This window comes from Bradyrhizobium sp. BEA-2-5 (assembly GCF_032918025.1).
Taxonomy (GTDB): Bacteria; Pseudomonadota; Alphaproteobacteria; order Rhizobiales; family Xanthobacteraceae; genus Bradyrhizobium; species Bradyrhizobium pachyrhizi.
The window spans coordinates 5983940-6098771 of the sequence record NZ_CP136629.1 but is presented as its reverse complement, the minus strand read 5'-3'; the positions used below and the strand labels follow the sequence as shown (position 1 = coordinate 6098771).

Below are 114832 nucleotides of genomic sequence, written 5' to 3'. Positions count from 1 at the left end.
GCCGCCAGCAGTTTGCCGTGACGAAGCGCGGAAGCGGTGAAAGCCATCATGTCCCCCTTGTGATCGCGCCGAAGCAGCGCGTTGTCGAAGCCATCACTAGGCAGGCTTGGTTTCGGCAATTCTTCGTCGCCGGGGCAAAATGGTTTCGTCGCGCGGGCCGTCTGTTTCGTCGACCACACCCCCGTCGGGGGCTACGGCGCAGCGGGCGCCGGTGCCCCTTCGAGCGCGAGCACAGCCTCGCGCTGGGCCTCCGGCATGGCGCGGATGCGGCGCCTCGCGGTGAGGCGGAGCGCGGCAAAGCCGCCGAGGAACACCACGATCTTGCTCACGATGCCGAAGATCGGCATCACGACGGCCCATGTCGTGATCTCGCAGGTCAGCGCGACGAAGGCGTTCACACCGGCGGAGACGAACATCAGGGCGGCCCAGGCGTAGCCGACCTTGACGGCGACATCGGGCACGACCTTCTGCGCGATCCCGGGCAGATAGCGGTTGAGCCAGCCGGGTTTGAGCATCACGACTCCGACGATGGCGTAGATCACGCTCGGCTTGAACAGTACGAAGCGCGGGTCGTGGGTCAGCAGCGTGGTGGTGCCTGCAGTGACGACCAGGAACAGGCTGAGCCATTCCATGGTGTCGATCCGCTTGCCGCGCACCTTCTGGACGCCGATCTGCGCGACGCCGAATGCGATGCCGAGGCCGACCGCGAGCGCGGTGTTGTGCGTCAGCAGGAACAGAACAAGAAAGACAAGGGTCGACGCCAGGTCGAGCGCCAGCAGCCTGGCCGCGGTGAGGAAGTGCTTCATTGGTTGCCAGTCGCCCGCGGTTCAATTCATTTTCGACAATGCGGCTCTTATAGCGGGTCCGGCGACCCACATGAAGCGACCGCCGGGCAGATACAAACCATTGCCTGAAGGCGATTCGTCAACTCGACCCGCCGTTGCACAGCAGCGGATACCAGGTCGTACTCGCGGGCTAGCTAACGCGCTTCCAGGTCTGGCCGCCGCAGAACATGCCGCCGAAGGCGCAGCCCTGCACGCGCATCGCATTCGGACCCTTCATCGCGATCGTCGAGCCGTAGTTGTGGCGGAGTGAACGCAAAACAGCAAAGCGCCCGGCGGGGGCGGCCGCCGGGCGCTGAACTCATGCCTGTCGAATGTCCTAGAACACGCCGAGAATAATGGCGCCGACGAAGGCTAACGCGATGTACGCGGCCACAATGCTCAGCTTGCTCAGCAGAGGACTCGCGAAATCCATTGGGGAGACTCCCTTCGGTTCACAACGCTACCCGCATTAACGTCAAAGCTAGCAAGGGGTTCCCGGCCGAAAAAGTCAGTCTTGTTGTCAGGCTCGCTGTTCGCGGCAATGCCGCGTTGCGATGCGCGGCTCAAATAGCCGCCGGATCAAGGCGTTGACGCGCCGCAAATATATTCGGCGGCGGTTCCGGACCCCGATAGCAGTACCGTACCGCTTGGATGTCCGTCGGTTGCTCTCGCCCGTGTGTCGTTGCGCCGCAAGGCAGCATCGTCTTTTGTTGTGCGCCTGTCACAAACCATACCCAGATTGCCGCCGGAATGACCGGGGCTCTACCCCGGTAATAAGTACTTGGGGGCGTTACGTGAAATCTGAGTTTCTGAGCCGCGCAAGCCGGCTTGCGCTGGCTATTTCTGCGACTTCCTTGGGGTTTTCCTGTCCGGCACTGGCCGCAAGCTTCAGCACTCCTCCGAACAGCACGACGGCGCAGACCGTCTCCAACAATGATACCGGCTCGGTCGCCGCCGGCAGCAGCCTGTCGGTGACGGGTACCGCGATCACCTGGATCACCGGCCTGTCGTCGCCCGGCGTCGTCATCACCAACAACGGCACCATCTCGGCGACGTCGCGCGGCATCGACACCTCGGGCAGCGCCATCAGCGGCAACCTCACGCTCATCAACAATGCCGGCGCGCTCTTCACCGCGTCCAATGATGCATTCCGGATCAATGGCGGCCTGAGCAGCGGGTCGGTCGCCGTCGACAATGCCGGCACCATCCAGTCGACGGGCAATGGCCGCGTCTTCGACTTCGTCAACGCGACGTCGAACACCACCGTGTTCTCGATCACCAACCAGAGCGGCGGCACCATCAAGTCATCAGGCAGCGACGTGATGCGGATCGGCGGCGGAACCACCACGATCACAAACTCCGGCCTGATCGACGCGACCAATACGGCAGGGTCTCGCGCGATCCGCGCCACCACCAATCTCAACAACGTGATCTCGCTGTCGGTCGTCAACAATGCGGGCGCGACGATCCAGTCGGCGGACGACGCCATCCAGATCAACGGCGCGTCGGGCAGCAACAGCACGACCGCCGCCAGGTTCTCGGTCGACAATGCCGGCACCATCAAATCGGCGACCGGCCAGGCAATCGACTTCGACAATCTCACCTCGACCGCCGCGAGCGTTCACATCACCAACCGCGCGACCGGCCTGATCACCGCGGCCAATGCGGACGCGATCCGTCCGGGCGAAAACTTCACGATCGACAATTACGGCCAGATCATCGCCAATGGCACGATCGATCCCGCAACCGGCCGGCCCAGCGCCGATGCGATCGATCTTCAGGGCGGCCACAACGGCACCGTCAACAACTATGCCGGCGGCCTGATCTCGGGCGCCAAGAACGGCACCGCGGGCGATGCCGGCACCATCACGGTCAACAATTTTGCCGGCGCAACCATCATCGGCCGCAACGGTGCGGGCGTCGGCGGCGGCAATTCCATCGTCACCAATTACGGCACCATCACCGGGGCGATCGACGGCGTGTCGACGCGCAGCGATGGCGACGGCATCGATATCGACAATGTCCTGACGCTGACCAATTACGGCATTGTCCAGGGCACCGGCGCGACCGGCGCCGATGACGGCGGCCGCTTCAACAACAGCGAAGGCCTTGCGATCGGTGGCGGCACCATCCGCAACTACGGCACCATCAGCGGCGCCGCGGCGGGCATCGTCGTCAACAACGATTCAAATCCGGACCATTCGCGCAGCGGATCGGCGGCGCTCGACCTGATCAACTATGCCGGCGCCACCATCGTCGGCAACAACAGCTACGCGATCCGCTCCGAGAACAAGACCGGCACGACCGCCGACAACGACAGGATCGTCAACTACGGCACCATCATCGGCAACGGCACGATTCCCGATCCCAACGGCGTCACGCTGCTGCAGAACGGCACGCCCGATACCGGCTCGGTCGGTACGCTGAACGGCGTGACCTATACCGGTACCGGCTCGACCCGCTTCATCCGCGGCGACGCCGCGGCGATCCAGACCGGCGAGGGCGCCGACGTGCTGTCGAACTACGGCACCATCATCGGCAATACCGGCCGCGCGATCAGCATGGAAGGCGGCGACGACACGCTCAATCTCTATGGCGGCTCGACCATCACCGGCCGGATCGATGGCGGCGTCGGCACCGACACGCTCAATCTGTTCGGGCCGGGCTCGGGCACGCTCTCGAATGTGATCAATTTCGAGGTGCTCAACGTGCAGGGCGGCGTCTGGACCGTAACCGACGCACAGAGCTACCAGAACGGCGCCAACATCGGCTCCGGCGCGACGCTGCTGGTCAATGGCTCGCTTGGCAATGCCGTGACCGTCGATGCCGGCGGCACGCTCGGCGGCAATGGCAGCGTCGGTAATGTCCTGGTCAATGGCGGCACGCTGTCACCGGGCAATTCGATCGGCACGCTCACGGTGCAGGGCGGCCTGACCTTTACCGCCGCATCGACCTATCTGGTCGAAGTGTCGGCCGCGGCGTCCGATCGCACCAACGTGACAGGTGCGGCAACGCTCGGCGGCGCCACGGTCAACGCGTCCTTCACCGGCACCACGTTCCAGAAGCAGTACACCATCCTCAACGCGGCCGGCGGTGTCAGCGGCAGCTTTGCCGGGCCGGTCAGCAGCAATTTGCCATCGAACTTCATCTCCAGCCTGAGCTACGACGCCAACAACGTCTATCTCAATCTGGCGCTGAATTTTGCTGCAACCGCCAAGCTCAACGGCAATCAGGCCGCTGTCGGCAATGCGATCAGCAACGCCTTCAACAGCAGCGGCAGCATTTCCGCCGCGTTCGGCGCGCTGACGCCGGCCGGGCTGACACAGGCGTCGGGCGAACTCGGCACCGGCTCGCAGCAGACCACGTTCGACGCCATGAACATGTTCCTCGGCGTCATGACGGATCCCTTCACCGAAGGGCGCGGCGGCGTGCCTGCAAATGGCGGCACGCCGCTATTCGCTGGTGACACCATGAGCTACGCATCGACCGGCATGTCGCGTGCGAATGGCGCGCGCGACGCCTATGCCGCCATCTATCGGAAGGCGCCGCCGCTGCAGCAGACGTTCGAGCAGCGCTGGAGCGTCTGGGCGGCGGGCTTCGGTGGCGGGCAGAGCACTGATGGCGGCACCGCCGTCGGATCGAATTCGACGACGAGCCGCATTTTCGGTGTGGCCGTCGGTGCCGACTACCGGTTCTCGCCGAACACCGTTGCGGGCTTCGCACTCGCCGGCGGCGGCACCAATTTCAGCGTCGCCAATGCACTCGGCGGCGGACGCTCCGACCTGTTCCAGGCCGGCGCCTTCATCCGTCATGGATTCGGGCCGGCCTATCTGCTGGGTGCGCTGGCCTATGGCTGGCAGAACATGACCACCGATCGCACCGTGACGCTCGCCGGCACCGATCGCCTGCGCGCGCAATTCAACGCCAATGCGCTGTCGGGCCGGATCGAAGGCGGCTATCGCTTCATCACGCCGTGGTCGCTGGCGCTGACGCCCTATGCCGCCGGACAGTTCACGACCTACGATCTGCCGTCCTATGCCGAGCAGGTGCTGTCGGGATCGAGCGCGTTCGCGACGGCCTATGGCGCCAAGATTGTCACCGCCACGCGCAGCGAACTCGGCGTCCGCAGCGATCGCTCGATCGCGTTGCAGGATGGCATCCTCAGCCTGCGCGGCCGACTTGCCTGGGCGCACGACTACAACACCGATCGCAGCGTTGCCGCGACATTCCAGACGCTGCCGGGCGCGTCCTTCGTGGTCAACGGCGCGGCGCCGGCGAGCGATGCGGTGCTCACCACCGCGAGCGCGGCGATGAACTGGACCAGCGGCTGGTCGGCGGCGCTCACCTTCGAAGGCGAGTTCTCCGACGTCACGTCGTCCTATGGCGGCAAGGGTGTCGTTCGCTACACGTGGTGATGGCGATCATTCTCGGCAGGGCGCGTGTCGCCCTGCCGGGTTCCGCCGCATGGTTAAGGACAGCTGAAACCAACGCATCGAAATGCGTTGAAGAGTCTTTAAGTAAATTCACCGAACGTGCGTGCCATGACGCGCGGAGTTCGTTTGTATCTCGTCGGCTCCATCGTCCTTGTTTCGCTAGCGGGTTGCGGTCGCGGCTTCTTCCAGGCCGAACGCGAACCGTGGCGGGCCGAGGCGGAAGCCGCATGCCTGAAATCGGGCGCGGTGAAGGAGGGGCCGGATCTCGTCCGCATCGACCCGATCTCCGGCCCGGGCATGTGCGGTGCCGAGTTTCCGCTCAAGGTCGCCGCCATCGGTGAAGCCAGTTCGGCTTACGGATTTGCCGACGACAGCCTGCGGCCGCCGGCATCGGTCGGCAACCAGCCGCGGTGGCCGATCAACCGCCAGCCGTCTCCGCCGCAAGCGCAGGCGCCATATTCCAATCAGGCCGTCGGCCAGCCGAGCTATGACAACGAGCCGAGCTATGGCGGCCGTCAGAATGGGCCGGTCTCGCTGTCGGCGCCCGGCGTTCCGCCACAGCAGGACGAGATCGATTTGCCATCGGAAGGCTCGCCCGACGCCAGGGGCGAGCGACCTTATTATCCGGGCCTGCCATCCAATACGCAGCGCGACAGCGCGGCCGCGCCCTATTCACCGGCGCCGTATTCCCAGCAGCCGCCCGGCGCGCCACCGCCGCCGCGGCTCGGTCCCTCGATCGGCAATCCGGTGGTGACGGTCGGCCCCGTCGCAGTGAAGCCGGCGGCAACGCTGGCGTGTCCGATCGTCTCGGTGCTCGATCGCTGGCTCGCCGACACCGTGCAGCCATCGGCGATGCGCTGGTTCGGCGTCCGCGTCGCCGAGATCAGGCAGATCTCCGCCTATTCCTGCCGCGGCATGAACGGCAATTCGCGTGCTCACATCTCCGAGCACGCCTTCGGCAACGCGCTCGACATCTCCGCCTTCGTGCTGGCCGACGGCCGCCGCGTCACGGTGAAAGATGGCTGGAAGGGCCTGCCGGAAGAGCAGGGCTTTCTGCGCGATGTCCAGGCCGCCGCCTGCCAGCAATTCACCACGGTGCTGGCGCCGGGGTCCAACGTCTATCACTACGACCACATCCATGTGGACCTGATGCGCCGGGCCAGCCGGCGCCTGATCTGTCAGCCCGCCGCCGTCTCGGGCGAAGAGGTCGCGGCGCGTGCCGGCGGCCGTAACCCCTATGCAACGCGCGAACCTTATGTCACAGGATCGCTCGGCGGCAGAAAGCCGGCCCCGCGCGGTAAAGCGGGGGTCAACGAAGAAGACGAATTCGCCGACGAATAGGGACGCGTCTGATACCCGTATTTTTACTGGGTGACACCGTGCAAACGGTAGCCACTTTTGTTGCATATGCTCGCTGAGTCGGGCGCACCCGGCTGATTGTTTGGGGGATGGCTTTGCAAGACGCGCCGATCATTCTCGTCATCGAAGACGATCGTGATCTTCAGATGATGGTGGAGGACGCCCTGAGGGACGGCGGCTATGAGCCGGCGATCGCAGGTTCGGGCGAGGAAGCCCTGACGCTGCTGAAGGCGTTCCGCACCAAATACTCAGCACTGGTCACCGACATTCGGCTGCTCGGCCGGCTCGACGGCTGGCGTGTGGCGCGCGGCGCCCGCGAGATCGATCCGTCATTCCCGGTGCTCTACATCACCGGCGGCGGCGGCGATGAGTGGCCGACCAGGGGCGTGCCGGACAGTGTGCTGCTCAACAAGCCGTTCTCGCCCGATGAACTGGTTGCGGCTGTGGCGAAGCTGCTTGAGAATGCCGCATAGGCCGCAGCGATTGATCGCCGCCGCGAAACCGGCGATCCGGAGGTTGTACGGGGCAAACGTGTCTTCCAGGCCGGCATGAATGACTTCGCACAGTCGATCACGGCGGCAGCTTCCCTGATAGCCGGTCGCGATCCGGTCCTGCTTGGGATCGTCGCATTGTCGTTGCGGGTCAGCCTGCTGGCGAGCCTGCTCGCGCTTCTGATCGGCGCGCCGATCGGCGGCTGGCTTGCGATATCGAGGTTTCGCGGACGGCAGGTGGTGATCGTGCTCGCCAATGCCTGTCTCGGCCTGCCGCCGGTCGTGGTCGGGCTCGCCCTCTATCTCCTGCTGTCGCGGTCCGGTCCGCTGGGCTTCGCCGGGCTGTTGTTCACGCCGACGGCGATGGTGGTGGCGCAGGTCATCCTGGCGACGCCGATCGTGGTTGCGCTGGTGCATCGCCCGGTCGCGCTGCTGTGGGCGGAATATGCCGATTTGATCCGCACCGACGGCCTGTCGCGCCTGCGCAGCCTCGCGCTGGTGTTCTCGCTCGGCCGCGCCTCGCTGCTCACCGCGTTCCTTGCTGCCTTCGGCCGTGCCATCGCGGAGGTCGGCGCCATCATCATCGTGGGCGGCAATATCAGCGGCTATACGCGAACGATGACGACCGCGATTGCGCTCGAGACCAGCAAGGGCGAGCTGGCGCTCGGCCTCGGGCTCGGCGTGATCCTGCTTGCGCTGAGCGTCAGCGTCAGCACGATCGCGTTTCTGCTAGTGCGACGCGTTGGGGAAAAATAGCTGCTCGCCGCCGACCTTGTACCCGGCGATCGCTTCCTGCCCCTTCGGCGAAACCAGCCAGTCGATGAAGGCCTGCCCGTCCTTCGCCTTCACGCTCGGATGCTTTTCAGGATTCACCAGCATGACGCCGTACTGGTTGAACAGCCGCTTGTCACCCTCGGTCAGGATCGCGAGCTCGCCACGGTTCTTGAACGATAGCCAGGTGCCGCGGTCCGACAGGAGATAGGCGTTCGACGACGAAGCCATGTTCAGCGCCGGACCCATGCCCTGACCGATTTCGCGATACCACTGGCCCTTCGCTGAGCCGAGATCGACGCCGGCCGCTTTCCAGAGCCGCAGCTCGGCCTCGTGCGTGCCGGAGCGGTCGCCGCGCGAGATGAAGGGCGAGCTGGTCGCGGCGATCTTGCGCAGGGCGTCCGCGACATCCTTGTCGCCGGCGATATGCGCCGGATCGGCCTTCGGGCCGACGATGACGAAATCGTTGTACATCACGTCATAGCGTTTGGTCGCAAAGCCCTCGGCCAGGAACTTCTCTTCGGCCACGCGATCATGCACGAACACGACATCGGCATCGCCGCGCCGTCCGATGTCGAGCGCCTGTCCGGTGCCGACCGCGACCACCTTCACGGTAATGCCCGAGGCTTCCGAGAACCGCGGCAGCAGATAGCCGAACAGGCCGGACTGTTCGGTCGATGTCGTCGAGGCGACGGTGATGGACCGGGTCTGCGGGAGCGCGGGGCCGGCGAACAGCAGCACGGCGGCGATGACGAGGTGTCGAAGGAGCGATGTCATGTGGTCAACACTTGATAAAGGACGGCGGTCACCATGCCCCAATTGATCCCGTGACGCAAAGCGGGCGGATAGCGCCGCGCCTGCGACACCGCGCAGCAGGCCGGATCTCGCGCCGCGCGATCGCCCATGATCTGGCGACACTTATTCCATCCTTACATCATGCTGCGGTATGGCCCCTCGAATTCATATGTCCACCGGTCCATTTTCCCGACGAACAAGCTCGCCAGCAGGGCTCCCTGGAGGCAAAGATGACGACCTATCGCGCTTATATCGTCGGACGGCACAGCCGATCCATCGGCGTGGTCAACATGGATTGCAGCGACGACGATCAGGCCATTACCTCGGCCGGCCGTCTTGTGGACGGCCATGATATCGAGCTGTGGCAGATGGACCGGCCCGTCGCCAGGTTCGACGCCTGCTCGAAGCAGGTGTTCCGGAAGTAGTGCGACACTGCGCGGCAGGCCGGGTGTCGCGCCGCGCAATCTCTGATGATAGACATGGAGCATGATCCGGAAAAGTGCGAAGCGGTTTTCCGAAAGAATCATGCTCAAACAATAGCGTCAGCTTGGTCATCAACAGGGATATCGGTCATGGCAGCAGAGAAGGTTGCGCTCGTTACCGCCGGCGGCAGCGGGATGGGGGCGGGGGCTGCGCGCCGGCTGGCAGCGGACGGGTTTCGCGTCGCGATCCTGTCGTCCTCCGGCAAGGGCGAGGCGCTGGCGGCCGAGCTCGGCGGCTGCGGCGTCACCGGCTCGAACCAGTCGAACGACGATCTGAAACGCGCCGTCGACGGCGTGATGGCGCGCTGGGGCCGCATCGATGCGCTGGTCAACAGCGCCGGCCACGGCCCGCGCGCGGGTGTGCTCGAACTGACCGACGAGCAGTGGCACACCGGTCTCGACGTCTATCTGATGAACGTGATCCGCCCGACGCGTCTCGTCGCGCCTCAGATGCAGGCGCAGAAGGGCGGCGCCATCATCAACATCTCGACGGCCTGGGCCTTCGAGCCAAGCGCGATGTTCCCGACCTCGGCGGTGTTCCGCGCCGGCCTTGCCGCCTTCACCAAGATCTTCACCGACACCCATGCGGCGGACAACATCCGCATGAACAACGTCCTGCCGGGCTGGATCGACAGCCTGCCGCAGCTGGACGCGCGCCGCGACAGCGTGCCGCTGAAGCGCTACGGCAAGGCGGAAGAAATCGCCGCCACCATCAGCTTCCTGGCCTCCGACGGGGCGGCCTACATCACCGGCCAGAACATCCGCGTGGACGGCGGCCTGACGCGCTCGGTCTGAGGCAACTGGTAAACCGTCATCTTCAAGGCAAGTGAGCTTGTGACTCACAAGCGGCACCAGATGTTCGCCGTCGTCCTGGCGAAAGCGGGGAGGTAGATTCACATTCGAAGTGCAACACTTGAGCAAAGGCCTCGGCAGGCGTGCGGTAGTCAAGGCATTTGCGCGGGGTGTTGTTGTAGGCGGCGATGAACTGGCGGAATCTGGCGGTCGAGAGGGTTACGAGATCGGTCTTGCGGGGAATAAAGCGGCGCATCCTGCCGATAGCGTTCTCGATGCCGCCCTTCTGCCAGGGGGCGTGGGGATCGCAGAAGAAGGTCTCGATCGAGAGGCGGTGCAGCGCCAGGTGACCGGCGAACTCGGTGCCGTTGTCGAAGGTCACGGTCTGGCGCAGCTCCTGTGGCAGGGTCGCGAAGAAGCCCACGAGATGGCGGGCGACACCGCGCGCGACCTTGCTGGCAAGGCGGATGCCGAGCAGCAGACGCGAGGTGCGCTCGTGCACGGTCAGCACGGCCTGACCGTATTTCGAGAACATCATCAGGTCGGCCTCCCAGTGTCCGGGCACGCTGCGGTCGGCCACTTCGATCGGCCGATTTGCCAAGGAAACACGGCCTTCGATGAAGCTTGCGGGGCTGCCGCCCCTCTTGCCGCGGCGGCCGCGCTTGCTCTTGGCGCGCGGCAGATAGCGCCGCCAGTTGAAATCCGTGGTGCGCCTGAGTTGGGCATAGATGAAGCGGTAGATGGTCTCGTGCGAGATCACCTTGCGCCCGGACTTCGCGGGCCAGCCGGCCGGCGACCTGCTCGGGCGACCAGCCCCGGCGAAGGCGTTCCAACACCGCGCGGCGCAGGCCGGGCTCCCGTTCGAGGCGTCCGCCCGTCCAGCGCCGCGCTCGCATCTGGTGCTGGGCATAGTTTGGCTTGTAGCCGACCTGGCTCCCCCGATTGCGCCTCAGTTCCCGAGAGACCGTTGATGGCGAGCGATCCAGAGCTGCCGCGATTTGCCGGACCGAGCTGCCATTGGCCGATAGGCAGGCAATCTCGCATCGGTCGTCCAGAGAGAGCTGCTTGTAAGTCCGCCCCATGGCAACACCTCCTCAAGGAAGTGTTGCACTTCGTTTGCGAACTCAGGGGACCCATAACCACCGATAGTCATCGTTGCGCGTCGATGGAACGACGAGTCCCGTCCACAACATCCGCCGCGGAGTATGGGTCCCGGCTTTCGCCGGGACGACATCAAAGTGTGCGGCGCCGTTCGTACCCGCTGCGTCGCCACAACTTACGTCACCACTTGCGTCTATGCGCTGCGCGGCGCGCTCCAGGCCGCGGGCGTCACAATTGCGGCGACCTCTGATTGCGTTTGTCGTGATGACAAACTGAAGGCTCGAGGCTAGCCTTCCGTCAAATCAAAACATACGGGAGGAATGGCATGCCAGACGCAGCAGTTGCAGCACGCGCTTCAAACTCCACGCAGAGCGGAACCACGCAACAGGTCGACGTTGCGGTGGTCGGCGCTGGCTTCGCCGGACTGTACTTGCTGCATCGCCTGCGCAAGGCCGGCTTCTCCGCGGTCGCCCTCGACGAGGCCGCCGACGTCGGCGGCACCTGGTACTGGAATCGTTATCCCGGCGCGCGCTGCGACATCCAGACCATCGACTACAGCTACACCTTCGATCCGGAGCTCGAGACCGCCTGGACATGGTCGGAGAAATACGCGACCCAGCCCGAGATCCTGCGCTATCTCGGCTTCGTCGCCGATCGCTACGATCTGCGCCGCGACATCAGGTTCGGCACCAAGGTGACGCAGGCGACCTGGAATGATGCGACCTCGCGCTGGCAGATCTCGACCAACAACGGCGCCGACGTCTCCTGCCGCCACTACATCATGGCCACCGGCTGCCTCTCCGCGCCGAAGCCGCCGGAGATCGATGGCGTCAAGGACTTCAAGGGCGAGGTCTATTTCACCGGCCGCTGGCCGCATGACGGCGTCAATCTGTCGGGAAAACGCGTCGCCGTGATCGGCACGGGCTCGTCGGCGATCCAGTCGATCCCGCTGATCGCCGAGCGGGCCGCACACTTGACCGTGTTCCAGCGCACGCCGAACTTCGCGCTGCCTGCGGGCAACGGCCCGGCGCCGGAGGATCGCAAGACCTATTTCCAGGGCGATCGCGCGGCCTATCGCGAGCAGGCGCGCCAGTCGATGGCCGGTGTGCCCTATCCGCAGCAGACGGTCGTGAGCTGGCAATTGAGCGATGCCGAACGTCGTGAGCGGTTCGAGCGTGCCTGGGCAGCCGGCGACCTCGTCCACATCCTGACGCAGCTCTGGGCCGACCAGGCGGTCGACATCGACGGCAACAGACTGGTTGCCGATCTGATCCGCGAGAAGATCGGCGCTGTGGTCAAGGATCCGGAGACGGCGGCGGCGCTGGCCCCGCATGATCATCCGTTCGGCGCCAAGCGTCCCTGTCTCGATACCAACTACTACGCGACCTACAACCGTCCGAACGTGACGCTGGTGAATCTGCGGCAGGAGCCGATCAAGGGGATCACCGCCAGCGGCATTTTCACCAACGGACGCAAGTTCGACCTCGACGTCATCGTGTTTGCGACCGGTTTCGATGCGATGACTGGCGCGATCCGCGCCGTGCACCCGATCACCGGGCGCGGCGGCAAGTCGCTCTCCGACGTGTGGGCGAAGGGACCGGAGACCTATCTCGGCCTCACGGTCGCGGGCTTCCCGAACTTCTTCATGATCACCGGCCCCGGCAGCCCGTCGGTGCTGTCGAACATGGCGGTGTCGATCGAGCAGCATGTCGACTGGGTCGTCGACCGCCTGGCTGCGCTGCGCGAGGTCGGCTTCACCACGATCGAGCCGACAGAAACTGCGCAGGCCGGCTGGGGCCGGCACATGGCGGACTGTTCGACGCTGACGCTGCACCGGCTCGCCAACACCTGGTACACGGGCGCCAACGTACCCGGCAAGGTCCAGGGACTGATGCCCTATACCGGCGGCGTCGGCCCTTATCGCAGCATCTGCGACGAGGTGGTCAGCCGCGGCATGCTCGGCTTCAGGCTCACCGGTCCCAACGTCGCAACGAAGTGCAATGACGGCGAGATCGTACGCCTGCAGCCGGACGTGCGGCTGGTCATGAACCTGCTCGCATCGCTGAATCTGCCGCCGATCGAGTCGATGGGCGCGATCGGGGCGCGCGCCTTCGTCAACGAGTTCAACAAGGGCCGTCCCTTTGGCCGCCCGGTCGGCGAGGTCGGCAGCGGCATGCTGCAGGGTGCGGACGGTCCGCTGCCGTACAAGCTCTACCGGCCGGCGACGCCGGGGCCGCATCCGGTCGTGGTCTATTTCCACGGCGGCGGCTGGGTGCTCGGCGACGAGCAGTCGGACGAGCCGTTCTGCCGCGACATGGTGCGGCGAACCGGCATGATGTTCGTCAGCGTCGGCTATCGCCACGCGCCGGAGCATCGCTTCCCGGCCGCGGCCGAAGACGGCTATGCGGCAACGCGCTGGATCGCCGAGCACGCCGCCGAACTCGGCGGCAAGCCAGGCCCGGTGCTGGTCGCCGGCTGGAGCGCCGGCGGCAACATCGCCGCCGTCACCTGCCAGCTCGCGCGCGATCGTGGCGGGCCCGAAATCGCGGGCCAGCTCCTGATATGCCCGGTCACGGACTGCACCTTCGATCGCCCTTCCTACAACGACAATGCGACCGGCTATTTCCTGACGCTTTCGCTGATGTACTGGTTCTGGGACCTCTACTGCTCCCCGGCCGACCGCACCGATCCGCGCGTCTCGCCGCTGCGCGGCAAGGTCGCCGGCCTGCCGCCGGCCTTCGTCGTCACCTGCGAGTTCGATCCGTTGCGCGACGAGGGCGTCGCCTATGCCGAGGCGCTCGCCAAAGCCGGCGTCAAGGTCGAGCAGCTCAAGGCGCAGGGGCACTTCCACTCGTCGTTCGTGATGGTCGACGTCATCATCACCGGCGTTGCCGGCCGCGTGAAGATGGCGAAGGCGCTGCGGCGCTTCGCCGGCCTGCCCGAGGAGGTCGAGCAGGACAACGTCGCCGCGCCGGAGGTCAACGCGGCGGCGAACTAGATCGGGTTTGAATTGCAGCCGCGCTCCCTCTCCCGCTTGCGGGCACTTGCGGGGGAGGCGCGTTGCGAAAATATCGAAAACAACCCCATGCAAAGGAGCCGGCGGTGGCGGGCGTTCGACCGAGCCACTTGACACGTCGGGCAACTCACGGATATATTTCTAATATTCCGAAATCGTAAAAGCGCACGACTCGCCCCACGGGCCTATGGCTCTAGCACCGGTGTTTCCGAGCCGTCATGGCCGGGCTTGTCCCGGCCATCCACGTCTTTCCTGCCGCGCCAAGAACGTGGATGCCCGACACAAGGCCGGGCATGACGAGTTTGTGGAGCTATCGAGCCCACATGCGATAGCCCTGCCCGCAAGCGGGGGAGGTGCAGCAGTCTGCCGCGAGACCTTTCAACCTGGCGACATCTCGCGCTAACCGAGCTCGAATGTCGTGACGCCGAACAGGCGATCGATCCGCAGCGCCGGGATCGCGCCGGTATACATCCGCGCGGTCTCGAACACTGGTGACAGCCCGAGGCCTTGCGCCAGCGCCACGGCGTCGCGATTGACCGCGGGGACATCGAGGAAGACCTCGCCGCTGCCCGCGCTCGCGAGCAATGCCGCGACAACGGCCTCGGCGCCGGCACGGTCGTCAGCAACGAGCGGGCCGATCTTGCGGCCGGTCCGGCACGGGCGGATCACGCCCCAGCCGGCCAGCCTGCCGTCGTGCATCAGCGCGCGACCGACATGTCCTGACGTGTTGATCCAGGCGCGCAGGAATGCCGGCCGCGGTGCGGGAAACACCGTGGCGTCATCGGCCTCGATCAGCGCCATCGGCAGATCGGTCAGCGCGACGGTGCGGTCGCTCGGCGCGGACGGTGCGGCGACAGTGCCGCCATAGCGGATATTGGCGTAAGCGAGCTGGAAGCCGGACCTCTTGTAATTGTCCTGCTGCGCCACGACGCCGTCGAGCCCGATCACGCGTCCGCCCGCATGCGCGATGGCTGCGTTCCAGATGCGCAGGCCATGGCCCGCGCCGCGAAAGCGCTGGCGCACGATGTAGAAGCCGAGGAAGGCGAAGCGGTCGTCGTAATTGACGCAGGAGACGGTCGCGACCGGCTCGCCGTCGATCTCGCCGACGAAGAAGCCCTGTGGGTCCTCGGCGGCAAAGCAGGGCGCATCGGCGAGACCGGGATTCCATCCCTCCGCCGCGGCCCAATCCACCGCGAGCGCGATCTCGTCAGGCTGCATATGCCGGATGCTGAGGTCATTCATGGATAAGCGTTCTCGCATTGTCGCCGCAAGCGCGATGATAGCGCACCAATGTCTCGTCGTCATTGCGAGGAGCTCGCGACGAAATTGCGAGGCAATTTTGCGCTGAAGCGACGAAGCAATCCATCGCTCCGCAAGCGGGAGAAATGGATTGCTTCGCGGAGCCTGTCATCCGGCGGCGCTTCGCGCCGACCGGGTGGCTCGCAATCACGCGGATAAAGTGACGTGCAATTGACCTTATCGATCGGCCTTCGGCCGGTACGCCGCGAAGAACACGCGCGTCGCGCTGTCGACGACGGTTGCGATCCGCTCCGGCGAGGGCGACGGCCTGGCCTGGAAGATGAACGCCTGGAACAGCGTCGCCTGGCACATCTGCATGAACTGCCAGGCCGCGAGCTGGTAGTCGTCGATCACGAGCTCGCCGAGCGCGGCGCGTGCCTCGAGATAAGCGGCAAAGCGGTCGACGGTGTGGGCGATGACGTGGGTGTAGAACCGGCTGCCGAGCTCGGGCATGCGTTCGGCGATCGCCATCACGGTGCGGATCGCCGATCCGCCGCCGGGCCGGCACAGCACCGCGACATAGGCGCGGCCGAATTCGTGGAGGGTGGTGTCGACGTCGCGCGCCGGATCGAAATTGAAGGCGACCTTGCCCTGCTCGAGCTTCTCTTCCTCGACGATCGCCGCGAACAGCCCGGCTTTGTCGGGGAAGTAGACGTAGAGCGTGCCCTTCGAGACCTGAGCCGCGCGCGCGATCTCGCCCATGCTGGCGCCATCGAAACCGAGGTCCATGAACACTTTGCGGGCGCCGTCGAGGATCTGGCGGCGTTTCGACAATTCCTCCTCGCCGACGGACAGGAGGGAGGTTCGGGGCGCTGCAACCATTGATTTAGCTTCTCGGGAAAGAACTCAACCCAAAGTAGGAAAGGGTAGAATCGAAGCCTTATAATCTAGAGGCGAGAATATAGATTGACCGAACCGTTCGGTCAATGGTATCTTGGGAGTGACGATGCGCCGCACGGCCCTTATTCCGCCATAGCGCGCGTCAAGATTTTTGTGGGGAGCCTCGGCTATGGCCGCAGCACGGGATCAGGCTGCACGCATTGTTCGTTCGGAGCCTGAGATGGCCGAGGACGCGATCGCGCGCGATGCATCCGCCGATCTCGGCGAGCAGGGTCGGGCTGATGAAGCCAAGCGTCCCGCGGAGGCGCCGCCCGCGTCTGTGCCCGAGCAGCCCGCGGCTTCGCCCGCTGCGGCGGCAGCGCCGAAATCCGGCAAGCGCAAATTCGTCCTGATGGGCGTCGGCCTCGTCCTCGCGCTCGCGGCCGCGGGCTACGCCGGCTATTACACGCTGGTCGGTCGCTTCTATGTTTCCACCGACGACGCCTATGTCCGCGCCAACAATACGATGCTCGGCGCGCGCGTTGCCGGCCACATTGCCGCGATCCTCGCCGGCGACAACACGCCGGTGCGTGCCGGCGACATCGTCTTCCGCATCGACGACGGCGACTACCGTATCGCGGTCGACGCCGCCCGCACCCGGATCGCGACCCAGCAGGCGACGATCGAGCGCATCGGCCGCCAGGTTGCGGCGGCGGCGAGTTCGGTCGAGCAGGCGCAGGCCCAGCTGGTGTCCGCCCAGGCCGGACTGAAGCGCGCCGATCTCGATTTCGACCGGCAGCAGGCGCTCAGCACCAAGGGTTTTGCCTCGCGTGCCACGTTTGAAGTCTCGGAGGCCGGCCGCGATCAGGGCGCGGCCAGCGTGCGGTCCGCGCAGGCGGCCTATGATGCGGCCAAGGACAATGTCGATGTCGCCAGGGCGCAGCAGGCCGAGGCCCAGGCCCAGCTCGCCGAGCTCAAGACCACGCTCGCCAAGGCCGAGCGCGACCTCGCCTTCACCGCGGTGCGCGCACCGGTCAACGGCACGTTCTCCAACCGCCTGGTCAACACCGGCGACTTCGTCGCGGTCGGCCAGCGCCTCGGCAACATCGTGCCGCTCGACGACGTCTATATCGACGCCAACTTCAAGGAAACGCAGCTCAAGCGCATCCGCCCCGGCCAGCCGGTGACGATCAAGGTCGACGCCTACGGCATGCGCAAGTTCTCCGGCGTCGTCGACAGCATCGCGGCGGGTGCGGGCTCGGTGTTCACGCTGCTGCCGCCGGACAACGCCACCGGCAATTTCACCAAGATCGTGCAGCGCGTGCCGGTCCGCATCCGCGTGCCTGCCAGCGTCGCCAAGCAGGGTCTCTTGCGCGCGGGCATGTCGGTCTACACCACCGTCGACACCCGCGAGGGCGCGGCCGATGCCGACGCCGAAACCGATCTCGACGCGCCGACGATGATCCATCCGCAGTGATGTCTTGAAGCTTCGGACAGAGTCCGAGGCTCGGAGCCGATGAGCCCATGGCTGATACGACCACTGCTTCGCCCTCGATGATGACCGGCGCCCCGGAGTCCGAGCGCATTGCGCCGAAGCGGCTGTTCGCGTTCATCATCATGGTGTTCGGGATGTTCATGTCGATCCTGGACATCCAGATCGTCTCGGCGTCCCTCAGCGAGATCCAGGCCGGCCTGTCGGCGAGCTCCAGCGAGGTCTCCTGGGTGCAGACCGCCTATCTGATCGCCGAGGTGATCGCGATCCCGCTGTCCGGTTTTCTGTCGCGCGCCTTCGGCACGCGACTGTTGTTCGCGATCTCGGCGGCCGGCTTCACCGCCTCGAGCCTGCTCTGCGGCTTCGCCACTACCATCGAGGAGATGATCGTCTGGCGCGCGCTTCAGGGCTTTCTCGGCGCCGGCATGATTCCGACGGTGTTCGCCTCGGCCTACACCGTCTTTCCGCGGACGAAATTCCACATCGTCGGGCCCATCATCGGCCTCGTCGCGACGCTGGCGCCGACCATCGGGCCGACGGTCGGCGGCTACATCACCGACCTGATGTCGTGGAACTGGCTGTTCTTCATCAACGTCGTGCCCGGCATCGGCATCACCATCGGCGTGCTGGCGCTGGTCGATTTCGACGAGCCGCAGTTCGAACTGCTCGATCGTTTCGACTGGTGGGGCCTGCTGTTCATGGCCAGCTTCCTCGGGACGCTCGAATATGTGCTGGAGGAGGGTCCGCAGTATGAGTGGCTGCAGGACACCTCGGTCGCGGTCTGCGCCGCGGTCGGCTTCGTCTCGGCGATCGCCTTCTTCTGGCGCGTGTTCACGGTGGACGAGCCGATCGTCAATCTGCGCACCTTCTCCGATCGCAATTTCGCCGTCGGCTGCACCCTGCAGTTCTGCATCGGCATCGGCCTCTACGGCCTGACCTATATCTATCCGCTCTATCTCGCCCAGGTGCGGGGCTACAGCGCGCTGATGATCGGCGAGACCATGTTCGTCTCCGGCATCACCATGTTCCTGGTCGCGCCGCTGGTCGGCCGGCTGATGGCCACGCTCGACATGCGCTACATGATCGCGTTCGGGCTCATCGTGACCTTCGCGATCGGCTCCTACCAGATGACCTGGATCACCCGCGAATACGATTTCTACGAGCTGCTGGTGCCGCAGATCCTGCGCGGCGTCGGCATGATGTTCGCGATGGTGCCGACCAACAACGTCGCGCTCGGCACGCTGCCACCTGACCGGGTGAAGAACGCGAGCGGCCTGTTCAACCTGATGCGCAATCTCGGCGGCGCGGTGGGTCTTGCCGTCATCAACACCGTGCTCAACGACCGCACCGACCTGCACATCGCCCGCCTCCAGGAACGCGTGACCTGGGGCAACGCGACCGCGACCGAAACCCTGAGCATGTTCACCCAGCGCATGCAGGGCATGGGCGATTCCGCCATCATGGCGATGAAGCAGCTCTCCCAGCTCGTGCATCGCCAGGCCGTGGTGATGAGCTTCGGCGACACCTTCCTCATGCTGACGCTGTTCTATCTCGGCCTCAGCCTGCTGGTGCTGTTCGTCAACAAGCCGCCGTCGATGACCGCGAGCGGCGGCGACGCGCATTGAGCGCATTGGATTTCGCGCGGGCTACGCCCGGTCGCGTGAATAGCTGACGTCGTCGACACATTGACGCACTCACGCCGATGTTACCTTGCCAACCGCGCGTGATGCATTTATAAGCAGCGCTTCCTTACTCGAACCGGGGAGATGCGCATGAAGTCGCTTATTTCGCAGATCGCGCGCCCGCGTTCGACGGTGCTGAACGCGTTCAGGCGTTAGCTCCCGGCGCTGATCGGGCCTGATCCCCGATCATCAAAACTTCCCAACAATTTATCGACAATTTCCAGCGGCGCACGCGGTCGGACTCCGCCCGCACGTCGCCTCAGATGGAGCCGGCACGCGCTGCAAAGGCGTGGCCGGAACGTGCCATGCCCTCTCTGACGACCAAGAGACCGGCCGCGATCCGGATCGTGCTTCCCTTTGTGTTCCGCCATTGGCTGCAACAGCCGCTGCGTGCCTCCGCGGTGACGGCGGGATTCCTCGGCGCGACCGCGGCCGACCTGTTCATGCCGGTGTTTTCCGGCCATCTGGTCGACGCGTTGACCGCGGGCGCCACCGATGCGGCCGCGCGCCATGCGGCAATGCTGGCGTTCGGCGCCATCGTCGGCCTCGGCGCGCTGTCGCTGGTGCTGCGGCTGGTCGGCATCCAGACGATCGTGCCGTTCACGCTGAAGATCATGGCCGACGTCGCGCAGGACGCGTTCACGCGCGTACAGCGTTTCTCGACCGACTGGCACGCGAACTCCTTTGCCGGATCCACGGTGCGCAAGATCACCCGCGGCATGTGGGCGCTCGACCTGCTCAACGACACCATCCTGATGGCTCTGGCGCCGTCGCTGCTGGTGCTGGTCGGCTCGATGATCCTGATCGGCGCGCATTGGCCGCAGCTAGGCGCGGTGATCGCGGTCGGCTCGGTGATCTATGTCGCGATGACCATGGTGTTCCAGGTACGTTACGTCGCGCCCGCCGCGCGCGTCTCCAACGCCTGGGACACCAAGGTCGGGGGCACGCTGGCGGACGCGCTGACCTGCAACGCGGTGGTGAAATCGTTCGGCGCGGAAGCGCGCGAGGACACGCGGCTCGCCCGTGTCATCAACCGCTGGCGCGTGCGCGTACGGCGGACCTGGTTCCGCTACAACTACACCGCGACGGCGCAGCTCGTGGTGCTGCTGTGCTTCCGCGCCTCGGTGATCGGCGGTGCGATCCTGCTGTGGGCGCAGGGCCGTGCCACGCCCGGCGACGTCACCTATGTGCTCACGAGCTACTACGTCATTCACGCCTACTTGCGCGACGTCGGCATGCACATCAACAACCTCCAGCGCTCGGTCAACGACATGGACGAACTGGTGGCGATCCATGACGAGCCGATCGGCATTGCGGATGCGGACGATGCTGGGACGATCGACATCCAGGGCGGCCGCATCGTGTTCGACGACGTCACGTTCCATTATGGCGGCCATCGCGCGCCGCTGTACGACGGCTTGTCTGTCAAGATCCGCGCCGGCGAACGCGTTGGCCTGGTCGGCCGCTCCGGCTCCGGCAAGACCACCTTCGTCAAGCTGGTGCAGCGGCTCTACGACGTCACCGGTGGCCGCGTGCTGATCGACGGGCAGGACATCGCGCACGCCACGCAGCAGTCGCTGCGCAGCCAGATCGCGATCGTGCAGCAGGAGCCGATCCTGTTCCACCGCACGCTTGCGGAGAACATCGCCTATGGCCGGCCCGGCGCCAGCCTCGAGGCGATCGAGCAGGCGGCGCGGCTTGCCAACGCGCATGATTTCATCCTGCGCCTGCCGAAGGGCTACGGCACGCTGGTCGGCGAGCGCGGCGTGAAACTGTCGGGCGGCGAACGGCAGCGCGTGGCGCTGGCGCGCGCTTTCCTGGCGGACGCGCCGGTGCTGATCCTGGACGAGGCGACGTCGAGCCTCGATTCGGAATCGGAGGCGCTGATCCAGCAGGCGATGGAGCGCCTGATGAAGGGCCGTACCTCGATCGTGATCGCGCATCGCCTGTCGACGGTGAGGAGCCTCGATCGCATCCTGGTGTTCGATCGCGGCGAGATCGTCGAGCAAGGCACGCATGCGATGCTGGCCGCGCGTCCCGGCGGCATCTATCGCGGCCTGTTCGAGCGTCAGGCGACCGAGTTCGGCCAGGCCGCGGCGGAGTGAGATGGCGCATGGCTGGAGCTTCGGATCTGATTGGATCAGAACCGGCGCTCTCGCAGCGCCCGCGCTATTTCGGCGCCAGCCCGTTCCACACCAGCGCGACGCCGGACAGGAACAGCAGCAGCAGCACGACGTCGGAGAAATTGCGGTCGCTGAGCGCATGATAGAGCCGCGCGCCGAGCCAGGCGCCGAGCAGCGTCCCCGGAAACGCGCACGCCACCAGCCAGATCAGCTCGGGCTTCACCAGGCCGCTTGCGATCTGCACGCAAAGCGCGGCCGCCAGGACCGTGAAGTTGAAGAGCTGGAAGATGCCGCGACGCTCATGCTTGTTCCAGCCGCGGATGTTGGCCCAGAGGATCGGCAGCGGCCCCGAGAGTCCGGCGAGGCCGCCGAGAATGCCGCCGGCAAAGCCGATCGCTCCGTCGGCCCATTTGCCGCCGAAGGCGATCGACATCGGCTTGCGCTGCAGGAACAACGCGGTCGGAAACACCAGCAGGAAGACGCCGATCGTCAGCTTGAAAACCTCGGGGTCGGCCCGCGCGATCAGCAAGATGCCGATCGGCACGCCGGCGAGGCCTGCGATGACGAACGGCCAGACCAGACGGAAATCGATGCTCTTCCAGATCGACGGCAAGGTCGAGAGCTGTGCGATCACCGAGCAGATCAGCACCAGCGGTACCGCGAGCGAGGGCGGCAGGACGTAGAGCCAGATGCCGAGCGCCATCAGCGCCGTGCCGAACCCGGCCAGTCCAGAGACGAAGCCGCCGGCCAGCGCGCCGAACAACAGGATCGCATAGCTTGCCGGGTTCATTGAGGCCTTTCAGTCGTCATTCCGGGGCGATGCGCAGCATCGAACCCGGAATCTCGAGATTCCGGGTCTGGTCCTTCGGACCATCCCGGAATGACGAAGGGAGGGAGCGACCGCACGTTTACACGACGTGCATCGTGGGTACACTTCAAAATCGCGGCTCATCAACGATAATCGGAACGGAAGCATCCCATGACTTCAGGCTGGCCTGCGAACTCGCAAAAAACCTTTCTGGTCTGTCACGGCGCCTGGTCGGCAGGCTGGGCATGGAAGAAGATGCATCCCCTGATGCAGGCCGCCGGACATCGGCTGGTCACGCCGAGCTACACCGGGCTTGGCGAGCGCGCGCACCTTGCGCATCAGGGACTCGACCTCGAGGCGCATATCCAGGATGTGCTCAGCGTCATCAGTTACGAGGACCTGCGCGACATCGTGCTGCTTGGCCATAGCTATGGCGGCATGGTCGCGACCGGCGTCGCCGATCGCGCGCGCGAGCGCGTGACGCAGCTGATCTATCTCGACGCCTTCGTGCCGCGCGATGGCCAATCGCTGTTCGATCTCAATGAATCGGCCATCGAGACCATGCGTGAGTTCGCGAGCGACGGCGACGGCTGGCGTATTCCGCCGATGCCGGTGCCGCCGGACACGTCGCCCGCAGACGTCGCATGGCTGAGCGCGCGGCGCGTCGACATGCCGATCAAATGCTTCGAGCAGAAATTGCGGTTGAAGCACGGCGAGACCAGCCTGCCGCGCAGCTATATCTACGCCACCCGCGCCACGCAGGCCGACACGTTCGGCCAGTTCGCCCGGCGCATCAGAAACGAAGCCGGCTGGCGCTATTTCGAGATCGACGCCAGCCATTCGCCCAACGTCACCGCGCCGGAGGCGCTGATGGCGATGCTGCAGGAGATCGTGGCCTGAGGGCAGATCTAGCGATCCGGATCGTACTCGTGCACCGCAACCCTCGCTTCACGGACGAGATCTACGAGCGCCGCGTTGCCGACGACGAACGCAATTGCGCAAATGCACCCGATCATTTCCTGGTGAGCGAATTGGCGAAGCCGTTCGCACCGGCGGCGCTGTTCTGCTGCCGTTGATGATGGGAAGCGACTTCTCGTTCGGTCATATCCGCAGCCGCGCGATGAACCGCAGGTGCGGGCTCTCCGCCAGGCGGCGCGGCCCGCGCATGCCCTGCGATCAGTCGGCGCGGGCCTTTTCCTGCATCGCCGCCTGCAGTTTCTTGATGTCCGCTTTTGACGCCCGCGGGCGTGAGTTATGGATCATGCACCGCGCGCGTCGCGAACGGCTTGCGCGACCTTTGTCGCCTGCGATATGCGTCCGATCTTTGCGCCCGCAATGATCTTTCGTCGGCGTTCGCTCGGCTTCGACGCCATGCCGTCGCCCGCGGTGGCTCCAGCCGGGGGACGCGTCGTGAAGTTCGCCGCACGGTGCAGCGCGAGGGCCTTTCGCGCTGCTTCGATATTTGCCGTCCGGGCTGCCAGATTGTGCTGACGCCTCAGCTCCGTGTTGACCCGCTTCAGCGCTGCTGCGAACACCTGCTTACGCTCCGAAGCATGCTTGGCGGTCCCCGGAAAGCTCGTGCCGAGCACCTCGGCCTTTCCGCGGCTCTCGCGCTGCTTTTGTCGGCCGACCGTTCGCTCCTTGTCGCGCATCTTGCGCAAGCGGGGTCGCATGGCCTCGAGCTCGCTTACCTCGACGCCGTAAATGGCGGGATGATGCGTCAGGCGGATTGCTTCATATTCCTCATGGCTGAGGATGCTGCGTTCGAACTTGCAGGCGACCGACATTCCGATTCCTCCTTTTGATCTTCTTGAATCTCGGGGCAGAAGGACACGTCCAGCTCCAGCGGATCATAGCTGCAATGCCGCCGGAGGCCAATCTGTCACTATCCAAACTCAGCCAGCGCTTCGATCGCGGTGATCGATTGTCTTGCCATAGCGTCAAAGCACAGTGGCTCCTACTTTTCCGCTTCGTCGTCCTTGAGACGAATCCCCTCAGTCCGCAGAGCCGCAAAGAGAGCCGCGATATCTTCGGGCTCCATATTGTTGGGGCACATCCCGTTCAGTTGCTCGGTTGTGATCGTGCCGGTACTCCTGGCGATGTCTCTTGCCTTCGCCATGATCTTCTGAAGGTCCATCTGCGATCCTCCGCGAGAGGCACACTTTACGCCCGCCACCCCATGCATGTCGCCTTTTAAGAAACGTGGGCCTGCGGCACTGAAGCGATCGGTTCGCTTCGCTTCGAGTTGAAATAATATCGTTCGAAGTTCGCCATCGGAATTGCGCAGCGACCGCAACTTTGTCTCGCATGTTCGGCTAAACTGCGACATAATGAGCGTCTCGCGTGCTGGTGAGCATGGATTCATGAACCGCAGCCCCGTGCTCGTAGACCTGGCGCTTCAAGGTGGGGGATCGCACGGTGCGTTCACGTGGGGTGTCCTGGATCGGCTTCTCGAAGAACCATGGTTTCAGATTGCGGGCATATCCGGGACATCGGCCGGAGCGATGAACGCAGCCGTGCTGGCGGATGGTTGGACCGCGGGCGGCGCCGCCGGTGCGCGCGAAGCGCTTGAAAAATATTGGCGAAGCGTCTCGCGCGCCGCCGCATTCAGTCCGCTGCAACGGTCGCCGCTCGACCGCCTGATGGGACGCTGGTCGCTTGACAGCTCCCCGGCCTATCTCTTCACCGATTTGATGTCGCGGATGCTTTCACCCTACGACCTCAATCCGCTTGGCTTCAATCCGCTACGCGACATATTGAACGACAGTATCGATTTCGAGCGTCTTGCACGGGCGCCGATCAAGCTCTTCATCACCGCCACGCGCGTCCGTACGGGCCGCGGACGGATTTTCCGCAACGCGGAGATCACGGCGGATGTGCTTCTGGCATCGGCCTGCCTGCCGACCATGTTCCGCGCGATCGAGATCGACGGCGAGCCCTATTGGGACGGCGGCTTTGCCGGCAACCCGACGATCACCCCGCTGGTTCGGGAGAGCGACGCGCATGACACCATTCTCGTCCAGATCAATCCCACCGAGCGGCTGGAGGATCCGCGGACGGCTGCTGAGATCCTCAACCGGCTTAACGAGATCTCGTTCAACTCGCCGCTGGCAAAGGAGCTGCGGATGATCGCGTTGCTTCGCCAGGTCGCCGACCCCGGTACGGGGGAAGGCGCCCGCTGGGCGCAGATGAAGACGCACCGGATCAAGAGCGACATGCTTGCGACGTTCGGTTCGTCATCCAAGCTTAATGCCGAATGGGCGTTCGTGGCGAAGCTGCACGAGGAAGGGCGGCGAGCCGCCGGCGAATTCCTCGACGCGCATGGCGCCGATCTCGGTGAGCGTTCGACCGCAGATCTCGATATTCTGCTGGCGGAGTGCTGAGACGATGGGTCTTCTCGGCATTCTCGTCGGGCTTGGACTGCTGGTCTGTCTTGCTTTCCGCGGTTGGAGCGTGCTGCTGCTCGCGCCGCTCTGTGCGCTGGTGGCCGCAGCCTTCGGTGGCGAGCCGCTGCTTGCGAACTGGACGCAGACCTTCATGGGTAGTGCGTCGGAGTTTCTCGCGCAGTTCTTTCCTATTTTTCTGCTTGGCGCCGTGTTCGGAAAGCTCATGGATGACAGCGGCGCGGTCGCTGCGGTCGCGGGCTTCATCTCCCGGTGCCTGGGCGAACGCCGGATGATCCTCGCGGTCGTGCTCGCCGGCGCGCTGGTCACCTATGGCGGTGTCAGCCTGTTCGTTGCGTTTTTCGTCATCGTTCCCATGGCACGCTCGCTGTTTCGCGCGGCGGGGATTCCACGTCGTCTGGTACCGGCGGCGGTCATTCTCGGGACGTCGACCTTCACCATGTCGGCCCTGCCTGGCACGCCGTCCATCCAGAATGCGATCCCGATGCCGTTCTTCGGCACGACGCCGTTTGCCGCGCCGGGCCTCGGCATCGTCGCCTCGCTCATCATGCTGGGCGTCGGGCTGTGGTGGCTGCTTCGCGCGGAGAAAGCAGCGCGTCGCGCAAAAGAGGGTTATGGCGACGAGCCGCCGGTTCCGGCGGATGCAGCCGACGATGAGCTGTTGCGCGAGCGGGCTACGACGGCGCGGGAATTCGACCCGGCGGAGCTCCGCCACGGATATCACAGCGATGCCGCCGTCCCGATTTTCAACGCCTTGCTTCCCCTGATCGTCGTCGTCGTGACCGTCAATCTGGTGATGTCGCTGGTGGTGCTGCCACGGCTCGATTTTTCGTTCCTGGCCGAACAGCGATGGGGAAATACATCGCTGGCTGCCGTGGCCGGTGTCTGGTCGGTTGTCGTGGCGCTGGCAGGAGCGATCGTGACGGTCATCCTCTGCAACTGGACGCGACTGCCCGCACTGCGACGAACCATGGATGCCGGTGCCAACGCGTCGGTCCTGCCGGCGCTGAGCGTCGCAAGCCTTGTCGGATTCGGTGCCGTTATCGCCTCGCTTCCCGCTTTCGGCGTGGTGCGGGACTGGGTGTTGCGAATTGAAGGCGGTCCATTGGTGTCGCTCGCAGTCGCGACGAACATCCTTGCGGCGCTGACGGGGTCGGCTTCCGGCGGCTTGACGATCGCGCTCGATGCGCTGGGACGGACCTATATGGATCTTGCCGCGGAGGCGGGTATTGATCCCGGCCTGCTGCATCGCGTCGCGGTGATCGGTTCGGGAACGCTGGACATTCTACCTCACAACGGCGCTGTCGTTAGCCTGCTTGCGATCTGTGGGCTCAAGCATCGCGAAAGCTATCTCGACATTGTCATGGTCGGCATCGTGAGTTCTGTCATTGCTCTCGCAGCGGTGATTGCGATCGGCACCGCATTCGGGTCGTTCTGACGCAAGACGACGGGTTGGCTCTGCTTTTCGCCGGCGCGCATGGCTGGAACGACGTTGATCTGAAAATGGCGAGGGGCCCGGCGTGTTGCGCCGAGCCCCTCATGGTCCAAGATATCAGCCGGCCTGTAAGCCGGGTTCTGTAGGGCACCGCCCGCTTGCGCGAACGATACGTGACGACCATTCCTCTGGGACCGTGTTTGCACATGGCCTCGAGCAACCTACCCGGACGGCGGGCCTGACATCGCCCCGCGGCGTTATCGCTTGCGCGAACAGCCCGCTTAAGCCGTCCCTATTCGGTTTTGCTCCCGGTGGGGTTTGCCATGCCGGCTCCGTTGCCGGAACCGCGGTGCGCTCTTACCGCACCTTTTCACCCTTACTTCCTCCGAGGAGGAAGCGGTTCGTTCTCTGTGGCACTTTCCCTGGGGTCACCCCCGCCGGACGTTATCCGGCACCGCATGTCAAGGGAGCCCGGACTTTCCTCCCCGGCGGCCTTTCGGCACGTGCCGGAGCGGCCGTCCGGCCGACTGACGGATTACGCATGGGGCTTTGGCCGCCCGCGTCAAGCGATTGCGATGGTTAACCCTGGCCCAGCGCCCGGGCTGGTCTTCGATTTTGACATTCGCAGAGGAGGGGCCTTTGATATCGATTTGATCGATCCAAAGGTCGAGGCGCCATGGATACCGAACTGGCCCGGACGTTCCTGACGGTGGTGAGCGCCGGCAACTTCATCACCGCGGCGGAGCGGCTGCACGTCAGCCAGTCGACCGTCAGCACCCGCATCCACACGCTCGAGCAGCAGCTCGGCTGCATGCTATTCGTGCGCAACAAGGCCGGCACCACGTTGACGCCGGCGGGCCGCCAGTTTCAGCGCCACGCCTCGGTGCTGGTCCGCACCGTCGAGCAGGCGCGCCATGATGTCGGAATCCCCAAGGGGTTTTCCGCGACGCTGGTGGTCGGCGGCCGCATCGGACTTTGGGAAGAGTATCTGCTGCGCTGGCTGCCGCTGATGACGCGGGCGCATCCCGACATCTCGATCCGTGCCGAGAGCGCGCTCGAGCCGGAGCTGATGCAGGGGCTGGTCGAGGGACGCATCGACATTGGCGTGATGTACACGCCACAGAGCCGCCCCGGCCTCAAGGTCGAGCAGCTGTTCGAGGAGCAGCTCATCCTGGTGTCGACCGATCCGAAGAGCGCGCCGGAGCCGGGACCTGGCTATGTCTATGTCGATTGGGGACCCGAATTCTACGCGCGTCACGCCACGCTGTTTCCGAATTTCGCCGGCCCCGCGCTGACGGTGAATATCGGCTGGCTCGGATTGCAGCATCTTTTGGAGAATGGCGGCTCCGGATTCTTTGCGCGCCGAATCGTGGAGCCGCTCCTGAAGGCGCGGCGGCTGCACGCCGTTGCCGGTGCACCTGGCTTTGCGATGCCGGCCTATGTCGCCTATCCGGCTGACGCCCAGGACGATCATCTGGCGCGCGCGGTCGAGACCATGCATCGGCTCGCCGCATCCCAGGTTAATGCGAGCGCGGACCTCCCGCGGGCCAAGCCCGCCACGCGGCGGCGGCGCTGACCGCGATTGCTATCGGCATCACCGATCCGTTCCATCGGCTTTCTTCGCTTGTCAGCGCAAACGTCCGCGTTCACAGCAGGATCGGCATCAGCGGGAGGTCAAACGATGGATATTGCGGCAGAAGTGGGAGACGCGTTGCTCAAGGGCGCCTCCGACGCGATCGTTGCGACCGATGTCGAAGGCCGCATCACGTTGTGGAATCCCGGCGCGGTCAGGATGTTCGGCTTCAGCGCCGAGGAGGCGATCGGACAATCGCTCGATTTGATCATTCCGGAGAATCTGCGCGCGCGTCACTGGGCCGGCTTCCGGCACACGATGGCGACCGGGACGAGCCGCTACGGTCAGGGCGATCTGCTGTCGGTGCCGGCGCTGACCAGGCACGGGACGCGCATCTCCGTCGAATTCACCATCGTGATGCTGCACGATGCGGCGCGCAAGGTTGCCGGCACCGTCGCCGTGATGCGCGACGTGACCAAGCGTTTCGAGGAGCTCAAGGAGTTGCGGCGCCGCGCCGCGCAGCAGGCCGGGACATCGTCGTAAGGGCCGGGAAGCCATGCCGTCTTTGCGAGGAGCGGTAGCGACGCAGCAATCCATCGCTCCGCACATGCGAACAGATGGGTTGCTTCACTTCGCTCGCAATGACACGGATAGCCTGCAAGCTCCCGGTCATTCCCTCCGGAAGCCGGTCACGGCAGCTGGAGCTACTTTCCCGATCGTAGGCGGGTCTCCGCCAGCGCGGTCACGAGGCCGATGACCAGCATCGAGGCCACGATGTCGGCTTCCGCACCGAAACCAAATGCGATCACCGTCGCTGCGGCAACCGCCGCAAGGATCGCGATGGTCAGCCCTTCGTCGGCGATCAGCTGACGCAGCGCTTTCAGGCGCGTGGTGCCCCGTTGCATTGCCTGCTCACACGCCGAGCGGATTGCCGCCCGCGGCGATGCTCGAGGCGACCTGACTGGCGTGGTGGCGCGGTTTCGCCACGATCCGGCTGCGCAGGATTCGGTACAGCATCGACAGCAGGAGCCGGGAAAGGCGTGTTGCTGTCTGCGGCAGTGGTGTCATGGCGAAGTCCTCCGGGCATCCCGACTCCAAGGCTACGCACTGCCATGAATTTAACAAACGAATAATACTGGCGATTACTATCGGAATATCCGATATAAGCCGGCGCCGCTGCCCGCCGGGGCCGGCGAGGCATCCACGCCGGGCGGCCAAAATAATTTATCCTGACGATGTCGTCCCGCGTGTCGCCCGTTCGACTGGGTGTCGGCGATCCAGCCGATCAAGAGGAGTTCTCAAGATGCAATACCTGTTGCTGATCTACCGGAGCGACGCGGAATATGGCGGCATGAATGCCGACGACCGCAAGGCCCTGTCGGCGGAATATGCCGTCTACACCCAGTCCATCATCCAGAGCGGACACTTCAAGGCGGGTGACGGGCTGCAGCCGGTGTCGACCGCGACGACCGTGCGCGTGCGCGAGGGCAAGACGCTGACGACCGATGGTCCGTTCGCGGAAACGCGCGAGCAGCTCGGCGGCTACTATCTCGTCGAGGCGAAGGATCTGGACACGGCGCTCAGCCTCGCGGCGCGGATTCCCGGCGCCAAGACCGGCTCGATCGAAGTCAGGCCGGTGATGATCTACGACAACCCGCGATAAGACCAACGGTCATTCCGGGGCGCGAAGCGAACCCGGAATCTCGAGATTCCGGGTTCGATGCTTTCGCATCGTCCCGGAATGACGGTGAAACTCATGACCCGCAGCGAGATCGACAAAATCTTCCGCGACGAGGCGGGACGTGCGCTGGCCACGCTGATCCGTCTCGTCGGCGATTTCGATCTCGCCGAGGACGCGCTCCAGGATGCTTTTGCGGTGGCGCTGCAGCGCTGGCCGATCGGCGAATTTCCTTCCAATCCGCGTGCCTGGCTGGTCAATGTCGGCCGCAACAAGGCGATCGACCGCGCCCGCCGCGCGGCGACGTTTCGCGGCAAGCAGCAGGAACTGACGCATCAAATCCTGCTCGATGCGGAGTCCTCGCCCGAGCCGGCCGACGCAACGCTCGACGACGACATGCTGCGGCTGATCTTCACCTGCTGCCATCCCGCGTTCGCGCCCGAGGTCCAGGTCGCGCTGACGCTGCGCACCGTCTGCGGGCTGTCGACGGCGCAGGTCGCGCGCGCGTTCCTCGTGGGCGAGGAGGCAATGGCGCAGCGGCTGGTCCGCGCCAAGCAGAAGATCAGGCTGGCCGGCATCCCCTATGAGGTGCCCGAGCGCGACGCGCTGGCGCCGCGGCTCGATGGCGTGCTCGCCGTGATCTATCTCGTCTTCACCGAAGGCTATGTTGCGACCGAGGGGGCGGACCTGATGCGGCCCGATCTTGCGGCCGAGGCCATCCGGCTCGCGCGGCTGATCGATGCGCTGATACCGGCGCGCGGCGAGATCAAGGGGCTGCTGGCGCTGATGCTGCTGCATGATGCGCGTCGCGCCGGCCGCCAGACCGCCGGCGGCGATATCGTGCTGCTCGAGGAGCAGGACCGTTCGCTGTGGGATTTCCAGCAGATCGCCGAAGGCCTCGAACTGGTCGAGGAAGCGCTGCGGGTGCCCGGCCGGCCGCAGCCCTATGCAGTGCAGGCTGCGATCGCCGCTCTGCATGCGCGTGCGGCGAGCTTTGAGGAAACCGATTGGCCGCAGATTGCGGGACTCTACGAGGTTTTGCTGCGCATCAATCCGTCGCCGGTGATCGAGCTGAACCACGCCGCGGCGGTGTCGATGGTCGATGGGCCGGCACGAGCGCTCGATCTCGTCGATGCGCTGGACGCGCGCGGCACTTTGAAGGGGTATGACCAGCTACCCGCGGTGCGCGCCGATTTGCTGCGCCGCCTCGGCCGCAAGGACGAAGCGCGGCAGGCTTATCTCGTTGCAACGGCAGCCACGCAACTCGACCCGCTGCGGCGGCTCTATGCGCGGCGCATCGCCGAGATGGGGTGACGCGCCCCATCTCGTGCGTGGCCAGTGACGGCGCGCCATTCATCCGCGATGGTCAGCGCTCCGTGCGGCGTTGAGCGTGCTCAGTAACCTGTCTTTGCCTTGGCGCCGGTGCTCGATTGCCCGGTCGTCGTTCCCTTCGACATGCCGGTCGTGGTGCCGGGTGCCATCTTCTTCTGCGCGTGATGGACCTTCTGGGTCTTGTGATGGGTCGACGACATGGTCTTGCTTTGGGTCGACATAGCGCCAGCGGCAGCCGGAGCGACAATGAGGCCGACGGCGGCGGCTCCTGCGATCAGTGCTTTGAACATGGACGAATCTCCACTCGGACCGCCCCAGCTACAAAGACCGCACGGGCCGAAAAGTTCCAACGTGCACGCACACTTGGCAGGAAAATGCACCGCTCCTTCGCAATGACGGACAGAGGCGAGCCTAGCTCGACGCGACCACCGTCGCCGCATCCGGCGGCAGGCTCTCGAGCAGCGCGTGCAGTGTGGCCATGGTGGAGCGGTCGGCGATCCCGTCGATGCGCTCCGGGCGGAAGTGACGCTGGAAGGCGGTGACGACCTCCATGGTCGGGCCGTCGAACTTGCCGTTGGTTGGGATGTTGTAGCCGTAGCGCCGGAACGCGGCCTGCATGTTGGAGACGCTGTCGCTGATCGCACCGAGCTGCAGCGCGTCGCCGCGCACGATCGGCGCCGGCTGGACCCAGTGGCCGACGCCGGAATTGGCCAGCGAATGCCACGGAAACTTCTCGCCGGGGTCCTTCTTGCGGGCGGGCGCGACGTCGGAATGGCCAAGCACCCGGTGGGCCGGCACGTTGCGGCGGAGCATGATGCCGCGGCACAGCGCGATCACGGCGGCGATCTGGCGCAGCGGAAACTCGGGATAGCCCCAGTCATGGCCGCGATTGATGATCTCGATGCCGATCGAGCAGGAATTGATGTCGTCCTCGCCGGCCCAGGAGGAGGCGCCCGCGTGCCAGGCGCGCTTGGCCTCGGGCACGCATTGCACGATGCGGCCGTCCTCCAGCACGACATAATGCGCCGAGACTTCGGTGCCGGCCGTGCACAGCCGTGCCAGCGCGCCCTCGACATCGGGCATGCCGGTGTAGTGCAGCACGATCATGTCCGGCTGCCGGCCATTGGCGCGATCGCCGAAGTTCGCCGACGGGATCACGTCGGAGGCGATCGAGGAATCCGGCGTGAACGTCTTCGCGTCCGCCACCCCCTTTGGAACAGGGAGGGCGCGCTGACGCTTCGAATCAGCGTTGCCGGACGAAGACGAACTTGAAGCCATACGAATCACTCAAACCCGAACCAGGAGGAAGCATTTTGACATATGGATAAACAAATAGGCGTTTACTATTCCTTTACCGTACGGGCCGCGCAATCGACCCCTGCCGGGTTCCGTGATCCGCACGATGCGCCGCGCCATTGTGCCCGGAGTAGGTCGCGAGGGTATCACTCGAATGCGGATCAAAGCCGTGCGATTGCGCTAACCGATCATCAACGTTTTCTTAACGTTAAGTGCCGTTACTGAGAGGTGAAGTGCCGAACCGGTTTCGGGGGACGGCCAAAGGACGCTGAGCCCCGCTGTTTGCGCGAAATCCCATGGAAACCCTCCCAATTCCGGTCGGATATCAGGATTTGCGGCCGAGGACGGGAGTTGGCGCTGGCGTCACGCAGCGGCTTTTTCACGTGTTTTCGAGCGAAGTGGGTACCGGTTCGCGTCTCGAAAATGCGTCAAAACAGGAATCCAGAGCCCCGTTCCGATCCAATCGGAACGACGAAGGCTCTGGGCGCGAGGATTCGAGGCGCAATGAGTTGGCGCGCACCCAGCTTGCATGCCAATTACGCGGCCCCGCCCGGGAGCGGCGCATGAGCGAGCGTGCGCCGCGTCACATTTCGGTGCTGGGTCGCGAGGCGGTCGCGTATCTCGCTCCGCGCGCCGGCGGCATCTATGTCGACGCGACCTTCGGTGCAGGCGGCTACAGCCGGGCGATCCTCGATGTCGCCGATACCCGCGTGATGGGCATCGACCGCGACCGCACCGCGATAACCGGCGGCTTCGATCTGGTCGACGGCGCAGGCGGCCGGCTGATGCTGGTCGAGGGCCGCTTCTCCAGTCTTGCCGAGGTCTGCGCGGCGCAAGGCGTCGAGGCGATCGACGGCGTCGTGATGGACGTCGGCGTGTCCTCGATGCAGCTCGACCAGGCCGGCCGCGGCTTCTCCTTCCGCCTCGACGGTCCGCTCGACATGCGGATGGGGCAGACGGGCCCGACCGCGGCCGACGTGGTCGCGACGGCTTCCGAGAAACATCTCGCCGACATCATCTATCTTCTCGGCGAGGAGCGGCATTCGCGCGGCGTTGCCCGCGCCGTCGTCGCCGCGCGCAAGGACGCGCCGATCACGACGACCGACGCGCTTGCCGATATCGTCGCGAAGGTCGTGCGCGCCAAGCCGAACGAGATTCATCCGGCAACGCGGACGTTCCAGGCGCTGCGCATCTTCGTCAACGAGGAACTCGACGAGCTCCAGACGGCGCTCGCGGCGGCCGAGCGCATGCTCAAGCCCGGCGGCCGCCTCGTCGTGGTCTCGTTCCATTCGCTGGAAGACCGCATCGTCAAGAATTTTCTCAGCCTGCGCGGCAAGGTCTCCGCCGGCTCGCGGCATTTGCCCGAGGTGGCGAAAGCGGCGCCAAGCTTTCAGATCCTGACCAAGCGTCCGGTGACGCCCGATGAGGCCGAGCTTGCCGCCAATCCGCGCGCGCGATCGGCCAAGCTGCGTGCCGCCGAACGCACCGCTGCGCCGGTGCACGCCGACGACGACCTGCCGTCATGGCCGCGGCTGTCCGACTTGAAGCGGGGAGGGTGACGATGCGCCTTCTCCATCTCCTCGTCATCGGCATGTTGATCTTCGCGGCGTCCTATGTCTACCGCATCAAGATGGAATCGACCGCGCGCGTCGAGCGCGTGCTGCAGCTCAATGCCGAGATCCGCGAGCAGCGCAACGCGATCGCCGCGTTGCGCGCCGAATGGGCCAAGCTCGATGCGCCGCTCCGGCTGCAGGGCCTCGCCGAGCGCCATCTGCCGCTGAAGCCGATCAACGCCAACCAGTACGATTCCCTGAAGAACCTGCCGGAGCGGCCGCCGAGCTTCACGCGGCCCGGTTCGCGCGATCCGATCGGCGCGATGATCGACACCATCGAGGCGGCCGCGGCGCCCGACAGCACCACCGGATCGATCGACAAGGCGGCGACCGACCAGTCGGCCGCCGACCAGCCTGCGCCCGAAGACTCCGGGCAGGGCGGGGGAGACCAGCAATGACGGGACCAGCCATGACCGATCCGGCACCCGCCAACACACCGGCCGTGAAACCTGCCGAGCCATGGAACCAGCGGCTGATCCGCACGCTGCTGTACGGCAGTAATGTCGACCGCGCCGCCAAGGCGCGCGCGCGCGTTGGTCTTGCCATCCTCGCTTTCGCTGCGGTCTATTGCGTGCTGGCGGGGAGGCTGGTGCTGTTCGCCGTCGGCGCCGACAGCCATGGCGCGCGCCGCACCGCCTCGCAGGACGCCATTGCGACCGCGCGGCCCGATATCGTCGACCGCAACGGCGCGATCCTTGCGACCGACGTCAAGGCCGCGAGCCTGTTCAGCGAGCCGCGCCGCATCATCGACAAGGACGAGGCGATCGAGCTTTTGACCGGAGCCTTGCCCGATCTCGACACCAGCGAGGTGCGCGAGCGCCTGAAGTCGCGCAAGGGCTTCGCCTGGCTCAAGCGCGAAGTCACGCCGGCGCAGCAGCAGGCCATCCACAAGCTCGGCCTTCCCGGCATCGGCTTCCTGCGCGAGAACAAGCGCGTCTATCCGACCGGCAACGAGGTCGCCCACATCATCGGTCTGGTCAACATCGACAATCAGGGCATCGCGGGCCTGGAGAAGTGGCTCGACAATCAGGGGCTCGCCGATCTCCACCGCGCCGGCTTTGCCACCGACCGGCTGCAGAAGCCGATCGAGCTCTCGGTCGATCTGCGCGTCGAGCACGCGCTGCGCGACGAACTCCTCAAGGCCAAGGACAAGTTCCGCGCCAAGGCCGCTTCCGGCATCGTCTCCAACGTCAAGACCGGCGAGATCGTGGCGATGGTCTCGCTGCCGGATTTCGATCCCAACAATCCGAAGGAAGCGCACGACCCTGATCGCATCAACCGCCTGACCACCGGCGTTTACGAGATGGGCTCGACCTTCAAGGCGTTCACGTTGGCGATGGGGCTCGATAGCGGCCGGTTCGACCTCAACTCGATGTGGGATGCGCGCGGCCCGCTGCATTACGGCAAGTTCGCGATCCATGACGATCACAACATGGGCCGCATGATCAACATGAAGGAGGTGTTCTACTATTCCTCCAACATCGGCGCCGGGCGCATTGCGCTGGCGATGGGCGTCGATGCGCACAAGGCCTTCCTGCGCAAGATGGGCCAGCTCGAGCGGCTGCGCACCGAACTGCCGGAGAGCGCGTCCCCGATCGTGCCGAAGAAGTGGGGCGAATTGAACACCGTCACCATCTCGTTCGGTCACGGCATCGCGGTGGCACCGCTGCAGGCGGTGATGGGCATCAATGCACTGGTGAACGGCGGCTATCTGATTCCGCCGACGTTCTTGAAGCGCAGCGAGCAGGAGGCGATGGCGCTCGCCAAGCGCGTCATCAAGCAGGATACCAGCGACAAGATGCGGTATCTGATGCGGCTCAATGCCGAGATCGGCACCGCCAAGACCGCCGACGTCAAGGGCTATTACGTCGGCGGCAAGACCGGCACGTCCGAGAAGGTCATCAACGGGCGCTACGCCAAGAAGCGCGTGCTCAACTCCTTCACCGCCATCCTGCCCTGCGACGATCCCAAATATCACGTCCTGATCATGCTGGACGAGCCGCAGGCGCTGCCCGAAACGCATGGTTTCATCACCTCGGGCTGGAACGCGGTGCCGACCGGCGGCAAGGTGATCGAGCGGATCGCGCCGCTCCTGGGTGTCGAGCCGCGGTTCGACCTGCCGCCGTCCGACCGCCTTATTCTTGCAGCATCCAGAACAACCCAGTAATGCGTATACTCACGCGGCGCCAGAACGGCGCCGGCCAGACTGGAAGATCATGAGACTTCGCGACCTCTTCAGCGATGATGCCACGATCGATCCGAGTGCCTCCTCGCTCATTGTCGGAGGGCTTGCGATCGACAGCCGCGCGGTGAAGCCGGGCGACCTGTTCTTCGCGCTGGCCGGCAGCAGGACCGATGGCGCGCGCTTCGTCGATGCGGCGATTGCCGCCGGCGCGGTCGCGGTCGCCAGCGACCATCTGCCGCAAGGTCACGCGCGCGCCCCCTTCGTCATCACGCCGAATCCGCGCCGTGCGCTGGCGCTCGCCGCGGCCAAATTCTTTCCCGCGCAGCCCGCCACGATCGCCGCCGTCACCGGAACCAGCGGCAAGACCTCGGTCGCGGCCTTCACGCGTCAGATCTGGGAGCGGCTGGGGCATGCCTCCGCCAGCATCGGCACCATCGGTCTGGTCTCGCCCAAACGCACCGTCTATGGCTCGCTGACGACGCCGGATCCGATCGCGCTGCACCGGCAGATCGACGAGATCGCGCGCGAGGGCGTCACCCATCTCGCCTTCGAGGCCTCCTCGCACGGGCTCGACCAGTATCGCCTCGACGGCGTGCGCGTCTCCGCCGGCGGCTTCACCAACCTCTCGCGCGACCACATGGATTACCATCCAAGCGTTGCGCATTATCTCGCCGCGAAGCTCCGCCTGTTCCGCGAGCTGGTGCCGCCGGGTGGCGCCGCGGTGATCTCGGCCGATCATGATTGCTCGGCCGAGGTGATCGATGCGGCGCGCTCGCGCGGCCTGCGCATCATCGCGGTCGGGCGCAACGCCGATGCAGGCGATGGCATCAAGCTCCTCGATGCCGCCATCGAAGGCTTTGCCCAGCAACTCCTGATCGAGCACCGCGGGCGCAAGCACGCGGTCCGGCTGCCGCTGGTCGGCGAATTCCAGATCGAGAACGCGCTGGTGTCGGCGGGCCTTGCGATCGGCACCGGCAGCGATGCGGCAGATGTGTTCGCAACTGCCTCGAACATATCGAAGGCGCCAAGGGTCGGCTCGAGCGCGTCGGCGAGCGCAACGGCGCGCCGATCTTCGTCGACTATGCGCACAAGCCCGATGCGCTCGCGAAGGCGCTGCAGGCGCTGCGGCCTTATGCGAAGCGCAGGCTGGTCGTCGTGTTCGGCGCCGGTGGCGACCGCGATGCCGGCAAGCGTCCGATCATGGGCGAGATCGCGGCCGAGAACGCCGACGGCATCATCGTCACCGACGACAATCCGCGCAGCGAGAAGCCGGAAGCCATCCGCGCCGCGATCCTCGCCACCGCGAAGGGCGCCCGCGAGATCGGCGACCGCGCCGCCGCGATCCGCGCCGGCATTGCCGGCCTCGCGCCGGGCGATGCGCTGGTGGTCGCCGGCAAGGGCCACGAGGTCGGGCAGATCGTCGGCAACACGACGCTGCCGTTCAGCGATCATGAGGCGGTCGCCAGTGCATTGGCTGCGGAGGGCGCATGAGCACGATGTTGTGGACCTCGGATGCGATGGCGACGGCGATGCGCGCCGCCATGCAAGGCGTGCTGCCGGACGGCGTCACCGGTCTCTCGATCGACAGCCGCACCATCGCGCCGGGCGAGGCGTATTTCGCGATCAAGGGCGACGTCCATGACGGCCATGCCTTCGTCGAGGCGGCGCTGAAGGCCGGTGCCGGGCTCGCGGTGGTCGAGACCGCGCAACGGGCGAAGTTTCCCACTGATACGCCGCTGCTGGTGGTCGACGACGTGCTCGCCGGCCTCGTCGAGCTCGCGCATGCCTCGCGCGCGCGGCTCAACGCGCAGATCGTCGCGGTGACCGGCTCGGTCGGCAAGACCTCGACCAAGGAGGCGCTGCGCCGCGTGCTGTCGGCGCAGGGCCAGACCCATGCGTCGGTGGCGTCGTTCAACAATCATTGGGGCGTGCCGCTGTCGCTGGCGCGCTGCCCGGCCAGCACGCGCTTTGCGGTGTTCGAGATCGGCATGAATCATGCCGGCGAGATCACGCCGCTGGTGAAGATGGTGCGCCCGCACGTCGCAATCATCACCACCATCGAGCCGGTGCATCTGGAATTCTTCGCCGGCATCGAGGCGATCGCCGACGCCAAGGCGGAGATCTTCGCAGGGCTCGAGCCCGATGGCGCCGCCGTGCTCAACCGCGACAACGGACAATTCGCGCGGCTGCAACAGCGGGCCAGGCAGGCCGGCATCTCGCGCATCGTCTCGTTCGGCGCCGACAAGCGCGCCGAAGCGCGGCTGCTCGACCTCTCGCTGCACGCGACCTGCTCGGCGGTGCATGCGGATATTCTGGATCATGACATCACCTACAAGATCGGCATGCCCGGCCGGCACATGGCGATGAACTCGCTCGCGGTGCTCGCCGGCGCTTCGCTGCTCGGCGCCGATATCGCGCGCGCGGCGCTGTCGCTGTCGCAGCTCGCGGCGCCGACCGGCCGCGGCCTCCGCCGCACCCTCGAGGTCGGCCATGGCGAGGCGACGCTGATCGACGAGAGCTACAACGCCAACCCGGCCTCGATGGGCGCCGCGCTCAACGTGCTCGGTCAGGCCCAGACCGGGCCGCATGGCCGCCGCATCGCGGTGCTCGGTGACATGCTCGAGCTCGGGCCGACCGGGCCCGATTTGCACCGCGGCCTCAACGAGGCCGTGACCGCCAACCGCATCGACCTCGTATATTGTTGTGGTCCGCTGATGCGGAATCTGTGGGATGCCCTTTCCACCGGCAAGCGGGGAGGCTATGCCGAGAGCTCGGCGGCGCTCGAAGCGCAGGCGATTGCCGCGGTCCGTGCCGGTGACGTGATCATGGTGAAGGGCTCGCTGGGATCGAAGATGAAGCTCATTGTCAGCGCGCTGGAAAAACGCTTCCCCGACAAGGCCGCGCACGAAGAAGCGGTATAGGACCCCTCGAATGTTCTACTGGTTGATCGAACTGTCCAACACCGTTCCGGGGTTTGGGGCGTTCCGCAGCGCTTTGAACGTCTTCCGCTACATCACCTTCCGCACCGGCGGGGCGGTCGTGACCGGCGCGCTGTTCGTGTTTCTGTTCGGGCCCTGGATCATCGACCATCTGCGCATCCGCCAGGGCAAGGGCCAGCCGATCCGCTCCGACGGCCCGCAATCGCATCTCGCCAAGAAGGGCACGCCCACCATGGGCGGGCTGATGATCCTGTCCGGCCTCACCGTCGGCACGGTGCTGTGGGCCAATCCGCTCAACCCCTATGTCTGGATCGTGCTCGCGGTGACGCTCGGCTTCGGCTTCGTCGGCTTCTATGACGATTATTTGAAGGTCACAAAGCAGTCGCACAGCGGCTTCGCCGGCAAGCTGCGGCTCTTGATCGAGGCGGTGATCGGGCTCGCCGCCACCTACGCGCTGGTCCGGCTCGGGCGCGACGTGTCGTCGACCTCGCTCGTGATTCCGTTCTTCAAGGACCTCGTGATCAATTTCGGTTGGTTCTTCGTCATCTTCGGCGCCTTCGTCATCGTCGGCTCCGGCAACGCGGTGAATCTCACCGATGGTCTCGATGGCCTTGCCATCGTGCCGGTGATGATCGCGACCGCCAGCTTTGCGATGATCGCTTACCTCGCCGGCAACGCCGTGTTCGCCGAATATCTCCAGATCAAATATGTCGCCGGCACCGGCGAGCTCGCGGTGCTCTGCGGCGCATTGCTGGGCGCCGGTCTCGGCTTCCTCTGGTTCAATGCGCCGCCGGCCTCGATCTTCATGGGCGACACCGGCTCGCTCGCGCTCGGCGGCATGCTGGGCGCGATCGCGGTCGCGGTGAAGCACGAGATCGTGCTCGCCGTGATCGGCGGTCTGTTCGTGCTGGAGGCGGTCTCCGTCATCGTGCAGGTGGTGTCGTTCAAGCTGACCGGAAAACGCATCTTCCGGATGGCGCCGATCCACCACCATTTCGAGCAGCTCGGCTGGACCGAGCCGCAGATCGTGATCCGCTTCTGGATCATCTCGGTGATGCTGGCGCTCGCCGGGCTCTCCACCCTCAAGCTGCGCTGAGCGTCGCCATGATCCCGGTCACATCCTTCGCCGGCAAGACGGTCGCGGTGTTCGGCCTCGGCGGCTCGGGGCTCGCCTCCTGCCATGCCCTGAAAGCGGGCGGCGCCGAGGTGATCGCCGCCGACGACAATGCCGAGAACGTCGCCAAGGCCGCGCAGGCCGGCTTCATCACCGCCGATCTGCGCAACGTCTCGTGGGCGAATTTCGCCGCACTGGTGCTCGCGCCCGGCGTGCCGCTCACCCATCCCGTGCCGCACTGGAGCGTGCTGAAGGCGCGCGAGGCCGGGGTCGAGGTGATCGGCGACATCGAGCTGTTCTGCCGCGAGCGGCGCCGGCACGCGCCGGATGCGCCGTTCGTCGCCATCACCGGCACCAACGGCAAGTCGACCACGACGGCGCTGATCGCGCATCTGACGAAAGTCGCCGGCTACGACACCCAGATGGGCGGCAATATCGGCACCGCGATCCTGTCGCTGGAGCCGCCGCGTATGGGCCGCGTCCACGTCATCGAGATGTCGTCCTACCAGATCGACCTCACGCCCTCGCTCGATCCCTCCGTCGGCATCCTGCTCAATGTCAGCGAGGACCATATCGATCGCCACGGCACCATCGAACATTATGCCGCCGTGAAGGAACGCCTCGTTGCCGGCGTGCAGGACGGCGGCACCGCGATCGTCGGTGTCGACGACGGCTTCTGCCGCGACATCGCCGACCGGCTCGACCGCGCCGGCAAGAACGTGGTGCGCATCTCCGTCAAGAATCCGCTGGCGAGCGGCATCTATGTCGAGCACGAGACCATCGTGCGTGCGTCGGGCGCGGCGCGCAGCGAGATAGCGCGGTTAGGCGGCATCGGCTCGTTGCGCGGTCTGCACAATGCGCAGAACGCCGCCTGCGCCTCGGCCTGCGCGCTGGCGATGGGGATCGCGACCGAGGTGCTGCAGAACGGTCTGCGCAGCTTTCCCGGCCTTGCGCACCGCATGGAGCAGGTCGGCCGCCGCGGCAACGTGCTGTTCGTCAACGATTCCAAGGGCACCAATGCGGACGCCACCGCGCATGCGCTGTCGTCGTTTGCCGACATCTTCTGGATCGCCGGCGGCAAGCCCAAGGCCGGCGGCATCACCAGCCTGACCGAATATTTTCCGCGCATCCGCAAGGCCTATCTGATCGGCGAGGCGGCGGCCGAATTCTCCGGCACGCTCGGCGAGCGCGTCCCGCACGACATGTCCGGCACGCTCGACGTCGCGATCGCCAGCGCCGCGCGCGATGCCGAGGCATCGGGGCTCGCGGATGCCGTCGTGCTGCTGTCGCCCGCCTGCGCCTCCTTCGACCAGTACCGCAATTTCGAGATCCGAGGCACTGCCTTCCGCGACATCGTCCAGGCATTGCCCGGCGTCAAGCCGGTGGTGTAGGCACAATCTCCCCTTCATTGCGGGGCGCGCGAAGAATCGTAGGATGGTAGAGCGCAGCGAAACCCATCGCGCAGGGAAAGCCGGGTTGTTTCCGGCTACACCTGCGGTCCTACCCCCGAGCTTTCTACCCATTGCCGGGGCCCATGGGTGCGATCGGCACCCGGCTTTCCCTGCGCCCTCTTCAAGAGCGGGCGAAACGAGATGCAAAGCTCGGACGATTCATGTCGCGAGAATGGGGACGCATGACGCGCAAGAGGCGTCCAACGCTCGGTGTCGTCCCTGCGAAAGCAGGGACCCATAACCACCGACGCTGATTGTTGCGCGATGTTGGAACGACGAGTCGCTTCAACAGCATCCGCCGCGGAGTATGGGTCCCTGCTTTCGCAGGGACGACGCGCGGAAGGAGCCGTGGGCTCTCATTCTCTCCGGTGTCATGCCCCGCCCATGCGGGCATCCAGACAGCTGTGCTTGAGGCGCCAATCCACCTCCCTCAAAAGTTACCCAACCCGTTAACCCCTTGGAAACCATCCTGCGCCACGAATGGACGTTATCTCTGCCATCTGGGGACGCCCATGCTCTCCCGTGAAGAACGCACCCCCTTTTCCGAGTGGTGGTGGACCGTCGACAAGCCGCTGATGGGCGCCATCCTGGCCTTGATGCTGACCGGCGTGATCCTGTCGCTGGCGGCGAGCCCGCCGGTTGCGACGCGCATCGGGCTCGATCCCTTCCATTTCTTCAGCCGCCACGTGCTGTTCCTGGTGCCGTCGCTGATGGTGCTGATCGGCGTCTCGTTCATGACGCCGCGGCAGATCCGGCGCACCGCGCTGATCGTGTTCGCGGTCTCGATCGTCCTGATCGTGATGACGCTCGCCATCGGGCCCGAGGTGAAGGGCTCGCGGCGCTGGATCACGCTGCTCGGCCTCAACATCCAGGCCTCCGAGATCGCCAAGCCGTCGTTCGTCGTGATCGCGGCATGGCTGTTCGCGGAATCGACCAGGCGGCCGGAGATGCCGGCGACCTCGATGGCGCTGGTGCTGCTCTTGATGCTGGTGACGCTGCTGGTGATGGAGCCCGATTTCGGCCAGACCATGCTGGTCCTGATGGTGTGGGGCTCGCTGTTCTTCATCGCGGGCATGCGCATGATCTGGGTGTTCGGTCTCGCGGGTCTCGGCGCCGCCGGCCTGTTCAGCGCCTATCTGTTCGTCCCGCACGTCGCCGGCCGCATCAGGCGCTTCATGAATCCGGCCTCCGGCGACACCTTCCAGGTCGATACCGCCATGGAAGCCTTCTACAACGGCGGCTGGTTCGGCCTCGGGCCGGGTGAGGGCATTGCCAAGCGCAGCCTGCCGGACAGCCACACCGATTTCGTGTTCGCGGTCGCAGCCGAAGAGTTCGGCATCATCCTGTGCCTCGCCATGCTGGCGCTGTTCGCCTTCGTCGTCATCCGCACGCTGTCGCGCGCCTATGCCAATGAGGACATGTTCTCGCGCTTTGCGGCCTCGGGCCTTGCGATCCTGTTCGGAGTGCAGGCCGCGATCAACATGTCGGTCAACCTTCAGCTGATTCCAGCCAAGGGCATGACGCTGCCGTTTATCTCCTATGGCGGCTCCTCGATCGTGTCGCTGGCCTATGGTGTCGGCATGATGCTGGCTCTGACGCGGCTGCGCCCGCGCACCGAGGTCGAAGCGATGGAGGGCGCCAGCGCTCAGCGCGCCTACGCGTAGGTGACTGTGACGGTCGTGTCGGTTATCTGGAAACCATGGACAACGCGCCTCTGATTCTTCTCGCCGCGGGCGGCACCGGCGGCCATCTGTTTCCGGCCGAGGCGCTCGGCGTCGAATTGATCCGGCGCGGCTTTCGCGTCCGCCTCGTCACCGACGAGCGCGCGCTGCGCTATACCGGCCTGTTCGGCAGGGAGAGCATCGACCTCGTGCCGAGCGCGACCGTGCGCAGCCGCAACCCGATCTCGCTGGCGCGGACCGCGCTGATGCTTGGCTACGGCACGCTGATCGCCGCCAATCTGGTGCGCCGGCTGAAGCCCGCGGCCGTGGTCGGCTTCGGCGGCTATCCAACCTTGCCGCCGCTGATGGCGGCGCGGCTGCTCGGCGTGCCCGGCATCATCCACGACGCCAACGCCGTGCTCGGTCGCGCCAACCGGTTCCTGTCGAGCCGCGTCCGCGCCATCGCGACCTCCTTGCCCGGCGTGCTCGATCGCGATCCGGCGCTGTCGGCCAAGACCACGACCGTCGGCACGCCGATGCGGCCGGCAGTTCTCGCCGCTGCTGCGGTGAAATATAGCCCCCCCGAGGTGAATGGTCCGCTGCGCCTGCTCGTCGTCGGCGGCAGCCAGGGCGCGCGCATCATGGCCGATATCGTGCCGGGCGCGATCGAGCGGCTCGAGCCCGCGTTATGGAGCCGCCTCGTCCTCACCCAGCAGGTGCGCGAAGAGGACATGAGCCGCGTGCGCGCGGTCTACGACAAGCTCAAGATCAAGGTGGAGCTCGCGCCGTTCTTCACGGATCTGCCGGCGCGGCTCGCCTCCAACCACCTGATCTCGCGCTCCGGCGCGGGCACCGTCGCCGAGCTCGCGGCGATCGGCCGGCCCTCCATCCTGGTGCCGCTGCCCGGCTCGATCGACCAGGACCAGTTCGCCAATGCTGGCGTGCTGTCGCAGGCGAACGGCGCGCTGCGCATCGCGCAGAGCGACTTCACGTCCGAGCGGCTGGCCGCTGACATTTCGGCCTACGCTGCCGAACCCGCGAAACTGACCGCGATGGCGGCGTCAGCGCGCGGCGTCGGCCGGCTCGATGCCGCCGAGCGGCTGGCCGATCTGGTGGCGAAAGTGGCAGGAATTTAGGCCGCTTTCGAAGAATTTTCGGGCGTGGGACGCTATGGCCGGGCTTGTCCTGGCCATATCAGTCTTTCATAAGTCGGAGGATTGCCGGGTGAGCCCGGACACGATGAAGGTGTTAGCAACATGAGACTGCCGCGCGAGATCGGACCCATCCACTTCGTCGGGATCGGCGGGATCGGCATGAGTGGCATCGCCGAGGTGCTGGTCAATCTCGGCTATTCCGTGCAGGGCTCGGACGCCTCCGACAACTACAATCTCGACCGTCTGCGCAAGAAGGGCGCGAAGGTTTCGGTCGGCCACGCCGCCGAGAATGTCGACGGCGCCGATGTCGTCGTGGTCTCGACTGCGATCAAGCGCGATAATCCCGAACTGATGGCGGCCCGCGCGCGACGCATTCCGGTGGTGCGGCGCGCCGAGATGCTGGCGGAACTGATGCGGCTGAAGAGCTGCGTCGCGATCGCCGGCACCCATGGCAAGACCACGACGACCACGATGGTCGCAACGCTGCTCGACGCCGGCGGGCTCGATCCCACCGTGATCAACGGCGGCATCATCAATGCCTACGGCTCCAACGCGCGGCTGGGGGCCGGCGACTGGATGGTGGTGGAGGCCGACGAGAGCGACGGCACCTTCCTGAAGCTGCCGACCGATGTCGCGATCGTCACCAATGTCGACCCCGAGCATCTCGACCACTTCAAGACCTTCGACGCCGTGCAGGATGCCTTCCGTCACTTCGTCGAGAATTTGCCGTTCTACGGCTTTGCCGTGATGTGCATCGATCATCCGGTGGTGCAGAGCCTCGTCGGCAAGATCGAGGACCGCCGCATCATCACCTACGGGGAAAATCCGCAGGCCGATGCGCAGCTCAAGGATCTGACGCCGATGGGCGGCGGCTCGAAATTCTCGGTCGCGATCCGCGATCGCAAGTCCGGCGCGGTCCATGAGATCGCCGATATCATGCTACCGATGCCGGGCCGGCACAACGCCTCCAACGCGACGGCGGCGATTGCGGTCGCTCACGCGCTCGGTGTGTCCGACGACAAGATCCGCAGTGCCATCGCAGGTTTCGGTGGCGTCAAGCGCCGCTTCACCAAGACCGGCGAATGGAACGGCGTCACCATCATCGACGATTACGGCCATCACCCCGTGGAGATCGCGGCGGTGCTGAAAGCGGCGCGCGATTCCTACACCGGCAAGGTCATCGCCGTGGTGCAGCCGCACCGCTACACCCGCCTGCAATCCCTGTTCGAGGAATTCTGCACCTGCTTCAACGATGCCGATGCGGTGATCGTCGCCGATGTCTATTCCGCAGGCGAGACGCCGATCGAGGGCGTCGACCGCGATCACTTCGTCGCCGGCCTGCGCGCCCACGGCCATCGCGAGGTGATCCCGCTGCCGAACGCGGGCGAACTCGCAAAGATCGTGCACGGCCTCGCGAAGCCCGGCGATCTCGTCGTGTGCCTCGGGGCCGGCAACATCACGCAATGGGCGTATGCATTGCCCGGCGAATTGAAGGCGCTGGGGTGATCGTGAGCTTCCCCGACATCACGCCCGCTCTCAAAGCCGCGATGCCTGATCTGCGGGGCCGGCTGCTTGCGAACCAGTCGCTGGCCGAGCTCACCTGGTTTCGTGTCGGGGGGCCGGCGCAGGTGCTGTTCACGCCCGCGGACGAGGACGATCTCGCCTATTTCCTGAACCGCCTGCCGCAGGAATTGCCGGTCTACGTCGTCGGCGTCGGCTCCAACCTGATCGTGCGCGATGGCGGCATTGCCGGCGTCGTGATCCGCCTTGCGCCGCGCGCCTTCGGCGAGGCGAGCGCGAGCGGAGATATCGTCACCGCCGGCGCGGCAGCGCTCGACAAGCGCGTGGCGGAGGTGGCGGCGTCCGGGAATATCGGCGGGCTCGAATTCTACTTCGGCATTCCCGGCACGATCGGCGGCGCGCTGCGCATGAATGCGGGCGCCAATGGCGGCGAGACCAAGGATGTGCTGATCGAGGCCACCGGCATCGGCCGCGATGGAACGAAGCATACGTTCGGCAACGCCGACATGAAGTTCGTCTACCGCAACAGCGGCGTCGATGCCTCGATCATCTTCACCTCCGCCCGCTTTCGCGGCGAGATCACCGATGCTGAGGTGATCCGCGCCCGCATGGCGGAGGTGCAAAGCCATCGCGAGACTGCGCAGCCGATCCGGGAAAAGACCGGCGGCTCGACCTTCAAGAACCCGCCGGGACACTCCGCCTGGAAGCTGATCGACGCCGCCGGGTGCCGCGGCCTGCGCGTTGGCGGCGCGCAGGTCTCCGAGATGCACTGCAATTTCCTGATCAACACCGGCGATGCCACCGCGCACGAAATCGAGACGCTCGGCGAGACCGTGCGCGAACGGGTGAAGGCAAATTCCGGAATCGAGCTAAACTGGGAAATCAAGCGGATCGGAAATTCATCGTAGTCGTCATTCCGGGGCGATGCGCAGCATCGAGCCCGGAATCCAGAGGTCGTTAATCGAGATTCCCCGGTGCGCAATTGCGCACCTGAGGTCTGGTCCTTCGGACCATCCCGGAATGACGGAAGTAGCGAAGACAGGCAAAGAAGATGCAGGTGACCATTCTGTTCGGCGGCACCAACAAGGAGCGGCTGGTCTCGGTGGCGAGCACGCAGGCGCTGCACCGCGCGCTGCCCGACGCGGATCTCTGGTTCTGGGACGTCGACGACACCGTGCACGCGGTGACGTCGGAAAAACTGCTTGGCCACACGCGGCCGTTCGAGGTCGACTTCAAGCCCGACGGTCGCGGCATCGCACTCGAGCAGGCGCTCGACAAGGCGAGCGCCGAGCAGCGGGTGCTGGTGTTCGGTTTGCACGGCGGCCGCGCCGAGAATGGCGAATTGCAGGCGATGTGCGAGATGCGCGGCGTTGCGTTCACCGGCTCCGGTTCGGCATCATCGCATCTGGCGTTCGACAAGCCGTCGGCAAAGCGCTTCGCCGCGATCGCAGGCCTCAACGCGCCGCAGGGCATCAATGTCGAACAGATCGATGACGCCTTCGCGAAACACGGCAGGCTGATTGCGAAACCGGCCAAGGACGGCTCGAGCTACGGGCTGATCTTCGTCAACGCCAAGCAGGATCTCGTCGCCGTCCGCAATGCGGCCAAGCACGAAGAGTACGTGATCGAGCCCTATATCGCCGGCGTCGAGGCGACCTGCGGCGTGCTGGAGCGGTCCGACGGCTCCGTGTTCTCGCTGCCGCCGATCGAGATCATCCCGGGCGAGGGCAATTTCGACTACGCCGCGAAATATCTCCTGAAGTCGACCCAGGAGATCTGCCCCGGCCGCTTCGCGCCTGAGGTCAGCGCCGCGATCATGGACCACGCGCTGCGGGCGCATCGTGCGTTGTCCTGCGCAGGCTACTCGCGCAGCGATTTCATCGTCTCGGCCAATGGCCCGGTCTATCTCGAGACCAACACCCTGCCGGGGCTCACCGCGGCATCACTGTACCCTAAGGCCTTGAAAGCACAGGGCATCGCCTTTGCCGACTTCCTCACCGACCAGATCGAGCTGGCCCGCCGCCGCGTCCGAAGTTAATGCCCGGCCGGGCGGAACCCGCCCTGGTCGGCCGGATGGAACCCGGGCGCTGTTGCTAAAATGCTAACGAGTTCGCGGCAAAGTACTCACAGCGTTGGTCAAAACACGCTCCAGGCCGAAGTCTTTTACCTTTTGTTTACCAGGACGTCCGAAGGTTAACGCTGGCGGCGCATATGGCGCTTTGGCTGCCGGCGCGTGAGCTGTCGCGGATTACCGCTTCGAGGATCGCAACCAGGGAACAGGGGGCCACTCTAATCCCACCGGTCTAGCCGAGACGTGATTTGTGCCGGGACCCGCGGGGTTTGCGGGCGCAACATGTGACGAGCTCGTGCAATGGATGGAGCAGGAAGCCTCACCCGATCGCTTTTCAGATCGCTGAGGCCCCAAGCTGACCTGAAGGCGGCCGCGATTGGAGCGGCGGTGCTGCTGCGCGAGTATATCGGCGCCCATCTCGCGCGCCGCAGGCGGCGTCCCGCCAAGCGGCCGCAGGTGATCGATCGCGAGCCGCCGAACCGCTACATCCTGATGGTCGAACGCTATCTGCCGCGCCGCATCGGCCTGGTCGCGACGCTCGCGATCCTGTTCGGCAGCCTGGGCTTCGGCATCGTCAAGGGCGGCCATCTCCAGGACTTCGTCACCGCGGTCAGCAACGCCCGCAACGCGCTGGCCAATTCCGCCGGCTTCCGCATCACCTCGGTCGTGATCAACGGCCGCAAGCAGCTCACCCAGGACGAGATCCTCGCCATCGGCGGCGTCAGCGGCCGCTCCTCGCTGCTGTTCCTCGACGCCGAAGCGGTGCGCGACAAGCTCAAGGCCAATCCCTGGATCGCGGATGCGACCGTGCTGAAGCTCTATCCGGGCCGGCTGCAGATCGACATCGTCGAGCGCACCGCCTTCGCGCTGTGGCAGCAGAACGGCCGCCTGTCGGTGATCGCCTCCGACGGCGCCGTGCTCGAACCCTACGTCTCGCGCCGCTTCCTGTCGCTGCCGCTCGTGGTCGGCAAGGGGGCCGACGTCAGGGCTCACGACTTTCTGGCGCTGCTCGACCGTTACCCGCAGGTGCGCTCGGTGACGAAAGCCGCGGTCTTCGTTGGCGAGCGGCGCTGGAACCTGAGGCTCAAGGACGGCCTCGACATCCGCCTGCCCGAGCAGGACGTCGGCAACGCGCTTGCGATGCTGTCGAAGCTCGACAAGGACGACAGGCTGTTCTCCCGCGATATCGTCGCCGTCGACATGCGCCTGCCCGATCGGCTGGTGGTGCAGCTGTCGGAGGACGCCGCCAAGGCGCGTGAGGATCAGTTCAAGGACAAGAAGAAAAAGAAGGCCGGGGATTCCGCATGACCGGTCTCGATCGCACCCAGACGCCGAAGACGCGCCCGATGCAGAAGCGCACCGCGATGGTGGCTTCGCTCGACATCGGCACCAGCAAGTTCGCCTGCATGATCGCGCGGCTGAAGCCGTCGCCGCCGAGCGATGCGCTGCGCGGCCGCACCCACGCCGTGGAACTGATCGGCTACAGCCAGATCCAGGCGCGCGGCATGAAGGCCGGCGCGGTGATCGATCTCGGCGAATGCGAGCAGGCGGTGCGCCAGGCCGTCGGGCTCGCGGAGAAGATGGCCAAGGTGCGGGTCGAGTCGGTGCTGCTGTCGGTCTCCGGCGGCCGGCTCTCCGGCCAGCTGGTCGAAGCCGCCGCGGACATCCGTGGCGGCGCCGTGACGCCGGCCGATGTCAGCCGCGTCACCTCCACCGGCATGCGCCACGCCACCGGCGAGGGCCGCACCGTGCTGCACGCGCTGCCGGTCGGCTACACGCTCGACGGCGTCAAGGGCATCCGCGATCCCCGCGGCATGGTCGCGCACCAGTTCGGCGTCGACATGAACGTCGTCACCTGCGACGCCACCGTGGCGCGGAACCTGATGCTGGCGGTGGAACGCTGCCACATCAATGTCGAAGCCATGGCGGCGAGCCCCTACGTGGCCGGCCTGTCGGTGCTGACCGACGACGAGGCCGATCTCGGCGCCGCCGTCGTCGAGATGGGCGCGGGCACCACCACGATCGCGGTCTATGCCGGCGGCCGTTTCGTGCATGCGGCGGGTTTTGCGGTCGGCGGGCAACACATCACGATGGATCTCGCGCGCGGACTCTCAGCGACCATTGCCGATGCCGAGCGAATCAAGACGTTATACGGGACCGTCATCACCGGCGGATCGGACTCGCGTGAGCTGATGTCTGTTCCCACTGCAGGCGATGATCGGGAGACACCGCAAATCGTGTCCCGCGCCACGATTGCGAACATTGTCCGGCATCGCGCCGAGGAGATTTTCGAAATGGTCCGTGACCGGCTCGCGGATTCCCCCTTTGCGGCAGAGCCGAGGGCGCGCGTCGTGCTGAGCGGCGGCGCCTCGCAGCTCACCGGCACCGTCGAGCTTGCCACCCGCATCCTGAACCGTCAGGTCCGCATCGGTCGTCCGCTCGGTTTCGGCCGGCTGCCCAACGAGGCGAAGAACGCCGCGTTCGCGGTGCCGGCCGGACTCCTCGTCTACCCGCAATATGTTCACCTCGAACATGTCGAACCGCGGCATACGCGGCAGCAGGTCAGGACAGGGACCGGCGGATATTTCGGAAAGGTCGGACGATGGCTACGCGAGGGCTTCTGATGACGGCACCCCGGCTCACAGCATTTTCACCAGCTCCGGCGGCCAGCGGCCGGGACGAACCAACGCGCGCATAATCGAGAGAGGCAACCATGGCACTCAATCTGACACCCCCTGACATCAGCGAACTGAAGCCCCGGATCACCGTGTTCGGCGTCGGCGGCGCCGGTGGCAACGCCGTCAACAACATGATCACGGCGGGCCTCCAGGGCGTCGATTTCGTGGTCGCCAACACCGACGCGCAGGCGCTGACGATGTCGAAGGCGCAGCGCATCGTGCAGATGGGCACGGCGGTCACGCAAGGCCTCGGCGCCGGCTCGCAGCCGAACGTCGGCGCCGCGGCGGCGGAAGAGGTGATCGACGAGCTGCGCGACCATCTCTCGGGCGCCAACATGGTGTTCGTCACCGCCGGCATGGGCGGCGGCACCGGCACCGGCGCCGCTCCCGTGATCGCCAAGACCGCGCGCGACATGGGCATCCTTACCGTCGGCGTCGTGACCAAGCCGTTCCACTTCGAGGGCGGGCGCCGGATGCGCACCGCGGAAGCTGGCATCAACGAACTGCACAAGGTCGTCGATACGCTCCTGATCATCCCGAACCAGAACCTGTTCCGGGTCGCCAACGAGAAGACCACCTTCGCCGACGCGTTCGCGATGGCCGACCAGGTGCTCTATTCGGGTGTCGCCTGCATCACCGACCTGATGGTCAAGGAAGGCCTGATCAACCTCGACTTCGCCGACGTCCGCGCCGTCATGCGCGAGATGGGCAAGGCGATGATGGGCACCGGCGAAGCCTCCGGCGACAAGCGCGCGCTGACGGCCGCCGAAGCCGCGATCGCCAACCCGCTGATCGACGACAGCTCGATGAAGGGCGCCAAGGGCCTCCTCATCTCCATCACCGGCGGCAAGGACCTCACCCTGTTCGAGGTCGACGAGGCCGCCACCCGCATCCGCGAGGAAGTCGACCAGGACGCCAACATCATCGTCGGCGCGACCTTCGACGAGGCGCTCGACGGTCTGATCCGCGTCTCGGTGGTCGCCACCGGCATCGAGCAGGCCGCGATCGCCTCCCGCGCCCAGGCTCCCGCCGCGCAGCAGTCGGGCGGTTCGCCGGAGAGCCGGCTGGCCGATCTGACCGCCCGCCTGCGTGCCGACAATCAGCGCATGGCCGAGCGTGCCCAGAAGCTGGAACCGCCGACCGGCGTGACGGTCGCCCCGATTGCAGCTCCCGCCGCTCCGCAGCAGCGTCCGGCTGTCGAGCGCGCCGCGCTCGCGGCGATCGCCGCCGCGGTTGCTCCCGACAGCGCGCCGGCTGCCCAGGCGCCGATGCAGCCGGCCTCCTACGGTGACGTCACCGTGCGGCCGATTGCCCAGAAGCCCTCGTTGTTCCCGGACCACGAGGCCGCCCGGGCCGAGCAGCATGAGCCGATGCCGCCCGAGACCTTCATCCCGCAGGCGGCGGAACGGTCGCCGGTCCGTGCTCCGCGGATGCCGCGCATCGAGGAACTGCCGATGCCGGCCCAGGCCGAGATTCGTCAGGCCCGCGGCGAGGTCGAGGAAGAGACCCCGCAGAAGACTCGCCTGTCGCTGCTGCAGCGCCTCGCCAATGTCGGCCTCGGCCGTCGCGACGAGGAGAGCGAGCCGCCGGTCGCCGCCCGCACCGCCGGTCCCGCCATGCCGCCGCTGCCCGAGCGCAAGCCGGCCCGCAGCGTCGCCCAGCAGATCTCGGCGAACGAATCGCCGGTATCCGAATATGCAAAGCGCCCTGCGCCGCAGGGTCTGGACGCTCATGGCCGCCAGGCACCTGTTGCGCCGGCGCCACAGGGCGACGATCATCTTGATATCCCGGCCTTCCTGCGGCGGCAGGCGACCTGAGGATTGTTACAACCTTGGCTACGAAGAAGGCCTCGGCGGGGAACCGCCGGGGCCTTTTCCTTGTCGCGCACAAGCGATTGCGCCGGATAAACAAGCAACTGATTTTAAATGATTAATTATTCTTTCGGTGGTCAGATGGCGCGTCGCCGAGGACCGTTTTCGCTGCCGTAATTTGGTTAACCTTGGGCGTGAATGCGGCGGAGATGGGGTAACAATCGGTAAAAAAGCGTGAGTTGGCGCTGTTTGAGGCAGTGACTATGGTTTGCCGTGACTTGGGGAGCTCAAGCGAGTCGGCCTTGGGGAAATTTGGCCACTTGAATTGAGTGAAGTCGGGTAGTGGGCATTATCGAATGAAGTTCAGCCGGCAAACAACGCTTCGTGCGCAAGCCTCTGTGGCAGGCGTAGGCGTTCATTCCGGTCTTCCCGTCACTCTCACCCTTGGGCCTGCGCCTGTCGACGCAGGTTTTATTTTTGTCCGTACGGGCCTCGAGGGTTCCGACCGCGAAGTCGTGGCCACCGCCGATGCGGTGATCGCGACCGAGTTCGCGACGGTGCTGGGTGACCGCGAAGGGCCGCTGGTATCCACCGCCGAGCACGTGCTTGCCGCACTGCGGGGCATGGGCGTCGACAACGCCACCATCGAGATCGATGGTCCCGAAGTGCCGATCATGGACGGCAGCGCCGCCGCGTTCGTCGCGGCCATCGATCAGGCGGGCATTGTGACCCAGCCCGGCGTCCGTCGCTTCATCCAGGTTTTGAAGCCGGTGCAAGTCAAGATCGGCGAATCGGTTGGCGAACTGCGTCCGTTCGCAGGCGGGTTCCGCGCTGAAGTCGAGATCGATTTCACCAACCAGGTGATTGGCCGCCAGACCTTCTCCTTCGATCTGTCGCCGGAAGGTTTCCGCCGCGAGGTTGCGCGGGCCCGGACGTTCGGTCTGATGTGCGACGTCGCGCGGCTCTGGAGCGCGGGCTATGCCCTCGGCGCTTCCTTCGACAATACCGTCGTGTTCGACGATGAGCGGCTGCTCAATCCCGAGGGCCTGCGCTACGCCGACGAATGCGCCCGCCACAAGGTGCTCGACGTGATCGGCGACCTCTCGCTGGCCGGCCTGCCGCTACTTGGCGCCTACCGCTCGGTGCGTGGCGGCCACAAGCTCAACCACGCTGTCCTGACCGCGCTGCTCGCCGACCGTACCGCCTGGCGCGTGGTCGAATCGGAGACGGCTCGGCGGCCGGCCCGTGGCCATGTCGAAGCCGGTGCAGGCACCGTGGGCGGTCTCGTCGCCCCGGCCTATGGCCCGGACGTGTCCTGATCGCCGCAGGCGGTCGGGCCCAATTTCCGTAACAACCACAGCAGGCTGTGAGCTTCGTCGGGTCGCCTTATTCCCGGCGGAATGGCTCCGTATTCGGTTGGTCCACGGTCATTTTTCGGCTAAGCAGGCCTGCGGTTGCGAGTAACGGCAGTCAAGGCACTGGAAATATTGCATCCATGACCGCGGTTCATGGGTGGAGTGGGGTCGCCGTTAACCGCATCAAAGGCGTCAGGTTTTAAAATTCATGTCGGCAATGCGTATGGCGCTCGAATCACGCAATTCTTCTGACGTCTCCGGCCTGACCAAGGCCGCGCGCGCGCTGCGTTTTGCGGCGGGTCTGATCGTGCTGGCCATGCCGCTCAGCGGCTGCGGCACCGGCGCGCTGTGGGACAAGTTCATGGCCAAGGACGACACGTTCGTCGATGAGCCCGCGGACAAGCTCTACAATGAGGGCTTGTACATGATGAACGAGAAGAAGGACCTGAAGGCCGCCTCCAAGAAGTTCGAAGAGGTCGACCGCCAGCATCCTTATTCCGACTGGGCCCGCAAATCGCTGCTGATGTCGGCCTATGCGTCCTATCAGGGCGGCGACTATGACGGCTGCATCGGCGCTGCCACCCGCTACGTCACGCTGCATCCGGGCAGCCCGGACGCGGCCTATGCGCAATATCTGATCGCCGCCTCCCATTACGACCAGATCCCGGACATCAGCCGCGACCAGGCCCGCACCGAGAAGGCGATCGCCGCTCTGGAAGAGGTGGTGCGCAAATATCCGACTTCCGAATATGCGACTTCGGCCAAGGCCAAGATCGAGGGTGCGCGCGACCAACTCGCCGGCAAGGAAATGAACGTCGGCCGCTACTACGCGCAGAAGCGCGACTACACGGCCGCGATCAACCGCTACAAGACCGTCGTCACGCAGTACCAGACCACCCGCCACGTCGAGGAGGCGCTGTTCCGGCTCACCGAGGCCTATATGGCGATCGGCATCGTCGGCGAGGCGCAGACCGCGGCGGCCGTGCTGGGGCACAATTTTCCTGACAGCCGCTGGTACAAGGACGCCTATAATCTTGTAAAATCTGGCGGTCTCGAGCCGAGCGAGAATCAGGGGTCCTGGATCAGCCGGACCTTCAAGAAGATGGGTCTCGGCTAGGAAATTTGGTTCCATGCTGGCGCGTCTGTCGATCCGTGACATCGTCCTGATCGAACGGCTCGATATCGAATTCGCCTCGGGCCTCGCGGTTTTGACCGGCGAGACCGGTGCGGGCAAATCCATCCTGCTCGATGCCTTTGCACTGGCGCTCGGTGGCCGGGGCGATGCCGGCCTCGTGCGCCACGGCGCGGAGCAGGGGCAGGTCACCGCCGTGTTCGATATCCCGAAGGGGCATCCGGCGGCCGGGATCCTGACCGAGAACGGCCTCGACGACACCGGTGAGATGATTCTCCGTCGGGTGCAGCTCGCCGACGGTCGCACCCGCGCCTTCATCAACGACCAGTCGATCAGCGTGCAGACGCTGAAGGCGGTCGGTGCCGCCCTGGTCGAGATCCACGGCCAGCACGACGAGCGCGCGCTGGTCGATGCCGCCACCCACCGCCGCCTGCTCGATGCCTTCGCCGGACACGAGAAGGACGTCGCGGCGCTGGAAGCGCTGTGGGACATCAGGCGGACCGCCAATGCTGATCTCGACGAGCATCGCGCCGCCATGGAGAGCGCCGCGCGCGAGGCCGATTATCTCCGCCATGCCTCCGACGAGCTGAAGCAGCTCGCGCCCAAGGATGGCGAGGAGACCGCGCTGGCCTCGCGCCGCACCACCATGATGCAGGGCGAGAAGATCGCCTCCGACCTGCGCGAGGCGCAGGAGGCGGTCGGCGGCAATCATTCGCCGGTCGCTACGCTATCGGCGGCGGTGCGCCGGCTGGAGCGCCGCGGCGTCAACTCGCCGGCGCTGGTCGAGCCTGCGGTGAAGGCGATTGACACCGCGATCAATGCGCTGGAGGAAGCCGATCAGCATCTCCAGGCGGCGCTGGCGGCGACCGATTTCGATCCCGCCGAGCTCGAGCGCATCGAGGAACGGCTGTTCGCCCTTCGCGCCGCCTCGCGCAAATATTCGACGCCGGTCGACGGCCTCGCCGCGCTGGCCGCCAAATATGCCGCCGACGTCGTGCTGATCGATGCCGGTGCCGACCAGCTGAAGAAGCTGGAAGCGGCCGCCGGTGAAGCCGACAAGCGCTATGCGGCGGCTGCCGCCAAGCTGTCGGCGGCGCGCACCAAGGCCGCCGAGAAGCTCAACAAGGCCGTCAATGCCGAGCTCGCGCCGCTCAAGCTCGAACGGGCCAAGTTCATGACCCAGGTCGAGACCGATGAGGCCGCACCCGGTCCGCAAGGGTTCGACCGTGTCGAGTTCTGGGTCCAGACCAATCCGGGCACCAAGCCGGGTCCGCTGATGAAGGTCGCCTCCGGCGGCGAGCTGTCGCGCTTCCTCCTTGCGCTCAAGGTCGTGTTGTCCGACCGCGGTTCGGCGCCGACCCTGGTGTTCGATGAGATCGACACCGGCGTCGGCGGTGCGGTTGCGGACGCCATCGGCGGGCGCCTCGCGCGCCTTGCCGGCAAGGTCCAGGTCATGGCCGTGACCCACGCCCCACAGGTCGCCGCCCGCGCCGACCAGCACCTCCTGATCTCCAAGGACGCCCTGGACAAGGGCAAGCGCGTCGCCACCCGCGTCAATGCGCTCGCCGCCGACCACCGCCGCGAGGAGATCGCGCGCATGCTCGCCGGCGCCGAGATCACGGCGGAGGCGAGGGCCGCTGCGGAACGGCTGCTCCGGGCGGCGAGTTAGTTCGCCGATGGCCACCAAAGCCAAGAAAGCGCTGGTCGACGTCGACAAGCTCACCAAGGCCCAGGCCAGGGTCGAGCTGACCCGGCTCGCGCTCGAGCTCGAAGGTCACGACAAGCGCTACTATCAGGACGATGCGCCGAGCGTCACAGATGCCGAATACGACGCGCTGCGCCAGCGCTTCAACGCGATCGAGAAGCGCTTTCCCGAGTTCGTCACCGCGGACTCGCCCTCGCAGAAGGTCGGCGCGGCGCCGTCGGGCCGCTTCAGGAAAGTCCGGCATGCCGTTCCCATGCTGTCGCTCGACAACGCGTTCGCGGAAGCCGACGTGGTCGACTTCGTCGGGCGCATCACGCGCTTCCTCAAGCTGCCGGACGACAAGGTCGATTTCTCCGCCGAGCCGAAGATCGATGGCCTCTCGATGTCGCTACGCTACGAGGGCGGCGAGCTCGTCACCGCCGCGACGCGCGGCGACGGCGCGGTCGGTGAGGACGTCACCGCCAACATCCGCACCCTCGAAGACGTGCCGCAGAAGCTGAAGGGCCGCGACGTCCCCGACGTCTGCGAGGTGCGTGGCGAGGTCTACATGACCAAGAAGGCCTTCCTGGCTCTCAACGAGCGGCAGAAGGCCGAAGGCGGCACCATTTTCGCCAATCCGCGCAATTCGGCCGCGGGCTCGCTCCGGCAGAAGGACCCGACCATCACCGCCTCGCGCCCGCTCGGCTTCTTCGCCTACGCGTGGGGGCAGATGAGCGCGATGCCGGAAGACACGCAGAGCGGCATGATTGCCTGGTTCGAGCGCTGCGGCTTCAAGACCAATCCACTGACCAGGCTCTGTCACTCCGTCGAGGAATTGCTCGCCTTTCATCATGCGATCGAGGAGCAGCGCGCTCGGCTCGACTACGACATCGATGGTGTCGTCTACAAGGTCGACCGCATCGACTGGCAGGAGCGGCTCGGCTTCGTCTCGCGCACGCCACGCTGGGGCATCGCGCACAAATTCCCGGCCGAGCGCGCCATGACGGTGCTGCGCGACATCGAGATTCAGGTCGGCCGTACCGGGTCGTTCACGCCGGTCGGCAAGCTCGAGCCGGTCGGCGTCGGCGGCGTCATCGTGCAGAACGTCACGCTGCACAACGAGGACTACATCAGGGGCATCGGCAACAAGGGCGAGGTGCTGCGCGAGGGCCGCGACATCAGGATCGGCGACACCGTCGTGATCCAGCGCGCCGGCGACGTCATCCCGCAGGTGGTCGACGTCGTCCTCGACAAGCGGCCGAAATCCGCCAGGGAATTCCACTTCCCGAAGAAGTGCCCGTGTCCGCTCCACACCGACGTCGTGCGCGAGGAGACGGCGACGGGCGAGGAGGGCTCGCGCGCCCGCTGCACCGGCGAGTTCGCCTGTCCCTATCAGAAGATCGAGCATCTGAAGCTGTTCGTCTCGCGGCGTGCCTTCGACATCGATGGCCTCGGCGAGAAGCAGCTTCAGTATTTCTTCGATGAAGGGTGGGTGAAGGAGCCCGCCGACATCTTCACGCTGGAGAAGCGCAACGCGAAACTCAAGCTCGAGGAGATCGAGGGCTATGGCACGACCTCGGTCCGCAATCTGTTCGGCGCCATCGAGAGCCGGCGCAGAATTGCGCTGGAGCGCTTCATTTATGCGCTCGGCATGCGCCATGTCGGCGAGACCACGGCGCTGGCCCTGGCCCGCGGCTACGGCTCGTGGGACGCCTTCCACGATGCCTGCCTCAAGGTCGCCAAGGGCGACGAGGAGGCGATCGCGGAGATGGACGCGCTCGACCAGATCGGCGACACCGTGATCAAGAGCATCGCCGACTATTTCGGCGAGAGCCACAACCGCGGCATCGTCGAGCGGCTGACCAAGGAGGTCGAGATCGTCGACGCCGAGAAGCCGAAGAGCAATTCGGCCGTCGCCGGCAAGACCGTGGTATTCACGGGCTCGCTGGAGAAGATGACGCGGGATGAAGCCAAGGCCACTGCGGAGCGTCTGGGGGCAAAGGTGTCGGGCTCGGTGTCGAAGAAGACCGATCTCGTCGTCGCCGGCCCCGGCGCGGGCTCGAAGCTCGCGGACGCCAACAAGCACGGGGTCAAGGTGCTGACCGAGGACGAGTGGCTGAAGCTGATCGGGGAGTAGGGGTGCAACGCCGCCGCACTTTCGGCTGTCGTCCTCCGCGAAAGCGGGGGACCCAGTATTCCAGAGACAGTCATTGTTGAGCCGATAGGTCGCGGCGTACTGGATCCCCCGCATACGCGTGGGATGACGAGCTAGGGTGCGGCGCGCGCCTCACATCATCCCCTGCTCATCCTCCTCGGCCTGCGCGATCAGCTCCTCGCTCACCACCACCTGCCGCCGCGGTACGACAAAGATCATGGTGCAGGCGCAGGCGATCGAGATCGCGAAGATCGCCGCGGTGAGCGGCAGAGTCGTTGCGGAATGGCCGCCGAGATAGGCGCCGAATTGCGACATCAGCGCGCCGATGCCTTGCTGGAGGAAACCCATGGCGCCCGAGGCGGTGCCGGCGGCCTCCGGGCGAATGCTGATGGCGCCGGCGGCGGAATTCGCCATCACGAACGCATTGCCGGCCATCACGATCATCTGCGTGCCGAACAGCCAGATCGGGGCCTGGTTTACTCCGGTAAAACTCCAGAGCAGATTCAACAGGCTGCCGCAGAGCTGCAGGGCGATCCCGAGCCAGATCAGTTTCTCCAGCGAGTGCCTTGGCGCAAAGCGCACGCAGAGCAGATTGCCGACGAGATAGGCAAAGCCCGTCGTCGCGAACCAGGCGCCGTATTCGGCGCTGGTGCGGCCCATCTGCGTCACCACGATGTAGGGGCCGCCGCCGGCGAAGGTGAAGATGATCTGCGAGGCCAGCACCTGGCACATGACATAGCCGACGAAGGCGCGGCTCGTCATCAGCTTGCCGAGGTCGCCGCGAAAGCTGGAGCTGTCGGCACGGTCGCGGCGGGTTTCCGGCAGCGCCAGTGCGATGAAGATCGTGACGGTCAGCGACGCCGCGGTGATGAGATAGAAGATCGCGCGCCAGCCGAACGCGGTCTCGATCAGGCCGCCGGTGAGCGGCGACACCATCTGCCCGATCATCAGCGCGGCGATGACGAGGCTGATCATCGAGGCGACACGGTCGCGCTCGTAGATGTCGCGGATGATGGCGCGGCTGACCACCATGCCGGCGGCGCCGCCCAGCGCCTGGAAGAAGCGCGCGGCGATCAGCTGCGGCAGGTTCTCGGCGAACACCGAGCCGACGCCGGCCACGACCATCAGGCCGAGGCCCGCGAGCAGCACCGGGCGCCGTCCGAACCGGTCCGACAGCGGTCCCATGATCAGCTGCGACAGCGCGATGCCGACCATGTAGAGCGAGACCGTCATCTGAGCGATCGAGATGTCGCTGCCGAAATTCGTCGCCAGCACCGGCAGCGCCGGAACCAACATGTAGAGCGAGATCGGCGCGACGCCCGTCATCACGACGAGCATCAGCAGCATGACCTTCGATGTCGCGATGTTGTCTTTAATGTTGTCTTGGGCCGCGCCGGGCGGCTTGCCCATCACGCCGTGCATTCAGGTCCGATCCAGCATTGTGGAAAGACTGTAGCGTGCCCGTCCGCGCGGAATACGGGTGTTTCGGCATACGCCCATGCGATTTCGGGAGACGCGGTGACGATGTTTCGTCTCGCGCAATAAACACACTGTCGTCAGCTGCGGATTCCGCTGTCGTCCTCCGCGAAAGCGGGAGACCCAGTATTCCAGAAGCAGGCGTGTTTGAATTGATAGGCCGCGGCGTACTGGATCCCCCGCTTTCGCATGCGCGGGGGATGACACCGAGCGTTGGGGGGACGACGTCGAGTGTGCGGATGCCTGGGCGCGCCGCTATTTCAGCGCCGCCGTCGCCTCGTCCAGCCACAGCTTGGTCGCGCTGTCGTCGAGATGCGGACGCACCACATGCGCGACGCGGGCGTGATAGTTGTTGAGCCAGGCCAGTTCGTCCGGACTCAGCATGCCGACATCGATCAGCCGGCGGTCGATCGGCGCCAGCGTCAGCGTCTCGAACGCGTTCATCGGCTTCTCGGCGCCCTTGATGTCGGCGGCGACGACCAGCTCGAGGTTCTCGATGCGGATGCCGAAACCGTCGGTCTTGTAGTAGCCGGGCTCGTTGGAGAGGATCATGCCGCGCTTCAGTGGCGTGGTGCCGAGCTTCGAGATTCGCGCCGGGCCTTCGTGCACCGAGAGATAGCTGCCGACGCCGTGGCCGGTGCCGTGCTCGAAATCGAGGCCGGCAGCCCAGAGATATTGCCGCGCCAGCGTGTCGAGCTGCGCGCCCGTGGTGCCGTCGGGGAAGACCGCGCGCGCGATCGCGATATGGCCGCGCAGCACGCGGGTGAAGCGGTCGCGCATCTCGTCCGTGGGCTCGCCGACCGCCATGGTGCGCGTGACGTCGGTGGTGCCGTCTTCATATTGCGCGCCGGAATCGATCAGCAAGAGATCGCCGGGCGCGATCCGCCGGTTGCTCTTGCGGGTGACGCGGTAATGCACGATGGCGCCGTTCGGGCCGGTGCCGGAGATGGTCGGAAACGACACGTCCTTGAGCGCGCCGGTATCGCGGCGGAATGTTTCCAGCGCCTCCACCGCATCGATCTCGGTGAGGCCGCCGGAGGGCGCCTCGCGGTCGATCCAGGCGAGGAAACGCACGAGCGCGACCGCGTCGCGCTGATGCGCCGTGCGCGTGCCCTCGATCTCGGTGATGTTCTTGACCGCTTTCAGCAGGCTCACCGGATCGTTGCCGCGCACCGGCTTGCCGCCGGCGCCCGCGATCAGCCGGCTCAGCGCATCGGCCGCGGTGGCATTGTCGAGCGCGATCGCCGCGCCGCGCCTGGCGAGCTCGGTGAGTTTTGCCGCCAGCGCCGCGGGCTGCTCGCGCACATCGGCGGACTGCTCGAGATGGTCGCGCGTCAGGTTGGAGAGCTTGCGGTGGTCGATGAAGATGGTCGGCCGTCCCTCCTTCGGCACCAGCGCGTAGGACAGCGGCAGCGGGGTGTGCGCGACGTCGGCGCCGCGGATGTTGAAGGTCCAGGCCACCGCGTGGCTGTCGGACAGCACCAGCGCGTCGACGCCGAGCTTGTTGATCTCGAGCCGGATGCGCTTCAGCTTCTCGGCTTCGATCTCCCCGGAAAACTGCGCGCCGTGGATCGTAACCGGGCCGAGCGGCGGTGCCGGCCGCTCGTGCCAGATCGCATCGACCGGATTGCTGTCGACGGCGACCAGTTCCGCGCCGGCCTTGGTGCAGGCCGCTGCCAGCCGTTCGGCTGCCGCAGAAGTGTGCAGCCAGGGGTCAAATCCTAGGCGGTCGCCGGCCGCCAGATGCCGGGTCAGCCAGTGCTCCGGCGGCGGATCGACCAGCGGCTCGACCTGCCAGGCCTTGCGGTCGACCTGCTTGCCGGCCTGCAGCGTGTAGCGGCCGTCGACGAACAGGGCGGCCTCCTTGCTCAGCACGATCGCGAGCCCGGCCGATCCGGTGAAGCCGGTCAGCCAGGCGAGCCGCTCCTCGGAGGCCGCGACGTATTCATTCTGCTGCTCATCGGCGCGCGGAACCACGAATCCGGTCAGCTTGCGCCGCGCCAGCTCCTCGCGCAGCGCGCTCAAGCGGGCAGTCAGCGCCACGCCGCCTTCGGGCTCTTCGAACGTCTGGAAATGGGCTTCGAACATCGCCGTCGCACTCTCTTCGGATGGGGCCTGACCTTCGCGCGAGCGCGGTCAAGCATGACCATATTTTTGGCATAACTTATGCTTGAATATGGCATAGTGGAATTGGCCGGACGATGTCCACTGCACGTCAACGGTCAAGCGTACGGGGAGTGTCCAGGAGTGTCTCAACTCAACGGTGAGGAGATGCACGATGCCTGCATTCACGTTTGAGAAGATCTCGCCGCCGGTCCGCCGCGGCCCGATCGCGCCGGTCGAACAGAAGCAGCGCGGCGTCATCGTCCAGATGCTGGACCGCCTTGTCGAGGCGCGCGCCAAGCGCGCGGCCGGTCAGGACAAGGTCGAGACTAACCGTAGCGATTCGCCAGCGCCCGAATAAACAACCCGCGGATCGCGGCTACCGTTCCAGATCGGACGCCTTCGCCACGGTCACATTGACGAGCTTGCCGTTCTCGAGCTCGCGCACGATCCGCTCATCGGGACCGACGATGCCGAGATCGAATTCGCGCTCGGGCGTCACCAGCGTCATGCGTTGGCCGGCGATCACGACGACGGTCATGTCGAGCGTCTCGCCGGAGATCGCCCATTCCCTGAGCTCGCTGCGAAACGGCTCTTTGCGCCAAGCGTCGGGGAAGCCCGGATCGCATCTGACCTCAAGACCATCTTCCGACGTGGTCAGGACGAGCTTCGACCTTGAAGGCTTCCAGTGCTCCTCCAGCAGTTCGTTCGTCAGCCAGACGCAGCTGAACGAGCGGCATTCCGCCGGCCGGCCCGGATAGGTCCGGCAGCCGCGCCCCGGCTTGCAATGCGGGCACCACGTATTGGCGGGCTTTGCCAGTTCCTCGATCGCCATCACCTTGCAGCAGAGCGTGCAGTCGCCGCACTGTCTGCCGGTCGCGGTCACTTCACGAAACGCAGCAGCAGGCTGCTCCAGCCCTCGATCTTCAGATGCCGCAGCGGCACCAGCCCGCGGGCACGGTAGGCTGCGATGACCGCCGGCGCCTGGTGCGTCAGCAGGCCCGAGAGAATGACCTGCGCCGACGAGGCAAGGTGGCGCGCCATCGGGCCGGCCAGCTGCCGCAGCGGATTGGCGAGGATGTTGGCGAGCACCAGGTCGAACGGACCGTCTTCGGCAAAGCGCGGCGCCGCAAAACCGGTGGCGCGGATCACGTCCACCAGATCGCCTGCGCCGTTCAGCCGGGCATTCTCCTCGGCGACCCTGACCGACGGCGGGTCGATGTCGCTGGCCAGCACCTTGTCGTGCAGCGCCTTCGCCGCTGCGATCGCCAGCACGCCGGTCCCCGTGCCGAGGTCGAGCACGCGGCGGGGCTGGTACGCCTTCAGCACGTGGTCGAGCAGCAGCAGGCAGCCGCGCGTCGTGCCGTGGTGACCGGTGCCGAAGGCGAGCGCCGCCTCGATCTCGATGGCGAGCTTGTTGGGGGGTATCCGGTGCCGGTCATGCTGGCCGTGGACGATAAAGCGGCCGGCCGCGACCGGGACAAGGTCCTCCAAGCTGGCCTTGACCCAATCCTTGGCCTCCACGGTATCAAAAACTAAAGTAGATGAGACATCCTGCCGCACCACCTGGTCAATCAGCTCGCGCAGTAAATTTTGGTCCGGCGGCTCGGCAAAATGGACGGTGACGTCCCAGCGGCCATCCGGCCGCTCGAAGGCCGCAAACGCCGCCTGATCCTCGAAAAACACCTCGGAAAGCGCGTCTACCACGCGCTTTGCGGTCGATTCGTCTGGAAGGGTGACGCTGGCGCGGTGTGTGGACGGGGTCATCGGAGGCGGGTAGCGCGGTTTTTGTTAAAATTTCAAGCCGGATTCAATCGAATATCGCGAGAATTGAGAGGTTCCCGGTTCAGACAACCTTAGATGTTGCAGTACTATTACGGTGGCGGAACTGGGAACACCCTTCGTTCCAAGGCATCACAACCAAGGGCAGGGCTGCAATGAAGGCTTTTATCGTTAAGTTTTTGCGGAATAAATCCGGCGCGACCGCCATCGAATACGGACTGATCGCGACCGGCATCGCCATCGCCATCATCGCTGCGGTGAATGGCGTCGGCACGGCACTGAGCGGGACCTTCAACTCGATCAGCGGCTCGCTGAAGTAATCTCTCGAACGGCGTTCTCAGGGAAGCACCGGGCGACATGTCGCCCGGTGTTTTCTTTTTGACCGGTTGTCCACAGAGCCACACGCAGCTTGTCGACAAGACGTCAACAGCGTTCTCCCGGGATTGTCAGCGTCTGTCGCACAGCCGGTCCACAGTGGCGTCCACCGGTTATCCCGTCTTAAGACAAGGCCGCTGTCCGCCGCAGGCCCACAGCTTCTCAACACGCCTGTCCACAGCTTGTCCCGCGGCGCGCGGTGCGTCGTCTACGAGAACAGCGCGCGATGGTCGGCCAGGATGGCCCGCGCCGCGTTGTGGCCGGGGGCGCCGGTGACGCCGCCGCCGGGATGGGCGCCGGAGCCGCAATGGTACAGGCCCTTTAGCGGTCCGCGATAATCGGCATGTCCCAGCATCGGCCGCGCCGAGAACAGCTGGTTCAGCGTCAGCGCGCCGTGGAAGATGTCGCCTCCCAACAGTCCGAACTGCCGTTCGAGATCGAGCGGGGACAGGATCTGACGGCCGAGCACGCTCGCCGCAAAGCCGGGCGCGTATTTGTCCACCGTCGCGATCATGAGATCGGCGACCTCTTCGCGATGCTCGTCCCACGACGTTCCATCGGGAAGCTCCGGGGCGACATGCTGGCAGAACAGGCTCGCGACATGCTTGCCGGCGGGCGCCAGCGTGTCGTCGAGCGTCGAGGGGATCAGCATCTCGACGACGGGCGAACGGCTCCAGCCGCCCGCGCATCGAGCCAGGCGCGGTCCATGTAGTCGAGGCTCGGGCCCAGGATGATCCCCGCCGTGAGGTGATCCCCTAGGCCGGGCAGCGCGGTGAACGAGGGCAGGGCATTTAGCGCCACATTCATCCTGAACGTGCCGGACCCGTTCTGCCATCGGGAGATGCGCGCGCGAAACTCGGGCGCCAATGCGCCTTCCGGCACCAGGCGTGTGTACAGCAGCTTCGGATTGACGTTCGAGACGACGTATTTGGCGCGCACGGTCTTGTCATTGTCGAGGATGACGCCGACGGCGCGCTGCTTCTCGACGATCACCTCACGGACGCCGGCATCGGTTTCGATGACGACGCCGTGGTCGCGGGCCGCGCGCGCCATCGCCTGCGTGATCGCGCCCATGCCGCCGATGGCGTGGCCCCAGACGCCTTTCTTGCCGTTCACCTCGCCGAAGGCGTGATGCAGCATCACATAGGCCGAGCCGGCGGCATAGGGGCTGGCATAGTTGCCGACGATGGCGTCGAAACCGAACAGCGCCTTGACCAGGTCGTTCTCGAAGCGCTCGTCGAGCATCTCGCCGGCCGATCGCGTGAACAGGTCGAGCAGATTGCGCTGCTGTTCCAGCGACAGCCGGCGCAGGATGTTGGCGGTGCCGAGCGCGTTGAAGGCCTCGCTGATCGCGCTGATGCCAAAGCCCTCGACGAGGTTCGGCGGTGCGCGCAGCACGAATTGCCGCAGCACGTCGGCGATGGCTTCGAGTTCCCCTGAGAACGCGTCGATTGTGGCGGCGTCCTTGCGGCTGAGCTTTTCGACCGACTCCCGGGTTCGGCCTTCGCCGGTCAAAAGATAGCTGCCGTCGGGCGAGGGGAGGAAGTTCTGCGCGCGCCGCTCGACGATCCTGAGGCCGTGATCGGCAAGTTTCAGGTCAGACATGATCTGCGGATTGAGCAGGCTCACGGTGTAGGCTGCGACCGAATTGCGGTATCCCGGATGAAACTCCTCCGTGACTGCGGCCCCGCCGACCACCTTGCGGCGCTCGACCACGCGCACCCGCAGGCCCGCCATCGCGAGATAGGCCGCGCAGGTGAGGCCGTTGTGGCCAGCGCCGATGATGACGACGTCGGTTTCGCTCATGTCCGCTTCAAGAAGCAGTGATTAGAGCATGTGCTGTGGCGCCGCAGCGCCGCGTCGTCAAGTCCGCGTGACCGCCGTTTCTTGTCCGTGATAGTGCCGTATGCTCAACTGAAATCCTCCGGTGGGGTGCCACCGGACTGTCCGCCTCCGGCGCCCGCCGGGTCCATGCCGGAGCTTTCATGACGTCTGAGCCGACCGCCTCGCGAAACCGGCTGCTGCTGGCGGTCTACACGGCTGCGATCTTCGTCAGCGCGCTGCTTCTGTTCTCGGTGCAGCCGCTGTTCACGAAGATGGTGCTGCCGCGGCTCGGCGGCTCGCCGGCGGTGTGGTCGGTGGCCATGGTGTTCTTCCAGTCGCTGCTGCTCGCGGGCTACGCCTATGCGCATCTGTTGATGAAGCTGAACGGCCGTATTGCGCCGGTCGCGGTGCATCTGGTGCTGCTCGTCGTCGCGTTGCTGACCTTGCCGCTGGCGATCAGGAGCGGCTGGGGCGAGCCGCCGACGTCGGGCTATGCGTTCTGGCTGCTCGGCCTGTTCGCGGTCTCGATCGGGCTGCCGTTCTTCGCGCTCGCCGCCAACAATCCGCTGCTGCAGGCCTGGTTCGTCCGCACCGGCCATCCCGCCGGGCATGATCCCTATTTCCTCTATGCCTCCTCCAACATCGGCAGCTTCCTCGCACTGTTGTCCTATCCGTTCCTGCTGGAGCCGATGTTCACGTTGCGCACCCAGAACCTGATCTGGACCGGTGGTTATGGTCTGCTGATCATTCTGATCGCGAGTTGCGGCGTGCTGCTGTTGCGGTCGCCGGCCAATGCCGCCGCAATCGACATGCAGGTCGATGACGCCAATGCGCCGGCGCCGTCCTGGCCGCTGCGGCTGCGCTGGATCTTCCTGGCCGCGGTGCCGTCCGGCCTGCTCATCGCGGTGACCGCACACATCTCCACCGACGTCGCGGCGGCGCCGCTTCTGTGGGTGCTGCCGCTATCGCTGTACCTGCTGACCTGGGTCCTCGTGTTCCAGTCGCGTCCGCTGCTGCCGCACAAATGGATGCTGCGGGCGCAGCCGCTGGCGATTGCCGGCGTCGTGATCCTGCTTGCGGTCGGCGGCGAGCAGAATCTGCTGCTGACGCTCGGCGGCCATCAATTGTGCTTCTTCGTCATTGCCATGGCTTGCCACGGCGAACTGGCGCGGACGCGGCCGGCCGCCAAATATCTCACCGGCTTCTACGTCGCACTGTCGTTCGGCGGCATGGTCGGCGGCCTGTTCGCAGGGCTCGTTGCTCCATTCACCTTCTCGTGGATCGCCGAATATCCGATCCTGATCGCGCTTGCCGCGCTGTGCCGTCCGCCCGGCGGCGCGGAGCGGCTGCCGCGCTGGAGCGCCTGGTACTGGCCGTTCCTCGCGGTGCTGGCGGTGGCGCTGATCGCGCCAAGCCATTCGGGGGGCGACATCTTCAACTGGTTCGACGTGCACCGGGTCTGGGTGATCGGTGCGGTCGGCGTGCTCTCGGCGCTGCTGGCGCTCGCGCTGAACGCCAATCGCCGGAAGATCTTTGCCACCGTCGCGCTCGCGCTGGCGTTGATCCGTGTCTATCCCGCGGACGAGGGCCGCGTCACGACGGTGCGCAGCTTCTTCGGTGTGCACAAGATCGTGGTGACGGCGAACGGGCAGTATCACGTGCTGATGCACGGCACCACGATCCATGGCGCCGAGAAGTTCAAGAACGATGACGGCACGCCGGTCATCGGCCGGCCGGAGCCGATCACCTACTACCACATGGACGGCGGCATCGGTCAGGCCGTCAGCGCCATCCGCGAGCGCAAGGGCGCGCCGCTGAAGGTGGCGGTGATCGGGCTCGGTTCGGGGACGCTGACCTGCGCGTCGGCCCCCGGCGAGGACTGGCGCTTCTTCGAGATCGACCAGTCGATGGTCGATACCGCGCGCGATCCGAAATACTTCACCTACATCCAGAACTGCGAGCCGAACCTCAAGCCCGTCATCGGCGACGCGCGGCTGACCTTCGCGAAGGAGCCCGATGGCGCTTACGATCTCATCATCGTCGATGCCTATTCGTCCGATGCGATCCCGATTCATCTCGCCACCGAAGAGGCGATGAAGATCTACAAAGACAAGCTCGCGCCCCATGGCGCGGTCGTGATGCACGTCTCCAACCGGCATCTGGATCTTGCCAGCGTCGTGGTCGGCATCGCAGACGCCAACGACATGAAGAGCTGGGTCTACAGCGAGGATTCCGGCCGCGACAACGAGTACATCTTCTCGACCTCGGTCGTGGTCTCCGCGCGCGAGGAGGAAGACGTTGGCAAGCTCGCATCATCAGATGTCTGGACCGAGACCGAAGCCGACGAGAAGCAGCGGGTCTGGACCGACGACTATTCGAACGTGCTGGGAGCGGTGTACCGCCGACTGCGCGACGGCGAGCAGTAAAGCGATCTGTCGCCCGATAACTCTCTAGCGCTCCGCTACCAGCAGTCTGGCGAGCTGGGGCTTGACGATTGCGGCAAACACTCCGGGATCGGCGAAAGCCCTCGCCGAGAGCATCGCCCCATGAACCGATGCCATCAGCATCTGGGCCTCCTCGTGCGGCCGCTGGTCCAGCCGGAACAGATGCTGTTCCGCGCCGGCCTGCAGCACCGAGCTGAGCCATCCCGCAAGATGATGGAAATGGGCGCGGACGCGAGATGCGACCTCGTCCGGCAACATCGGCATCTCGCCGGCAAGCATCGCGCAGACGCAGAACGGCAGCGAGGCATCGCCGATGCACGCCTGCCAGAAGTTCACGTAAGCCTGCAGTTGGTCGGTCGGGCTCGCGAATTGCTCCTGAAGCGACTTCAGGCCCCGCTCGGTCTGCTGCCGGTAGCGATCCACCAGCGCCGAGACCAGCTCGGCCTTGGTCGGGAAGTGATGGTGGATGCTCGCCTTCCGGATGCCGATGGCATCGGAGATGTCGGCATAGCTGAAGCCGTTATAGCCCCCCGCGACGATGAGCGGCTGCGCGACGTCGAGAATTTTTTCAGAAGTCGAAATCATCACGTTCACGTCATGCCTACCTTCCAGTAGGTAAATTAACAAGACAAATCAAGGCTTTCCTCTCCTCACAGGGCGTTCGAGCGCCAGATTGAACTCGGAATTTTCATCTACCTACTAGTAGGAAGCCAAACAAGGAGCCTGTCAATGCAAAGCCACCTTTCGACCCAATCCACCTGGCTGCGATCCTATTATCTCGGGCGCGCCATCTTCTCGATCGCCTGGGTCGCCGCCGCCGTTCTGTTCAGCCGACAAGCCGGCCCTGCCGCGCTTCTGTTCGTGATCTACCCGGCGTGGGACGGCATCGCCAATCTGGCTGATGCCCGGGTCAATGGCGGCTTGAAGGCCAACCCATCCCAGGCCCTGAATGTCGCGGTCAGCGCGACCACGACGCTCGGCGTCATCGTGGCGCTCAGCCACAGCAGCAATGCCGTCCTGGCCGTGTTCGGGGTTTGGGCGATCCTCGCGGGCGTGCTGCAATTGTACACCGGCGTCAGGCGCTGGCGTCATTATGGCGCGCAATGGGCGATGATCCTGAGCGGCGCGCAGTCGGCACTCGCCGGCGGCTACATGATCAGCCAATCCATCGGCACCGTTGCGCCGACCATTCTCGACGTCGCTCCCTATGCGGGCTTCGGCGCGTTCTATTTCCTGCTTTCCGCAATCTGGCTCGTTGCCGCCGGCTATCGCCACGCGCGCGCTTAGGGTCAAAGCAAGAAGCTAGAGCTCCGTTCCAATTCAATCGGAACGGAGAGCTGTCCGGCAGCACCGGAGAGCGCGAGCTCGCCTTCAGCGCGACGCGGCTATTTGTTCTCTGGCGGCGCTGTACCCGCGGAGGCGGGCGTCGAGGCGGCGAGCAGCGGCATCGTCGGCGTGTTCCCGCCGGCATCCTCGTCGAGGAATTGCTCCACGCCGGCCTGGATCGGCGACTTCGCGCTGTCCGGGCCGCGGTCGCTGAGATCGTTGTGCTGGAATTCGGTTCTGACCACCTTGATGCCGAGTCTCGCGCAGGTCTCGTCGTCGGGCACCACGCCCGGATCGGCCTTGAACACCGGATCCCTGGAGCGGAACGAGAGGATCTTGATCCTGCCGTCGGTGATGAAGGGGACGCGCAGATTGTCCAGCGTGACGACCTTCTTCACCAGGTCGGGATGCTGCTTGGCGAAGAACATCGAGATGTCGCCGCCGTTGGAATGGCCGATCAACGTCAGCTGGCGATAGTTTGCGTTCGGATAGACCTTCTTGAGCTCGTCGATCGCATACATGATGTTGAAGACGCCGCGATTGTACTGCATGCGGCGGCCGACATATTCCTCGCCGACCTTGGTGACCATCGGCGCGTCGGTGTCGAGATCATGCTGAATGCTGATCACGAGGTAGCCGCGCGACGCGAACAAATTGGTGAGGAACGAGTACTCGGTGTTCTTGACGGTGTTGCCGTGGCTCAGGATCGCGACCGGCAGCTCGATCATCTCGGCCATCGCCTGCATTTGCCGGTCGCGGCGCACCGCGACCTCGACCGTGACGTTGCGGTCGTCGCGCAGAACGTCGTGGAACGTCAGCGTCGTGTGACGGATGGCCCATCTGTCCGTCGTGAAATAAGCGGCCATCGCCACGATGCACAGGCAAAGGACAACGATGCCCCGTTTCATGTCGACCCCTGATCTAACCTACGTGACCCGCGCTTCTCGCCCTGATTTCATCGGGCATGCCGCGTGAATCGGCCTCCAGGGGCCAAGCGGGCGCTTGTGCCGCCGAATATCGGGCTAGTTTTACAATCAGATGACGACGCGACGACGGGCCACGGCGCACGATGACGGGCGCCCTTTGCGACGGTCACAAGCGGGTGAGGGGAGCGTGAACTGACGGCGCGCTGCCTGCGGCGCCGTCAGCGGACGAGGAGCGCGCGGCAGATTTCTTTTGACGCGTTTTCTTGACGCGAACCGGCGCCCACTTCGCTCGAAAACGCTCTAGTCCTGATAGGTGTTGCCGTAAAAGCCGCGCGGCTGATAGGCGGGGCGCGGCTGGTAGTAGCCCTGCGGCGCCGGCGCGTAGCCCTGATTGCCGTAATATTGCGGCTGCTGGCCATAGGCCTGCGCGTCATAGACGCGGCGGCTTGACGGCGGTGCCGGATAGCGGCGATCGGTCGAACTGCCGTCGGCCGGATAGATGTAGCCGTCGTCGGTGCGGGCCTGCGCCGGATAGTCTCGCGGCTGCGGCGTCAGCACGACCGGATCGCCGGCGGCGGCGGTGCCGTACTGCTCGTCATATTGCTGCGGCGCGCGGCGGGCGACGGCGGTGCCGTTGCGCCCACGCGGATTGCGCGCCAGCGCGACCTGCGACGAGCCGGTCAGCGTCACGGTGGTGTTGAGCACGCCTTCCTTCTGAACCAGCGCATAGAGCGTCGTGGCATTCTGGCGCGACAGCCGTACGCAGCCATGGGAGGCGGGCGAGCCGAGCCGGCCGACCGAGTCCGTGCCATGGATGGCGTGCCCGACCTTGGTGAAGAAGATCGCGTGCGGCATCGGCGCGTCGTCGAATTCCTTGGAGTAGTGATCCTCTTCCATGCGGAAGGCGCGAAACGCGCCGTTCGGCGTCTCGCGCGAGGGGACGCCGGTCGACACCGGCCAGTGATAGCGCGCGACGCCGTCGACGGCGACGGTCATCTGCTGGTTGTCCTTGTCGACGGTGATCTCGACCTTGGCCTGCGCGGCGCCCGCGGTGAAGAGCATCACGGACGTGAACGCAATGAGGAACGAACGCATTTTACCTTTGGCCTCCAGGCCTGCTCGCGAAGCCGCGGCTCTCCGTCCCCAGCAATCAATATGCACGGAATCCGAACTTGGTTCCAGTGGCGGGCCAAGGCCGTGATCACTTGCCATGGTTAATCCCGCGCGCGGCGCAAACAAGGCCGAAGCCGGACCTGCCTGTCACGGCCGGCTGACTTTTTCGCGAGCGGGCCGCGACGACGGCCGCGATTGGTCCTGCGACACGCAACCATTTGGCCGCATGGACGTTTAACAATCCCGCCCGGCGGCGCGCTCGCGCCGCGCATCAAGGAATCCAGATGAACAACACCAAGGTGAAGACCGCGGCCGTCGTCCCAGCCGGCCTCTCCGCGCGGCTCCTGCTTGCGGCCGCAGCCCTCGCTTTGACGCTGGTCGCAGCCCCGCATGCCGGCCATGCCCAGGGCATCGTCCGCGGCGCCCATGAGGGCGCCTATGAGGGCAACCGGGTCGCCGGTCCGGTGGGCGGCGTGGTCGGCGGTGCCGTCGGCGCCGGTGTCGGCGGCGCCATGGGCGCGGTCAAGGGCGTGTTCGGCATCCCGGATCGCGGTTACCGCCGTGGCCACCGCTGCCGGGGCTACTACCGCCACGGCCATTTCCACTGCTATTGATCGTTGAAGAACCTGTAGCGGATGGAGCCAATGGTTCGCGCGAACGTGGGCCCGATGACAGGCTCCGCGAAATCCGGGTTCTGCAGGCTCGGCGATAAGGTCCCGGATTGCGCTTCGCTCCATCCGGGCTACGGAAGCTTTTCAGTTCTTCAGCCGGTAGCCGGTTCTGAAGATCCACCCCACGATGGCCATGCAGGCGACCAGGAAGCCCACGGTCATGCCGAGACTCAGCGGCACGCTGACATCGGCAATCTCGTAGAAGCTCCAGCGGAAGCCGGAGATCAGGTAGACCACCGGGTTGAGCAGCGCGACCGTGCGCCAGGTGGGCGGCAGCATGTCGATGGAATAGAAGCTGCCGCCGAGGAAAGTCAGCGGCGTCACCACCAGCATCGGGATCATCTGCAGCTTTTCGAAGCCGTCAGCCCAGATCCCGATGATGAAGCCGAACAGGCTGAACGTCACCGCCGTCAGCACCAGGAAGGCCAGCATCCAGACCGGATGCTGGATGTGCAGCGGCACGAACAGGCCGGCCGTCGCCAGGATGATCAGGCCCAGAATGATCGACTTGGTCGCGGCGGCGCCGACATAGCCGAGCACGATCTCGAAATAGGAGATCGGCGCCGACAGGATCTCGTAGATCGTGCCGGTGAATTTCGGGAAGTAGATGCCGAAGGAGGCGTTGGCGATGCTCTGCGTCAGCACCGAGAGCATGATCAGGCCCGGGACGATGAAGGTGCCGTAGCTGACGCCCTCGACCTGGCTGATGCGCGAGCCGATCGCGGCGCCGAACACCACGAAATAGAGCGAGGTCGAGACCACGGGCGAGACGATGCTTTGCAGCAGCGTGCGCCAGGTGCGCGCCATTTCGAACAGATAGATGGCGCGAATGGCGCGATGGTTCATGACGTCCTCACGAGGTCGACGAAGATGTCCTCGAGGGAGCTTTGTTTGGTATCGAGATCGGAGAAGCGGATGCCGGCGGCGCGGAGATCGCCGAGCAGGCTGGTGATGCCGGTGCGCTCGCCCTTGGTGTCGTAGTCGTAGGTCACGGTGCGGCCGTCGTCGGACAATTCGAGATTGTAGGCAGACAGAACATCGGGAATCGCCTCGAGCTTGTTCTGCAATTGCAGCGTCAGCCGCTTCTTGCCGAGCTTCTGCATCAAGGTCGTCTTGTCCTCGATCAGCACGATCTCGCCCTTGTTGATGACGCCGATGCGGTCGGCCATCTCCTCGGCCTCCTCGATGTAGTGCGTGGTGAGGATGATGGTGACGCCGGACTGTTGCAGCCCGCGCACCACCTCCCACATGCCCTTGCGCAGTTCGACGTCGACGCCGGCGGTGGGCTCGTCCAGGAACAGGATCTGCGGCTCGTGCGACAGCGCTTTGGCGATCATCACGCGACGCTTCATGCCGCCGGAGAGCGTGATGATCTTGTTGTCCTTCTTGTCCCACAGCGAGAGGTCCTTCAGCACCTTCTCGATGTGTTCGGGGTTCTTCGGCTTGCCGAACAGGCCGCGCGAGAAGCTCACGGTCGCCCACACGCTCTCGAAGGCGTCGGTGTGCAATTCCTGCGGCACGAGGCCGATCAGCGAGCGCGCCGCGCGATAGTCGGCGATGATGTCGTGCCCGCCGATCGTGATGCGGCCTTCGCTCGGGTTGGCGATGCCGCAGATGATCGAGATCAGCGTGGTCTTGCCGGCCCCGTTGGGGCCGAGCAGCGCAAAAATCTCGCCGCGCTTGATGTCGAGATTGACGTTCTTGAGCGCCTTGAAGCCGGACCCATAGGTCTTCGACAGATTGGCGACGGAAATGATGGGGGACATGGAGAGTCGGTGAGCGTGAGGGAGGGGGCGCGCGCGGATTGGGGCCCGGGCGGGATGCGGGTCAAGCGCAGATAGGGACGTATGATCCGTTCTGCAATCACCCGCCGGGGCAGAAATTTATTCCGCGGCGTGGCGGAAATGCTGCTTCAGTGCTTCTTGGCTGACTTCGCCGGCTTCTTGGCGGCGGCCGCCGGGGCAGGGTGCGCGGGCGGCGCGCTGTCGGCGACCTTCGCGACCAGCATGATCTGCACCTGGTTGTTGACCGGCGCGTTGGGTTTGGTCGGGTCGAGCAACTGCTCTTCGCCAAGCCCGACCGATTGCAGGCGCTTCGCGGTGATCTTGAAGGTGTTGACCAGGATGTCGCGGATCGCGTCGGCGCGCCGCTGGCTCAGCAGCACATTGTTCTCGCGTCGTCCGGTGGATTCGACGTGGCCGACGATCAGGAACGTGTAGGGCAGCAGCGAGGCGTGCGTCAGTGCATCGGCGATCCGCCCGACCGTCTGATACGATTCCGGCAGCACGATCGGCGTGTCGACGTCGAACGCGATGTCGACGTTGAACGTCGGCAGCTTGGTCAGATCGGGAGCGATCGGCGGCCGCTTCGAGGGCGGCGGCTCGTTCTTCGATCGCGACTTCGATCGTTCGGCCACCTGCTGGCGCAGCGCGGGGACATCGATCTCGGCATCTGTCTCGTAACGATTGAGCTTGGCGATGACGTCGTCGCGCGTGATGGCGGTCTGTGCACGCCCCAGTGCAATCGGCATCACCAGCAAAGCCAGCGTGCCCAGCAGGGCCAAAAGGCCAGGATCGCGCAAGCCTCGCCTCGACAGCCGCATCATTGATACCCCGCGTCATTGATCGCCTGGGTGCAGTTGCGGCTGAGGCCTTTGGCGCTGACGAGGCAGGGGACCGATTTGCTGGTCTCCTTGGTCGAGCCGCCGCAGACCTTGACGATCTCGCGCTGGCAGGCGTTCGCCACCGTGACGCGCGCGGCGACGCGCTTCTGGATGGCGTCGAGGGTGGAGAAGTAGCTCTCCTTGCACTGTGGCGATATCACGTCGCGGTTGCGCGACAGGCATTCCTTGAGGCGGTTGGAGTCGAGATTGACGCCGCGGCAGTTGGCGGTGATGTCGGCGCCGCAGGCCTTGGCCAGTTGCGCTGCAGAATCGCCAAAGCTCATCGTCTCCGCGACCGCCAGCGACGGCGCAGTGAGCGCAATGATAAAAAGGAAAAACCTCCCCCGGACCATGGGGCCATCTCAACCCATGAAATCAACTGGGGTCAAGGGCTACCAACAGAGAAGGCCGCCAAAGAAGGCCGCCAAAGAAGGTCGCTATGTCACACCCGTTCCACAAAACTGTCCACGACCTTCTTCTCGCCGGCCTTGTCGAAGGCGATGGTGAGCTTGTTGCCGTCGATCTTGGTGACGCGGCCGTAGCCGAATTTCTGGTGGAAGACGCGGTCTTCCAGCGAGAACTCCGAAGTCGTGCCGGTGGACTTGGCGACCAGCTCGCCCTCGATCACGACAGGGCCGCGCTTGGTGCGATTGAAGCTTTCGGAGGAAAAGGAGGATTGCCGCTCCTCGAAGCCGCTGCCGCTACGGCCCCCGCCGCGGTTGCGGTTGGCCTGCGCCCGCTGCCAGCCCGGCGTCGAATAGCTGGAGCCGAATGCCTCCATGTCATCGAAGCGCGAGGCGCCGTAGCCGCCGGTGCCGCCCCAGGCCGAGCCGCCCTTGGATTCCGTGATCTCGACATTGGCCGCCGGCAATTCGTCCAGGAAGCGCGACGGGATCGTGGTCGACCAGGTGCCGTGGATCCGCCGGTTGGTCGCAAAATAGATCTTTGCGCGGCGGCGGGCGCGGGTGAGGCCGACATGGCCGAGCCTGCGCTCCTCCTCGAGGCCAGCGCGGCCCTGTTCGTCCAGCGTGCGCTGGCTCGGGAACAGGCCTTCCTCCCAGCCCGGCAGGAATACGTTGTCGAATTCGAGGCCCTTGGCCGAATGCAGCGTCATCAGCGACACCGCGTCGTCCTCGGCGCCGCCTTCGCGGTCCATCACCAGGGAGATGTGCTCCAGGAACCCTTGCAGGTTCTCGAATTCCTCCATCGAGCGCACGAGCTCTTTCAGGTTCTCCAGCCGGCCCGCGGCGTCCGCCGAGCGGTCCTTCTGCCACATCTCGGTGTAGCCGCTCTCGTCGAGCACGATCTGGGCGAGATCGGTATGCGCGGTGACCTCGCGCTGGGCGCGCCAGCGGTCGAACTGGGCGACGAGGTCGCGCAAGCTTCCGCGCGCCTTCGGCTTCAGCTCGTCGGTCTCGACCACCGCGCGCGCGGCCTCGAACAGGGGAATGCGGCGCTTGCGGGCATGGTCGTGCAGCATCTGCACGGTGGCATCGCCAAGGCCGCGCTTCGGCGTATTGACGATGCGCTCGAAGGCGAGGTCGTCGGCCGGCGAATTGATGACGCGCAAGTATGCCAGCGCGTCGCGGATTTCGGCGCGCTCGTAGAAGCGCGGGCCGCCGATGACGCGGTAGGGCAGGCCGAGGGTGACGAAGCGGTCTTCGAATTCGCGCATCTGGTAGGAGGCGCGCACCAGGATCGAGATCTCGTTGAGCTTCTCGCCCTGGCGCTGGAGCTGCTCGATCTCCTCGCCGATGCCGCGGGCTTCCTCTTCGGAATCCCAGGAGCCCGTCACCGTGACCTTCTCGCCGTCCTGATCCTCGGTGCGCAGCGTCTTGCCGAGCCGGCCTTCATTGTGCGCGATCAAATGCGAGGCGGCGGCGAGGATGTGGCCGGTCGAGCGATAGTTGCGCTCGAGGCGGATGACCTTGGCGCCGGGAAAATCGTGCTCGAAACGCAGGATGTTGTCGACCTCGGCGCCGCGCCAGCCATAGATCGACTGGTCGTCGTCACCGACGCAGCAGATGTTCTTGGTGGCGCCTGCTGCAGATGCCGTCATTCCGGGATGCGCCGTAGGCGCAGACCCGGAATCTCGAGCTGAGTCCTCATGACCTCTGGATTCCGGGTTCGCATCTTCGATGCGCCCCGGAATGACGTCGGCAAGGCGACGCTCCGGCCGCGACGGCGCCTGCGACAACAGCCGCAGCCACAGATATTGCGCGACGTTGGTGTCCTGGTACTCGTCGACCAGGATGTATTTGAAGCGCAGCTGGTACTGCCGCAGGATATCCGGGTGCTCGCGGAAGATCCGGATGTTCTCCAGCAAGAGATCGCCGAAATCGGCCGCGTTCAGGATCTTCAGCCGTTCCTGATAGCTCGCATAGAGCTTGCCGCCCTTGCCATTGGCGAAGACGGCGGCCTCGCCCGAGGGCACCTGCGACGGCATCAGGCCGCGGTTTTTCCAGCCGTCGATCAGGCCGGCCAGCATGCGTGCCGGCCAGCGCTTGTCGTCGATGTTCTCGGCCTGCAGCAGCTGCTTGAGCAGCCGGACCTGGTCGTCGACGTCGAGCACGGTGAAGTTCGACTTGAGCTGCGCCAGCTCGGCATGGAAACGGAGGATGCGGCCGCCGATGGAGTGGAAGGTGCCGAGCCACGGCATGCCCTCGACGGCATGGCCGAGCATCTGGCCGAGCCGATGCTTCATCTCGCGCGCGGCCTTGTTGGTGAAGGTCACCGACAGGATCTCGGCGGGGCGGGCGCGGCCCTGGCTCAGGATGTGCGCGATGCGCGTGGTCAAGACGCGCGTCTTGCCGGTGCCGGCCCCGGCCAGCACGAGAACCGGGCCGTCCAGCGTCTCCACGGCCTCACGCTGCTCGGGATTGAGCCCGTTCAGATATTGCGGACCGGCCGCCGCCCGCGCACGCGCGGCGATGCCGCCAGCCGCCGGCTGGTGCTCGGGAACGTCGTGATGGGGCAATTTGTTCGGCTCGGTCATTGGCGAATCGTCTCGGCCCCACGATGGCACCGCAGGATGGTGAAGGGGAGCCTTCTTAACAGGGATTGAAGGCCATATAGGGCCTGATCGGCCGTTTTGACAGGTTTTATCGCGGCTGACGGGAACGCTTTTGGCAGCAGCCCGCACTCGATCCCGGTTCCGGAAATCGGCGAAAATTTCGCGGTTTCATGCTCAGGAACCAGCATTTCCCCGCCGGATTGTTTCAACGGGTGCGGCGCCGGGCAGAGGTCCGCGCCAAGCAACAACAGGGAAAACGAAGCGGAGTTTTGATCATGCTGAGCTGGGTTGTGACGTTTCTGGTTATTGCACTGATCGCCGGCATCCTGGGCTTCGGCGGCATCGCCGGCGCCTCGATCGAGATCGCCAAGATCATCTTCTTCATCGCGGTGGTCCTGTTCCTGGTCTCGGCCGTGGTCGGCCTGGCGCGCGGTCGCACCAGGGTCTAGCGGAGGCCGCCAACCGGCGGCCGCTTCGCTTGCAACGCCATGCTACTTCGCCGAGGGCATCGCCACGTTGCGGCCGATGCCCTCGGGACGCGATACGCCCGCATAGCTGTCCACGATCGCTTGTGCGCGGGCGCGGATATCGGGCGGAAACGGCGCCACCTTGCGCGCCTCCATGTCGATGTGCAGCGTGAGGTTTTCCGAGGTCGCGGAGAGCCAGCCTTCGGTGGCATGGCGCAGCTCCTCAAATGTGTGCAGCCGCTTCTCGTCGGCGCCGAGCAGGTAGACCTGGACTTGCACGGGATCGCCGAGATGAATCTCCCTGAGATAGCGGACGTGGCACTCGGCGGTGAAGGTCGAGCAGTGCCGCGCCTTCATGTAGTCCGGCCCGATGCCGAGTTGCAGCCACATCTCGTCGATCGCGCGGTCGAACATCACGTTGTAATAGGCCATGTTGAGATGGCCGTTATAGTCGATCCATTGCGGCTCGATCTGCATCACCGAGGATCTGAACGGGGCAGATGGAAGCGGCATCTCGCTGGTGGCAGTCGCTGAAGTCATGATCCGTCCCCGGTTCGTTGGCGTTCGAGCATGAGCTTTTCTGTGACTCCGGCGTCCACTTTTTCAAGTCAGGCTCTCTTGACCCCTTATACAAGCTTTGCCACGGTCGGCTAAAGGTGGGAGGAAATTTGACGTGGCGACAACGATTTCGGGCAATGTGACGCGACCTGATCCGCAGGCCCTGAAGCGCGCGATCGACGCGCTGGCGGCGCGGTTCGGCAACCGCCTCATCACCTCGCAGGCGGTGCGCGAGCAGCACGGCCATACCACCACATGGATTCCCAACCAGCCGCCGGACGGCGTGGTGATGGCGCAGGAGACCGCCGACATCCAGGACGTGGTGCGGATCTGCGCGAAAAACCGCGTGCCGGTCATTGCCTTCGGCACCGGCACCTCGCTCGAGGGCCAGGTCAACGCGCCCGCGGGCGGCATCTCGATCGACCTGCGCGACATGAACAAGGTGCTGGCGGTGCATGCCGAGGACCTCGACTGCGTGATCCAGCCCGGCGTCACCCGCAAGGCGCTGAACGAGCATCTGCGCGACCAGGGACTGTTCTTCCCGATCGATCCCGGCGCGGATGCTTCGCTCGGCGGCATGGCCTCGACCCGCGCCTCCGGCACCAATGCGGTGCGCTACGGCACGATGCGCGACAGCGTGCTGGCGCTGAAGGTCGTGCGCGGCGACGGCGAGATCATCACGACCGGCACGCGCGCGAAGAAGTCGTCGGCCGGATACGACCTCACGCATCTGTTCGTCGGTGCCGAGGGCACGCTCGGCATCATCTCGGAATTGACCATTCGCCTGCGCGGCATCCCCGAGACGATCGCGGCGGGCGCGGTCTCGTTCGAGACCGTGCACGGGGCCTGTCAGGCCGTGATCCTGGCGATCCAGACCGGCATTCCCGTCGCGCGCATCGAGCTGCTCAATGCCGCGCAGGTGAAGGCCTGCAATGCCTATTCGAAGCTGACGCTGCCGGAGACGCCGCTGCTCTTGATGGAATTCCACGGCAGCGAGATCGAGGTCGGCGAGCAGTCCAAGGCGTTCGGCGAGATCGCAAGGGAGTGCGGCGGCGGCGATTTCTCCTGGACCACCAAGCCCGAGGACCGCACGAAGCTCTGGCAGGCGCGGCACGACGCCTATTGGTCGGTGAAGGCGCTGCGGCCCGGCGACAGCATCGGCGTGGTCGCGACCGACGTCTGCGTGCCGATTTCGCGGCTCGCCGATTGCGTCAGCGAGACCGAGCAGGATCTCGAGCGTCTCAACCTGCTGTCGCCGATCGTCGGCCATGTCGGCGACGGCAATTTCCACTGTTCGCTGGTCTGCGACGTCAACGATCCAGACGAGATGGCACGCGGCGAGGAGTTCATGCATCGCCTGGTCGAGCGCGCGCAGGCCATGGACGGCACCTGCACCGGCGAGCACGGCATCGGGCAGGGCAAGCAGAAATACCTCAAGGCCGAGCTCGGCCCCGAGGCGCTCGATGCGATGCGGGCGTTGAAGAAGGCGCTCGATCCGCTCAACATCTTCAACCCCGGCAAGATCGTGCCGGCCGCCTGAGGCGTCGTCACGCCGCGCAGCGTTCGCGAGCCCGCGGGCGGCGCGTTTCACGCGCGGAACTTTTCCGCCCGCCCGGCGTCTCTCTTGTGCTGCACTGTGTTGCCGCGACGTGTGTGGTGCGCGGAGGGAGGACGTCGTGATCGGACGGGCAATCGGAATTGCGGTCGTGGTGCTTGCGATGGCGCTGTCGGGCGACGCGATCGCCCGAGGCGGCGGTGGGCATGGTGGCGGCCATGGCGGAGGGCATGGCGGCGGCCATGGACATGGCGGTGGCCATGGGCACGGTGGTGGCCATGGACGTGGCGGGCATGGCTTCGGCCACATGCATTTCGGCGGCGGCCATCATGGCGGGTTCGGCCGCTCGCATGCGATCTCGCGATCAGGCTTCGCCGGCCACGGCGCCTTCGCATCGCGCGGGGGCGGCAATTTCGGCCGGATGCGCAATGCCGCAATCGCGCCAGGCCATATGCGCAATGCGTTCAGCTCGCTGTCGCGCAACGGCGCATTGCGCAACGGCCGGCTGTTGAGCAACCCGGCGGCGCGTGCGCAGATCGCCGCCGCCGCGGCGCTCGCCGGCTGGCACGGCGGGACTGTCGCCAACGGCTGGTGGCAGCATCCCGGCGGCGGCTATGGCTGGGTCGGCCCGCTGTTCTGGCCGTTCGCGTACAACGACATCTACGACTACGCGATCTGGGGCGACGACATCGGATTCTGGGGCTACGGCTATCCGGACATCTATGCCGGCATCTTCGGGCCTTATGGGTATGACGATCTCAGGGGCTATCTGCCGGAACGCCGGACGGGCCGCCGTTACCGCGGCGGCGGGCGCATCGAGCAGATGTGCGGCAATGACAGCCGTTCGGTCGCCGGCCTGCCGGTAGATCAGATCGCGGATACGGTGCAGCCGACCGAAGCGCAATCGGCGGCGCTCGGCGAGCTCGGCAACGCGTCGCTTGCGGCTGCCCAGGTCATTCGCGCGGCATGTCCCGCGCAGGTGGTGTTGACGGCGCCGAACCGGCTCGCCGCCATGCAGCAGCGGATCGAAGCGATGGTCACCGCGGTCGGAATCGTGAAGCCTCCGATGGAGAAGTTCTACGGCCTGCTCGATGACGAGCAGAAAGCGCGGCTCAACGCGCTCGCCGAGAACCAGCGCAAGGAAGCCGCGGCGCGCGATCCGAACGCGACGGTCGCCCAGAGCTGCGGCGCCGCACAGCCGGCCATGCAGGAGTGGCCGACCGGCGAGATCGAGACGCGGCTGCAGCTCAGCGACGCCCAGCGCGGTGCGCTTCAGGCACTGCAGGATGCCAGCGCCGACGCCGCGCGGAAGCTGAAGGCTGCGTGCCAGACCAACGAGGCGATGACCCCGCCCGCACGTCTTGCCTTCGTTGCCAGGCGGCTCGACGTCATGCTGCAGGCGGTCAAGGATGTCCGCGCCGCGCTTGAGAATTTCTACGCCACGCTCAGCGATGAGCAAAAAGCACAGTTCGAGGCGATCGGGCCGAAACGATCGGCTTAGAGCCTCGTCGGTTCGCGTGAAAACGCGGCAAGCAAAAGCCCCGCAGCCTCGGCTCTGACGCAATCAGAACCGAAACGGGCTTTATTCCATGAGTTCGACATCAATTCGCGCGCGGATCCGCCGCGGGTGTGGCTGCCGGGCCATAGTGTGCACCTCTTGCTCGGCACCGAGTCGAACTCTGCGGTTCACAGGTTGCGCCAAGGCCAGCTATGTTTGCCGTGCTTTCAAGGTGCGGCGATGTGGTGGTTCAGCAAGGACGAGCACAAGGATATCTGGGACGATCCCGTCGCGCACCCGCTCGGCGACATCGAAGCTGCGCAGCGGATCCGTGCGATCTGCCGCGATGCCGCCGGCTGTGCCGAGGCGGTCGGCTCGCCGGACAAGCGTTCAGCGAAGAAGCAGCAGATCGAGCGTGATCGCTACGAGCGTGCAGCCAAGGTCGCGATGGAGACCGCGATGAAGATCTCCGACGAGCTGGTGCGGGATTCCGCGGTGCGCGAGATCGTCGGTCTCTGCATGAAGGCCAATAACATCAAGACGGGGCGAGCGCTGCTGCGCGCCATCCACGCCGGCTCGATCAAGGCGGAAGTTTTGAGGGAGCATCCGACGCTCGAGGGCGAGCAGGCCTGAGGCCGTCCGGTAGCCCGGATGGAGCGTAAGCGAAATCCGGGACGGTTCATCAACGCGCGAGAGAATCCCGGATTGCGCTTCGCTCCATCCGGGCTACGCAGCCAGTGATCTCATCAACCTCTACGCCTGCCCGCCGAGCGTGCGGACCGCTTCGTCGACGCTGTGGAAGACATGGTCCCGCGGCAACACCTCGTAGAGATCGAAGCGCTCGAAGGCGTCCTGCGCGCGCTCGGATTCGAGCCGCGCTATCGCCACCGTCACGCCGTTGCCGCGGCATTCGCGGAACAGATCGCGCAGCGCCTGCGCCGCTGTGAAATCAATCTCGATCATGCCGCTGGCCTCGATCACCAGCAGCCGCGGCTTGGGTGTCGCCCCGCCGATGGTCTTGAGCACGCCGCTGTGGAAGCTCTCCGCGTTGAGGAACGACAACGGCGCCTGCAGGCCGACGACGGCAATGCCGGGCGTGCGCTCGCCGGTGACGTGCGGGCCCGTCGGCCACCAGATCGTGGTACCGGGCACATGGACGAATTCGGCAAGCTGGCCGCGCGTGGTGGTCCAGATCCCGTGCAGCAGCGACAAGGCGATGCCGACGGCGACGCCTTGCTCGATCGGCAGCACGATGATCGCGGCCGCGGTCGCCACCACCAGCAGGAATTCATAGAACGACTGGCGGAAGATCGCGACGATCTGCTTCACGCGGATGATGCGCAGCGCGACGAACAGCAGGACGCCGCCGAGCGCCGTGTCGGGCACGTGCCGCAGCAGCGTCGCGCCGAAGGCGAGCAGCGCAAGCACGATAGCCGCGGCAAACAGCCCCGAGAGCTGCGTGCGTCCGCCGGTCTCCGACACGATGCCGGTCCGCGGTGGGCTGGCGTTGACCGGAAAGGCGCCGAGCAGCCCGGACAGCAGGCTGCCGGCACCGGCGCCGAGGAAGTCGCGATCGACGTCGGCCGGCTTGTCCGGATCGGACAGGAACGAGCGCGTCGTCGCCGCGGTCTGCACCATGACGACAACCGCGATCAGGATCGCCAGCGACAACAGTTTGATCCATCGCTCCGGCGCGATGTCCGGAAACGATGGCGTCGGCAGCGTCCCGGGCACGGTGCCGACCACCCTGACGCCCTTGCTTTCGAGATGGCCGGCGATCACGGCGACGGTGGCCACGACAAGGCCGATCAGCGCGCCCGGAATGCGTGCGCTGATCTTCTCCGATCCGGCGACCAGCGCCAGCACGCCGAGGCCGATCGCCAGCGTGTAGAAATTGGTTTGACCGATCTTCTCGGTGAGCACTCCGAGCTTGTAGAGCGTCGGCCCGTCCGGCGTGGTCAGGCCGAGCACGCCGGGCAATTGCGAGACCAGGATGTGGACCGAGATGCCGGCGAGGAAGCCGACCGTCACCGGCGTCGACAGCAAATTGGCGATCCAGCCGAGCTTGAACAGGCTGCCGGCGATCATGATCGCGCCGACCATCAGCGCCAGCGCCATCGCCAGTGCCTGATAGTCCGGCGAGCCGGGGGTCGCCATCAGCGCGAGGCCGCCGGCGAAGATCGGCGTGATCGTGGAGTCGGCGCCGCAGGACAGGAAGCGGTTTGCGCCGAACATCGCAAAGCCGAGCGAGCCGGCCATGAAGGCGAAGAAGCCGATCTGCGGCGAGAAGCCGCCGAGCCGCGCGGTCGCCATCTGCTCCGGGATCGCAATCGCGGCGAGCGTCAGCCCGGCGATCAGGTCACCCGGCAGGTCGCTTGGCCGGAACGCCCTGAGCGAACGGAAGATCGGCCAGCTGGCGCGCGTCTGACGATCCTGGCCCATCGGTGCCCCGTGAGGATTGCGGCGATTCCCCGATAGTCCGACATCGCGCGGCCAAAAGCCAGCCGACGGCAGCCTGGGCTGGCGCGCAGGCCTAGCCGATATTTTGCAGCGCCGGGAAGGTTTCCAGCAGCCAGACGCTGACGCTCGAGACTGCGCCGGTCAGGAAGCCGATGCCGGTGACCACCATCAGCACGCCCATCACCCGCTCGACGGTGACGAGGTGGCCCTTCATGCGCGCGAACAGCGCGGAGAACTGTTCGATCATCAGCGCGGCGATCAGGAAGGGAATGCCGAGGCCCGCGGAATAGACCGCGAGCAGGCCGGCGCCCTTCGTTACCGTGGCTTCGGCCGCGGCGATCGAGAGGATCGCGGCGAGGATCGGGCCGATACAGGGCGTCCAGCCGAAGGCGAAAGCGAGGCCCATGATATAGGCGCCCCAGAGGCCGACCGGTCTGGGGATCGGCAGCCGCCCCTCGCGCATCAGCAGGCCGATGCGCGTCAGGCCGAGGAAGTGCAGGCCCATGATGATGATGACGATGCCGGCGAGAATCGACAGCTCCGCCGACCAGGCGCGGATCAGCCCGCCGACCAGCGAAGCGCTGGCGCCGAGCGCCACGAACACCGTCGAAAAGCCAAGCACGAACAGAAGCGCCGACATCATGATCGCGCGCTTGGAGGCCGCGGTGGCGCCGTCCTGGTTGACCTGCTCGATGGTCGCGCCGGTCAAATAGATCAGATAGGGCGGCACCAGCGGCAGCACGCAGGGCGAGAGGAAGCTGACCAGGCCGGCGATCAGGGCCGCCGGGATCGAGACGTCGTGCATCAATGAAACCTTCGCAGAATAGCGCTCCTGTCTTGGCGTCTACGCGGCCAACAATCCAGAAGTTTCGTCGTCGCAGCCTTCAACTATGGTCACAGGCCCGTGTGCGGGGCAGCTCTGACGTGGCGGGCGCGGAATGACGGTGAGGTGAGCACGCTGCGCGGCTCCCGCTCCCGCAGGTGGGAGGGAACCCTTCCGGCGGTGCCTCGCTCACGCGTCAATCGCTGATGCGGATTTTGACCTGCAAGCGGCACCGCACATTCGCTGTCGTCCCGGCTTAGTTGCGCAGTTGCGCACGGGGGGCCGGGACCCATGACCACCGCTACCCATGGTTGCGCGACGCTGGAACGACGAGTCCGACTGACAACATCGGCCGCGGCGTATGGGTCCCTGCTTTCGCCAGGACGACCATGTGGAAGCAGTGAGCGCATCACGACCGCAGTCACCAACATCATCGGCGCTTGGCTGGACGTGGCGTGTCGAATTCCCGGCCACGGATTCGCACCAGGTCGTCGGCGGAATTCGTCAGCAGCACGACCGTGGCTGCGCGTGCCGTCTCCGCATCTCCGGCGGCGATCGCGTCCAGCACCGCGCGGTGCTCGCGCAGCGCCCGCGGACGGTGCGAGCCCGGCGCTGCGATCGTAAAACTCTGGCGCAGCGTGATCTCGAACATCTGCGCGATCGGCCAGAAGAACTCGTTGCGGGTGGCGAAATAGATCGCCTGGTGGAACGCGATGTCGGCGGCGACGAATTCCTCGTTGCTCTTCGCCGCGTCCATGCCGTCGCATCCGGCGCGGATGCGGGCGACGTCGACCTCCTCGGCATGGGTCGCCGCGAGCGCTGCCGCGGCCGGCTCGACCGCGGCGCGCAGCTGGAACAGCTTGGCGAGGTAACGGTCGATCTCCGCGGTCTCGAGGTGCCAGCGCAGCACGTCGGGATCGAGCTGATTCCACTGCTCGGGCGGCCGAACCCGCGTGCCGCTCTTGGGCCGCGACTCGATCAGGCCCTTGCCGGTCAAGGTGCGGATCGCCTCGCGCACCACGGTGCGGCTGACGTCCATCATCTCGCAGATCCGGATTTCCGGCGGCAGCGTTTCGCCGACGCCGATCTCGCCGCGCACGATGCTGCTGCCGACGCGGTCGGTGACCTGGCTGTGCACGCTTCGGCGCAACGCGTTGGATGTCTGGAACATCGAGGGCCTCGCTGCGGTCGCAGCCTGCGCCGCCGCCGAGCCGCGCCCTTGCACAACCGTATCTGTTTTGTCATACATTATGACAAATCGGCTGCCAAGCTCACGCCGTCAGGCGGGCGGCCAACACAACAAAAGATCCGTTCCCGGGGAGGAGCACCATCATGACGTCGAACCGCGTGAGCCGCCGCATTGTGCTGCAGTCGTCGGTCGCCGCGACCGCGTGGCTTGCCGCCGCGCCCGCCATCATCGGCCGCGCTGAGGCTGCCGTGATGAAAATGCGATGCTCGTCGTCGCTTCCGAACGATCCCAAATACGCCAATGGCCGCGTCTACTACGACAATCTGGCCAAGAGCCTGAAGGCGAACGGGCTCAGTGAGCAGATCGAGGTCACCTTCTTCCCCGACAACCAACTCGGCCAGGAGATCGACGTTATCAACTCGGTAAAGCTCGGGGTGATCGACCTGATGGTGTCGGGCTCGTCGATTTCGGCGAATCTCGTGCCGCTGGTCGGCACCTTCGACCTCGGTTACCTCTTCACCAGCTTCCAGCAGCAGACCAAGGCGTTCGACGCCGGCGCGGCGAAGCCGATCGAGGCTGCGCTGCTCAAGGGCGCCGGCATCCGCATCATCGCCTGGGCCTACAATTTCGGCGCCCGCAGCGTGCTGGCGAAGAAGCCGGTGAAGACGCCGGAAGATCTCGCCGGCCTGAAAATCCGCACCTTGCCCAATCCGATCATCACCGAGTGCCTGCGGCTGATGGGGGCCGCCGCAACGCCGCTGGCGTTCGGCGAGATCTATACGGCGCTGCAGGCCGGCGTGCTCGACGGCCTCGAGCACGATCCGCCGACCATCCTGGCGAGCAAGTTCTACGAGACGGCGAAGCACTATGCGCTGACCCAGCACATCTTCTCGCCGCTCGCGGTCTATTTCAGCGACACCAGCTTCAACCGCATGGCTCCCAAGCTGCGCGAAGGCTTTCTCGACGCGGCGAACAAGGCCGCGATCGACACCCGCGCGCACGGCCTTGCGGTGGAGAAGGAGGCGCTGGCGGCGCTGGTCGAGAAGGGCGTCACCGTCGTCGAATGCGACAAGGAGGCGTTCCGCAATCGCGTGCTGCCGCAGACCGACAATTTCATCAAGGCGCGGCCCGGGGCAAAGGCCGTCGTCGACCTGATCCGCGCCACCCAGTCCTGAGGTTGGCGCATGTCAGTCGCCGCAGTCGAGGCGAGAAGCAGCGCTGATCGGATCACGGCGCCGCTACTCGCCGTCAGCGACGCGATCGCCGCGCTCCTGCTTGCCGCCGATCTCGTGGTGGTCTGCGTCTCGGTGCTGGCCCGCTTCCTGTTCAATGCGCCGGTCGAATGGTCCGACGACGTCGCCCGCGGCCTGATGGTCGGGTCGAGCTTCTTCGGCGCGGCAAGCGCGCTCGCGCGCAGCGAAAATCTCGGCGTCGCCTTCTTCGTCAACATGCTGCCGCCGAACGTGCGGCGGGCCGTCGATGCGGTCGGTGCGCTGCTCGTCATGATCATTGCCGGCTATGTCGCGTTCAACGCCGTCAAGATGGGTTGGCTGACCACCGGCCAGACCTCCGGCTCCGGCCTGCCGCTGGAATGGACGTTCTATCCGATGGGCGTCGGCGCGGCGTTCATGACGATCTTCGCGTTCGAGACGTTCTGTGGCCGGCCGCTGCGCGACATGGCGGCAGGCATCGTCGCGACCGCCGTCATCGTCGGCCTTTATCTGGCCTGGGATGCGCTGGTACCAATGTCCGTGCCGTCGTCGCAGACATTGATGCTGATCGGCTTCTTCCTCACTTTGTTCGGCGGGCTGCCGATCGGCTTTGCGCTGGCGCTGGCGGCGCTGATCTTCATCTGGGTCGAGGGCACGCTGCCCGGCGTGATCTTCGCCCAGCAGATGGCGCGCGGCATCGACAATTTCGTGCTGCTGGCGATCCCGTTCTTCATTCTGGTCGGCTACCTGATGGAAGCCAACGGCATGTCGGTCCGGCTGATCGAGCTGCTGCAGCGCGCGGTCGGACGGATGCGCGGCGGGCTCAACGTCGTCATGGTGATGTCGATGGTGCTGTTCTCCGGCATCTCGGGCTCGAAGATGGCCGACGTTGCCGCGGTCGGCTCGGTGCTGATCCCGGCGGCGCGCCGCTCGCGGCAGAACCCGGGCGGGGCCGTGGCGCTGCTCGCCGCCTCCGCTGTCATGGCTGAGACCATTCCGCCCTGCATTAATCTCATCATCCTCGGTTTCGTCGCCAACCTCTCGATCGGCGGACTGTTCGTCGCCGGCATGTTGCCGGCCGCGCTGATGGCGCTGGCGCTGATTGCGGTGTCGATCATTTTCGGCAAGCGTCCCGCGGCGAACGTGGAAGCCGAGCCGCGCGCCGCGGTATCGGGACTCTGGACCGGTGCGATGGCCTCGTTCGGGCTGATCTTCATCATCTTCTTCGGCTTCAAGAGCGGCTTTGCCACCGCGACCGAAATCTCCGCCTTCGCCGCGGTCTACGCCATCGCCGTCGGCAGCCTGCTGTTCCGTGAGCTCGGTGCGAGGAGTCTGGCGCATTGCTTCGTGCAGTCGGCTGTTCGTTCGGGGCTGGTGCTGTTCATCGTCGCCGCGGCGCAGTCACTGGCCTTCATCCTGACGCTGCAGCAGGTGCCGCATGCCGTCGGCGACCTCATGCTGGCGATCTCGGGCAGCCACGGGGGCTTGCTGTTCATGCTGCTGTCGATCCTGGTGCTGGTGGTGATGGGCTCGGTGCTCGAAGGCGCCGCGGCTCTGATCATTTTCGGCCCGCTGCTGCTGCCGGTTGCCGTGAAGCTCGGCATCGATCCGCTGCATTTCGGCGTCGTGCTTGTGATCGCTATGGGGCTTGGGCTCTTTGCTCCGCCACTTGGCCTTGGGCTCTACGGCGCTTGCCTGATCGGCAACGTGCCGATCGAGCAGACCATCAAGCCGATCGCGGGCTATCTCGGCCTGCTGTTGCTGTGCCTGCTGGTGATCGCCTTCGTGCCGGCGATCAGCACGGCCTTGCCGCATGCGCTCGGCTACTAGGGGAGTGGGATCGTGAAGGTGCTGCTCGCCCATACCCCGCAGATGCGCCGCGACTATTACGGCGAGCGCAGCCTGAACGGCCTGCGTGCGGTCGCCGACGTCGAACTGCACGAGGGTGAGGAGGCGCTTGATGCGGCGGCGCTTGTCAAGGCCGCGGCCGATGTCGACATCATCGTCTCCGACCGCATGACGCAGGGGCGAGGGGAGATCTTTCCGCTTCTGCCGAAGCTGCGCGCGTTCGTGCGCTGCGCGGTCGACATTCGCAATATCGACGTCGCCGCAGCCTCCGCCGCCGGCGTGCTGGTGACGCACGCGAGCGCCGGCTTCGTCCAGTCGGTCGCTGAGCTCGCGCTCGGCTTCATGGTCGATCTGTCGCGCGGTGTCTCGCGCGCCACCGCGGATTATCACGCGGGCAGGGCGCCCGAGGTCGTGATGGGCCGCCAGCTTGCGGGAAGCACGATCGGCATCATCGGCTATGGCAGCATCGGGCGCTATTTTGCCGGGATCGCAAAGGTGCTCGGCATGAATGTGCTGGTCGCCGATCCCTTCGTGACGCCAGACGATGCGGCGATCGCGCATCTGCCGCTCGACGATCTGCTGGCGCGCGCCGACTACATTGTCTGTCTCGCGATCGCCAACGTGCAGACCGAGAACCTGATCGGGCAGGCCGCGCTGACGCGGATGCCGAAGCACGCATTCTTCATCAACCTTTCGCGCGGAAACCTCGTCGACGAGGCGGCGCTGTCGGCCGCGCTGCGCGATGGCCGCATTGCGGGTGCCGCGATGGATGTCGGCCGCGCGCCGGACCAGATGCCGACGCCCGAGCTTGCAAGGCTGCACAATGTGATCGCAACGCCGCATGTTGGCGGCCTGACGCCGCAGGCGATCGAGCATCAGTCATCGGAGACGGTACGCCAGGTCGCGAAGATCGTTGCCGGCGAGATACCCGTCGGCGTGGTCAATGCCGGCTACTGGACGCGGCGGCCTCGGCCATGAAAGTTTGGCGAAGCCCAATGTCGTCCGCGGGGCTGGACAAGAGCTTCGCATCCGGCTCAGACTTGGCCCGCATAACCGCGGCCCCTGAGCGCGCGGACAATCAATGAACGGACGTCCCGCAACAAACGACGGGCGCCGAGAGGGAAACAGGGAGGCATCACATGGCTATTTCACGCCGTGACGTTTTGTTGGGCAGCGCCGGTGCATTGGGCGCCGCATCATTTTCCTTCCCAGCGCCTGCCATCGCACAGTCGGAACCGATCAAGATCGGCTGTCTCGCGGCGATCACCGGCCCGAGCTCAGCGCCGACGGTCGGCTTCAATCGCGGCGTCAACTTCGCGGTCGACGCCATCAACGGCGCCGGCGGGGTGAAGGGCCGCAAGATCGAGCTCGTGATGCGCGACACCCAGGGCGATCCGACCAAGGCGGTGAACGCCACGCAGGAGCTGATCAGCCAGGCCAAGGTGCACGCGATCTGGGGTCCGCTGAACTCGGGCGAGGCGCTGGCGACAACGCCGATCATGGCGCGCGCCAAGATGCCGGACCTGCATCCCTGCGTCGTCGAGACCCTGATCGACCCGGTCAAGTTCCCCAACGCGTTCCGCATCGCGCCGTCGAACAACCAATGGGACGACGCCGTGCGCAATTACTGTCTCAAGATCCTCAAGGTCAAGAAGGTCGCCGTGATCGGCGACACCACCGGCTATGGCGTCACCGCGGTCGGTGCCTCCGTCGCGGCGTTCAAGAAGGACGGCGCCGAGGTGGCATATCAGGCTAATATCGACGCCACGCAGCCCGACATGACGCCGGACATGCTGCGCGCCAAGAATGCCGGTGCGGAAGCGATCGTGGTGTGGAGCGTCTCGACCGGCATGGAGGCGCGCATGTTCAACACCCGCGCCGCGATGAACTGGGACGTGCCCTTTGTCGGGCATCCCTCGATGGCGTCGGGCGAGCTTGCGAGCCTGGTCGCCAAGCCGGAGAACTGGAAGAAGGTCTACGCGATCGGCTACAAGAGCTGCAGCTATGACGGCGCCGGCAAGCTGCCGCCGAAGAGCGCGGACCTGGTCGCGCGCCTGACCAAGGCCAACATCGCGCTGAACGACACGCTGTTGTGGTGGGTCGCGGGCGGCATCGATTGCATCGAGCTGATCGCCAAGGCGGTCGCCGAAAGCGGCTCGACCGACAGCGCCGGCATCATCAAGTACTGGAACACGCTGTCGACCTATCCCGGCTATTTCGGCAACTACCGCTTCTCGCCGACCGAGCACAATGGCTACCTGACCGAAGAGATCGTGATGTCGGAAGCCTCTACAGCCAAGGACGGCACCTTCGCGCTGGCGCCGGGGTACACATAGAAGGGCGAGGGCGCAGCCGATGCTGGCCTCGATCCTTGCATCCGGTCTCGCAGCGGGCGCGATCTACGCGCTCGTCGGCGTCACCTACAACACGATGTTCTCGACCTCGCGGGTGATGAGCTTCACCGCCGGCCAGCTGGCGATGCTGGGCGGCGTGTTCGGCTCGATGTTCACGCTGAAGCTCGGCCTGCCCATTGCCGTCGGCTTCGTGCTGACGCTGCTCTGCTGCGCGGTGATCGGAATCATCACCGAATTCGTCGCGGTGCGGCCGGTGCTCAAGAGCCTCGACCAGCATCTCTACGTGCTCTCGACCCTCGCGGTCGCGCTGATGATCCAGCAAATCACCGCGATCAAATGGGGCACCGAGCCGCAGCCGTTCCCGCGCATCGCAGGATTCGGCGAGGGCGTCCTCGATGAGAAATTCTGGCTGCCGGTCCTCGCCTGCGCCGTCACCATTGTCGGCCTTGAATATCTCTACCGCCGCACCCTGGTCGGCCGCGCGTTCCTGGCCATCGCTGAGGATAATTTTGCGGCACGGGCGCTCGGCCTGCCGGAGCGCAATCTGCGGGTCGCGAGCTACGCGCTCGCCGGCGTGGTCGGCGGCATCGCCGGATTTTCCGGCGGGCAGTTGCTGCTCGCCTTCTTCGCCAACGGCGCGCTGCTCAATTTCTACGGCTTCGTGCCGGTGGCGCTGGGCGGGCTCGGCAATAACAGAGGCGCGATCATCGGCGGGCTGGCGCTCGGCCTGTTCCAGCAGGCCGCGAACTTCCTGGTCGGCGGCATCTTCTCCTCGGTCGCGGTGTTCACGCTGTTCATCGTGGTGCTGCTCGCCGCGCCGCAAGGGCTGTTCGGCGCCTCGACCGCGCGGAGGGTGTGATGACGTCGGTCGTGGCCACTCCGTCCCGAGCCGACAGCGGCGTGTGGCGCGCCGCGCTGCCGCACGTCCTGCCGTTCCTCGGCATTCTGGTGGCGGCGGTGCTGCTGCCCTTCGTCAGCAACGATTACTGGGTGCTGATCGGCACCCGCATGGCGATCTACTGGGTGCTGGTGTCGGGCCTCAATCTGGTGGTCGGCTTCGCCGGTCACCTTGCGATCGGCTATGTCGCGCTGCTGACGCTCGGCGCCTATACGACGAGCGTGCTGGTTGCCGGCAACGTGATGCCGGCGATTCCGGTATTCGTAGCCTTGCCGATCGCCGGCCTCATCGGCGCGATCTTCGGCGTGGTCGTCGGCCTGCCGGCCCTGCGCCTACGCACCTTCTACTTCGCGATGTCGACGCTCGGCTTTGCGACCATCGTGACCCAGATCGCGCTGGCCTGGCAGAGCGTGACCGGCGGCGGCATCGGCATTGCCGGTCCGGAATTCCCGGCGCCGTTCAACACGCCGTGGGGCTTCTACGCCCTCTGCATCGCCTTCGCCGCGCTGACCACCTGGATGAGCGCCAATGTCGCGCGCAGCCGGTTCGGCCGCGCGCTGATCGCGGTGCGCGACGCCGAGGTCGCCGCCGAGGCCAGCGGCATCTCCAAGCCGAAAATGCTGATCGCGATCTTCCTGTTCGCCGGCGCGCTGGCGGCGATCGCCGGCGGATTGTTCGCGACCCTGCAGACCTACATCACGCCTGATGCGTTCACCTTCGATCTCTCGGTGCTGTTCTTCATCGCGATCCTGATCGGCGGCCGCGGCTCGATCCTCGGGCCCATGCTCGGCACCATCATCCTGACCATTCTGCCCGAGATCGCGGCGCCGCTCGCGGCGTGGTCGACCTTCCTCTACGCGGTGCTGCTGCTCATGATCGTGCTGGTGATGCCCGGTGGCATCGCGGCGTTGCTCGATTTCCGCAACCGTCGGCCGCTCGCCAGCAACCGCGCCATCGTTCCGCGTCCGGCCGCGCTCGCCGACATCGTGCGCCGCAGGGACGGCGGCAAGAAGCTGCAGCTGCGCGGCATCGCGCTGAGCTTCGGCAATGTGAAGGCGATCGACGGTCTCGATCTCGATATCGCGCCCGGCGCGATCCACGGGCTGATCGGACCGAACGGCAGCGGCAAGACCACGACGCTCAACGTGATCTCGGGCTATTACGCCGCCAAAGCCGGCACCATGACGCTTGGCGGCGAAGTCCTGGCCGCCGGCCAGCCGGTCAAGCGCGCCGCGTGCGGCATCGCACGCACCTTCCAGACGCCGCGCGTGATCGGCGAAGCCTCGGTGCTGGAGAACGTCATGATCGGCGGCTCGATCGAGGGCCGGGCCAATTTCGTCGAGGCGATGTTGGCATTGCCGCGCAACGGCGCCGACGAGCGTCTGCTAGCCGCCAAGGCGCACGCGCTGCTCGGCGTCGTCGGCCTCGAGGCGCTCGCCGACATACGCGCCGATCGCCTGCAGCACAGCGAACTGCGCTTCATCGAGATCGCGCGGGCGCTGATGCTCGATCCGGACTTCCTGCTGCTCGACGAGCCCGCCGCGGGTCTCTCCAATGACGAGATCGAGCGGCTCGCCAGCCTGATCGAGGCGGTCTGCGGCCGCGGTACCGGTGTGCTGCTGGTCGAGCACCATGCCGATCTGATCTTCGATATCTGCCACCAGGTCACCGTGCTCAATCTGGGCCGGACGCTGGCGGCGGGAACCCCGGCGGAGATTCGCGTCCACAAGGAGGTCGTCAGTGCTTATCTCGGCGGGTGAACCGTTGCTTGCGGTCAATGGGCTGCAGTCCGGCTACGGCAAGATCCGTGTGCTGCACGGCATCGACATCACGATTGCCGTCGGCGAGGTCGTGGCGCTGCTCGGGCCCAACGGTGCCGGCAAGACCACGCTGCTGCGCGCGATATCCGGACTGTTGCCCGTCACGGCCGGACAGGTCCGGTTCGGCGACCGCGACATGACCAATGCCACGCCGCGCGATGCCGCCCGGGCCGGGCTCGTGCATGTGATCGAGGGACATCGCGTGTTCACGCAGATTTCGGTGACCGACAATTTGCTGCTCGCAGGCTATGACCTGCCGCGCGCCGAGCGCGCCGTGCGCATCGAGGAGGCGTTGGCGTTCTTTCCCGAAATCGCCGAGAAGCGGCATGAACGCGGCGGCGCTCTGTCGGGCGGGCAGCAGCAGATGCTCACGGTCGCGCAGGGCCTGGTCCGCCGGCCGCGGCTGTTGATGCTCGACGAGCCGTCCGCGGGACTGTCGCCGGTGCTGGTCGATCGCGTCCTCAACGTCATCGGCCGGCTGCGCGAGCAGGGCACCTCCGTGCTGCTGGTCGAGCAGCTCTTGGAGAAGGCGCTCGCCTGTGCCGATCGCGTCTACGCGCTGGTGCAGGGTGCGATCGCGCTGGAGGCGCCGACCGGAGAGAGCGACCTCGCACATCGGCTCGAGCGCGCCTATTTCGGCCATGAGAGCCACGCGTTGCAGACCTAGCCAATGCAACCTATGTGCTTGATGCTAACAGTCCCGCAACTTGTGGTCGGATGCAGCGTCGGCTTCCGTTGTGGCGCAATCTGCACGTGCGTCATAAAATGGCACGACAGGTGCAGGCGGCTTTGCTAAGCTTCATAGCGATACCCTATTGTGGATCATTGTCGCGTTGTTTTTAGGACTTGTTGCGGTTGCCTGCGTCTGCAGCTCTCTTCAAGAGGCCTACGATGCAATGTTTGCGTTGCGGTTGTCAGAACAGGGCGACCAATGAGTATTGCGAAGGGTGCGGGGCCTCTCTCGGAATTACGTGTGAAGCTTGCGGCCACCTGAACGGATCAAGCAGCCGCTTTTGCGGAAGGTGCGGCGCTGCGTTGACGACGGCGATTGACGCGACCCAGGTTCAGCCGTCGCACGAGCATGCCCTGAGGAGCCTGCATGCCAAGGGTGGGGAGCGGAAGCGCCTCACGATCCTTTTCGCCGATATCAGCAACTCGACGGGAATCATCGATAGCCTCGGAGATCCCGAACTGGGCATGCGGCGCTTGCAGCCGGTGCTCGACCTGATGAACGAGGCGGTTCACCGCTACGGCGGCGTCGTCAACAAGGCCCAGGGCGACGGCGTCATGGCGATGTTCGGCGCCCCGCAGCCTCACGAGGATCACGCCGTTCGGGGCTGTCTCGCGGCGTTGGCGATGCAGGATGACGTCAAGCGGCTGCATGACGTCGATATGCAAATCCGCGTCGGCGTCCACACCGGTGAGGTCGTCTTCCAGGCCATCGAGCACGGCATCTATCAAACCTATGATGCCGCGGGCGCGAACGTGCACCTCGCCAGTCGACTGGAGCACCTTGCCGAGCCGGGCACCATTCTGGTCTCGAGGGAGACCCACGCTGTCGCGAAGCAGTTCGTGGAGGTGGAGTCGCTTGGCGAGCAGGCCATTCGGGGGCTCGCGGCGCCCGTCGAGGTGCTCAGGCTGAGGGGCCTTCAGCATGCGCCGTCGAGCGGTGTGTTCCGGACCGGACGACGGTTGAGTCCCTTGACCGGCCGCGCCGACGAGTTTGCGGCGCTGACGGCTGAACTCGAGAACACCCGCAAGGGAGATGGCCGGGCGATCGGTGTCGTTGGCGAAGCCGGCATAGGAAAGAGTCGCCTTTGTTTTGAATTTGCCGAGAGTTGTCGCAGCAAGGGCATCCGCGTCTTTGAGGCGCGTGTGCTCGCGCACGGGCGCGCAACGCCGTTTCAGCCGGTGCTGGCGCTGCTTCGGGATATTTTCGGGCTTCGCATCAAGGAGGAAGCGCCGGACGTTTCGCGCCGCCGTGTCTTCGACCGGTTGGCGGCAATGCCGGTCTCCGATCATCTGGCACCCGTGCTGCTGGAATTCCTCGGACTGGCGGACCCGCACCAGCCCGCGCCGAAACTGGATCCCAAGGCCCGCAAGGCCCAATTGCTCGATTTCGTCGGCGAACTGGTACGCGCCGCACCTCGTGACAATGTGACGGTCGTCCTGATCGACGATCTGCACTGGATCGATCCGGCGAGCGAGGAGTTCGTCGAGGCCCTTGCCGACGCCGTGGTCGGAACCACGACGATGCTGCTGGTCAATTTCAGGGCCGGATTGAGCGCGCCGCTGATGCAGCGGTCGCATTACCGGCAGATCAATATGGCTCCGCTTGGGCCCGCGGAGGCGCAATCGATCTTGCGCGATCATTTTGGTACCGACCCGTCTCTGGCGTTGTTGAGCCGGAATATCGTCGAGCGCGCGCACGGCAATCCGTTCTTCCTGGAAGAGCTCATGAGCGCCCTCGTCGAGCGTGGCGACTTCGAGGGCGAGAAGGGCGCGTACCGGCTGAAGGGCGGCATCGACACAATTCCGCTTCCGACGACCGTGCAGGCCGTGGTCGCGGCGCGCATCGATCGCCTCGACGAACACGCAAAGAGGGCCCTCGAGGTCGCCTCGGTTGCCGGGCGCGAGATTTCGTTGTCGGTTCTCGATGCCGTTGCCGGTCTGGCGAAGGCCGAGCTGCTGGAAGCCGTGGGACATTTGCGACGCGCCGAATTGCTCTACGACGTGCCTCCCTTTGAGCAGCGGCTGATCGCGTTTCGTCATCCGTTGATCCAGGAAGTCGCCTATCTGTCGCTGTTGCACGAACGGCGCCGCGAACTTCACGCCGCCGTCGCGCAGGCGATCGAGAAGTTGTTCAAGGATCGCGCCGAGGAACGGGCGTCGCTTCTCGCCTACCACTGGGAGCATGCCGGCGAACATTTGAAGGCGGCGCAGCAGCACATGCGCGCGGCGGTCTGGGTCGGCGCGAACGATCCCAGTCAGGCCTTGCGAAGCTGGAAGAAGGTGCGTGAACTCCTGACGCACCAGCCCCCGTCGCAAATGACCGACTACCTGAAGATGATGGCCTGTGGCCAGATCGTGAATTTCGGCTGGCGCGAGGGAATTTCCGCCGCCGATGCGCAGGTCTATTTCGAGGAAGCCCGCGGCCTCGCGCTCGCGATGGGGGACCTGCGCGCCAACACGCTGATTCACGCTGCCTACGGCCGGATTTTGGCGAATGGCGGCTCGGCCGACGAATATGTCGAGCGGGTGCTGGAAGCCAAGGCGCTTGCCGACACCGGCACCGACACCAGCGTCCAGGTCACGCTGAAGGCCATTCTCTGCCATGCGCTCCGGCTCTCCGGGCGGATGTCGGAGGCGCTGCAGATGAACATGGAGGCGGCCGCGCGCGCGTCGGAGATCGTGAAGTCGGACCGGGAGACGCTTGGATTCGACATCGAGGTCTGGTTGACTGCCATGCGCGGGCAGACGCTCGTGATGCTGGGGCGCGCGTCCGAGGCCCGGCCGCTGCTCGATCGCGTGCTGCAACTGGATGGCAGCCAGGTCGATGCCATTCACTACGTCATCCCGAGCCTTGCCTATGTCGACCTCGCTTGGTCCGAAGGCGACGACGGATTGGCCCAGCACCACGCCGATCGCGCCTTCTCGCTCGCGGTCAAAAGCGGCAATCCATATTTGCGCGTCTACGCGCAGGCCAGTCGCGGCCTGTCCCATATGGTGGCAGGCCGGATCACATCATCGATCGAGGATCTGACGGCCGCGCTCGACTTCGCGCGAACCCGCAAGGCCGGCCTCGAAAACGAAGCGCGGATTCTCGCCGATCTGGCGAACGCGTATCGACGGAAGGGAGATGCGGCCGCAGCGTTGTCCGCCGTTGACGAGGCGATTGCGGTTGCGGTCAAGCGGCACGCGCGCATTCCGGAATGCCTTGCCCGGTCGGTTCGCGCCGATCTGCTGCTGCGCTCCGGGCGCAGCGGTGAGGCCGAGGAGGGCACGAAGGAACTGGACCGCGCGACCGCGCTGCTTCACGAGACCGGCGCGATGATCTTCGCGCCCTTTGTCGGTGGCGCGGGAAAGACGGTCAAAGCGAATCGAAGTTCGAACGAAGCCAATAATATTTGAGTTGCGAGTGAAATTGTTCTGATCCCATTCGGATGATCTCATGTTGTTCGCGAATGTGACGGGCGAACCGGTCGGCAAAGGAAGCGCCCGCGCGTGCAGGGACGCGCTCCTTTGCGACATCCTGGCCGATTTCAGGCGTGCGTTTCCCGATCTGCTTTTCGAACTCGACGAAGGAAGCGCGACCGTCAATGCTCAGGCCTTCATTCGTGGCGACGATCGCGTCGTGCGGATCTATGGCGGACTGGCTTACCACGCGGCGATGAACGCGGACGGCCTGGTTTTCGCCCTGCTGCACGAGGTCGGACACCATCTGTCGAAAGGCGGTCGGCTCGCCGCCAATTCCGAGCTCGGTTGCGAGTGCGCGGCGGACCGCTGGATTCTCGCCAAGGGCGCAGCCCGGCTGCGCAAGCAGACCGGGCGCACGCTCTCGATTGAGCGCGCGGTATCGAGCATCGAGCAATTGACGGCGCTTGCCGCCTGCGGCCTGGGAGCTCGCAAGCGCGGTCCAAGCGTGTGCTGGGCCGATCATTGGCCAAGGCGCAAACATGTACTGGTTCGACCGGAGGCCGCGCCGGCAATTCCGCGGTGCTATCTGTCCAAGTTTTTACGACTGAATCAAATTGCACAAAGGGAGACGACAAATGGGTGCGCTACTTCCCGTCGGCAGCGGTCCCGACGCTGAAATCGTGGACCGGCTGAATGAACTCTTCAGCGGCAAGGATCTGACTACTCTTCGCAAGCACAACAAGAAAGAAAAGTTGTTTGATCCGAGCCATAGGTTACGGCGCGTGGCGTTCCGCATCGGTGCCTATCCGAGCAAGGATTACGGGAAGGATGATGCCAAGCGGAAATGGTTCTTCTTCCTCCACCATGTGCTGCCTCAGGAGACGCAGGACGCGATCAAGAAGATCCTGGGCGACGCGATGACCCGAACCGTGATCAAGGCGGTGAAGTTCTCGGTCGAGGAAAACAGCGTGGTGACCCATCCGCATCTGTTTCCGAGCAATAACGAGCCGCTCGCGAACTACCTGAATGGGGCCGGCACCGCCTATCTTGTCCATCTGGTCGTGCAGGGGCCGATGGATGACAGCGCCGAAGATCCGCCCGGCGACAGCGACCCGGACAACGGTGAACAGCCGATCGCCTGGCCCGAGCTTTCGCTCCGGAGGCCAACGTTCAGGCGCACCAAATCAGGCGGCGGGAAGCGCGCCGGCAAGAAGAAGGCCGTTAGCAAGAAGAAGGCAGCCAAAAAGGCGGCCAAGCGTCCGCGCAAGCGTTGACGAGGCGGTCACGGCGGTTGATTGTGGCGGCAAGGGCCGACGGATGCGTCGGCGCTTCTGTCTCCAGGTCGTCCTGAAATCTGGCTGGTGGCAGCGCCTGCTGCCGGCTGCCCAAAGTCCGCTACGGCGCCGGTCCAGCCTGTTCCGTTGCGGATGGACTGCTGCCTCCGATGCGACTTCCGTTCTTCTACGGCTGGGTGGTGGTCGCCGTGACCTTCGTCACCATGGCCATCGGCGTCAACGCGCGTACCGCCTTCTCGCTGTTCTTTCCGCCCATCATCTCCGAGTTCGGCTGGGAGCGCGGCGTCACGGCGGGCGCCTTCTCCTTCGGCTTCGTGGTGTCGGGCGTGGTCAGCCCGCTGATCGGCCGCCTGATGGATCGCGCCGGTCCGCGCGCGGTGATGGAGCTCGGCGTCCTCTTGATGGGCTCGGGACTACTGCTGGCGCCGCTGACGACGCAGCCCTGGCACCTCTATCTCACGATCGGCGTGCTGGTCGGCGCTGGCAGCGTCTGTCTCGGCTATTCCGGCCAGTCGCTGTTCCTGCCGAACTGGTTCATCCGCAAGCGCGGCTTCGCCATCGGCATCGCTTTCGCCGGTGTCGGCATCGGCTCGGTGACGCTGCTGCCATGGGTGCAGCACATGATCGAGCAGACCGGCTGGCGCACCGCCTGCACGGCGATGGGGCTGCTCGTCGTGGTGGTGCTGGCGCCGGTCAATCTGCTGCTGCACAAGCGCCCGCAGGACATCGGCCTTGAACCGGACGGCGACGCCGCCCCGACGGCGACGTCGGCCAGGCCGGCATCGAATATCGTCGACCCCGTGTGGGCTGGCACAGACTGGACGCTGTCGCGTGCGCTGCGCACCGCGCGTTTCTGGTGGATTGCGCTCGGCTATTTCTGCGGTCTTTACATCTGGTACGCGGTGCAGGTGCATCAGACCAAATTCCTGCTCGACATCGGCTTCAGCCCCAATGTTGCGGTGTGGGCACTCGGCACCGTCAGCCTGCTCGGAATTCCCGGCCAGATCCTGCTCGGTCATGTCTCTGACCGGATCGGGCGAGAATGGGTGTGGGCGATCACCTGCTTCGGCTTCGTGATCTGCTTCGCCGCGCTCGCCGCGCTGAAATACTGGCCGAGCATGGCGTTGATCTATCTCATGGTGTTTACCCAGGGCGCGCTCGGCTATGGCCTGACTTCGGTGATGGGGCCGGTGGTGCTCGAGATCTTCCAGGGCAAGCATTACGGCAGCATCTTCGGCACCGTGATGCTGGCTGCGCTCGCCGGCGGCGCCGCGGGCCCCTGGATCACCGGCCAGCTCTATGATCTCTCGGGCAGCTATACCAGCGCCTTCCTGCTCGGGATCGCCGTCAGCCTGCTGTCGGCATTTGCGATCTGGCAGGCCTCGCCCCGCAAGGTCCGCGCCGTCGCCGGACAGATGCACAAGGTCGCAAGCGCGGCCTGACGCGTCAGGCCGCCGAAACGCCGATCGCGCGCTGCAGGTCGGTGATCGCGCGCAGGCAGCTGTCGGCGGGGGTGGTTTCCGGATCGATCAGGCGGTGCAGGCGGAAACCATCTTCCAGCGCCAGCACGATCGCTCCGGTCCAATCCGGATCGAGTTCTGCCGTTCCTGCCGCTATTCTTCTGCGCAGTCGTGACGATGTCGGCGACCAGCTTGCGCCGCGCGCGCAGGCGCTTGGCAAGCTCCGGGCGGCGCTTCTCGGCGCGTGCGACGAACAGGATCATCTCCATGTGGAGGAGGGGCGAGCGGCCCAGCGGATCCTGCCGGCTGCGGTCCATTGTGCGCAGCGCCTCGAGGAAGTCGGCCAGGTTGCTGTGCCGGGCGAGCAAATCGAGATTGCGCCGGATCGACTGCTCGACATGGTCCTCGAGCATGGCGATGATCAATTCGTCCTTGCTCTTGAAGTTCGAATAGAACGCCCCGCGGCTAAAGCCCGCCGCCGCCGCGATCGCCTCGATGCTGGCGCCGCCGATGCCGTCCTGTTCGAACACGCGCGCGGCCGCCTCGAACAGCCTGTCGCGCGTGTCGTCCCTGGTCGGTCTCGTTCTCACCCTTGACATCGGCACAGGTTAGGGCAGACTGCAACTCGATACAACAATGTATCGAGTTGCATTCGACAGAACCAGAACAACCGCATCCGTGATGATGCGGTCTTGAGGATGACACCAGGGCACCCCAGGCTTTAGGGCAACGGCGTAGCGAGCGAACGAGGTCACCATGAACGAGCAAGTTCAGCCGGCGAGCGGCGAGCCGCTTTTCAATCCACTGGCGCCTGAATTCATTCGCAATCCCTATCCGTATTACGAGCGGCTGCGCCGCCTCGATCCGATGCATGTCAATGTGCACGGCGCCTTCGTCACCAGCCGCCACGCCGAGGTGAGTCTCGTGCTGCGCGACAAGCGCTTCGGCAAGGATTTCGTCGAGCGCAGCACGCGCCGCTACGGTCCCGAGATCATGAAGGAGCCGGTGTTTCGCAGCATGAGCTACTGGATGCTGCAGGCCGATCCTCCGGACCACACCCGCCTCCGCGGCCTCGTGGTGAAGGCCTTCACCGCCCGCCGGGTCGAGGACATGCGGCCGCGAATCCAGCAGATCGTCGATGAGACGCTGGACCGCATCATTCCGCAAGGCAACATGGACCTGATCGAGGATTTCGCCTTCCGCCTGCCCGTCACCATCATCTGCGACATGCTCGGCATCCCCGAGGAGCACCGCGAAGTCTTCTACAACGGTTCGCGCGATGGCGGCCGCATCCTCGAGCCGGTGCCGCTGACGCCTGAAGAAATCAAGCAGGGCAACGCCGCCAATGCGATGGCGGCAATGTATTTCCAGCAGCTGTTCGAGCTGCGCCGTCGCAATCCCGGCGACGACCTCATCACCCAGCTGGTGCAGGCCGAGGAGGACGGCAACAAGCTCACCAACGAAGAACTGACCGCCAACATCATCCTCTTGTTCGGCGCAGGCCACGAGACCACGGTCAACCTGATCGGCAACGGCCTGCTCGCGCTGTTCCGCAACCCCGACCAACTCGCGCTGCTGAAGGCCAATCCCGGTCTGATCACCAATGCGATCGAGGAATTCCTGCGCTACGATTCCTCGGTGCAGATGACCGGGCGCGTCGCGCTGGAGGACATCGACGATCTCGGCGGCGCGAGGATTCCGAAGGGCGAGAGCGTGCTGTGCCTGCTCGGCTCGGCCAACCACGACGAGGCTGTCTACCCCGATCAGCCCGAAAGGCTCGACATCCGGCGGCCGAACGTGAAGCCGCTGTCGTTCGGCGGCGGCATCCATTTCTGCCTGGGTGCCCAGCTGGCGCGCATCGAGGCCGAGATCGCCATCGCCACGCTGCTGCGGCGGCTGCCCGACTTGCGCATCGACGACGTCGAAAACCCGGAATGGCGGCCGACCTTCGTGCTGCGCGGCCTGAAGCGGTTGCCGGCGAGCTGGTGACGTCCCCGCGGGTCAGCGATCCGCGGCGGGGCCGGCACACGCACGCTTGAACGGGAAATCAACCATCTGTCCAGAGTCCCAGCAGTAAACCGGCTGTGACTTCGCCGTACTTGTCTCTATATTTGGGTTGCTCCGGCCAGAGGTTGGCACAGGGTTCAGCATGAGGAGGCTGCCCCGGAGCTGGCTCAAAGGGAGACACCGTGCAGACGACGCTGCTCGGATTGGCGATTGCCTTCATCATTGCGCTGCTGGCCGCGCTGATCGGGCCTTACTACGTCGACTGGAACCAGTTCAGGCCCCAGTTCGAGGCGGAGGCCGGCAAGATCATCGGCGTGCCCGTGCGGGTCGCGGGCGAGCTCGACGCGCGGCTGCTGCCGGCGCCGACGCTGCGGTTGAAGACGGTCACCGTCGGCGGCGCCAACGACCTCGGCAAGATTCGGGCTGCCAATCTCGACGTGGAGTTCAGCCTGAGCTCGCTGATGCGTGGCGAGTGGCGCGCGAACGAGCTCACCATCAACGGCGTGTCGCTCGATCTCGGGCTGGACCCGAAAGGGCGGATCGACTGGTCGCCGTCGAGCGGGAGCTTCAACCTCGCTTCGCTGGCGATCGACCGACTCAACCTGACCGGCCGCATCGCGCTACATGATGCCGCGAGCCGCAGCACGCTCGAGCTGAACGACGTTGCCTTCAGCGGCGACGTCCGCTCGCTTGCCGGTGCGATCCGCGGTGACGGCAATTTCATGTTCGACGGCAACCGTTACCCGTTTCGGGTCTCCTCGGGGCAAAGCGCCGATGGCAGCGGCACCCGCCTGCACTTCAGCATCGATCCCGGGCAGCGGCCGGTGTCGGCCGATCTCGACGGCATCCTGACCTTCGAGGCTCGCGCGCCGCGGTTCGAGGGCATGCTGACGCTGGCGGGGGCGCCCGGTCAGCGCGGCGGCGATGCGCCCCCATGGCGGATCGCGGCCAAGGTGAAATCGGACTATTCGACGGCACGGCTCGACCAGATCGAATTGAGCTATGGCGCAGAGGACCGTGCGCTGAAGCTCGCCGGCAACGGCGATCTGCGTTTCGGTGCGTCGCCGCTGCTGCGCGCCTCGCTTACGGCGCGGCAGCTCGACGGCGACAAGTTCGCCGCCAAGGACAGCGCCAAGGACGGCAGCAATGGCAATGTCGAGCCGGTCCGCGTGCTGCCGGCCATGCGCGCGGTGTTGTCGGGTCTTCCGCAAAGCCCGATGCCGGCGCAGCTGGAGCTGGCGTCCGAGCAGATCATGCTCGGCGGCCGTCCGTTGCAGGACATCTCGGCGGAGCTGCGATCGGACGCGAAATCCTGGACGGTGCGCCGGCTGGAATTTCGCGCGCCGGGATCCACGCGTGTCTCGATGAGCGGTGCCAGCGCGCAAGCTGGAGCGGCGAACAGCTTCAAGACCGCGCTCAACATCGAATCGTCCGATCCCGACGCGCTGATGACCTGGCTGCAGGGGCGCGGCGACGTCACCTATCGCAGCCAGAAGCCGCTGCGGTTGCGCGGCGACGTCATGGTGTCGCCATCAGGCTTTTCGATCGACGCGATGAAGGCGGAGATCGAGGGCGGCACCCTCGAGGGCCGCGTCGCGGTTACGCACCGCGAGGCGACAAGCGGGTCGAAGGTCGAGGCGCAGTTGAAGGCGGAGCGGCTCGATCTCGACGCGACCGCGGCATTGATCCGCTCGCTGGCCGGTCCGCAAGGCGAATGGCCCGACGAGGCGCAGCTGTCGCTCGACGTCGGGCGCGCGGTCTCTTCCGGGCAGGAGTTGCGACCGCTGCTGGCGAAGATCGCCTATAGCCCAAAGAATATCGTGCTCGAGCGCGTCAAGATCGGTCAGCCCGACAATGTCACGCTGGACGGCAGCGGCAATTTCGACCGCGCTAATTCGACCGGCAAGCTCGCGGTCGACGCGACCGCCGCGTCGCTTGGCCGGCTGACCGCTGTGTTTCAGCCGTTCGCGCCAGCGCTGGCCGCGCGGCTTGGCGTGCTCCGCGTGGATGCCGGCCCGGTTCGCGCCAGGCTCGCGCTCGACCTCGGCAAGGGCAAGGCCGCCGATCGCGTCAGCGCGCGCGCGACGCTCGATCTCGACACGCCGCAGCTCAAAGGCAACACGGTGATCTCGGCGACGCCGCAGGTGGCTGCAATCCGTGCGCTGGATTTCGATGCACTTCGCCGCAACGAGGTTGCAGCGGAGACGAAATTCTCGGCAGGCGATGGCAACGCTTTGCTGGCGCTGCTTGGGCTTGACCATGCGGTCGCAGCCGGTGCCGGTTCGACGCAGTTCGAGGGCACGGCGATCGGCGCGTGGCGCGCGCCGTTGCGGCTAAAGGCAAGGCTCTGGGGCGCAGGGCTGGACGCGGATGCCGAAGGGACCGCGGAGCCTTGGACCAAGGACGGGGCCAGCGAGAGTAAATCGAGCATTAGCCTCCGCGTTCGCAGCGCCGACATCAGTCCGCTGCTCAATCTGAAACCAGCCGACCCGGTCGCAAACATCCGCCTGTCGTCGAAACTGACGCTCGCGGGCGACAGGCTGACCTTCGACGATCTCGACAGCATCATCGCCGGTTCACGGCTGCGCGGCCATCTGGCGCTGACGCTCGCCGATCAGAAAAGCGTCGACGGCGAAGTCGGTCTCGATCAGATCACGCTGGCGCCGATTTTCGCGGCCGCGATCGGCGCGGCAGGTCACGATGCGACGGAGCCGCTCGGCCAGGGCCTCACGAGCGCTTGGCGCGGCAAGGTCACGTTCGAAGCGCTGCATGGCCTGCTGCCGGGTGGCGCCGAGCTGCAGCCGGTCAGAGGCACCATCAGATCGGACGGGCAGTCGCTGACCTTCGACGGCATCAAGGGCAAGATCGGCGGCGGCGAGGCGACTGCCACCATCGATGCGCGACAGGGCGCCAACGGACTTGCGCTCAGCGCCAATGTGCAGCTGTCCGGCATCGACAGTTCAGCCTTGCACTACCGCAGTCTCGCGATGCCCAAGGGACGCGCCTCGATGCAGATGACGCTGTTGACGCAGGGCCGCAGTGCCTCGGCGTTGACCGGCGCGCTGTCCGGCAGCGGCACCGTGACGCTGGAGGGGCTCAGCCTTCCGGGCCTCGATCCGCGCGCCTTCGAAGTTGCGATCCGCGCCAGCGATTCCGGGCAGGCGACCGACGACACGCGGCTGCGGCAGATCGTCGAACCGGTGCTCGCGAGCGGCGCGCTGTCGATTGCTTCGGCGCAAATTCCCTTCAACATCCGCGACGGCCGCCTCCGGGTCGGCGCCACCACGCTCGCGGCGAACGGCGCCAATGCCATCGTTTCCGGCGGCTACGACATTCCCGCCGACCAGGCCGACATCCGCGCTGCCCTGGCATCGACGCAGGTCGGCACGGCCAACAGCCGACCGGAAATCCAGCTGCTTGCCGTGGGCACGCCCGACGGATTGTCGCGCAGTATCGACATTGCGGCGCTGTCGTCGTGGCTTGCGGTGCGCGCGATCGATCGGGAGACCAAGCGGCTTGACGCCATCGAGCGCGGCGAAGCGGCGCCGCCGCCGACCCAAACGGCGCTTCCGCATCCGGCCGAGTCGGCTCCGGATGCATCCAATCCCAATTCGGCAGGAGTGCCTTCCGCCAACTTGCCGGGGCCTGGCCCTGATCCGCGCCGCGTTCCGGCGAAGCCTAGGATCGTGGCGCCGCGGCCGCCGACTGTCCCGCCGGTCGCCACGGCACCCCCCATTGCGCCGCCCGCGTCGGTTGCGAGCCAGCCGCAGCTGGCGCCGCTGCCACCGCTGATCGAGGTCAAGCCGGCGCCCGGCGTGGCCAGGCCACCAAAGCCGCTGCGGCCGCCGCTATCGCTGACGCCGCAGGTCGCCAATCCACCGCAGCGGCCGGCGCTGCAGAACTAAACGCGCTTTCAAGCGAAGTGGGCACCGGTTCGCGTCAAGAAAGCGCGTCAAACGAAGCGCTGGTTCAGGATCGGTGCTGGAGAATATTGATCAGCTTGCCGAAGGGATCGCGGACGAAGAAGCGCCGCACGCCCCACGGCTCGTCCGCCGGTCCGTATTCGATCGTGATGCAGGCTGCCTTCATTCGGCGCAGGGCCTCGTCGAGATCGTCAACCTCAATGGAGAGATCAGGCACCGGCGTGCCGGAACCACCTTCGGAAGCGAAGCTGATTTGAGCCTGCATTGTTTCGGATGAGCCGTAAGTCGCAACCCAACCGAAATCCATCAGTGGCTCGAGGCCAAGCACGTCGCGATAGAACGACTTCGCTGCCGCTGTGTCCGGTGCCGCAACGTTCGCGACGATCCGATTGACCTTCATGCTGAGCCCGCGCAGCGGAACGACCGTCTACTGGTGGCGACGGTCGGAGAGGCCGTCAGGCCTGCTGACGCGTGTCGACCTGTTGCGGCCTGACATCCGTGGGCACCGCCGGCGTGGCTCGCGAGCGGAAGTAGTCCAGGACGAAGAGGCGGATCGCCGAAGACAGATTGCCTTGCTGGCGGTTGTTGTCGATCTCGCCGACCAGCTCGGACAACGTCATGTTGCGCAGGCCGGAGATCTCCTTCATGCCGTTCCAGAACGCCTCTTCCAGGCTGACGCTGGTCTTGTGGCCGGCGACGACGATTGACCGTTTCACGACGGGCGACTTCATGGTGCGTCTCCATTTTCGATGCGGTGCTGATCGAGCACGCGCGCGTTGCGCTCGCCGAGGAATTCGTCACGCGCTCGTTCGGATTTAGTGCGACCGAATAGCGCACGATTGGCTTCGGCCTGCTTCGCTGCTTGTTCGCGCTCACCGCGCTTCTTGAATCGTTTCAAGTTGACCACGTCGCCCATGCTCGTCGTCCTCATCGTCCCCAGAGCGGAATTGGTGATGCATCGTGACGAAAGCAAGAGCAACTGCGCTACGCGCCCGGCTCGATATCCATCCCGAATCCCCGTTTGATGCCCTGATAGCATCAAAGAATCCGTTTCGCTCTGCGAAAACTAGACGTCTGTACCATGCGCCAGCGCAGAGCTCATAGGTAATGCACCTTAGTCTTTAGGCGTTATGATCCATAATTATATCACGCGCGCTGACCGTAATTATCCGGACAATGCGCGCTGCGCTTTAGCCCGGGTGTGTCATTTTGTCCGGCTGCACGAGGCGATCAAATTCATCCGCGGAAACAAATCCGAGCCGCAAAGCCTCTTCCTTCAGTGTCGTTCCGCGCGCATGCGCCGTCTTGGCGACCTTTGCCGCGTTGTCGTAGCCGATCTTCGGGGCCAGCGCCGTGACCAGCATCAGCGAGCGCTCCATCAGCTCCTTGATGCGCTTTTCGTCGGCGTGTATTCCGACAACGCAATGCTCAGTAAATGAGCGGACAACGTCAGACAGCAGCTGAATGGAATTTATCATACAGTATGCCAACACGGGCTTGTAGACGTTGAGCTCGAAATGGCCCTGGCTGCCGGCGACGGTGATGGCGGTGTGATTGCCGAACACCTGGCAGCACACCATGGTCATCGCCTCGCATTGGGTCGGATTGACCTTGCCGGGCATGATCGAGGAGCCCGGCTCGTTCTCCGGCAGGATCAATTCGCCGAGGCCCGAACGCGGGCCGGAGCCGAGCAGGCGGATGTCGTTGGCGATCTTGAACAGGCCGGTCGCGACCGAATTGATGGCGCCGTGCGCCAGCACATAGGCGTCGTTCGAGGCCAGCGCCTCGAATTTGTTGGCGGCGCTGGTGAACGGGAGCTTCGTGATGCGGGCAACATGCTTTGCGAACAGTTTTGCAAAGCGCGGCTTCGAGTTGAGGCCGGTGCCGACGGCGGTGCCGCCCTGCGCCAGCGGATAGAGGTCCTTCACCGCGACCTTGAGCCGGGCAATGCCGCTTTCGACCTGCGCGGCATAGCCGGAAAATTCCTGGCCCAGCGTCAGGGGCGTCGCATCCTGGGTGTGGGTGCGACCGATCTTGACGATCCTTGCGAACTCCTTCTCCTTCTTGCGCAGCGCGCGGAGCAATTCGCCGAGGGCAGGGACGAGATCGGCATTGATGCGGCTTGCGGCCGCGATGTGCATCGCGGTGGGAAACGAGTCGTTCGACGACTGGCTCATGTTGACGTGGTCGTTGGGGTGCACCGGCTTCTTGGCGCCGAGCTCGCCGCCGAGCAGCTCATTGGCGCGGTTGGCGATCACCTCGTTGAGGTTCATGTTGCTCTGCGTGCCGGAGCCGGTCTGCCACACGACAAGCGGAAAATGATCGTCCAGCCTGCCTTCGATCACCTCGCGCGCGGCGCGGATGATGGCGCCCGCCCGGCGCGCATCGAGCTGGCCGAGCTCGCGATTGGTCTCCGCAGCCGCAAGCTTCACGATGCCGAGTGCATGGACGATCGCGATCGGCATGCGGTCGTGGCCGATCTTGAAATTCTGCCGCGAGCGTTCGGTCTGCGCGCCCCAATAGCGGTCCGCGGGAACGTCGATCGGACCGAAGCTGTCGGTCTCGCCGCGGGTCTTTGCCTTGGAGGGGATCGTCGATCGAGCCATCATGCTTTCCGTGGATGCTTGCCGTTGGGTCATCAAAACGTGGCCCGGCGCGGCAACGCGACAGCGTCCACGCGAAGGGCACGTTCATGCAGAAGTAGGCTGGGACGACGATTTGTCATCCCGATCCCGACAAGCATCCTACAAGGTCGAGGCGTGATCGGCGCTTAGATTATTTCTTGCGGAAGCGGTCCAGCCGCACGACCTCGGCGCCTTCGCTGGGCTTCGTGGGCTCCTGCTCGGTCTCGGCATTCTCGGTCTCGGCCGCTGCGTGGGCCGGGGGGGCGGGCAGGGGAGAGGCCGGCGCCGTGGCGGGAGGGGCTTCTTCGGACAGTGCGTCCGAGACATCGAAGCGCAAATCGAACGGCGCGGACGGATCGAGGAAGCGCGTCACTGCGGCGAACGGCACGGTCAGCCGCTCCGGAATGCCGCCAAAGGACAGGCCGACCTCGAAGCGGTCCTCGAGCACGGTCAGGTCCCAGAACTGGTGCTGGAGGATGATCGTCATCTCTTCAGGATATTGCGCGAGCAGCCGCGGCGACAGCTTCACGCCCTCGGCCTTCGACACGAAGGTGATGAAGAAATGGTGCTCGCCCGGCAGGCCATGGGCCGCGGCATCGGTCAGCACCTTCCGCAGCACGCCGCGCAGCGCGTCGCGGGCCAGCACATCATATCGGATATGATCGGTCGCCATGGTGGTCCTGTCGCTTCGAAAATGCCCGCCTGGGCGGCGCCGGACCGTCCGACTCGCCCTTTTTGCCATGCTACCCCGCCGGGAGCTGGAAATCAGCAGGGCTGGCAGCTGAAATGCGGGCGGACGCCCGATTGGGAAACAAGGGTTAAAGTGGAGGCTTCTGTTGCCAGGTGCCTCCGAACCCCGCCTAGCGGAGCTTAACCCGCTAGGACTTTAGAGTGGTCTTTCAAACTGCGTTACGCAGCCTGAGCAACCGGAGCAAAGTTGTCGTTGGCAACTATTGCAGTAGCCCGATAACGGCGGAACAATACCGGGAAAAAGTACGCCCTTTACGCCCTCGTCGATCCTATTTCGCCCCCGCCAAAGCCCGCTTCGGGACTGCCCGATGGTGGGCTTTGGTGGAGGCGCCGGGTACCGCCCCCGGGTCCGAATGGTTTATTGCGACGACCGTTTATTTCCATAGCCGGCGAACCGGCACTCCCAATATAGCGGCAAAGTCTTAGAAAAACAGAGCCGATTCAGGCCCTTTCGGCTGTGAAACCCACCGATTTCGGGTTGGCCAGGGTCTTGGCGCTGTCCCGGCGCCGTTCTAGGTTTTGCCCATGCCCCCGGAATCTCCGCCGGTTGCCGCCCCGGCGCCGGATGCCTCCGCACCATCGCCGCCCCATCAGCCCGGCCTGGTCGCGCTGTTTCTGGCCTTCGCCAGGATGTCGCTGGCGGGTTTCGGCGGGGTCCTGGTGTTTGCCCGGCGAGCGATCGTCGAGCAGCACCGCTGGATGACGGCGGACGAGTTCAACGAGACCTTTGCGCTCTGCCACTTCCTGCCCGGGCCCAACATCGTCAATCTGTCGATGGTGTTCGGATCGCGGCTGCGCGGCATCGCCGGCGGCGTTGCCGCCTTCGCCGGGCTGGTCGGGCCGCCGATGGTGATCGCGACCATCCTTGCCGCGCTCTATGCCCGTTACGGCGACATCGACGTGCTGCGCCGGACGCTCGCCGGCGTCGCCTGCGCCGCGGTCGGGCTGCTGTTCGCCGTCGTCTTCAAGATGATGATGCCGCTCCTGAAGCGGCGCGACGTCACGGGCCTCGTCATTCTGGCTGCGGTTTTCGTCGCGATCGGACTGATCCGCTGGCCGCTCCAGATCGTGCTGCTGGTGGCGATCCCGCTCAGCATTGCGACGACGGTCCTGGCGCGCCGCATGGTGCGGGCATGAGCTCGGAGTCCAACCCGATCGCGACGCTGGTCTGGACCTTCGGCCTGATGTCGCTGTTTGCGGTCGGCGGCGCTAATTCGGCGATTCCCGAAATGCACCGTGCCGCCGTCGACGTGCACCACTGGCTGACCGACAAGCAGTTCGCCGACGTATTCGCGATCGCGCAGCTCTCGCCAGGTCCGAACGTGCTTATCGTGACGTTAATCGGCTATGCCGTGGCCGGCGTCCCCGGCGCGCTGGCGGCGACGCTGGCGATGTGCCTGCCGACGGCGCTGCTTGCCTATTATGTCAGCCGTTTCCTCGATCGCTCGCGCGACGCGCGCTGGCCGGCGATGATCCAGGCGGCACTGGTTCCGCTGTCGATCGGTCTGATGGCGGCGTCCGGCCTGATCGTGGCGCAGACCTCAGACCAAAGTTGGATCGCGGTTCTGATCACCATTGTCGCGGCCGCGCTTGCTTTTGCGACGCGGATCAACCCTTTGTGGATGTTGCTGGCCGGAGGCCTCTTGGGTTTCGCTGGCGTTATCTGACGAAAATCGCTAGCAAGGCTTTCGGTCAACGCACCACAAACCAAGCCATTCAATCAAAACGGGCGGGACAGCCCTGACGGGGGAAGCGAAGTCATGAGCGATACGCCGAGCGAGGCGCCGGTCAAATCGATCTTGCCGAAATGGGTGCGCGGTCCGCAGGATTTTGTCGGCGGGCTCGCCATGATGGCGGTTGCGCTGTTTGCCTTGTGGGCCTCGAGCGATTTGCAGGGTATGCACGGATTTTCGTTCGGCGCCGGAACCGCGCCGCGCATGTTCGCCGTGCTGCTGCTGTTGCTCGGCGGTGGTGTCGCGCTGATGGGAGTTCTGCAGGCCGGCCCGCATATCGCGGCCTATTCCTGGCGCGGCCCGTTGTTCGTATCCGCCGCAATCGTGTTCTTCGCATTGGCGATCCGGCCGCTCGGGCTTGTGGTCTCCGCCTTTGCCGCCTTCATGATCGCGGCGATGGGCTCGCAGGAGACGAAGTTGGTCGAGGCCGTCATTGTCGGCGCCTGCCTGACGCTCGGCTGCGCCATCCTGTTCCCCACTGTGCTCGGGCTGCCGATGCCGATGTACCCGCGTTTCCTGATCCAGTGAGGGCGTGATGGATATTTTTGCCAACCTCGCTCACGGCTTCGCCGTCGCATTCTCTCCGATCAACCTTCTGATGTGCCTGATCGGCGCCCTCGTCGGGACGCTGGTCGGCGTGCTCCCGGGCATCGGCACCATTGCGACGGTCGCAATGCTGCTGCCGATCACCTTCGGACTGCCGCCGGTCGGCGCGCTGATCATGCTCGCCGGCATCTATTACGGCGCCCAGTATGGCGGCTCGACCACGTCGATCCTGGTCAATATTCCAGGCGAGGCGACATCGGTGGTCACCGCCATCGACGGGCACCAGATGGCCAAGCAGGGCCGCGCCGGCCCGGCGCTGGCGATCGCCGCGATCGGCTCGTTCTTCGCCGGCTGCGTCGCGACCGTCCTGATTGCCATCCTCGGCGCGCCGCTCACGAAACTGGCGCTGGCGTTCGGCCCGGCCGAATATTT

Annotated in this window: 96 protein-coding genes, 2 other RNA genes and 5 pseudogenes (2 of these 103 cut by a window edge); 63 read left to right on the top strand and 40 right to left on the bottom strand. The window is 65.5% G+C overall.

The window, feature by feature from the left end:
- The 3 genes and pseudogenes from RX327_RS28850 to RX327_RS28840 all read right to left on the bottom strand — a co-directional run.
- Window positions 1-50, bottom strand: partial view of a hypothetical protein gene (locus RX327_RS28850; protein ID WP_063616519.1) — the beginning only. It extends 277 nt beyond the left edge of the window; the window shows 50 of its 327 coding nt (coding positions 1-50); the start codon lies at window positions 48-50; the stop codon falls past the left edge of the window.
- Window positions 51-191: 141 nt separating this feature from the next.
- The gene (locus tag RX327_RS28845; protein WP_050385011.1) at window positions 192-806 is read right to left on the bottom strand and encodes an inner membrane-spanning protein YciB; all 615 of its coding nucleotides are present in this window, start codon (window positions 804-806) and stop codon (window positions 192-194) included.
- A 169-nt stretch (window positions 807-975) separates the two neighbouring features.
- Window positions 976-1083, bottom strand: a pseudogene (locus RX327_RS28840) (DUF2147 domain-containing protein); the annotation flags it as partial.
- 535 nt (window positions 1084-1618) lie between these two features.
- On the opposite strand from RX327_RS28840, the gene RX327_RS28835 reads away from it, so the two are divergent.
- The 4 genes from RX327_RS28835 to RX327_RS28820 all read left to right on the top strand — a co-directional run bounded on the left by RX327_RS28835 (window position 1619) and on the right by RX327_RS28820 (window position 7863).
- Window positions 1619-5239, top strand: coding sequence for an autotransporter domain-containing protein (locus RX327_RS28835; RefSeq protein ID WP_317247828.1), 3621 nt, complete (start codon window positions 1619-1621; stop codon window positions 5237-5239).
- A 126-nt stretch (window positions 5240-5365) separates the two neighbouring features.
- Complete coding sequence (locus RX327_RS28830) at window positions 5366-6598, top strand: extensin family protein (RefSeq protein WP_317247827.1); 1233 nt, start codon at window positions 5366-5368, stop codon at window positions 6596-6598.
- Between the two features lie 113 nt (window positions 6599-6711).
- Entirely contained in the window at window positions 6712-7089 is a 378-nt protein-coding gene (locus RX327_RS28825; protein WP_016845813.1) for a response regulator, read from the top strand.
- Window positions 7090-7164: 75 nt separating this feature from the next.
- Window positions 7165-7863: an ABC transporter permease gene (locus RX327_RS28820; RefSeq protein WP_317247826.1), complete on the top strand. Its 699-nt coding sequence runs from the start codon at window positions 7165-7167 to the stop codon at window positions 7861-7863.
- Here RX327_RS28820 and RX327_RS28815 read toward each other — a convergent pair.
- The gene (locus RX327_RS28815; RefSeq protein WP_317247825.1) at window positions 7837-8655 is read right to left on the bottom strand and encodes an extracellular solute-binding protein; all 819 of its coding nucleotides are present in this window, start codon (window positions 8653-8655) and stop codon (window positions 7837-7839) included. The two genes, RX327_RS28820 and RX327_RS28815, sit on opposite strands and share 27 nt — an antisense overlap.
- Before the next feature lie 248 nt (window positions 8656-8903).
- On the opposite strand from RX327_RS28815, the gene RX327_RS28810 reads away from it, so the two are divergent.
- Window positions 8904-9098 carry a hypothetical protein gene (locus RX327_RS28810; protein WP_038377246.1) on the top strand — a complete coding sequence of 65 codons (195 nt, stop codon included), beginning with the start codon at window positions 8904-8906 and terminating at the stop codon, window positions 9096-9098.
- A 147-nt stretch (window positions 9099-9245) separates the two neighbouring features.
- The gene (locus RX327_RS28805) at window positions 9246-9950 is read left to right on the top strand and encodes an SDR family oxidoreductase (RefSeq protein ID WP_317247824.1); all 705 of its coding nucleotides are present in this window, start codon (window positions 9246-9248) and stop codon (window positions 9948-9950) included.
- Between the two features lie 22 nt (window positions 9951-9972).
- Here RX327_RS28805 and RX327_RS28800 read toward each other — a convergent pair whose 3' ends face one another.
- Together RX327_RS28800 and RX327_RS39320 are read right to left on the bottom strand one after the other, a co-directional pair.
- Window positions 9973-10857 carry an IS30 family transposase gene (locus RX327_RS28800; RefSeq protein ID WP_317247823.1) on the bottom strand — a complete coding sequence of 295 codons (885 nt, stop codon included), beginning with the start codon at window positions 10855-10857 and terminating at the stop codon, window positions 9973-9975.
- Between the two features lie 82 nt (window positions 10858-10939).
- Window positions 10940-11029, bottom strand: a pseudogene (locus RX327_RS39320) (hypothetical protein); the annotation flags it as partial.
- Window positions 11030-11373: 344 nt separating this feature from the next.
- Between RX327_RS39320 and RX327_RS28795 the strand changes: the two are divergent.
- The gene (locus RX327_RS28795; protein ID WP_317247822.1) at window positions 11374-14046 is read left to right on the top strand and encodes a flavin-containing monooxygenase; all 2673 of its coding nucleotides are present in this window, start codon (window positions 11374-11376) and stop codon (window positions 14044-14046) included.
- Between the two features lie 417 nt (window positions 14047-14463).
- Here RX327_RS28795 and RX327_RS28790 read toward each other — a convergent pair whose 3' ends face one another.
- Window positions 14464-15306, bottom strand: a complete 843-nt coding sequence (locus RX327_RS28790; RefSeq protein ID WP_317247821.1) for a GNAT family N-acetyltransferase — start codon at window positions 15304-15306, stop codon at window positions 14464-14466.
- Between the two features lie 234 nt (window positions 15307-15540).
- Window positions 15541-16185 (bottom strand): TetR/AcrR family transcriptional regulator, encoded by a 645-nt coding sequence (locus RX327_RS28785; protein WP_317247820.1) that lies wholly within the window; start codon window positions 16183-16185, stop codon window positions 15541-15543.
- A gap of 187 nt (window positions 16186-16372) precedes the next feature.
- On the opposite strand from RX327_RS28785, the gene RX327_RS28780 reads away from it, so the two are divergent.
- The 3 genes from RX327_RS28780 to RX327_RS28770 all read left to right on the top strand — a co-directional run bounded on the left by RX327_RS28780 (window position 16373) and on the right by RX327_RS28770 (window position 21461).
- Window positions 16373-17659 carry an HlyD family secretion protein gene (locus tag RX327_RS28780; RefSeq protein ID WP_317247819.1) on the top strand — a complete coding sequence of 429 codons (1287 nt, stop codon included), beginning with the start codon at window positions 16373-16375 and terminating at the stop codon, window positions 17657-17659.
- 47 nt (window positions 17660-17706) lie between these two features.
- Complete coding sequence (locus RX327_RS28775; RefSeq protein WP_317247818.1) at window positions 17707-19299, top strand: DHA2 family efflux MFS transporter permease subunit; 1593 nt, start codon at window positions 17707-17709, stop codon at window positions 19297-19299.
- 362 nt (window positions 19300-19661) lie between these two features.
- On the top strand, window positions 19662-21461 hold the full coding sequence (locus tag RX327_RS28770; RefSeq protein WP_317247817.1) for an ABC transporter ATP-binding protein: 1800 nt from the start codon (window positions 19662-19664) through the stop codon (window positions 21459-21461).
- 64 nt (window positions 21462-21525) lie between these two features.
- Here the strand turns inward: RX327_RS28770 and RX327_RS28765 are convergent, their stop codons facing one another.
- On the bottom strand, window positions 21526-22269 hold the full coding sequence (locus tag RX327_RS28765; protein ID WP_317247816.1) for a sulfite exporter TauE/SafE family protein: 744 nt from the start codon (window positions 22267-22269) through the stop codon (window positions 21526-21528).
- 189 nt (window positions 22270-22458) lie between these two features.
- Between RX327_RS28765 and RX327_RS28760 the strand changes: the two genes are divergently transcribed.
- Both RX327_RS28760 and RX327_RS28755 read left to right on the top strand, forming a co-directional pair.
- Entirely contained in the window at window positions 22459-23187 is a 729-nt protein-coding gene (locus RX327_RS28760) for an alpha/beta hydrolase (protein WP_317247815.1), read from the top strand.
- Between the two features lie 29 nt (window positions 23188-23216).
- Complete coding sequence (locus tag RX327_RS28755) at window positions 23217-23363, top strand: hypothetical protein (RefSeq protein WP_160321765.1); 147 nt, start codon at window positions 23217-23219, stop codon at window positions 23361-23363.
- A gap of 183 nt (window positions 23364-23546) precedes the next feature.
- Here RX327_RS28755 and RX327_RS28750 read toward each other — a convergent pair whose 3' ends face one another.
- Window positions 23547-24074: a hypothetical protein gene (locus RX327_RS28750; RefSeq protein ID WP_317247814.1), complete on the bottom strand. Its 528-nt coding sequence runs from the start codon at window positions 24072-24074 to the stop codon at window positions 23547-23549.
- Window positions 24075-24244: 170 nt separating this feature from the next.
- Window positions 24245-24424, bottom strand: a complete 180-nt coding sequence (locus RX327_RS28745) for a hypothetical protein (RefSeq protein ID WP_028332564.1) — start codon at window positions 24422-24424, stop codon at window positions 24245-24247.
- A 226-nt stretch (window positions 24425-24650) separates the two neighbouring features.
- Here RX327_RS28745 and RX327_RS28740 point away from each other — a divergent pair, with 226 nt between their 5' ends.
- Window positions 24651-25670, top strand: coding sequence for a patatin-like phospholipase family protein (locus RX327_RS28740; RefSeq protein ID WP_317251345.1), 1020 nt, complete (start codon window positions 24651-24653; stop codon window positions 25668-25670).
- A 4-nt stretch (window positions 25671-25674) separates the two neighbouring features.
- Complete coding sequence (locus tag RX327_RS28735; protein ID WP_317247813.1) at window positions 25675-27129, top strand: GntP family permease; 1455 nt, start codon at window positions 25675-25677, stop codon at window positions 27127-27129.
- Window positions 27130-27239: 110 nt separating this feature from the next.
- Here the strand turns inward: RX327_RS28735 and rnpB are convergent.
- An RNA gene (gene rnpB / locus RX327_RS28730) (RNase P RNA component class A) lies at window positions 27240-27657 on the bottom strand.
- A 145-nt stretch (window positions 27658-27802) separates the two neighbouring features.
- Here rnpB and RX327_RS28725 point away from each other — a divergent pair.
- Both RX327_RS28725 and RX327_RS28720 read left to right on the top strand, forming a co-directional pair.
- Complete coding sequence (locus RX327_RS28725) at window positions 27803-28702, top strand: LysR family transcriptional regulator (RefSeq protein WP_050385384.1); 900 nt, start codon at window positions 27803-27805, stop codon at window positions 28700-28702.
- 105 nt (window positions 28703-28807) lie between these two features.
- A complete protein-coding gene (locus RX327_RS28720; protein WP_050385385.1) occupies window positions 28808-29242 on the top strand; it encodes a PAS domain-containing protein in 435 nt (144 codons plus the stop codon).
- Between the two features lie 161 nt (window positions 29243-29403).
- Here RX327_RS28720 and RX327_RS28715 read toward each other — a convergent pair whose 3' ends face one another.
- Together RX327_RS28715 and RX327_RS28710 are read right to left on the bottom strand one after the other, a co-directional pair.
- The gene (locus tag RX327_RS28715) at window positions 29404-29604 is read right to left on the bottom strand and encodes a hypothetical protein (RefSeq protein WP_038383082.1); all 201 of its coding nucleotides are present in this window, start codon (window positions 29602-29604) and stop codon (window positions 29404-29406) included.
- Between the two features lie 7 nt (window positions 29605-29611).
- Window positions 29612-29767, bottom strand: a complete 156-nt coding sequence (locus RX327_RS28710) for a hypothetical protein (protein ID WP_167350409.1) — start codon at window positions 29765-29767, stop codon at window positions 29612-29614.
- 235 nt (window positions 29768-30002) lie between these two features.
- Here RX327_RS28710 and RX327_RS28705 point away from each other — a divergent pair, with 235 nt between their 5' ends.
- On the top strand, window positions 30003-30362 hold the full coding sequence (locus tag RX327_RS28705) for a YciI family protein (RefSeq protein WP_317247812.1): 360 nt from the start codon (window positions 30003-30005) through the stop codon (window positions 30360-30362).
- 93 nt (window positions 30363-30455) lie between these two features.
- On the top strand, window positions 30456-31691 hold the full coding sequence (locus tag RX327_RS28700; RefSeq protein ID WP_317247811.1) for an RNA polymerase sigma factor: 1236 nt from the start codon (window positions 30456-30458) through the stop codon (window positions 31689-31691).
- An 80-nt stretch (window positions 31692-31771) separates the two neighbouring features.
- Here the strand turns inward: RX327_RS28700 and RX327_RS28695 are convergent, their stop codons facing one another.
- Both RX327_RS28695 and RX327_RS28690 read right to left on the bottom strand, forming a co-directional pair.
- Window positions 31772-31999 (bottom strand): hypothetical protein, encoded by a 228-nt coding sequence (locus RX327_RS28695; RefSeq protein ID WP_016840052.1) that lies wholly within the window; start codon window positions 31997-31999, stop codon window positions 31772-31774.
- A 121-nt stretch (window positions 32000-32120) separates the two neighbouring features.
- Window positions 32121-32987, bottom strand: a complete 867-nt coding sequence (locus tag RX327_RS28690) for an N-acetylmuramoyl-L-alanine amidase (RefSeq protein ID WP_317247810.1) — start codon at window positions 32985-32987, stop codon at window positions 32121-32123.
- 581 nt (window positions 32988-33568) lie between these two features.
- On the opposite strand from RX327_RS28690, the gene rsmH reads away from it, so the two are divergent.
- From rsmH to ligA, 19 genes and pseudogenes are all read left to right on the top strand, one after another.
- Window positions 33569-34564, top strand: coding sequence for a 16S rRNA (cytosine(1402)-N(4))-methyltransferase RsmH (gene rsmH / locus RX327_RS28685; protein WP_317247809.1), 996 nt, complete (start codon window positions 33569-33571; stop codon window positions 34562-34564).
- A gap of 2 nt (window positions 34565-34566) precedes the next feature.
- Complete coding sequence (locus RX327_RS28680) at window positions 34567-35016, top strand: hypothetical protein (RefSeq protein WP_038377244.1); 450 nt, start codon at window positions 34567-34569, stop codon at window positions 35014-35016.
- Between the two features lie 11 nt (window positions 35017-35027).
- Window positions 35028-36785, top strand: a complete 1758-nt coding sequence (locus RX327_RS28675; protein WP_317251344.1) for a penicillin-binding protein 2 — start codon at window positions 35028-35030, stop codon at window positions 36783-36785.
- A 49-nt stretch (window positions 36786-36834) separates the two neighbouring features.
- Window positions 36835-38294 (top strand): annotated as a pseudogene (locus RX327_RS28670) (UDP-N-acetylmuramoyl-L-alanyl-D-glutamate--2,6-diaminopimelate ligase).
- Window positions 38291-39724 carry a UDP-N-acetylmuramoylalanyl-D-glutamyl-2,6-diaminopimelate--D-alanyl-D-alanine ligase gene (locus RX327_RS28665; RefSeq protein WP_050385391.1) on the top strand — a complete coding sequence of 478 codons (1434 nt, stop codon included), beginning with the start codon at window positions 38291-38293 and terminating at the stop codon, window positions 39722-39724. The pseudogene RX327_RS28670 and the gene RX327_RS28665 overlap by 4 nt, the downstream one beginning before the upstream one ends.
- Before the next feature lie 10 nt (window positions 39725-39734).
- On the top strand, window positions 39735-40838 hold the full coding sequence (gene mraY, locus RX327_RS28660) for a phospho-N-acetylmuramoyl-pentapeptide-transferase (RefSeq protein ID WP_317247808.1): 1104 nt from the start codon (window positions 39735-39737) through the stop codon (window positions 40836-40838).
- 8 nt (window positions 40839-40846) lie between these two features.
- Window positions 40847-42247: a UDP-N-acetylmuramoyl-L-alanine--D-glutamate ligase gene (gene murD, locus RX327_RS28655; RefSeq protein ID WP_317247807.1), complete on the top strand. Its 1401-nt coding sequence runs from the start codon at window positions 40847-40849 to the stop codon at window positions 42245-42247.
- A gap of 572 nt (window positions 42248-42819) precedes the next feature.
- Window positions 42820-43971 carry a putative lipid II flippase FtsW gene (ftsW, locus tag RX327_RS28650; protein WP_317247806.1) on the top strand — a complete coding sequence of 384 codons (1152 nt, stop codon included), beginning with the start codon at window positions 42820-42822 and terminating at the stop codon, window positions 43969-43971.
- Between the two features lie 35 nt (window positions 43972-44006).
- Window positions 44007-45104, top strand: coding sequence for an undecaprenyldiphospho-muramoylpentapeptide beta-N-acetylglucosaminyltransferase (murG, locus tag RX327_RS28645; protein WP_317247805.1), 1098 nt, complete (start codon window positions 44007-44009; stop codon window positions 45102-45104).
- A 120-nt stretch (window positions 45105-45224) separates the two neighbouring features.
- Window positions 45225-46628 carry a UDP-N-acetylmuramate--L-alanine ligase gene (gene murC, locus RX327_RS28640; RefSeq protein WP_317247804.1) on the top strand — a complete coding sequence of 468 codons (1404 nt, stop codon included), beginning with the start codon at window positions 45225-45227 and terminating at the stop codon, window positions 46626-46628.
- Window positions 46629-46630: 2 nt separating this feature from the next.
- Window positions 46631-47551, top strand: coding sequence for a UDP-N-acetylmuramate dehydrogenase (gene murB, locus RX327_RS28635; protein ID WP_317251343.1), 921 nt, complete (start codon window positions 46631-46633; stop codon window positions 47549-47551).
- 143 nt (window positions 47552-47694) lie between these two features.
- Window positions 47695-48681, top strand: a complete 987-nt coding sequence (locus tag RX327_RS28630) for a D-alanine--D-alanine ligase (protein ID WP_317247803.1) — start codon at window positions 47695-47697, stop codon at window positions 48679-48681.
- 333 nt (window positions 48682-49014) lie between these two features.
- Window positions 49015-50022, top strand: coding sequence for a cell division protein FtsQ/DivIB (locus tag RX327_RS28625; protein WP_317247802.1), 1008 nt, complete (start codon window positions 49015-49017; stop codon window positions 50020-50022).
- On the top strand, window positions 50019-51338 hold the full coding sequence (gene ftsA, locus RX327_RS28620; protein WP_317247801.1) for a cell division protein FtsA: 1320 nt from the start codon (window positions 50019-50021) through the stop codon (window positions 51336-51338). Before RX327_RS28625 ends, ftsA begins: the two co-directional genes overlap by 4 nt.
- 89 nt (window positions 51339-51427) lie before the next feature.
- The gene (gene ftsZ, locus RX327_RS28615; protein WP_317247800.1) at window positions 51428-53209 is read left to right on the top strand and encodes a cell division protein FtsZ; all 1782 of its coding nucleotides are present in this window, start codon (window positions 51428-51430) and stop codon (window positions 53207-53209) included.
- 350 nt (window positions 53210-53559) lie between these two features.
- Window positions 53560-54522, top strand: coding sequence for a UDP-3-O-acyl-N-acetylglucosamine deacetylase (gene lpxC, locus RX327_RS28610; RefSeq protein WP_317247799.1), 963 nt, complete (start codon window positions 53560-53562; stop codon window positions 54520-54522).
- A 244-nt stretch (window positions 54523-54766) separates the two neighbouring features.
- Window positions 54767-55675, top strand: coding sequence for an outer membrane protein assembly factor BamD (locus RX327_RS28605; protein ID WP_410712092.1), 909 nt, complete (start codon window positions 54767-54769; stop codon window positions 55673-55675).
- A 13-nt stretch (window positions 55676-55688) separates the two neighbouring features.
- A complete protein-coding gene (gene recN, locus RX327_RS28600) occupies window positions 55689-57359 on the top strand; it encodes a DNA repair protein RecN (RefSeq protein ID WP_317247797.1) in 1671 nt (556 codons plus the stop codon).
- A 7-nt stretch (window positions 57360-57366) separates the two neighbouring features.
- Complete coding sequence (gene ligA, locus RX327_RS28595) at window positions 57367-59511, top strand: NAD-dependent DNA ligase LigA (protein ID WP_317247796.1); 2145 nt, start codon at window positions 57367-57369, stop codon at window positions 59509-59511.
- A gap of 150 nt (window positions 59512-59661) precedes the next feature.
- Here ligA and RX327_RS28590 read toward each other — a convergent pair whose 3' ends face one another.
- Together RX327_RS28590 and RX327_RS28585 are read right to left on the bottom strand one after the other, a co-directional pair.
- Complete coding sequence (locus RX327_RS28590; protein ID WP_317247795.1) at window positions 59662-60951, bottom strand: multidrug effflux MFS transporter; 1290 nt, start codon at window positions 60949-60951, stop codon at window positions 59662-59664.
- Between the two features lie 309 nt (window positions 60952-61260).
- Complete coding sequence (locus tag RX327_RS28585) at window positions 61261-63093, bottom strand: aminopeptidase P family protein (protein WP_317247794.1); 1833 nt, start codon at window positions 63091-63093, stop codon at window positions 61261-61263.
- A gap of 190 nt (window positions 63094-63283) precedes the next feature.
- Between RX327_RS28585 and RX327_RS28580 the strand changes: the two genes are divergently transcribed.
- Entirely contained in the window at window positions 63284-63469 is a 186-nt protein-coding gene (locus tag RX327_RS28580) for a hypothetical protein (RefSeq protein ID WP_028332534.1), read from the top strand.
- An 18-nt stretch (window positions 63470-63487) separates the two neighbouring features.
- On the opposite strand, the gene RX327_RS28575 is transcribed toward RX327_RS28580, so the two are convergent.
- Window positions 63488-63994, bottom strand: coding sequence for a hypothetical protein (locus RX327_RS28575; protein WP_050385400.1), 507 nt, complete (start codon window positions 63992-63994; stop codon window positions 63488-63490).
- Window positions 63991-64875, bottom strand: coding sequence for a 50S ribosomal protein L11 methyltransferase (locus RX327_RS28570; protein WP_317247793.1), 885 nt, complete (start codon window positions 64873-64875; stop codon window positions 63991-63993). Before RX327_RS28570 ends, RX327_RS28575 begins: the two co-directional genes overlap by 4 nt.
- 170 nt (window positions 64876-65045) lie before the next feature.
- On the opposite strand from RX327_RS28570, the gene RX327_RS28565 reads away from it, so the two are divergent.
- A complete protein-coding gene (locus tag RX327_RS28565; RefSeq protein WP_317247792.1) occupies window positions 65046-65210 on the top strand; it encodes a Flp family type IVb pilin in 165 nt (54 codons plus the stop codon).
- A gap of 263 nt (window positions 65211-65473) precedes the next feature.
- On the opposite strand, the pseudogene RX327_RS28560 reads toward RX327_RS28565, so the two are convergent.
- A pseudogene (locus RX327_RS28560) lies at window positions 65474-67071 on the bottom strand (phytoene desaturase family protein).
- Window positions 67072-67250: 179 nt separating this feature from the next.
- On the opposite strand from RX327_RS28560, the gene RX327_RS28555 reads away from it, so the two are divergent.
- On the top strand, window positions 67251-69515 hold the full coding sequence (locus RX327_RS28555; RefSeq protein ID WP_317247791.1) for a fused MFS/spermidine synthase: 2265 nt from the start codon (window positions 67251-67253) through the stop codon (window positions 69513-69515).
- A gap of 24 nt (window positions 69516-69539) precedes the next feature.
- Here the strand turns inward: RX327_RS28555 and RX327_RS28550 are convergent, their stop codons facing one another.
- Window positions 69540-70127 (bottom strand): TetR/AcrR family transcriptional regulator, encoded by a 588-nt coding sequence (locus tag RX327_RS28550; protein ID WP_028332526.1) that lies wholly within the window; start codon window positions 70125-70127, stop codon window positions 69540-69542.
- A gap of 135 nt (window positions 70128-70262) precedes the next feature.
- Here RX327_RS28550 and RX327_RS28545 point away from each other — a divergent pair, with 135 nt between their 5' ends.
- Window positions 70263-70820, top strand: coding sequence for a DUF308 domain-containing protein (locus tag RX327_RS28545; protein WP_028332525.1), 558 nt, complete (start codon window positions 70263-70265; stop codon window positions 70818-70820).
- Between the two features lie 98 nt (window positions 70821-70918).
- Here RX327_RS28545 and RX327_RS28540 read toward each other — a convergent pair whose 3' ends face one another.
- Both RX327_RS28540 and RX327_RS28535 read right to left on the bottom strand, forming a co-directional pair.
- Window positions 70919-71767: an alpha/beta fold hydrolase gene (locus RX327_RS28540; protein WP_317247790.1), complete on the bottom strand. Its 849-nt coding sequence runs from the start codon at window positions 71765-71767 to the stop codon at window positions 70919-70921.
- A 318-nt stretch (window positions 71768-72085) separates the two neighbouring features.
- Complete coding sequence (locus tag RX327_RS28535) at window positions 72086-72880, bottom strand: L,D-transpeptidase (protein WP_317247789.1); 795 nt, start codon at window positions 72878-72880, stop codon at window positions 72086-72088.
- A 302-nt stretch (window positions 72881-73182) separates the two neighbouring features.
- Here RX327_RS28535 and RX327_RS28530 point away from each other — a divergent pair, with 302 nt between their 5' ends.
- Window positions 73183-73512, top strand: coding sequence for a hypothetical protein (locus tag RX327_RS28530; RefSeq protein ID WP_050385403.1), 330 nt, complete (start codon window positions 73183-73185; stop codon window positions 73510-73512).
- A gap of 141 nt (window positions 73513-73653) precedes the next feature.
- On the opposite strand, the gene RX327_RS28525 is transcribed toward RX327_RS28530, so the two are convergent.
- The 5 genes from RX327_RS28525 to RX327_RS28505 all read right to left on the bottom strand — a co-directional run bounded on the left by RX327_RS28525 (window position 73654) and on the right by RX327_RS28505 (window position 79226).
- Entirely contained in the window at window positions 73654-74415 is a 762-nt protein-coding gene (locus tag RX327_RS28525) for an ABC transporter permease (protein ID WP_317247788.1), read from the bottom strand.
- Window positions 74412-75335, bottom strand: a complete 924-nt coding sequence (locus RX327_RS28520; protein WP_317247787.1) for an ABC transporter ATP-binding protein — start codon at window positions 75333-75335, stop codon at window positions 74412-74414. The genes RX327_RS28525 and RX327_RS28520 overlap by 4 nt, the downstream gene beginning before the upstream one ends.
- A gap of 146 nt (window positions 75336-75481) precedes the next feature.
- Window positions 75482-76174 (bottom strand): OmpA family protein, encoded by a 693-nt coding sequence (locus RX327_RS28515; protein ID WP_410712091.1) that lies wholly within the window; start codon window positions 76172-76174, stop codon window positions 75482-75484.
- The gene (locus tag RX327_RS28510; RefSeq protein ID WP_317247786.1) at window positions 76171-76584 is read right to left on the bottom strand and encodes a hypothetical protein; all 414 of its coding nucleotides are present in this window, start codon (window positions 76582-76584) and stop codon (window positions 76171-76173) included. Before RX327_RS28510 ends, RX327_RS28515 begins: the two co-directional genes overlap by 4 nt.
- An 89-nt stretch (window positions 76585-76673) precedes the next feature.
- Window positions 76674-79226: an ATP-dependent helicase gene (locus RX327_RS28505; protein ID WP_317247785.1), complete on the bottom strand. Its 2553-nt coding sequence runs from the start codon at window positions 79224-79226 to the stop codon at window positions 76674-76676.
- Window positions 79227-79519: 293 nt separating this feature from the next.
- On the opposite strand from RX327_RS28505, the gene RX327_RS28500 reads away from it, so the two are divergent.
- Window positions 79520-79693, top strand: a complete 174-nt coding sequence (locus RX327_RS28500; RefSeq protein WP_317247784.1) for a DUF1328 domain-containing protein — start codon at window positions 79520-79522, stop codon at window positions 79691-79693.
- A gap of 42 nt (window positions 79694-79735) precedes the next feature.
- On the opposite strand, the gene RX327_RS28495 is transcribed toward RX327_RS28500, so the two are convergent.
- Window positions 79736-80224, bottom strand: a complete 489-nt coding sequence (locus RX327_RS28495; protein WP_152977696.1) for a thioesterase family protein — start codon at window positions 80222-80224, stop codon at window positions 79736-79738.
- Between the two features lie 160 nt (window positions 80225-80384).
- Here RX327_RS28495 and RX327_RS28490 point away from each other — a divergent pair, with 160 nt between their 5' ends.
- The 3 genes from RX327_RS28490 to RX327_RS28480 all read left to right on the top strand — a co-directional run bounded on the left by RX327_RS28490 (window position 80385) and on the right by RX327_RS28480 (window position 83955).
- Window positions 80385-81809 carry an FAD-binding oxidoreductase gene (locus RX327_RS28490; RefSeq protein WP_317247783.1) on the top strand — a complete coding sequence of 475 codons (1425 nt, stop codon included), beginning with the start codon at window positions 80385-80387 and terminating at the stop codon, window positions 81807-81809.
- A 136-nt stretch (window positions 81810-81945) separates the two neighbouring features.
- Window positions 81946-83325, top strand: coding sequence for a Spy/CpxP family protein refolding chaperone (locus tag RX327_RS28485; RefSeq protein WP_050385411.1), 1380 nt, complete (start codon window positions 81946-81948; stop codon window positions 83323-83325).
- 237 nt (window positions 83326-83562) lie between these two features.
- Window positions 83563-83955, top strand: a complete 393-nt coding sequence (locus RX327_RS28480; RefSeq protein WP_028332513.1) for a hypothetical protein — start codon at window positions 83563-83565, stop codon at window positions 83953-83955.
- 120 nt (window positions 83956-84075) lie between these two features.
- Here RX327_RS28480 and RX327_RS28475 read toward each other — a convergent pair whose 3' ends face one another.
- The 3 genes from RX327_RS28475 to RX327_RS28465 all read right to left on the bottom strand — a co-directional run bounded on the left by RX327_RS28475 (window position 84076) and on the right by RX327_RS28465 (window position 87776).
- On the bottom strand, window positions 84076-85764 hold the full coding sequence (locus tag RX327_RS28475; RefSeq protein ID WP_050385412.1) for a SulP family inorganic anion transporter: 1689 nt from the start codon (window positions 85762-85764) through the stop codon (window positions 84076-84078).
- Between the two features lie 91 nt (window positions 85765-85855).
- Window positions 85856-86587 carry a cytochrome c biogenesis CcdA family protein gene (locus RX327_RS28470; RefSeq protein WP_317247782.1) on the bottom strand — a complete coding sequence of 244 codons (732 nt, stop codon included), beginning with the start codon at window positions 86585-86587 and terminating at the stop codon, window positions 85856-85858.
- 448 nt (window positions 86588-87035) lie between these two features.
- On the bottom strand, window positions 87036-87776 hold the full coding sequence (locus RX327_RS28465; protein WP_063779921.1) for a FadR/GntR family transcriptional regulator: 741 nt from the start codon (window positions 87774-87776) through the stop codon (window positions 87036-87038).
- A 161-nt stretch (window positions 87777-87937) separates the two neighbouring features.
- Between RX327_RS28465 and RX327_RS28460 the strand changes: the two genes are divergently transcribed.
- The 11 genes from RX327_RS28460 to RX327_RS28410 all read left to right on the top strand — a co-directional run bounded on the left by RX327_RS28460 (window position 87938) and on the right by RX327_RS28410 (window position 102799).
- Window positions 87938-88969, top strand: coding sequence for a TRAP transporter substrate-binding protein (locus RX327_RS28460; protein ID WP_050385414.1), 1032 nt, complete (start codon window positions 87938-87940; stop codon window positions 88967-88969).
- Between the two features lie 9 nt (window positions 88970-88978).
- Window positions 88979-90835: a TRAP transporter large permease subunit gene (locus tag RX327_RS28455; protein ID WP_050385415.1), complete on the top strand. Its 1857-nt coding sequence runs from the start codon at window positions 88979-88981 to the stop codon at window positions 90833-90835.
- Window positions 90836-90847: 12 nt separating this feature from the next.
- On the top strand, window positions 90848-91831 hold the full coding sequence (locus tag RX327_RS28450; protein ID WP_317247781.1) for an NAD(P)-dependent oxidoreductase: 984 nt from the start codon (window positions 90848-90850) through the stop codon (window positions 91829-91831).
- A 161-nt stretch (window positions 91832-91992) separates the two neighbouring features.
- On the top strand, window positions 91993-93189 hold the full coding sequence (locus RX327_RS28445; protein ID WP_225164325.1) for an ABC transporter substrate-binding protein: 1197 nt from the start codon (window positions 91993-91995) through the stop codon (window positions 93187-93189).
- 19 nt (window positions 93190-93208) lie between these two features.
- Complete coding sequence (locus tag RX327_RS28440) at window positions 93209-94066, top strand: branched-chain amino acid ABC transporter permease (RefSeq protein ID WP_050385417.1); 858 nt, start codon at window positions 93209-93211, stop codon at window positions 94064-94066.
- Window positions 94066-95865, top strand: a complete 1800-nt coding sequence (locus RX327_RS28435) for an ABC transporter permease subunit (protein ID WP_050385418.1) — start codon at window positions 94066-94068, stop codon at window positions 95863-95865. The genes RX327_RS28440 and RX327_RS28435 overlap by 1 nt, the downstream gene beginning before the upstream one ends.
- Window positions 95846-96592, top strand: a complete 747-nt coding sequence (locus RX327_RS28430; RefSeq protein WP_152977691.1) for an ABC transporter ATP-binding protein — start codon at window positions 95846-95848, stop codon at window positions 96590-96592. Before RX327_RS28435 ends, RX327_RS28430 begins: the two co-directional genes overlap by 20 nt.
- Before the next feature lie 224 nt (window positions 96593-96816).
- Complete coding sequence (locus RX327_RS28425) at window positions 96817-100056, top strand: adenylate/guanylate cyclase domain-containing protein (RefSeq protein ID WP_050385420.1); 3240 nt, start codon at window positions 96817-96819, stop codon at window positions 100054-100056.
- Window positions 100057-100096: 40 nt separating this feature from the next.
- On the top strand, window positions 100097-100738 hold the full coding sequence (locus RX327_RS28420) for a hypothetical protein (protein ID WP_050385421.1): 642 nt from the start codon (window positions 100097-100099) through the stop codon (window positions 100736-100738).
- A complete protein-coding gene (locus RX327_RS28415) occupies window positions 100698-101336 on the top strand; it encodes a hypothetical protein (protein WP_028332501.1) in 639 nt (212 codons plus the stop codon). Before RX327_RS28420 ends, RX327_RS28415 begins: the two co-directional genes overlap by 41 nt.
- 170 nt (window positions 101337-101506) lie before the next feature.
- Window positions 101507-102799 (top strand): MFS transporter, encoded by a 1293-nt coding sequence (locus tag RX327_RS28410; RefSeq protein ID WP_317247779.1) that lies wholly within the window; start codon window positions 101507-101509, stop codon window positions 102797-102799.
- 4 nt (window positions 102800-102803) lie between these two features.
- On the opposite strand, the pseudogene RX327_RS28405 reads toward RX327_RS28410, so the two are convergent.
- Window positions 102804-103416: pseudogene (locus RX327_RS28405) on the bottom strand (TetR/AcrR family transcriptional regulator).
- A 157-nt stretch (window positions 103417-103573) separates the two neighbouring features.
- Between RX327_RS28405 and RX327_RS28400 the strand changes: the two are divergent.
- On the top strand, window positions 103574-104806 hold the full coding sequence (locus RX327_RS28400; protein WP_317247778.1) for a cytochrome P450: 1233 nt from the start codon (window positions 103574-103576) through the stop codon (window positions 104804-104806).
- A 200-nt stretch (window positions 104807-105006) separates the two neighbouring features.
- A complete protein-coding gene (locus RX327_RS28395) occupies window positions 105007-108729 on the top strand; it encodes an AsmA-like C-terminal region-containing protein (RefSeq protein WP_317247777.1) in 3723 nt (1240 codons plus the stop codon).
- 64 nt (window positions 108730-108793) lie between these two features.
- On the opposite strand, the gene RX327_RS28390 is transcribed toward RX327_RS28395, so the two are convergent.
- The 6 genes from RX327_RS28390 to ssrA form a co-directional block, all read right to left on the bottom strand.
- Window positions 108794-109147, bottom strand: coding sequence for a VOC family protein (locus tag RX327_RS28390; RefSeq protein WP_028332496.1), 354 nt, complete (start codon window positions 109145-109147; stop codon window positions 108794-108796).
- Between the two features lie 55 nt (window positions 109148-109202).
- Complete coding sequence (locus tag RX327_RS28385) at window positions 109203-109478, bottom strand: ribbon-helix-helix domain-containing protein (protein ID WP_024580116.1); 276 nt, start codon at window positions 109476-109478, stop codon at window positions 109203-109205.
- Complete coding sequence (locus RX327_RS28380; protein WP_317247776.1) at window positions 109475-109663, bottom strand: DUF4169 family protein; 189 nt, start codon at window positions 109661-109663, stop codon at window positions 109475-109477. The genes RX327_RS28385 and RX327_RS28380 overlap by 4 nt, the downstream gene beginning before the upstream one ends.
- A gap of 274 nt (window positions 109664-109937) precedes the next feature.
- Window positions 109938-111356 carry a class II fumarate hydratase gene (fumC, locus tag RX327_RS28375; RefSeq protein WP_317247775.1) on the bottom strand — a complete coding sequence of 473 codons (1419 nt, stop codon included), beginning with the start codon at window positions 111354-111356 and terminating at the stop codon, window positions 109938-109940.
- Window positions 111357-111522: 166 nt separating this feature from the next.
- Window positions 111523-112044 carry an SspB family protein gene (locus RX327_RS28370; RefSeq protein WP_317247774.1) on the bottom strand — a complete coding sequence of 174 codons (522 nt, stop codon included), beginning with the start codon at window positions 112042-112044 and terminating at the stop codon, window positions 111523-111525.
- A gap of 149 nt (window positions 112045-112193) precedes the next feature.
- Window positions 112194-112559: a transfer-messenger RNA gene (ssrA, locus tag RX327_RS28365) on the bottom strand.
- A gap of 87 nt (window positions 112560-112646) precedes the next feature.
- Here ssrA and RX327_RS28360 point away from each other — a divergent pair.
- From RX327_RS28360 to RX327_RS28345, 4 genes are all read left to right on the top strand, one after another.
- Complete coding sequence (locus RX327_RS28360; protein ID WP_317247773.1) at window positions 112647-113258, top strand: chromate transporter; 612 nt, start codon at window positions 112647-112649, stop codon at window positions 113256-113258.
- On the top strand, window positions 113255-113788 hold the full coding sequence (locus tag RX327_RS28355; RefSeq protein WP_317247772.1) for a chromate transporter: 534 nt from the start codon (window positions 113255-113257) through the stop codon (window positions 113786-113788). The genes RX327_RS28360 and RX327_RS28355 overlap by 4 nt, the downstream gene beginning before the upstream one ends.
- Window positions 113789-113881: 93 nt before the next feature.
- Entirely contained in the window at window positions 113882-114382 is a 501-nt protein-coding gene (locus RX327_RS28350) for a tripartite tricarboxylate transporter TctB family protein (RefSeq protein ID WP_317247771.1), read from the top strand.
- Window positions 114383-114389: 7 nt separating this feature from the next.
- Window positions 114390-114832 carry the start of a tripartite tricarboxylate transporter permease gene (locus tag RX327_RS28345; RefSeq protein ID WP_317247770.1) on the top strand. Its footprint extends 1072 nt past the window's final position, so 443 of the gene's 1515 nt are visible here — the first part of the coding sequence; its start codon is at window positions 114390-114392; the stop codon falls past the right edge of the window.

What these genes read in the sequence shown, in the direction of transcription:
- RX327_RS28845 (WP_050385011.1), bottom strand. Translation starts at nt 806, where the DNA reads ATGAAGCACTTCCTCACCGCGGCCAGGCTGCTGGCGCTCGACCTGGCG.
- RX327_RS28830 (WP_317247827.1), top strand. Translation starts at nt 5,366, where the DNA reads ATGACGCGCGGAGTTCGTTTGTATCTCGTCGGCTCCATCGTCCTTGTT.
- RX327_RS28820 (WP_317247826.1), top strand. Translation starts at nt 7,165, where the DNA reads ATGAATGACTTCGCACAGTCGATCACGGCGGCAGCTTCCCTGATAGCC.
- RX327_RS28815 (WP_317247825.1), bottom strand. Translation starts at nt 8,655, where the DNA reads ATGACATCGCTCCTTCGACACCTCGTCATCGCCGCCGTGCTGCTGTTC.
- RX327_RS28810 (WP_038377246.1), top strand. Translation starts at nt 8,904, where the DNA reads ATGACGACCTATCGCGCTTATATCGTCGGACGGCACAGCCGATCCATC.
- RX327_RS28805 (WP_317247824.1), top strand. Translation starts at nt 9,246, where the DNA reads ATGGCAGCAGAGAAGGTTGCGCTCGTTACCGCCGGCGGCAGCGGGATG.
- RX327_RS28800 (WP_317247823.1), bottom strand. Translation starts at nt 10,857, where the DNA reads ATGCCCAGCACCAGATGCGAGCGCGGCGCTGGACGGGCGGACGCCTCG.
- RX327_RS28795 (WP_317247822.1), top strand. Translation starts at nt 11,374, where the DNA reads ATGCCAGACGCAGCAGTTGCAGCACGCGCTTCAAACTCCACGCAGAGC.
- RX327_RS28790 (WP_317247821.1), bottom strand. Translation starts at nt 15,306, where the DNA reads ATGAATGACCTCAGCATCCGGCATATGCAGCCTGACGAGATCGCGCTC.
- RX327_RS28785 (WP_317247820.1), bottom strand. Translation starts at nt 16,185, where the DNA reads ATGGTTGCAGCGCCCCGAACCTCCCTCCTGTCCGTCGGCGAGGAGGAA.
- RX327_RS28780 (WP_317247819.1), top strand. Translation starts at nt 16,373, where the DNA reads ATGGCCGCAGCACGGGATCAGGCTGCACGCATTGTTCGTTCGGAGCCT.
- RX327_RS28775 (WP_317247818.1), top strand. Translation starts at nt 17,707, where the DNA reads ATGGCTGATACGACCACTGCTTCGCCCTCGATGATGACCGGCGCCCCG.
- RX327_RS28770 (WP_317247817.1), top strand. Translation starts at nt 19,662, where the DNA reads ATGCCCTCTCTGACGACCAAGAGACCGGCCGCGATCCGGATCGTGCTT.
- RX327_RS28765 (WP_317247816.1), bottom strand. Translation starts at nt 22,269, where the DNA reads ATGAACCCGGCAAGCTATGCGATCCTGTTGTTCGGCGCGCTGGCCGGC.
- RX327_RS28760 (WP_317247815.1), top strand. Translation starts at nt 22,459, where the DNA reads ATGACTTCAGGCTGGCCTGCGAACTCGCAAAAAACCTTTCTGGTCTGT.
- RX327_RS28750 (WP_317247814.1), bottom strand. Translation starts at nt 24,074, where the DNA reads ATGTCGGTCGCCTGCAAGTTCGAACGCAGCATCCTCAGCCATGAGGAA.
- RX327_RS28745 (WP_028332564.1), bottom strand. Translation starts at nt 24,424, where the DNA reads ATGGACCTTCAGAAGATCATGGCGAAGGCAAGAGACATCGCCAGGAGT.
- RX327_RS28740 (WP_317251345.1), top strand. Translation starts at nt 24,651, where the DNA reads ATGAACCGCAGCCCCGTGCTCGTAGACCTGGCGCTTCAAGGTGGGGGA.
- RX327_RS28735 (WP_317247813.1), top strand. Translation starts at nt 25,675, where the DNA reads ATGGGTCTTCTCGGCATTCTCGTCGGGCTTGGACTGCTGGTCTGTCTT.
- RX327_RS28725 (WP_050385384.1), top strand. Translation starts at nt 27,803, where the DNA reads ATGGATACCGAACTGGCCCGGACGTTCCTGACGGTGGTGAGCGCCGGC.
- RX327_RS28720 (WP_050385385.1), top strand. Translation starts at nt 28,808, where the DNA reads ATGGATATTGCGGCAGAAGTGGGAGACGCGTTGCTCAAGGGCGCCTCC.
- RX327_RS28715 (WP_038383082.1), bottom strand. Translation starts at nt 29,604, where the DNA reads ATGCAACGGGGCACCACGCGCCTGAAAGCGCTGCGTCAGCTGATCGCC.
- RX327_RS28710 (WP_167350409.1), bottom strand. Translation starts at nt 29,767, where the DNA reads ATGACACCACTGCCGCAGACAGCAACACGCCTTTCCCGGCTCCTGCTG.
- RX327_RS28705 (WP_317247812.1), top strand. Translation starts at nt 30,003, where the DNA reads ATGCAATACCTGTTGCTGATCTACCGGAGCGACGCGGAATATGGCGGC.
- RX327_RS28700 (WP_317247811.1), top strand. Translation starts at nt 30,456, where the DNA reads ATGACCCGCAGCGAGATCGACAAAATCTTCCGCGACGAGGCGGGACGT.
- RX327_RS28695 (WP_016840052.1), bottom strand. Translation starts at nt 31,999, where the DNA reads ATGTTCAAAGCACTGATCGCAGGAGCCGCCGCCGTCGGCCTCATTGTC.
- RX327_RS28690 (WP_317247810.1), bottom strand. Translation starts at nt 32,987, where the DNA reads ATGGCTTCAAGTTCGTCTTCGTCCGGCAACGCTGATTCGAAGCGTCAG.
- rsmH (WP_317247809.1), top strand. Translation starts at nt 33,569, where the DNA reads ATGAGCGAGCGTGCGCCGCGTCACATTTCGGTGCTGGGTCGCGAGGCG.
- RX327_RS28680 (WP_038377244.1), top strand. Translation starts at nt 34,567, where the DNA reads ATGCGCCTTCTCCATCTCCTCGTCATCGGCATGTTGATCTTCGCGGCG.
- RX327_RS28675 (WP_317251344.1), top strand. Translation starts at nt 35,028, where the DNA reads ATGACCGATCCGGCACCCGCCAACACACCGGCCGTGAAACCTGCCGAG.
- RX327_RS28665 (WP_050385391.1), top strand. Translation starts at nt 38,291, where the DNA reads ATGAGCACGATGTTGTGGACCTCGGATGCGATGGCGACGGCGATGCGC.
- mraY (WP_317247808.1), top strand. Translation starts at nt 39,735, where the DNA reads ATGTTCTACTGGTTGATCGAACTGTCCAACACCGTTCCGGGGTTTGGG.
- murD (WP_317247807.1), top strand. Translation starts at nt 40,847, where the DNA reads ATGATCCCGGTCACATCCTTCGCCGGCAAGACGGTCGCGGTGTTCGGC.
- ftsW (WP_317247806.1), top strand. Translation starts at nt 42,820, where the DNA reads ATGCTCTCCCGTGAAGAACGCACCCCCTTTTCCGAGTGGTGGTGGACC.
- murG (WP_317247805.1), top strand. Translation starts at nt 44,007, where the DNA reads ATGGACAACGCGCCTCTGATTCTTCTCGCCGCGGGCGGCACCGGCGGC.
- murC (WP_317247804.1), top strand. Translation starts at nt 45,225, where the DNA reads ATGAGACTGCCGCGCGAGATCGGACCCATCCACTTCGTCGGGATCGGC.
- RX327_RS28630 (WP_317247803.1), top strand. Translation starts at nt 47,695, where the DNA reads ATGCAGGTGACCATTCTGTTCGGCGGCACCAACAAGGAGCGGCTGGTC.
- RX327_RS28625 (WP_317247802.1), top strand. Translation starts at nt 49,015, where the DNA reads ATGGATGGAGCAGGAAGCCTCACCCGATCGCTTTTCAGATCGCTGAGG.
- ftsA (WP_317247801.1), top strand. Translation starts at nt 50,019, where the DNA reads ATGACCGGTCTCGATCGCACCCAGACGCCGAAGACGCGCCCGATGCAG.
- ftsZ (WP_317247800.1), top strand. Translation starts at nt 51,428, where the DNA reads ATGGCACTCAATCTGACACCCCCTGACATCAGCGAACTGAAGCCCCGG.
- lpxC (WP_317247799.1), top strand. Translation starts at nt 53,560, where the DNA reads ATGAAGTTCAGCCGGCAAACAACGCTTCGTGCGCAAGCCTCTGTGGCA.
- RX327_RS28605 (WP_410712092.1), top strand. Translation starts at nt 54,767, where the DNA reads ATGTCGGCAATGCGTATGGCGCTCGAATCACGCAATTCTTCTGACGTC.
- recN (WP_317247797.1), top strand. Translation starts at nt 55,689, where the DNA reads ATGCTGGCGCGTCTGTCGATCCGTGACATCGTCCTGATCGAACGGCTC.
- ligA (WP_317247796.1), top strand. Translation starts at nt 57,367, where the DNA reads ATGGCCACCAAAGCCAAGAAAGCGCTGGTCGACGTCGACAAGCTCACC.
- RX327_RS28590 (WP_317247795.1), bottom strand. Translation starts at nt 60,951, where the DNA reads ATGCACGGCGTGATGGGCAAGCCGCCCGGCGCGGCCCAAGACAACATT.
- RX327_RS28585 (WP_317247794.1), bottom strand. Translation starts at nt 63,093, where the DNA reads ATGTTCGAAGCCCATTTCCAGACGTTCGAAGAGCCCGAAGGCGGCGTG.
- RX327_RS28580 (WP_028332534.1), top strand. Translation starts at nt 63,284, where the DNA reads ATGCCTGCATTCACGTTTGAGAAGATCTCGCCGCCGGTCCGCCGCGGC.
- RX327_RS28570 (WP_317247793.1), bottom strand. Translation starts at nt 64,875, where the DNA reads ATGACCCCGTCCACACACCGCGCCAGCGTCACCCTTCCAGACGAATCG.
- RX327_RS28565 (WP_317247792.1), top strand. Translation starts at nt 65,046, where the DNA reads ATGAAGGCTTTTATCGTTAAGTTTTTGCGGAATAAATCCGGCGCGACC.
- RX327_RS28555 (WP_317247791.1), top strand. Translation starts at nt 67,251, where the DNA reads ATGACGTCTGAGCCGACCGCCTCGCGAAACCGGCTGCTGCTGGCGGTC.
- RX327_RS28545 (WP_028332525.1), top strand. Translation starts at nt 70,263, where the DNA reads ATGCAAAGCCACCTTTCGACCCAATCCACCTGGCTGCGATCCTATTAT.
- RX327_RS28540 (WP_317247790.1), bottom strand. Translation starts at nt 71,767, where the DNA reads ATGAAACGGGGCATCGTTGTCCTTTGCCTGTGCATCGTGGCGATGGCC.
- RX327_RS28535 (WP_317247789.1), bottom strand. Translation starts at nt 72,880, where the DNA reads ATGCGTTCGTTCCTCATTGCGTTCACGTCCGTGATGCTCTTCACCGCG.
- RX327_RS28530 (WP_050385403.1), top strand. Translation starts at nt 73,183, where the DNA reads ATGAACAACACCAAGGTGAAGACCGCGGCCGTCGTCCCAGCCGGCCTC.
- RX327_RS28525 (WP_317247788.1), bottom strand. Translation starts at nt 74,415, where the DNA reads ATGAACCATCGCGCCATTCGCGCCATCTATCTGTTCGAAATGGCGCGC.
- RX327_RS28520 (WP_317247787.1), bottom strand. Translation starts at nt 75,335, where the DNA reads ATGTCCCCCATCATTTCCGTCGCCAATCTGTCGAAGACCTATGGGTCC.
- RX327_RS28515 (WP_410712091.1), bottom strand. Translation starts at nt 76,174, where the DNA reads ATGATGCGGCTGTCGAGGCGAGGCTTGCGCGATCCTGGCCTTTTGGCC.
- RX327_RS28510 (WP_317247786.1), bottom strand. Translation starts at nt 76,584, where the DNA reads ATGGTCCGGGGGAGGTTTTTCCTTTTTATCATTGCGCTCACTGCGCCG.
- RX327_RS28505 (WP_317247785.1), bottom strand. Translation starts at nt 79,226, where the DNA reads ATGACCGAGCCGAACAAATTGCCCCATCACGACGTTCCCGAGCACCAG.
- RX327_RS28500 (WP_317247784.1), top strand. Translation starts at nt 79,520, where the DNA reads ATGCTGAGCTGGGTTGTGACGTTTCTGGTTATTGCACTGATCGCCGGC.
- RX327_RS28495 (WP_152977696.1), bottom strand. Translation starts at nt 80,224, where the DNA reads ATGCCGCTTCCATCTGCCCCGTTCAGATCCTCGGTGATGCAGATCGAG.
- RX327_RS28480 (WP_028332513.1), top strand. Translation starts at nt 83,563, where the DNA reads ATGTGGTGGTTCAGCAAGGACGAGCACAAGGATATCTGGGACGATCCC.
- RX327_RS28475 (WP_050385412.1), bottom strand. Translation starts at nt 85,764, where the DNA reads ATGGGCCAGGATCGTCAGACGCGCGCCAGCTGGCCGATCTTCCGTTCG.
- RX327_RS28470 (WP_317247782.1), bottom strand. Translation starts at nt 86,587, where the DNA reads ATGCACGACGTCTCGATCCCGGCGGCCCTGATCGCCGGCCTGGTCAGC.
- RX327_RS28465 (WP_063779921.1), bottom strand. Translation starts at nt 87,776, where the DNA reads ATGTTCCAGACATCCAACGCGTTGCGCCGAAGCGTGCACAGCCAGGTC.
- RX327_RS28460 (WP_050385414.1), top strand. Translation starts at nt 87,938, where the DNA reads ATGACGTCGAACCGCGTGAGCCGCCGCATTGTGCTGCAGTCGTCGGTC.
- RX327_RS28455 (WP_050385415.1), top strand. Translation starts at nt 88,979, where the DNA reads ATGTCAGTCGCCGCAGTCGAGGCGAGAAGCAGCGCTGATCGGATCACG.
- RX327_RS28445 (WP_225164325.1), top strand. Translation starts at nt 91,993, where the DNA reads ATGGCTATTTCACGCCGTGACGTTTTGTTGGGCAGCGCCGGTGCATTG.
- RX327_RS28440 (WP_050385417.1), top strand. Translation starts at nt 93,209, where the DNA reads ATGCTGGCCTCGATCCTTGCATCCGGTCTCGCAGCGGGCGCGATCTAC.
- RX327_RS28435 (WP_050385418.1), top strand. Translation starts at nt 94,066, where the DNA reads ATGACGTCGGTCGTGGCCACTCCGTCCCGAGCCGACAGCGGCGTGTGG.
- RX327_RS28425 (WP_050385420.1), top strand. Translation starts at nt 96,817, where the DNA reads ATGCAATGTTTGCGTTGCGGTTGTCAGAACAGGGCGACCAATGAGTAT.
- RX327_RS28420 (WP_050385421.1), top strand. Translation starts at nt 100,097, where the DNA reads ATGTTGTTCGCGAATGTGACGGGCGAACCGGTCGGCAAAGGAAGCGCC.
- RX327_RS28415 (WP_028332501.1), top strand. Translation starts at nt 100,698, where the DNA reads ATGGGTGCGCTACTTCCCGTCGGCAGCGGTCCCGACGCTGAAATCGTG.
- RX327_RS28410 (WP_317247779.1), top strand. Translation starts at nt 101,507, where the DNA reads ATGCGACTTCCGTTCTTCTACGGCTGGGTGGTGGTCGCCGTGACCTTC.
- RX327_RS28400 (WP_317247778.1), top strand. Translation starts at nt 103,574, where the DNA reads ATGAACGAGCAAGTTCAGCCGGCGAGCGGCGAGCCGCTTTTCAATCCA.
- RX327_RS28390 (WP_028332496.1), bottom strand. Translation starts at nt 109,147, where the DNA reads ATGAAGGTCAATCGGATCGTCGCGAACGTTGCGGCACCGGACACAGCG.
- RX327_RS28385 (WP_024580116.1), bottom strand. Translation starts at nt 109,478, where the DNA reads ATGAAGTCGCCCGTCGTGAAACGGTCAATCGTCGTCGCCGGCCACAAG.
- RX327_RS28380 (WP_317247776.1), bottom strand. Translation starts at nt 109,663, where the DNA reads ATGGGCGACGTGGTCAACTTGAAACGATTCAAGAAGCGCGGTGAGCGC.
- fumC (WP_317247775.1), bottom strand. Translation starts at nt 111,356, where the DNA reads ATGATGGCTCGATCGACGATCCCCTCCAAGGCAAAGACCCGCGGCGAG.
- RX327_RS28370 (WP_317247774.1), bottom strand. Translation starts at nt 112,044, where the DNA reads ATGGCGACCGATCATATCCGATATGATGTGCTGGCCCGCGACGCGCTG.
- RX327_RS28360 (WP_317247773.1), top strand. Translation starts at nt 112,647, where the DNA reads ATGCCCCCGGAATCTCCGCCGGTTGCCGCCCCGGCGCCGGATGCCTCC.
- RX327_RS28355 (WP_317247772.1), top strand. Translation starts at nt 113,255, where the DNA reads ATGAGCTCGGAGTCCAACCCGATCGCGACGCTGGTCTGGACCTTCGGC.
- RX327_RS28350 (WP_317247771.1), top strand. Translation starts at nt 113,882, where the DNA reads ATGAGCGATACGCCGAGCGAGGCGCCGGTCAAATCGATCTTGCCGAAA.